This is a genomic window from Neobacillus phoenicis, assembly GCF_047302305.1.
In the GTDB taxonomy this organism is placed as follows: Bacteria; Bacillota; Bacilli; order Bacillales; family Cytobacillaceae; genus Neobacillus.
In genome coordinates, this window is the sequence record NZ_CP154847.1 from 1,612,990 (window position 1) to 1,728,332 (window position 115,343).

The 115,343-nt window shown below is 37.3% G+C and carries 107 protein-coding genes, 1 tRNA gene, 1 rRNA gene, 1 riboswitch and 1 other annotated feature (1 of these 111 running past the window's edge); of the genes, 88 read left to right on the plus strand and 21 right to left on the minus strand.

The window, feature by feature from the left end; all coding sequences use genetic code 11:
• Nucleotides 1–145, plus strand: the 3' portion of a protein-coding gene (locus tag AA0X95_RS08295) for a hypothetical protein (RefSeq protein ID WP_413307739.1). The gene continues 119 nt to the left of window position 1, outside the view; the window shows 145 of its 264 coding nt (coding positions 120–264); its start codon lies beyond the left edge, outside the window; its stop codon occupies nucleotides 143–145.
• A gap of 61 nt (nucleotides 146–206) precedes the next feature.
• On the opposite strand, the gene metH is transcribed toward AA0X95_RS08295, so the two are convergent.
• Genes metH through AA0X95_RS08315 form a run of 4 tightly spaced genes read right to left on the minus strand, consistent with a single transcriptional unit; the run spans nucleotide 207 to nucleotide 7,804 of the window.
• Entirely contained in the window at nucleotides 207–3,656 is a 3,450-nt protein-coding gene (metH, locus tag AA0X95_RS08300; protein ID WP_413307742.1) for a methionine synthase, read from the minus strand.
• On the minus strand, nucleotides 3,634–5,502 hold the full coding sequence (locus tag AA0X95_RS08305; protein WP_413307744.1) for a bifunctional homocysteine S-methyltransferase/methylenetetrahydrofolate reductase: 1,869 nt from the start codon (nucleotides 5,500–5,502) through the stop codon (nucleotides 3,634–3,636). The genes metH and AA0X95_RS08305 overlap by 23 nt, the downstream gene beginning before the upstream one ends.
• A gap of 2 nt (nucleotides 5,503–5,504) precedes the next feature.
• Nucleotides 5,505–6,692 carry a cystathionine beta-lyase gene (metC, locus tag AA0X95_RS08310; RefSeq protein WP_413307747.1) on the minus strand — a complete coding sequence of 396 codons (1,188 nt, stop codon included), beginning with the start codon at nucleotides 6,690–6,692 and terminating at the stop codon, nucleotides 5,505–5,507.
• Complete coding sequence (locus AA0X95_RS08315; protein ID WP_413307750.1) at nucleotides 6,692–7,804, minus strand: methionine biosynthesis PLP-dependent protein; 1,113 nt, start codon at nucleotides 7,802–7,804, stop codon at nucleotides 6,692–6,694. The genes metC and AA0X95_RS08315 overlap by 1 nt, the downstream gene beginning before the upstream one ends.
• Nucleotides 7,805–7,944: 140 nt before the next feature.
• Nucleotides 7,945–8,062, minus strand: a riboswitch (SAM riboswitch).
• Between the two features lie 361 nt (nucleotides 8,063–8,423).
• Between AA0X95_RS08315 and AA0X95_RS08320 the strand changes: the two genes are divergently transcribed.
• The 45 genes from AA0X95_RS08320 to AA0X95_RS08540 all read left to right on the plus strand — a co-directional run bounded on the left by AA0X95_RS08320 (nucleotide 8,424) and on the right by AA0X95_RS08540 (nucleotide 51,553).
• Complete coding sequence (locus tag AA0X95_RS08320) at nucleotides 8,424–10,364, plus strand: asparagine synthase-related protein (protein WP_413307753.1); 1,941 nt, start codon at nucleotides 8,424–8,426, stop codon at nucleotides 10,362–10,364.
• Between the two features lie 15 nt (nucleotides 10,365–10,379).
• Complete coding sequence (locus AA0X95_RS08325; RefSeq protein WP_413307756.1) at nucleotides 10,380–10,544, plus strand: paeninodin family lasso peptide; 165 nt, start codon at nucleotides 10,380–10,382, stop codon at nucleotides 10,542–10,544.
• 82 nt (nucleotides 10,545–10,626) lie between these two features.
• Nucleotides 10,627–11,565, plus strand: coding sequence for an aldolase (locus AA0X95_RS08330; RefSeq protein ID WP_413307759.1), 939 nt, complete (start codon nucleotides 10,627–10,629; stop codon nucleotides 11,563–11,565).
• A complete protein-coding gene (locus AA0X95_RS08335; protein WP_413307762.1) occupies nucleotides 11,552–11,830 on the plus strand; it encodes a lasso peptide biosynthesis PqqD family chaperone in 279 nt (92 codons plus the stop codon). Before AA0X95_RS08330 ends, AA0X95_RS08335 begins: the two co-directional genes overlap by 14 nt.
• 32 nt (nucleotides 11,831–11,862) lie before the next feature.
• Nucleotides 11,863–12,336: a lasso peptide biosynthesis B2 protein gene (locus AA0X95_RS08340; RefSeq protein WP_413307765.1), complete on the plus strand. Its 474-nt coding sequence runs from the start codon at nucleotides 11,863–11,865 to the stop codon at nucleotides 12,334–12,336.
• Nucleotides 12,333–13,502 (plus strand): nucleotidyltransferase family protein, encoded by a 1,170-nt coding sequence (locus tag AA0X95_RS08345; protein ID WP_413307768.1) that lies wholly within the window; start codon nucleotides 12,333–12,335, stop codon nucleotides 13,500–13,502. The genes AA0X95_RS08340 and AA0X95_RS08345 overlap by 4 nt, the downstream gene beginning before the upstream one ends.
• A gap of 10 nt (nucleotides 13,503–13,512) precedes the next feature.
• Entirely contained in the window at nucleotides 13,513–15,312 is a 1,800-nt protein-coding gene (locus tag AA0X95_RS08350) for an ABC transporter ATP-binding protein (RefSeq protein ID WP_413307771.1), read from the plus strand.
• Nucleotides 15,313–15,522: 210 nt separating this feature from the next.
• On the plus strand, nucleotides 15,523–16,260 hold the full coding sequence (locus AA0X95_RS08355) for a YveK family protein (protein WP_413307773.1): 738 nt from the start codon (nucleotides 15,523–15,525) through the stop codon (nucleotides 16,258–16,260).
• The gene (locus AA0X95_RS08360) at nucleotides 16,247–16,903 is read left to right on the plus strand and encodes a CpsD/CapB family tyrosine-protein kinase (RefSeq protein ID WP_413307776.1); all 657 of its coding nucleotides are present in this window, start codon (nucleotides 16,247–16,249) and stop codon (nucleotides 16,901–16,903) included. The genes AA0X95_RS08355 and AA0X95_RS08360 overlap by 14 nt, the downstream gene beginning before the upstream one ends.
• A gap of 245 nt (nucleotides 16,904–17,148) precedes the next feature.
• Complete coding sequence (locus tag AA0X95_RS08365) at nucleotides 17,149–17,292, plus strand: hypothetical protein (protein WP_413307778.1); 144 nt, start codon at nucleotides 17,149–17,151, stop codon at nucleotides 17,290–17,292.
• 20 nt (nucleotides 17,293–17,312) lie between these two features.
• A complete protein-coding gene (locus AA0X95_RS08370) occupies nucleotides 17,313–19,139 on the plus strand; it encodes a polysaccharide biosynthesis protein (RefSeq protein ID WP_413307781.1) in 1,827 nt (608 codons plus the stop codon).
• A 13-nt stretch (nucleotides 19,140–19,152) separates the two neighbouring features.
• Nucleotides 19,153–20,031 carry a UTP--glucose-1-phosphate uridylyltransferase GalU gene (gene galU, locus AA0X95_RS08375; protein WP_413307783.1) on the plus strand — a complete coding sequence of 293 codons (879 nt, stop codon included), beginning with the start codon at nucleotides 19,153–19,155 and terminating at the stop codon, nucleotides 20,029–20,031.
• 26 nt (nucleotides 20,032–20,057) lie between these two features.
• Nucleotides 20,058–21,212: a glycosyltransferase family 4 protein gene (locus AA0X95_RS08380; protein ID WP_413307786.1), complete on the plus strand. Its 1,155-nt coding sequence runs from the start codon at nucleotides 20,058–20,060 to the stop codon at nucleotides 21,210–21,212.
• The gene (locus AA0X95_RS08385) at nucleotides 21,197–22,363 is read left to right on the plus strand and encodes a glycosyltransferase family 1 protein (RefSeq protein WP_413307788.1); all 1,167 of its coding nucleotides are present in this window, start codon (nucleotides 21,197–21,199) and stop codon (nucleotides 22,361–22,363) included. The genes AA0X95_RS08380 and AA0X95_RS08385 overlap by 16 nt, the downstream gene beginning before the upstream one ends.
• Nucleotides 22,339–23,475 carry a glycosyltransferase family 1 protein gene (locus AA0X95_RS08390; RefSeq protein WP_413307790.1) on the plus strand — a complete coding sequence of 379 codons (1,137 nt, stop codon included), beginning with the start codon at nucleotides 22,339–22,341 and terminating at the stop codon, nucleotides 23,473–23,475. The genes AA0X95_RS08385 and AA0X95_RS08390 overlap by 25 nt, the downstream gene beginning before the upstream one ends.
• Nucleotides 23,438–24,340: a glycosyltransferase family 2 protein gene (locus tag AA0X95_RS08395; protein WP_413307793.1), complete on the plus strand. Its 903-nt coding sequence runs from the start codon at nucleotides 23,438–23,440 to the stop codon at nucleotides 24,338–24,340. Before AA0X95_RS08390 ends, AA0X95_RS08395 begins: the two co-directional genes overlap by 38 nt.
• A 13-nt stretch (nucleotides 24,341–24,353) precedes the next feature.
• The gene (locus AA0X95_RS08400) at nucleotides 24,354–25,421 is read left to right on the plus strand and encodes an EpsG family protein (protein ID WP_413307796.1); all 1,068 of its coding nucleotides are present in this window, start codon (nucleotides 24,354–24,356) and stop codon (nucleotides 25,419–25,421) included.
• Nucleotides 25,422–25,453: 32 nt separating this feature from the next.
• Entirely contained in the window at nucleotides 25,454–26,527 is a 1,074-nt protein-coding gene (gene galE, locus AA0X95_RS08405; protein WP_413307799.1) for a UDP-glucose 4-epimerase GalE, read from the plus strand.
• A 19-nt stretch (nucleotides 26,528–26,546) separates the two neighbouring features.
• Complete coding sequence (locus AA0X95_RS08410; RefSeq protein ID WP_413307802.1) at nucleotides 26,547–26,690, plus strand: hypothetical protein; 144 nt, start codon at nucleotides 26,547–26,549, stop codon at nucleotides 26,688–26,690.
• Between the two features lie 15 nt (nucleotides 26,691–26,705).
• On the plus strand, nucleotides 26,706–27,320 hold the full coding sequence (locus AA0X95_RS08415) for a sugar transferase (protein WP_413307805.1): 615 nt from the start codon (nucleotides 26,706–26,708) through the stop codon (nucleotides 27,318–27,320).
• Nucleotides 27,317–27,961, plus strand: coding sequence for an acetyltransferase (locus tag AA0X95_RS08420; protein WP_413307809.1), 645 nt, complete (start codon nucleotides 27,317–27,319; stop codon nucleotides 27,959–27,961). The genes AA0X95_RS08415 and AA0X95_RS08420 overlap by 4 nt, the downstream gene beginning before the upstream one ends.
• Nucleotides 27,962–27,966: 5 nt before the next feature.
• Nucleotides 27,967–29,154 carry a DegT/DnrJ/EryC1/StrS family aminotransferase gene (locus AA0X95_RS08425; RefSeq protein ID WP_413307812.1) on the plus strand — a complete coding sequence of 396 codons (1,188 nt, stop codon included), beginning with the start codon at nucleotides 27,967–27,969 and terminating at the stop codon, nucleotides 29,152–29,154.
• Between the two features lie 29 nt (nucleotides 29,155–29,183).
• On the plus strand, nucleotides 29,184–29,540 hold the full coding sequence (locus AA0X95_RS08430) for a helix-turn-helix domain-containing protein (protein WP_413307815.1): 357 nt from the start codon (nucleotides 29,184–29,186) through the stop codon (nucleotides 29,538–29,540).
• Between the two features lie 9 nt (nucleotides 29,541–29,549).
• Entirely contained in the window at nucleotides 29,550–30,314 is a 765-nt protein-coding gene (locus AA0X95_RS08435; protein ID WP_413307817.1) for a glycosyltransferase family 32 protein, read from the plus strand.
• A complete protein-coding gene (locus tag AA0X95_RS08440) occupies nucleotides 30,298–30,933 on the plus strand; it encodes an acyltransferase (protein ID WP_413307820.1) in 636 nt (211 codons plus the stop codon). Before AA0X95_RS08435 ends, AA0X95_RS08440 begins: the two co-directional genes overlap by 17 nt.
• Nucleotides 30,934–30,959: 26 nt before the next feature.
• The gene (locus AA0X95_RS08445) at nucleotides 30,960–32,159 is read left to right on the plus strand and encodes a glycosyltransferase (protein ID WP_413307823.1); all 1,200 of its coding nucleotides are present in this window, start codon (nucleotides 30,960–30,962) and stop codon (nucleotides 32,157–32,159) included.
• A gap of 23 nt (nucleotides 32,160–32,182) precedes the next feature.
• Nucleotides 32,183–33,214 (plus strand): glycosyltransferase family 2 protein, encoded by a 1,032-nt coding sequence (locus AA0X95_RS08450; protein WP_413307825.1) that lies wholly within the window; start codon nucleotides 32,183–32,185, stop codon nucleotides 33,212–33,214.
• Nucleotides 33,215–33,230: 16 nt separating this feature from the next.
• On the plus strand, nucleotides 33,231–34,391 hold the full coding sequence (locus AA0X95_RS08455) for a polysaccharide pyruvyl transferase family protein (RefSeq protein ID WP_413307827.1): 1,161 nt from the start codon (nucleotides 33,231–33,233) through the stop codon (nucleotides 34,389–34,391).
• Nucleotides 34,392–34,404: 13 nt separating this feature from the next.
• Nucleotides 34,405–35,601, plus strand: coding sequence for a glycosyltransferase (locus AA0X95_RS08460; protein WP_413307830.1), 1,197 nt, complete (start codon nucleotides 34,405–34,407; stop codon nucleotides 35,599–35,601).
• Between the two features lie 5 nt (nucleotides 35,602–35,606).
• Entirely contained in the window at nucleotides 35,607–36,800 is a 1,194-nt protein-coding gene (locus AA0X95_RS08465; protein WP_413307833.1) for a glycosyltransferase, read from the plus strand.
• Between the two features lie 63 nt (nucleotides 36,801–36,863).
• Nucleotides 36,864–37,424 carry an acyltransferase gene (locus AA0X95_RS08470; protein ID WP_413307836.1) on the plus strand — a complete coding sequence of 187 codons (561 nt, stop codon included), beginning with the start codon at nucleotides 36,864–36,866 and terminating at the stop codon, nucleotides 37,422–37,424.
• 31 nt (nucleotides 37,425–37,455) lie between these two features.
• On the plus strand, nucleotides 37,456–38,679 hold the full coding sequence (locus tag AA0X95_RS08475; RefSeq protein WP_413307838.1) for a glycoside hydrolase family 88 protein: 1,224 nt from the start codon (nucleotides 37,456–37,458) through the stop codon (nucleotides 38,677–38,679).
• A 52-nt stretch (nucleotides 38,680–38,731) separates the two neighbouring features.
• Nucleotides 38,732–39,607: a glycosyltransferase family 2 protein gene (locus tag AA0X95_RS08480; RefSeq protein WP_413307841.1), complete on the plus strand. Its 876-nt coding sequence runs from the start codon at nucleotides 38,732–38,734 to the stop codon at nucleotides 39,605–39,607.
• A 43-nt stretch (nucleotides 39,608–39,650) separates the two neighbouring features.
• On the plus strand, nucleotides 39,651–40,007 hold the full coding sequence (locus tag AA0X95_RS08485) for a glycosyltransferase family 2 protein (RefSeq protein ID WP_413307844.1): 357 nt from the start codon (nucleotides 39,651–39,653) through the stop codon (nucleotides 40,005–40,007).
• A 62-nt stretch (nucleotides 40,008–40,069) separates the two neighbouring features.
• Nucleotides 40,070–40,681 (plus strand): hypothetical protein, encoded by a 612-nt coding sequence (locus AA0X95_RS08490; RefSeq protein ID WP_413307847.1) that lies wholly within the window; start codon nucleotides 40,070–40,072, stop codon nucleotides 40,679–40,681.
• A gap of 3 nt (nucleotides 40,682–40,684) precedes the next feature.
• Nucleotides 40,685–41,620 (plus strand): SP_1767 family glycosyltransferase, encoded by a 936-nt coding sequence (locus AA0X95_RS08495; protein WP_413307849.1) that lies wholly within the window; start codon nucleotides 40,685–40,687, stop codon nucleotides 41,618–41,620.
• Between the two features lie 63 nt (nucleotides 41,621–41,683).
• Nucleotides 41,684–43,465, plus strand: a complete 1,782-nt coding sequence (locus AA0X95_RS08500) for an ABC transporter ATP-binding protein (RefSeq protein WP_413307852.1) — start codon at nucleotides 41,684–41,686, stop codon at nucleotides 43,463–43,465.
• 56 nt (nucleotides 43,466–43,521) lie between these two features.
• A complete protein-coding gene (locus tag AA0X95_RS08505) occupies nucleotides 43,522–44,547 on the plus strand; it encodes a glycosyltransferase (RefSeq protein WP_413307855.1) in 1,026 nt (341 codons plus the stop codon).
• Between the two features lie 72 nt (nucleotides 44,548–44,619).
• A complete protein-coding gene (locus AA0X95_RS08510) occupies nucleotides 44,620–45,618 on the plus strand; it encodes a glycosyltransferase (protein ID WP_413307858.1) in 999 nt (332 codons plus the stop codon).
• Nucleotides 45,619–46,767: 1,149 nt separating this feature from the next.
• The gene (locus AA0X95_RS08515; RefSeq protein WP_413307860.1) at nucleotides 46,768–47,028 is read left to right on the plus strand and encodes a hypothetical protein; all 261 of its coding nucleotides are present in this window, start codon (nucleotides 46,768–46,770) and stop codon (nucleotides 47,026–47,028) included.
• 86 nt (nucleotides 47,029–47,114) lie between these two features.
• Nucleotides 47,115–47,900, plus strand: coding sequence for a hypothetical protein (locus AA0X95_RS08520; RefSeq protein WP_413307863.1), 786 nt, complete (start codon nucleotides 47,115–47,117; stop codon nucleotides 47,898–47,900).
• Nucleotides 47,897–48,169: a PqqD family protein gene (locus tag AA0X95_RS08525; protein WP_413307865.1), complete on the plus strand. Its 273-nt coding sequence runs from the start codon at nucleotides 47,897–47,899 to the stop codon at nucleotides 48,167–48,169. The genes AA0X95_RS08520 and AA0X95_RS08525 overlap by 4 nt, the downstream gene beginning before the upstream one ends.
• Nucleotides 48,159–48,617: a signal peptidase I gene (locus tag AA0X95_RS08530; protein WP_413307868.1), complete on the plus strand. Its 459-nt coding sequence runs from the start codon at nucleotides 48,159–48,161 to the stop codon at nucleotides 48,615–48,617. Before AA0X95_RS08525 ends, AA0X95_RS08530 begins: the two co-directional genes overlap by 11 nt.
• A gap of 20 nt (nucleotides 48,618–48,637) precedes the next feature.
• A complete protein-coding gene (locus tag AA0X95_RS08535) occupies nucleotides 48,638–50,446 on the plus strand; it encodes an ABC transporter ATP-binding protein (protein ID WP_413307871.1) in 1,809 nt (602 codons plus the stop codon).
• A 15-nt stretch (nucleotides 50,447–50,461) separates the two neighbouring features.
• Nucleotides 50,462–51,553, plus strand: a complete 1,092-nt coding sequence (locus AA0X95_RS08540; RefSeq protein ID WP_413307874.1) for a nucleotidyltransferase family protein — start codon at nucleotides 50,462–50,464, stop codon at nucleotides 51,551–51,553.
• Here AA0X95_RS08540 and AA0X95_RS08545 read toward each other — a convergent pair.
• Complete coding sequence (locus tag AA0X95_RS08545; RefSeq protein WP_413307877.1) at nucleotides 51,543–52,004, minus strand: VanZ family protein; 462 nt, start codon at nucleotides 52,002–52,004, stop codon at nucleotides 51,543–51,545. The two genes, AA0X95_RS08540 and AA0X95_RS08545, sit on opposite strands and share 11 nt — an antisense overlap.
• A gap of 136 nt (nucleotides 52,005–52,140) precedes the next feature.
• On the opposite strand from AA0X95_RS08545, the gene AA0X95_RS08550 reads away from it, so the two are divergent.
• Entirely contained in the window at nucleotides 52,141–52,968 is an 828-nt protein-coding gene (locus tag AA0X95_RS08550; protein WP_413307880.1) for a class I SAM-dependent methyltransferase, read from the plus strand.
• Between the two features lie 78 nt (nucleotides 52,969–53,046).
• Here AA0X95_RS08550 and AA0X95_RS08555 read toward each other — a convergent pair whose 3' ends face one another.
• A complete protein-coding gene (locus AA0X95_RS08555; protein ID WP_413307883.1) occupies nucleotides 53,047–54,108 on the minus strand; it encodes a lactonase family protein in 1,062 nt (353 codons plus the stop codon).
• Between the two features lie 102 nt (nucleotides 54,109–54,210).
• Between AA0X95_RS08555 and AA0X95_RS08560 the strand changes: the two genes are divergently transcribed.
• Together AA0X95_RS08560 and AA0X95_RS08565 are read left to right on the plus strand one after the other, a co-directional pair.
• On the plus strand, nucleotides 54,211–54,915 hold the full coding sequence (locus AA0X95_RS08560; RefSeq protein WP_413307886.1) for a DsbA family protein: 705 nt from the start codon (nucleotides 54,211–54,213) through the stop codon (nucleotides 54,913–54,915).
• Nucleotide 54,916: 1 nt separating this feature from the next.
• A complete protein-coding gene (locus AA0X95_RS08565; protein WP_335544734.1) occupies nucleotides 54,917–55,324 on the plus strand; it encodes a disulfide oxidoreductase in 408 nt (135 codons plus the stop codon).
• A gap of 79 nt (nucleotides 55,325–55,403) precedes the next feature.
• On the opposite strand, the gene AA0X95_RS08570 is transcribed toward AA0X95_RS08565, so the two are convergent.
• The 4 genes from AA0X95_RS08570 to AA0X95_RS08585 form a co-directional block, all read right to left on the minus strand.
• Nucleotides 55,404–55,496 (minus strand): YjcZ family sporulation protein, encoded by a 93-nt coding sequence (locus tag AA0X95_RS08570; RefSeq protein WP_308082748.1) that lies wholly within the window; start codon nucleotides 55,494–55,496, stop codon nucleotides 55,404–55,406.
• 133 nt (nucleotides 55,497–55,629) lie between these two features.
• Nucleotides 55,630–56,478, minus strand: coding sequence for a hypothetical protein (locus AA0X95_RS08575; protein WP_413307890.1), 849 nt, complete (start codon nucleotides 56,476–56,478; stop codon nucleotides 55,630–55,632).
• 118 nt (nucleotides 56,479–56,596) lie between these two features.
• Complete coding sequence (locus AA0X95_RS08580; RefSeq protein WP_413307893.1) at nucleotides 56,597–57,868, minus strand: FAD-dependent oxidoreductase; 1,272 nt, start codon at nucleotides 57,866–57,868, stop codon at nucleotides 56,597–56,599.
• A 144-nt stretch (nucleotides 57,869–58,012) separates the two neighbouring features.
• Entirely contained in the window at nucleotides 58,013–58,459 is a 447-nt protein-coding gene (locus AA0X95_RS08585) for a Dps family protein (RefSeq protein WP_413307896.1), read from the minus strand.
• Nucleotides 58,460–58,815: 356 nt separating this feature from the next.
• Here AA0X95_RS08585 and AA0X95_RS08590 point away from each other — a divergent pair, with 356 nt between their 5' ends.
• The 18 genes from AA0X95_RS08590 (at nucleotide 58,816) to AA0X95_RS08675 (ending at nucleotide 81,370) form a co-directional block, all read left to right on the plus strand.
• Nucleotides 58,816–59,412 carry a cell wall hydrolase gene (locus AA0X95_RS08590; RefSeq protein ID WP_413307899.1) on the plus strand — a complete coding sequence of 199 codons (597 nt, stop codon included), beginning with the start codon at nucleotides 58,816–58,818 and terminating at the stop codon, nucleotides 59,410–59,412.
• Nucleotides 59,413–59,561: 149 nt separating this feature from the next.
• Nucleotides 59,562–60,686, plus strand: a complete 1,125-nt coding sequence (locus AA0X95_RS08595; RefSeq protein ID WP_413307901.1) for an HAD family hydrolase — start codon at nucleotides 59,562–59,564, stop codon at nucleotides 60,684–60,686.
• A gap of 262 nt (nucleotides 60,687–60,948) precedes the next feature.
• The gene (locus AA0X95_RS08600; protein WP_413309901.1) at nucleotides 60,949–62,349 is read left to right on the plus strand and encodes an APC family permease; all 1,401 of its coding nucleotides are present in this window, start codon (nucleotides 60,949–60,951) and stop codon (nucleotides 62,347–62,349) included.
• A gap of 260 nt (nucleotides 62,350–62,609) precedes the next feature.
• Nucleotides 62,610–62,900, plus strand: a complete 291-nt coding sequence (locus AA0X95_RS08605; protein WP_413307904.1) for an SAV0927 family protein — start codon at nucleotides 62,610–62,612, stop codon at nucleotides 62,898–62,900.
• Between the two features lie 23 nt (nucleotides 62,901–62,923).
• On the plus strand, nucleotides 62,924–63,172 hold the full coding sequence (locus tag AA0X95_RS08610; protein WP_413307907.1) for a hypothetical protein: 249 nt from the start codon (nucleotides 62,924–62,926) through the stop codon (nucleotides 63,170–63,172).
• Between the two features lie 113 nt (nucleotides 63,173–63,285).
• A complete protein-coding gene (locus tag AA0X95_RS08615; RefSeq protein WP_413307910.1) occupies nucleotides 63,286–65,421 on the plus strand; it encodes a sigma 54-interacting transcriptional regulator in 2,136 nt (711 codons plus the stop codon).
• A 211-nt stretch (nucleotides 65,422–65,632) separates the two neighbouring features.
• A complete protein-coding gene (locus AA0X95_RS08620) occupies nucleotides 65,633–67,105 on the plus strand; it encodes an aldehyde dehydrogenase family protein (protein WP_413309904.1) in 1,473 nt (490 codons plus the stop codon).
• Between the two features lie 21 nt (nucleotides 67,106–67,126).
• Nucleotides 67,127–68,500: a putrescine aminotransferase gene (locus tag AA0X95_RS08625; RefSeq protein ID WP_413307913.1), complete on the plus strand. Its 1,374-nt coding sequence runs from the start codon at nucleotides 67,127–67,129 to the stop codon at nucleotides 68,498–68,500.
• Nucleotides 68,501–68,544: 44 nt separating this feature from the next.
• Nucleotides 68,545–69,915, plus strand: a complete 1,371-nt coding sequence (gene gabT / locus AA0X95_RS08630; RefSeq protein ID WP_413307916.1) for a 4-aminobutyrate--2-oxoglutarate transaminase — start codon at nucleotides 68,545–68,547, stop codon at nucleotides 69,913–69,915.
• A 37-nt stretch (nucleotides 69,916–69,952) separates the two neighbouring features.
• Complete coding sequence (locus AA0X95_RS08635) at nucleotides 69,953–71,374, plus strand: NAD-dependent succinate-semialdehyde dehydrogenase (protein WP_413309906.1); 1,422 nt, start codon at nucleotides 69,953–69,955, stop codon at nucleotides 71,372–71,374.
• Nucleotides 71,375–71,573: 199 nt separating this feature from the next.
• Nucleotides 71,574–72,758, plus strand: a complete 1,185-nt coding sequence (locus tag AA0X95_RS08640; RefSeq protein WP_413307918.1) for a CaiB/BaiF CoA transferase family protein — start codon at nucleotides 71,574–71,576, stop codon at nucleotides 72,756–72,758.
• Between the two features lie 12 nt (nucleotides 72,759–72,770).
• Nucleotides 72,771–73,979, plus strand: coding sequence for an acyl-CoA dehydrogenase family protein (locus AA0X95_RS08645; RefSeq protein WP_413307921.1), 1,209 nt, complete (start codon nucleotides 72,771–72,773; stop codon nucleotides 73,977–73,979).
• Between the two features lie 47 nt (nucleotides 73,980–74,026).
• Nucleotides 74,027–75,697 carry a sigma-54 interaction domain-containing protein gene (locus AA0X95_RS08650; RefSeq protein WP_413307923.1) on the plus strand — a complete coding sequence of 557 codons (1,671 nt, stop codon included), beginning with the start codon at nucleotides 74,027–74,029 and terminating at the stop codon, nucleotides 75,695–75,697.
• Nucleotides 75,698–75,869: 172 nt separating this feature from the next.
• Nucleotides 75,870–76,973, plus strand: a complete 1,104-nt coding sequence (locus AA0X95_RS08655) for an ABC transporter substrate-binding protein (protein ID WP_413307926.1) — start codon at nucleotides 75,870–75,872, stop codon at nucleotides 76,971–76,973.
• Nucleotides 76,974–77,041: 68 nt separating this feature from the next.
• A complete protein-coding gene (locus tag AA0X95_RS08660) occupies nucleotides 77,042–77,974 on the plus strand; it encodes an ABC transporter permease (protein WP_413307929.1) in 933 nt (310 codons plus the stop codon).
• A 2-nt stretch (nucleotides 77,975–77,976) separates the two neighbouring features.
• The gene (locus AA0X95_RS08665; protein WP_413307932.1) at nucleotides 77,977–78,768 is read left to right on the plus strand and encodes an ABC transporter permease; all 792 of its coding nucleotides are present in this window, start codon (nucleotides 77,977–77,979) and stop codon (nucleotides 78,766–78,768) included.
• 18 nt (nucleotides 78,769–78,786) lie between these two features.
• Entirely contained in the window at nucleotides 78,787–79,854 is a 1,068-nt protein-coding gene (locus AA0X95_RS08670) for an ABC transporter ATP-binding protein (protein WP_413307936.1), read from the plus strand.
• Between the two features lie 40 nt (nucleotides 79,855–79,894).
• On the plus strand, nucleotides 79,895–81,370 hold the full coding sequence (locus tag AA0X95_RS08675; RefSeq protein ID WP_413307939.1) for an APC family permease: 1,476 nt from the start codon (nucleotides 79,895–79,897) through the stop codon (nucleotides 81,368–81,370).
• Nucleotides 81,371–81,427: 57 nt separating this feature from the next.
• On the opposite strand, the gene serA is transcribed toward AA0X95_RS08675, so the two are convergent.
• Entirely contained in the window at nucleotides 81,428–83,071 is a 1,644-nt protein-coding gene (gene serA / locus AA0X95_RS08680) for a phosphoglycerate dehydrogenase (protein WP_308082767.1), read from the minus strand.
• A gap of 72 nt (nucleotides 83,072–83,143) precedes the next feature.
• Nucleotides 83,144–83,355: a binding site (T-box leader), on the minus strand.
• Between the two features lie 289 nt (nucleotides 83,356–83,644).
• Between serA and AA0X95_RS08685 the strand changes: the two genes are divergently transcribed.
• Genes AA0X95_RS08685 through thrB form a run of 3 tightly spaced genes read left to right on the plus strand, consistent with a single transcriptional unit; the run spans nucleotide 83,645 to nucleotide 86,911 of the window.
• Complete coding sequence (locus AA0X95_RS08685; protein WP_413307943.1) at nucleotides 83,645–84,940, plus strand: homoserine dehydrogenase; 1,296 nt, start codon at nucleotides 83,645–83,647, stop codon at nucleotides 84,938–84,940.
• Nucleotides 84,937–86,007, plus strand: a complete 1,071-nt coding sequence (gene thrC, locus AA0X95_RS08690; RefSeq protein ID WP_413307947.1) for a threonine synthase — start codon at nucleotides 84,937–84,939, stop codon at nucleotides 86,005–86,007. The genes AA0X95_RS08685 and thrC overlap by 4 nt, the downstream gene beginning before the upstream one ends.
• Nucleotides 85,994–86,911 (plus strand): homoserine kinase, encoded by a 918-nt coding sequence (thrB, locus tag AA0X95_RS08695; protein ID WP_413307950.1) that lies wholly within the window; start codon nucleotides 85,994–85,996, stop codon nucleotides 86,909–86,911. Before thrC ends, thrB begins: the two co-directional genes overlap by 14 nt.
• 322 nt (nucleotides 86,912–87,233) lie before the next feature.
• On the opposite strand, the gene AA0X95_RS08700 is transcribed toward thrB, so the two are convergent.
• Both AA0X95_RS08700 and AA0X95_RS08705 read right to left on the minus strand, forming a co-directional pair.
• On the minus strand, nucleotides 87,234–89,765 hold the full coding sequence (locus AA0X95_RS08700) for an EAL domain-containing protein (RefSeq protein WP_413307953.1): 2,532 nt from the start codon (nucleotides 89,763–89,765) through the stop codon (nucleotides 87,234–87,236).
• An 88-nt stretch (nucleotides 89,766–89,853) separates the two neighbouring features.
• Nucleotides 89,854–89,997 (minus strand): hypothetical protein, encoded by a 144-nt coding sequence (locus AA0X95_RS08705; RefSeq protein WP_413307955.1) that lies wholly within the window; start codon nucleotides 89,995–89,997, stop codon nucleotides 89,854–89,856.
• A 215-nt stretch (nucleotides 89,998–90,212) separates the two neighbouring features.
• On the opposite strand from AA0X95_RS08705, the gene AA0X95_RS08710 reads away from it, so the two are divergent.
• From AA0X95_RS08710 to AA0X95_RS08765, 12 genes are all read left to right on the plus strand, one after another.
• Nucleotides 90,213–90,962 (plus strand): glucose 1-dehydrogenase, encoded by a 750-nt coding sequence (locus AA0X95_RS08710; protein ID WP_413307957.1) that lies wholly within the window; start codon nucleotides 90,213–90,215, stop codon nucleotides 90,960–90,962.
• Nucleotides 90,963–91,070: 108 nt separating this feature from the next.
• The gene (locus tag AA0X95_RS08715) at nucleotides 91,071–94,319 is read left to right on the plus strand and encodes a BTAD domain-containing putative transcriptional regulator (RefSeq protein ID WP_413307960.1); all 3,249 of its coding nucleotides are present in this window, start codon (nucleotides 91,071–91,073) and stop codon (nucleotides 94,317–94,319) included.
• 302 nt (nucleotides 94,320–94,621) lie between these two features.
• On the plus strand, nucleotides 94,622–95,812 hold the full coding sequence (locus AA0X95_RS08720; protein WP_413309908.1) for a substrate-binding domain-containing protein: 1,191 nt from the start codon (nucleotides 94,622–94,624) through the stop codon (nucleotides 95,810–95,812).
• Nucleotides 95,813–95,929: 117 nt separating this feature from the next.
• Nucleotides 95,930–96,703, plus strand: coding sequence for an ABC transporter ATP-binding protein (locus AA0X95_RS08725; RefSeq protein ID WP_413307962.1), 774 nt, complete (start codon nucleotides 95,930–95,932; stop codon nucleotides 96,701–96,703).
• A complete protein-coding gene (locus AA0X95_RS08730; RefSeq protein ID WP_413307965.1) occupies nucleotides 96,681–97,388 on the plus strand; it encodes an ABC transporter ATP-binding protein in 708 nt (235 codons plus the stop codon). The genes AA0X95_RS08725 and AA0X95_RS08730 overlap by 23 nt, the downstream gene beginning before the upstream one ends.
• Nucleotides 97,389–97,406: 18 nt before the next feature.
• Nucleotides 97,407–98,267, plus strand: a complete 861-nt coding sequence (locus AA0X95_RS08735; RefSeq protein WP_413307968.1) for a branched-chain amino acid ABC transporter permease — start codon at nucleotides 97,407–97,409, stop codon at nucleotides 98,265–98,267.
• 14 nt (nucleotides 98,268–98,281) lie between these two features.
• A complete protein-coding gene (locus tag AA0X95_RS08740; protein ID WP_413309910.1) occupies nucleotides 98,282–99,271 on the plus strand; it encodes a branched-chain amino acid ABC transporter permease in 990 nt (329 codons plus the stop codon).
• Nucleotides 99,272–99,283: 12 nt separating this feature from the next.
• Nucleotides 99,284–99,463, plus strand: coding sequence for a hypothetical protein (locus AA0X95_RS08745; protein ID WP_413307970.1), 180 nt, complete (start codon nucleotides 99,284–99,286; stop codon nucleotides 99,461–99,463).
• Between the two features lie 17 nt (nucleotides 99,464–99,480).
• Nucleotides 99,481–100,494, plus strand: coding sequence for a 3-oxoacyl-ACP synthase (locus AA0X95_RS08750; protein WP_413307973.1), 1,014 nt, complete (start codon nucleotides 99,481–99,483; stop codon nucleotides 100,492–100,494).
• Between the two features lies 1 nt (nucleotide 100,495).
• Nucleotides 100,496–101,398 (plus strand): alpha/beta fold hydrolase, encoded by a 903-nt coding sequence (locus tag AA0X95_RS08755; RefSeq protein WP_413307976.1) that lies wholly within the window; start codon nucleotides 100,496–100,498, stop codon nucleotides 101,396–101,398.
• Entirely contained in the window at nucleotides 101,395–102,135 is a 741-nt protein-coding gene (gene fabG, locus AA0X95_RS08760; RefSeq protein WP_413307979.1) for a 3-oxoacyl-ACP reductase FabG, read from the plus strand. The genes AA0X95_RS08755 and fabG overlap by 4 nt, the downstream gene beginning before the upstream one ends.
• A gap of 112 nt (nucleotides 102,136–102,247) precedes the next feature.
• Nucleotides 102,248–103,747 carry an acyl-CoA synthetase gene (locus AA0X95_RS08765; RefSeq protein ID WP_413307982.1) on the plus strand — a complete coding sequence of 500 codons (1,500 nt, stop codon included), beginning with the start codon at nucleotides 102,248–102,250 and terminating at the stop codon, nucleotides 103,745–103,747.
• Nucleotides 103,748–103,771: 24 nt separating this feature from the next.
• Here the strand turns inward: AA0X95_RS08765 and AA0X95_RS08770 are convergent, their stop codons facing one another.
• The gene (locus AA0X95_RS08770; RefSeq protein WP_413309912.1) at nucleotides 103,772–104,071 is read right to left on the minus strand and encodes a spore coat protein; all 300 of its coding nucleotides are present in this window, start codon (nucleotides 104,069–104,071) and stop codon (nucleotides 103,772–103,774) included.
• Nucleotides 104,071–104,274, minus strand: coding sequence for a hypothetical protein (locus tag AA0X95_RS08775; protein WP_413307985.1), 204 nt, complete (start codon nucleotides 104,272–104,274; stop codon nucleotides 104,071–104,073). Before AA0X95_RS08775 ends, AA0X95_RS08770 begins: the two co-directional genes overlap by 1 nt.
• Before the next feature lie 167 nt (nucleotides 104,275–104,441).
• Here AA0X95_RS08775 and AA0X95_RS08780 point away from each other — a divergent pair, with 167 nt between their 5' ends.
• Genes AA0X95_RS08780 through AA0X95_RS08790 form a run of 3 tightly spaced genes read left to right on the plus strand, consistent with a single transcriptional unit; the run spans nucleotide 104,442 to nucleotide 106,183 of the window.
• Nucleotides 104,442–104,651 (plus strand): spore coat protein, encoded by a 210-nt coding sequence (locus tag AA0X95_RS08780; RefSeq protein WP_308082783.1) that lies wholly within the window; start codon nucleotides 104,442–104,444, stop codon nucleotides 104,649–104,651.
• Between the two features lie 14 nt (nucleotides 104,652–104,665).
• The gene (locus AA0X95_RS08785; RefSeq protein WP_413307988.1) at nucleotides 104,666–105,025 is read left to right on the plus strand and encodes a spore coat protein; all 360 of its coding nucleotides are present in this window, start codon (nucleotides 104,666–104,668) and stop codon (nucleotides 105,023–105,025) included.
• Nucleotides 105,026–105,043: 18 nt separating this feature from the next.
• Nucleotides 105,044–106,183: a zinc-dependent alcohol dehydrogenase gene (locus tag AA0X95_RS08790; protein WP_413307991.1), complete on the plus strand. Its 1,140-nt coding sequence runs from the start codon at nucleotides 105,044–105,046 to the stop codon at nucleotides 106,181–106,183.
• A gap of 77 nt (nucleotides 106,184–106,260) precedes the next feature.
• Here the strand turns inward: AA0X95_RS08790 and AA0X95_RS08795 are convergent, their stop codons facing one another.
• On the minus strand, nucleotides 106,261–107,145 hold the full coding sequence (locus tag AA0X95_RS08795) for a selenium metabolism-associated LysR family transcriptional regulator (RefSeq protein WP_413307993.1): 885 nt from the start codon (nucleotides 107,143–107,145) through the stop codon (nucleotides 106,261–106,263).
• A gap of 191 nt (nucleotides 107,146–107,336) precedes the next feature.
• On the opposite strand from AA0X95_RS08795, the gene AA0X95_RS08800 reads away from it, so the two are divergent.
• Entirely contained in the window at nucleotides 107,337–107,702 is a 366-nt protein-coding gene (locus AA0X95_RS08800; RefSeq protein WP_413307996.1) for an SCP2 sterol-binding domain-containing protein, read from the plus strand.
• A 37-nt stretch (nucleotides 107,703–107,739) separates the two neighbouring features.
• Here the strand turns inward: AA0X95_RS08800 and AA0X95_RS08805 are convergent, their stop codons facing one another.
• Nucleotides 107,740–108,315 carry an RBBP9/YdeN family alpha/beta hydrolase gene (locus AA0X95_RS08805; RefSeq protein WP_413307999.1) on the minus strand — a complete coding sequence of 192 codons (576 nt, stop codon included), beginning with the start codon at nucleotides 108,313–108,315 and terminating at the stop codon, nucleotides 107,740–107,742.
• 199 nt (nucleotides 108,316–108,514) lie between these two features.
• Here AA0X95_RS08805 and AA0X95_RS08810 point away from each other — a divergent pair, with 199 nt between their 5' ends.
• Nucleotides 108,515–109,858 (plus strand): DEAD/DEAH box helicase, encoded by a 1,344-nt coding sequence (locus AA0X95_RS08810; RefSeq protein ID WP_413308002.1) that lies wholly within the window; start codon nucleotides 108,515–108,517, stop codon nucleotides 109,856–109,858.
• Nucleotides 109,859–110,068: 210 nt separating this feature from the next.
• Here AA0X95_RS08810 and AA0X95_RS08815 read toward each other — a convergent pair whose 3' ends face one another.
• The 4 genes from AA0X95_RS08815 to AA0X95_RS08830 form a co-directional block, all read right to left on the minus strand.
• Nucleotides 110,069–111,607 carry a cation acetate symporter gene (locus AA0X95_RS08815; RefSeq protein ID WP_413308004.1) on the minus strand — a complete coding sequence of 513 codons (1,539 nt, stop codon included), beginning with the start codon at nucleotides 111,605–111,607 and terminating at the stop codon, nucleotides 110,069–110,071.
• Complete coding sequence (locus tag AA0X95_RS08820; protein WP_413308006.1) at nucleotides 111,607–111,933, minus strand: DUF485 domain-containing protein; 327 nt, start codon at nucleotides 111,931–111,933, stop codon at nucleotides 111,607–111,609. Before AA0X95_RS08820 ends, AA0X95_RS08815 begins: the two co-directional genes overlap by 1 nt.
• A 334-nt stretch (nucleotides 111,934–112,267) precedes the next feature.
• Nucleotides 112,268–112,340 (minus strand) — tRNA-Ala (locus AA0X95_RS08825).
• 88 nt (nucleotides 112,341–112,428) lie between these two features.
• On the minus strand, nucleotides 112,429–113,115 hold the full coding sequence (locus AA0X95_RS08830; RefSeq protein ID WP_413309914.1) for an MgtC/SapB family protein: 687 nt from the start codon (nucleotides 113,113–113,115) through the stop codon (nucleotides 112,429–112,431).
• Nucleotides 113,116–113,723: 608 nt separating this feature from the next.
• Here AA0X95_RS08830 and AA0X95_RS08835 point away from each other — a divergent pair.
• A 16S ribosomal RNA gene (locus tag AA0X95_RS08835) occupies nucleotides 113,724–115,261 on the plus strand.
• Nucleotides 115,262–115,343: the final 82 nt, after the last annotated feature.

The window sequence follows — 115,343 nt, forward strand, 5'->3', positions numbered from 1 at the left end:
ACGTGAACAAGTGATGGAAATTTACTCTGAAATGAAAGACGAATTAATGAATGATTTTATTTGTGATGAGCGTATTAAAAAAGAGTGCATACATAATCTAAATCTTGCAAGTCAAAGATTCCTACATAAATATCAGGCTGTGTAATGATGAACCATATGTTAAAAAGAGTGACTATAAAATAGTCACTCTTTTTACATGGAGATGCTTATCTTAACACATTAAAATATCTTGCTTCTGGATGGGCAAAAACCATTGCAGAAACAGAAGCTTCCGGTTCCATCATGCAACCATCTGTTAATTGAATTCCAATTTCTTCAGGCTGAATTAATTTAAATAACTTTTTCTGATCCTCTAAATCAGGACAGGCTGGATAACCGAAGGAGAATCGTTGTCCTTGGTATTTAGCAGCAAAGCGGTCCTGCATGGAAAAATCAAGAGGATCCGGGAAGCCCCAGCGGTCACGCATTTGACGGTGGATTAATTCAGCAAAGCCTTCTGCAGTCTCGAGTGCTAATGATTGGAGAGCATGGCTCTCAAGGAAACGACCGTCCGCCTTGAATTCATCCGCTTTTTCTCGAATCCCTCTACCTGCCGTTACGGTAAAGAAGCCAACATAATCCATCACACCACTGTCAACAGATTTTAAGAAATCCGCTAAACAAAGATGTGGTGCGGAATCCTGACGTGGGAAATCAAATGTTTCAATAATTTGATCATGATTTTCAGGATTATAAATATAGATCTTGTTTCCATCCGCCTGTGCCGGGAAAAACTGATATACGGCATTCGGTGTAATCCAATTTTCACGGGTTGCATCTGAAAGCAGTTGGTCCACAACCTCCTTAACTTTTACAGCCTTTTCATCTTTTTCAGCAAGCAGGTTCGCGATTTTCCCCTTTACACCAAGATGATGCCCAATAAGCATTTGCATATTGATGTATGGCTCAATATGGGAAAGCGAATAAGTTTTTAAAACATGCCTTTTTGTATCCAGTGGCGTAAAGACTGGTGCCTCTGTGGATATAGCCGGCTTCACTTTCACTGCAACAGATCCTGTAGAGCGGACAGGTAACTCTCTTGGTACCTCTAATGCAGCCAGCTTTTCCGCCTTCTCATCCAACAGCTTTTGGTGTTCCTCTGGGTTTTGCAGTTGGTTTGCCAGTGATAATCCATTCATCGCATCCTTCGCATACAAAACAAGTCCATCATATTCCTTAGCAATCTTCGTATCGGTAAACTTACGAGATAGAGCAGCACCGCCGACTAAGATAGGGAGTGAAATGCCAGCATCTTTCATATCCTGTGCCGTTAACACCATTTGCTGTGCAGATTTAACCAGTAAACCGGATAATCCAACCATATCTGGTTTTTCCCTAAGAATAGCTTGAACTAAATCGGTTGGATTCACTTTAATCCCGAGGTCTATCACATCATAACCATTATTGCTCAGTATAATGTCTACAAGGTTTTTACCAATATCATGGACATCACCTTTTACAGTCGCTAAAATAACTTTGCCTTTTGTCGCAGATACATCTCCTTTTTCCATATGCGGCTCTAAATGCGATACCGCGGCCTTCATCACTTCTGCACTCTGTAAAACCTCAGCAACAATTAATTGGTTATCATTAAAAAGTCGCCCAACTTCTTTCATGCCATCCATTAACGGTCCATTAATGATATCAAGCGGGGCAGGATAGCTTTCCAGCGCCAAATCCAAATCTGGTAATAATCCTTCTTTCGTGCCCTCCACAACATAATAAGCGAGACGCTCTTCTAAAGTCATGTTTGGAACCGTGCTCTTCGCCTCTTTCTTTTTACCACGGTAAAACTCCGTAAAAACAGCTAAAGTCTCATCAGTTGTTTTAAATAACAAATCCTCCGCTAATGTAACTTCTTCCTTAGAAATGGAGGCAAAGCGCTCCAACTTTTCCGTATTCACAATGGCGTAATCCAAACCAGCCTGTGTACAGTGGTAAAGGAATACCGAATTCAAAATTTCTCTGCCAACAGGTGGCAATCCAAACGACACATTACTAATCCCAAGAATCGTTTGTACTCCTGGAAGCTGCTCCTTGATTAACCTAATACCTTCCACAGTAGCTTTAGCCGAACCAATATATTGCTCATCACCAGTACCTACAGGAAAAACTAATGGGTCAAATATCAAATCCTGTGGTTTGAGTCCATATTTGTTTACCAACAAATCATGAGATTGTTTAGCAATCTCAAGCTTGCGCTCGGCAGTAACTCCCATACCTTCCTCATCGATGGTACCGACAACAACAGCTGCACCGTAACGATGAATCAAAGGAATAATCGCTTCAAAGCGTTCCTCGCCATCCTCAAGATTTATTGAATTAATAATCGCTTTTCCTTGAGAATATTTGAGTGCTTTTTCAATAACCTTCTCATCGGTTGAGTCAATTACAAGAGGTACCTTAACTTTTTTTACGACCTCTTTAATGAAATTTTCCATGTCCACGATTTCATCGCGGTCAGGGTCAGCAAGGCAGATATCAATGACATGAGCGCCGCCTTTCACCTGTGCCCGTGCAACTTCTGATGCCTCTTCAAATTTCCCTTCAGTGATTAACCGTTTGAATTTACGAGAGCCAATGACATTCGTACGCTCTCCCACCATGATTGGACGTAGTGTAGGGTCATCGTAAACAAATGGTTCAATACCTGATACCATGTGAACAGAAGATGGCTCATATCCCCGCGGCTGATAATTTTTCATTGCTTCAGAAATAGCTTTAATATGTTCAGGAGTCGTGCCACAACAGCCGCCGACAATATTTAACCAGCCATGCGCAGCAAAATCAGACAGCTTTTTCGCAAGGATCTCTGGTGTTTCATGATAGTGTCCTTCTTCATCAGGCAGACCCGCATTCGGATAACAGCTAACGGCAGTTGTCGCAAGATTGGAAAGGGAACGAATATGATCCTGCATAAACTCAGGACCCGTTGCACAGTTCAGTCCCACTGCAGCTGGTTTCATATGCTCAACTGAAATATAGAACGCTTCGATGGACTGTCCAGCAAGAGTGGTACCCATTGGTTCAATCGTACCTGAAATCACAATTGGAAGAGTAGTTCCTGTTTTTGCAAAAGCACTTTGTATACCAGCAAAACCGGCTTTGACATTCAACATATCCTGGCTTGTTTCAAGTAGCAGCAAATCAACACCACCGTCAATTAAGCCAATCGCTTGTTCCTCGTAACTTGCCGCAAGCTCATCAAATGTCGTTCCCCCGGTTACGCTTAGTGTTTTTGTCGTCGGGCCCATTGATCCTGCAACAAAACGTGGCCAGTCCTCAGAATATACCTTTTGCACCTCACCAATCGCAATCATCGCAGCAATTTTATTTATTTCATAAGCTTTGTAGCCGAGACCGTATTCATCAAGCACGAGGCTAGTTGCGCCAAACGTATTGGTTTCAATAATGTCTGCTCCTGCCTCAAGATATTCTCGGTGAATATTGGCTATAACTGAAGGAGCAGTTAAATTCAGGTTTTCATTACAGCCTTCGAATTCCTCTCCGCCAAAATCCTCAGCGGTAAGGTTGACTCGTTGCAGCATCGTTCCCATGGCTCCGTCCATTACGAGGATTCGTTTCTTCAACTGATCAGTAAATGATGTTTTCAGCAATGTTGTTCCCCCTCACTTCACTTGCACGCTGACGGGCATAATGGGCCAGCTCTGCAGTTAATTCGTAACGTAAAAATGGTGTAATTAAATAAATTCCATTAAATAAATCTAGAGCAGCATCAATGAGTGACTTCGTAATAGCAATACCTTCCCGAGCCGCTTTTAGTGGTTGATCGTTTAGCACGGCCATTCGCTCGCGTATCGAATCAGCAATTTTAATCCCAGGCACTTCATTATGGAGGAATTCAGCGTTTTTACTACTTGTCAGTGGCATGAGGCCAATATAAATAGGTGCCTTAAGGTGTTTGGTATGTTCATAGATTTCAATCAGTTTTTCTTCTGAAAAAACAGGCTGGGAGATGAAATAATCTGCACCAAATTGAATTTTCTTCTCAAGCCTTTTAACAGCCTTCTCGAGTGAGCGCACATTTGGATTAAAAGCTGCTGCCACACTAAAGTCGGTTTTTTGTCCTAAGTCTTTACCGGAAAAAGACAAACCTTCATTTAGTTGCTTAATCATCTGAATTAACTCAAATGATGACACATCATAGACAGATGAAGCACCGGGGAAATCTCCTACTCTCGCAGGATCGCCCGTAATCGCAAGTACATCATTTAGCCCGAGGGTATGGAGCCCCATTAGGTGGGATTGTAAGCCAATAATATTCCGGTCGCGACAGGCAATGTGAATAAGCGGTCGCATGCCTAATTTTTCCTTCACTAAATATCCCAATGATTCATTGGAAATACGCACAGTCGCAAGGGAATTATCAGCTAGAGTAATAGAATCAATTCCTGCTTCTTTTAATGCTTTGGCTCCTTCGAAAAACTTGGTCGTATCTAGCTTTCTAGGAGGATCTAATTCTACGATAACAGATGGTCTCTCTTTCACAATCTCTTGTAGGGGAGCATACTCCCTTATAGGAGAGGGAGCTGGTTCAACCACAATCTGCTTTGGTTTTAATTTTACTATTTTTTCAGTAATTGGAACACTATTCTTTAATTCCGCTGCAAAGCCTCGAATATGTTCTGGAGTGGTACCGCAACAGCCTCCAATTAAACGTACCCCTTGCTCACGGAACGCTTTTGCCGAGTTTCGGAAATAATCTGCATCTCCCTCATAGTGGAACTTTCCGTCCGTATAGGCAGGGAGACTGGCATTTGGATAGGCTGATAGAAATGCATGTTCAGGTATTTCTATCTGTTCCAATGCTAGAAGCATATGATGGGGGCCAAGCCGGCAGTTCAGACCGACGACATCGGCTCCAAGACCTTCAAGCCGTTTTAAGGCATCATTGACAGGAACTCGGTCCTGCAAAAATCCTGGCTCCTGATGGGAGACTTGTGCAATGATGGGCAGGTTGGTTTCCTTTCTAGCAATGGTTAAAATCGTTTCAAGTTCTTCTAAATCGTAAAAGGTTTCAAGTAACAAACCGTCTACGCCTTCAAGGAGAAGGCAATACAATTGTTCGCGGAAGCTTCGTTTTAATTCTTCAATGGTGATTGAATCCGGTTTAATTCCTCGATTCCCGCCAATCGTTCCAAGGACGTATGCTTGTTTATTTGCAGCGGCTCTTTTAGCAATAGCTACGGCAGCACTGTTAATTTCCTTTACAGAATCCTCCAAACCATATCGCTGTAGCTTTAAATAATTGGCGGCATATGTGTTGGTCTGAATGACATCAGCACCGGCATCAATATATGCTTGATGGATCGACTGGATATGTTCTGCCTGGGAAAGGTTTAGTTCCTCTAAACAACTATCCTTTCCGTACGAATACAATAAAGTACCCATGGCTCCATCGGCTATTAAGATTTGATTTTTTAATTTTTCTAAAAAGCTCATCGCTATTCTCCCCGCTCGAATACTAATTGACTTCGATTAACTTTCTCAAACGCTTGGGAAAAATCCTTAATTAGATCATCTGGATTTTCAAGTCCAACCGATAGTCGGACGAGGCTATTAGTAATCCCGCGTTTTTCTCTTTCCTCTTGCGGCATGGCGGCATGTGACATTTTCGCCGGATAGGAGAGAATCGATTCGACTGCTCCCAGGCTGACAGCGAAAACAGGGATTTCTACATTGGCCAAAAAGGTTCGGAGCGCATCTTCACTTTCTAATTCAAACGATAAGACAGCTCCCGGCCCCGCTGCTTGCTTGTTCTGGATGTGATATTGTGGGTGACTTTCGAGCCCAGGATAATGCACCTTTTTCACAAGCGGATGTTCAGCTAAAAATTCTGCGAGTTTAATAGCTGATTTCTGCGATTGTTCTAGACGAACATGAAGTGTCTTTATCCCTCTTAGCACGAGCCAAGCATCTTGGACGCCCAATATAGCACCAAATCCATTCTGTAAAAAGCCTAATCTTTTCGCCAAGTCTTCATCCTTAACCACAGCGAGACCCGCCACGACATCGCTATGCCCAGATAAAAATTTCGTTGCGCTATGCAGGACCACATCAGCCCCTAATTCCAAAGGCTTTTGATGAGAAGGGGTAAGAAACGTATTATCAACAAAGGTTAACGCGTCAATTTCCTTTGCTAAACTGCTAATTGCCTCAATATCAGTCACTTTCATTAATGGATTGGAGGGTGTTTCCACATATAACGCTTTTGTATTTGGCTGAATCGCTTGTTTTACTTCGTCTAAATTGGTCATATCCACAAAGGTATGTTCAATACCGAGCCGGGAAAGGACCTGTGTGACCATCCGGAACGTACCACCATACACATCTTCGGTAACGATAATATGATCCCCAGCTGAAAGCAGAAGGAACGCAGTAGAAATGGCGGCCATACCAGAAGAAAAAGCAAAGCCTTTTACACCACCCTCAAGTTCTGCAATCACATCCTCAAGCGCTTCTCTTGTTGGATTTAAGCTGCGACCATAATCGTATTTACCGAACTGGTCGAAATCAAATTGGTGGAAGGTGGATGCATGCTGAATGGGAACACTAACCGCACCCGTTGTCGGGTCCACTTTATGCTGATTATGAAGAAGTCTGGTTGCAAAGCTATATTCTTCGTGTGACATTACGCAATCACTCCTTCTTTCACATTTGCGAAAGCCTTTTTCAAGTCTTCAATTAAGTCTTGTGCATCTTCAATCCCGACGGAAAAACGCAATAATCGATTACATACTCCGGATTGAATTCGAATTTCTTCCGGAATATCCGCATGTGTTTGTGTAGCAGGATACGTAATAAAGCTCTCCGTTCCACCGAGACTTTCTGCAAATGTAATAAGAGATAATCCTTGTAGGAATGGATTTACCCATGCTTCAGCTTTTACTCGGAAAGAGACCATTCCGCCGCGTCCAGGATATAGAACATCTGTCACTCCTTCATGATTGGAAAGAAACTCCACCACCGCTTTTGCATTTTTTTCGTGTCTGTCCATTCGAAGCGACAGGGTTTTCATTCCGCGCATTAACAGCCAGGAATCGAACGGGCTAAGTACACCACCCGCACCATTATGATGAAAAGCTAATGCTTCACATAGTTCCTTTCCTTTAGCGACAATCAATCCTGCAAGTACATCGTTATGACCACCCAGGTATTTCGTTGCACTATGAATAACGATATCAGCCCCGAGTTTAATCGGTTGCTGTAATAGTGGGGTATAGAAGGTATTATCAACAATCAAAAGAATCCCGTGCTTCTTGGCAATTTGAGAAACAGCGGCAATGTCCGATTGCTGCATGAGGGGATTAGTAGGAGTCTCCAAAAAAATGGCCTTTGTTTGTGGAGTAATCTTCCCTTCGATTTCTTCTGGACAACAGGTATTTACATATTGAGTGTTTAATCCCCATTTTTTAAAGCCTTGTTCTAATAAGCGATAGGTACCGCCATATAAATCCTCGCTTACCAGCCATTCATCTCCCGATTGAAATAAGGAAAGAATCGTGAAAATAGCAGCCATACCTGAACTGCAGGCAAAACCTTGATCACCAGCTTCTAAATCAGCAATTGTTTTTTCCAGGAGCTGACGCGTTGGGTTCCCTGTTCGACTATAGTCAAACCCTGTTGATTGTCCGATGCCTTCGTGTCGATAAGCAGTAGAAAAATAAACAGGCGGGTTCACTGTACCTGTTGCAGACTCGCTGCGGTTTCCAATTTGGGCTAGTTTCGTGTCAATTTTGTACATAATGCACACTCCTTAAAGTTTGATGTAATTAGGGTTTAGATTGCCTACTTTAATGCTACAGGGCGTTAAAGCTTTCAGATAAATAAAAAAAGTCTTCTTATAAGAAGAAGACTTTTGTATGTACGACACACTTGTCATTCTTCTTATCTTGCAAATTAGTAAAATTTGCAGGACTTAGCACCTTTTCAATGAACAAACCATTCATTGAAGGTTGCTGAGGCGTCGCAGGGCCATTCCCTCAACCTCTCTTGATAAGAAATCAATTATTTAGATTATTTATAAAATTTACTACAGATTGATGGGGATGTCAATTTGTTTTTAACTATTGAGGAAATTTGAGTTATACAACGGAGAGACAAAATATTTATTTTATTATCTTAAAATTTGTTGACAGTAATAGTTTATGGATTTATTATTAGTTATAACGAACGTTCTTGATAAAGAACCAGTATAGGTGATATGTTACATAGAAAGTAGTTTTATTAATTAAATTACGATAAATGTCAGGAAAAAAGGATTAGATTTGATTCCTGATATTTAAGTATGGCTTAACTGTTCTTTTTAGTGAACATGTGAATAATAGACGTTATAAATTTTTATAGCCTGGCAGGAGGAAAAGATGAGCGCAATAGCCGGAATTTATCATTTGAATGATGAGCCTATCAATCTAGAACATGGGAACAGGATAATGAAAGCACTAGAAAAATATCCGGCCGATGATATTCAAACTTGGCATAACGACAAAGTCTTCCTTGGCTGCCATGCACAGTGGATCACACCTGAGTCTCTTGGTGAAAAGCTCCCGTATTATGACCATGATCGAAAACTAGCGATTACTGCGGATGCAATTATTGACAATCGTGAAGAGTTATTTGAGAGATTACAAGTTGATAAAGGGAAAAGAAAAGATATCACTGATAGTGAACTAATCTTACTTTCCTATTATAAGTGGGAGGAAGATGCACCAAAGTACTTAGTTGGTGATTTTGCTTTTATGATATGGGATGAAAAGAAGCAGAAACTTTTTGGGGCTAGGGATCCTTTAGGATATCGTACTCTTTACTATTATAAAGAAAATTCTAGTTTCACATTCTGTACTGTTATTGAACCTATTATATCTTTGCCCCACGTTAATAAGATACTAAATGAGAAATGGTTAGCTGAATTTTTGGTCTTATCCTTATTAATTGATACCGTAGATGCTACGATGACACCTTACTTAAATATTAATCAAGTCCCACCATTTCATAGTATAAAAATTGAAAAAGGTAAGATAAACATATCAAAATATGGGAAATATTTTTCAGATAAAAAGATTAAATTTAAAAAGGATTTTGAATATGTTGAAGCTTTTCAGGAGATATTCAATAAAGCGGTTAAAGACAGGCTCAGAACACATCGGAATGTAGGCTCCCATTTAAGTGGAGGGTTAGATTCAGGCGCAGTTGTTGGATTTGCTGCTAAAGAGCTAAAAAAAGTAAATAAAGTATTACATACCTTTAGTTATATACCACCAGGGGATTTTATTGATTTTACATCCAAAAGATTTATGGCAGATGAAAGGCCATTTATTAAAAAGACTGTCGATTATATAGGCGGAATTAATGACCATTATTATGATTTTGAGGGAATAAGTTCGTATACAGAGATAGATGAAATGTTAGAAGTCAATGAAATGCCCTATAAATTTATTGAAAACTCTTTCTGGCTAAAAGGAACTTTTGAAAAAGCAAGTTTAGAAGATGTTAGAGTATTGCTTAATGGGGATGTGGGTAATTCTACAATTTCTTGGGGGAACTCAATGAACTATTATGCAGTACTATTGAAGAGGTTGAAATGGATTAAACTTGCAATGGAATTAGACCAGTACAGTAAAAAAGTTGGTGGAGCAAGGTTTGGGAACCTTCCTATAATTGCACGGACAGCATTCCCCTATTTTAAGAGATTCCAAGGTATACCAAATTCAGTAATGCGAATTGTTAACTTAGAATTTGCAAAGAAAACACTAGTCTTTGAGAAACTAAGAAGTTTTGGAATTGATGATTCAGGTTGCGTTATTTCTAATGATATACACGAACAGAGAAAAGTAATTTACGATTATATTCATCCTTATAATGCTAGTAACACACTTTATTCAAAATTGTCCTTAAAATATTCAGTTTGGAAACGTGATCCTACTAGTGATTTAAGAGTTGTACGTTTTTGCTTTGCTGTACCTGAAGAACAATACGTTATGAGTGGCATGGATCGTGCATTGATTAGAAGATCTACAAAGAACATTCTACCAGATGATATTAGGCTTAACCAGAAAATTAGAGGTATTCAAGCAGCTGATTGGATTCATAGGATTACTCCAGATTGGGACAACTTACTGTGTGAAGTTAAACAATTAATTAAAGATAAAAGGGTAGATAAGTTTATTGATAAAAAAGAAATAAAAATAGCATTAATGAGATGTGAAAAATCAGGCCCTATTATAGAGGATATAGGTAATATGGACTATAAGTTAATAATAAGATGCGTTGTTCTATATCGTTACTTAATAAATAATTTCTTTTGAAAGGGGGTGAAATAATTGAAAAAGACATGGAAGCAACCTACATTAGAAACTTTAGATGTAAAAATGACTATGTGGAATCTTTGGGGTACAAAGCATGATGGTGCATGGACAGAAGATCTTAGTAATACAGTTCCAAACCCAAATGGCGATGGAACAATGGCAGAAGCACAAATGAGTTAATTTTAAACTTACTGATATTCAAATAGCCCTCAAAAAAATTTGAGGGCTGTTTGGTAGAAGAGGGTATGATGGAGTGAAATAAATGTTAAAAATAGAGAACAAAAAAATTTATAAGGCCTTTGGTTTTTCAATAAGTAGTGAAATTCCCTTTTTAGAGTTACATAGTATGGAAAAAGATAATAATTCAGATTTTGATATAGAAATAAGTATTAATGATCTTACCGAAAAGTGGTTCAGTGTTACCGATAACAATTATGGATTCTTAATGAGTACAAATATTGTCATGTGTAAATTTGAAGATTTTGCAATTTTTAGTATAGAAGATGGGAGAAAAATCACCGTTTCTCCATTGAAAGATTTTGATAAGGACTTAGCACGTTTAATAATTTTAGGAACCTGTATGGGAGTTATTTTAATACAAAGAAAAATACTACCTTTACATGGAAGTGCAGTAGAGATAAATGGAAAAGCATACGCAATTGTAGGGGAATCAGGTGCTGGAAAATCTACACTTGCATCTGCCTTTTTAAGAGAAGGCTATAATCTGCTCACTGATGATGTTATTTCATTGTCTTTATCTAATGAAAATATCCCATTGATAACACCATCCTATCCAAGTCAAAAGCTTTGGGAAGATAGCCTAAATCATTTTGGCTTAGATAAAAATATTTACAATTCTCTTTATGGAAGAAAAACTAAATATAGTGTCCCTATAGTAGGCCAATACTCTGATAAAACGATACCATTGGCTGGAATTTTCGAGTTAACTAAGACTGAAAATGAAAAAATTGAGTTGGTGGGAATAAAGGGGTTAGAAGGTTTTCAGACTATCTATAAAAATACCTATCGTGAATTCCTCATTCCTCATTTGGGTCTTTTAGATTGGCACTTTAATCAATCAGCAATTATTCTAAATAAAGTTAATTTATATAGGTTAAGTAGGCCTATTTCGAAATTTAGTGCTTCACAATTAGTTTCAACAATATTAAAAACAATAGGTGATAAAAATGATTATTTATAGTGAGCAGACAATTGAACAATCTAAGGATATTATAGTTAGCAAAATGGGAGAAGAAAAGGTCATGTTAAGTATTACAAACGGCAAATATTATAATTTAGGTGAGTTAGGTGGAGATATTTGGGACCTGCTTAGTAATCCCAAACCTCTAAATCAATTAGTTATGGAATTGGTAAAAGTATATGATGTTGAACAAAATCAATGTGAAGAACAGGTAAAACTTTTTTTGGAACAACTCTTGGAAGAGGGATTAATAAAATTAGTATAATCTAATTTTAATGGATAAAGATGGGGATATAAATGAATCTAGTAAGAAAAGTAGGTATATTTTTGGGATTAGATTTTTTAATGAAGAAGTTGTTGTTTGAAGCATTTATTTTACTAGGCTGGGCTAGAATTCAGAAATCGAGAAGTTTTTTGAAGGTTTCTCCTTTATTAGGTGAGAAAATGGAAGAAACTCCATTTATCTATAATGATAAGGAACATAAAATGGCTAGGAGAGTAGCTGAATCCATCCATTTAATGAGTAAATATACACTTTGGGAAAGCCAGTGTCTTGTAAAAGCCATTGCAGCTATGAAAATGTTAGAGAAACGTGATATAGAAAGCACATTATATTTAGGTACATCAAAAGATACGAACGGAAAGTTAATTGCACATGCATGGCTTCGGACTGGACCGTATTTTGTTACAGGCTATGAAGGAATGGAGAAATTCACTGTCATTAGTAGTTTTGCTAAAAGAATAAAAGGTAGTAGGGGAGAATTGTCATGATAAGCAATTTTAAACTTGATATATCGAGAGTTCCAAGAGAGTTAAAACTAATCTTTAAAATGATAAAAAATGATTATATATCTGAAGGTTGGTTTAGAGACATTGATTGGAATGAATTCTACAATCAAGCCTTGCATCATAGAGTTTTCCCCTTACTATATCCAATCCTAATATCCAAGTATAAAAAAAATATTCCAGAAAAGTTGTTAGACAAAATTGGTAGTAGATATAGATCAAACGTATTACAGATGCTTCACCTAACCAGCCAGATGGAAAAACTCGCTAAATTATTTGCGGAAAATAATGTTCCACTTATTTTCTTAAAAGGACCAGTATTGGCAAAAGAACTTTATCAAGATATTTCTCTCAGAACTTGTGCTGATTTAGATGCTCTTATTCACATTCAGGATGTAGAAAGAATTGATATTATCCTTCAAGAACAGGGTTTTAAAAAAAATGATTATATTCAGACAGTCCTTAATGATTGGAAATGGCGACATCATCATGTTACCTATTTTCATCCAAAGAAAAATTTGAAATTTGAAGTACATTGGAGATTGCATCCAGGTCCGGGAATAGAACCAAGGTTTAAAGAACTTTGGCAAAGAAAGAGAGTTTGTTATTTTTCTAAAAGTCCTGTCTACTATCTTGGAAGAGAGGATTTATTTTTATTTCTAGTTTCTCATGGTGCACGCCATGGATGGTCAAGAATTCGTTGGTTAGTAGATATCCATTATAGTTTATTCCAATCAGAGGAAATGGAGAATCTGCCAATACTCTCAAAACAACATAATAACTCTCATCTAGTTAGCCAAGCTTTAATCCTTTCTAATCAATTATTTGGGACTGAAATTAGTAAAGTATATTCTAAAAAATTTAATATGGAAAAGTCAAGCAAGCTAGCTCAACAGGCAATATTTTATTTAGAAAGAATGGTCAATTTACATACAGACCCTGTACCTAAAGATATTTTCCAATATCATAGCCGCCACTTATATTCATTGATGTCCTTTCAGCAAAAAATACTCTACATTTTAAGCACTCTGCATCCTTATCCGGAAGATGCCCAAACCCTACCACTTCCTAAGAATCTCCATTTTTTATATTTTATATTAAGACCATTTTTGTGGTTATGGAGAAAAACAAGGAAGTTAGCATTATCCTAGGAGGGTATATATGAAACAATTATTATTTTTTACTAAGCAGATTCACTATTTTGCAGGAAGAAAACTTTATCTTAATTTATTATCTATGACTCTAGTCAGTATTTTTGAGGGAATAGGAATATTTTTATTAATTCCGCTCATATCTTTAACCGGAATTATACAAGTAAGTACAAATAATTCTAAGCTCCTTTCATTTTTATCTAACATTTTTAACGCTTTTCCCCAAAAAGTTAGTCTTATAATTATTCTTTTTAGCTATGTACTATTAATTACAGGGCAAGGTTTGTTTCAAAGAAGCCAAATGATAATGAATGTAAAAATACAGCAAGGATACTCTCTTTATTTAAAAGAAAATACTTACAAATCTCTGTTACATTCTAACTGGGGATTTTTTGTAAAAAAAAGGAAATCCGATTTGATAAATATGATTACTGTTGAAACTGGTCGGGTAGTTGGCGGGGTTCAAATGTTCTTGCAATTTCTATCTTCCTTAGTTTTTTCATCTATACAATTAATTCTGGCTTTTTGGCTATCGCCACAATTGACAATTTCAGTTTTGGTATGTGGAGCGTTACTTCTTTTTTTCTCTAGAAGGTTTATTTACAAGTCATCAGAGTTAGGAAAGGAAACCGTTGAACTATCAAAACAATTTTTTGCAGGCGTGACAGATCATCTAAACGGAATTAAAGAAATTAAGAGTAATAACTTGGAAAATCCTCACATTAAATGGTTTAACTCAACCAGTAGGGAACTTGAAGAAAATGTAATTAAGCTTGTTAAACTAAGGAATTTTTCGCAACTAATTTCTAAAATAGTTTCAGCTGTTTTATTGGCATCTTTTATATTCTTATTTTTAGAAATGTTTAAAGTACAAGCTGCACAGCTCATGTTAATTATGGTTATATTTTCAAGATTATGGCCAAGAATTACTGGAATTCAAACTAACCTTGAACAACTTAGTTCTGTCCTACCTTCTTTTAAAGTAGTACTTGATTTGCAAAGGGAGTGCACATTAGCAAAAGAACTAGAAGAAGGTAATCATAGAGAGTGTAAATACTTATATTTTCAAGAGGGTATTGAATGTCGTGATATTAGCTTTAGATATAGTCCTTCTGACAAAAACTATGCACTTAAAAATGTCAATCTTCTGATTAAAGCTAACCAAATGACTGCAATTGTTGGTCCATCTGGAGCTGGAAAGAGTACATTAATTGACATCTTAATGGGACTAAATGATCCAGAACAGGGCGATGTATTTATTGATGGATTAAAATTAACAAGCGATAACCTTTTTGCATTGAGAAGATCATTAAGTTATGTGCCGCAAGATCCTTTCTTATTTAATACTACTATTAGGGAAAATTTATTGTTAATTGTACAAAATGCATCTGAAGAAGAAATTTGGAAAGCTTTAGAATTTGCTGCAGCTGCGGATTTCGTAAGGAAGTTTCCAGCAGGACTTGATACACTCATAGGTGATAGGGGAATTAAACTTTCTGGAGGAGAACGTCAAAGGTTAGTTTTGGCACGAGCAATTCTACGTAACCCATCAATATTAATTCTAGATGAAGCAACAAGCGCACTGGACACAGAGAATGAATCCAAAATCCAAGAAGCGATTGAAAAATTAAAGGGTAAGATGACTATTATTGTTATAGCCCACCGGTTATCAACCATTCGCAATGCTGATCAAGTAGTGGTTCTGGACAAAGGAGAAATTATCCAACAGGGCCAGTTTAGTCAGTTGGCAAATGAAAAACGGGGGATGTTCAGTCGATTGTTAAAGAAGCAAATGGAGGTTAGTGTTTAATAGTTTTAATTTTATGTAAAATATAGAATTTTTATTAAAAAACAAATTGACATGTTCTTTATAATGAACTATTATAGCTAATATAAACTACGGATTTAGTAGACTTCATATAAAAATATTATGATTTTACTAAGTAAGTATTTTTTTGTCTAATATGTTCTTTATTTAGAACTTTCGGTTCTTAAAAAAGTCGAAGCTAAAGGTGGTTTCATGGAAAGTAATCAAATGCTCAACCGAGGAAGCCAAAAAAAAGCAAAGGAAATTAATCTGAAAGAATTATTTCTAGTTATTAAGAGACGAATTTGGATCATCATGACATTAACAATCCTTTTTGGGGTAATAGGATATATTTTAAATCAAACTACAGTAATTCCTTTATACCAGTCTTCAGCACGAATTATTATAGGTGCAGATGAAGAATCTAGAAAAACCCTTCAGGTAATTGTAAGAGATTCTTCTGTGCTAGATATCGTGATTGATAAATTAAACTTAAAAATAACTTCAGACCAACTAGCTGGAAAAATCGCAGTAGCTAGTGTTGAAAATTCGCAAGTAGTTAGTATTAGTGCTATTGACCCAAATCCTGCTATGGCAGCCGAAATAGCCGACACTACTGCAGACGTATTTAAAGAAGAAGTTCCTAAAATTGTAGGTCAGGATTACATCAGGATATTATCTAAGGCAAAGGTGAATCCTTTCCCTATAAATCCCAAGAATAATAATAAGATGCTTTACGGAATCCTCGGTGGAATTGTCATTGGTGTAGGGTTAGCATTCTTCTTGGAAACGTTAGATGACCGTGTTAGAACGAAAAGAGAGTTAGAAGAACTATTGAATGTTCCTGTCTTAGGAAGAGTGTCAAAGATTAATAAAAGAAGTATGAAGAAAGCTGTAAAACGAAATCATTTAGATGTAAGAGTGGAGGGGGATACCGTTGGTTTTAAATAAAAGGAAATCAAAACAATCAGGAAATAAGTACCCCTTTGTCACGTACTATTATCCTAACTCTTTTTTGGCCGATCAATTTCAAATGATTCAAACCAACATTAATTTTCTATTGTCTGATAAAAATACCCAGACCTATATTGTGACTTCTCCAGAAGATGGCGAAGGGAAGTCCACAATGATTGCCAACTTGGCTGTATCAATGGCACAACAGAAGAAAAAGGTGCTTCTTATAGATACAAATTTAAGAAATCCCGAATTACATGATTTCTTCCATCTGTCTAACTCATCTGGACTAACAGATGTACTTATAGGAAGAATGGATTTTAGCGAAGTGATAAACCACACCGAAATCTGGAGATTAGATCTTCTAACAAGTGGTCCTCCTACCAAGAATCCGGTTGAAATGTTGGGCTCTAAAAATATGAAGGAATTATTAAATAAGTTAAAAGAATCCTATGATGTCATTTTACTTGATTCTACCTCCTTACTTAAACTACCAGATACAAAACTGCTTGCAAGTCAATGTGACGGTGTGATTTTGGTTGTGAAAAATGGAAAAACCAAGCTACAGAGTGCAGCAGAGGCGAAAAAAGTGATTGAATTTTCAAAAGCAAGGCTTCTCGGTGTTATTTTAAATTACTAATCTATGGGCTTATTTTTTTAATCAAACTGTTCTTAATTTAGAACATTTTGTTTTTTTGAGAGTATGGAAATGTCTCCTATCCACTATCAATGGAGGCACTCGGTCATGCTGTGGGTTGAATAACCTTAGACGTTAGTCGTCGAGAGTGTGATGTGAGGACGGGTTAGATGCCCAATTTATTTAAAGATGATAGATATGTGTTCTTAATAAGAGCCTATACCTATCATTTTTAAGGAGTTGAAGGGATGGATAATCATATTGATTATTTTCCAAAGTCAATTAAAAAAGTAGTTAGATACATTAAACAAGAAGCAACGAAGGATCAATTAGCAGAAATTAAGAAGATTATCGACACCGCCATCAAGATTCGAAATCAGAGGATCGATTAAAGGAGGGAAGGGGATAGGTTATGACATATAGCCAACGGCTATCATTTTTTGTTTTTATCGACTCTTGTATTGTGCTAGCAGCAGTCTACTTTAGTAAATTTTTTGTGGATGGGACCTTTCATGTTATCACATTTAGGATGGGCATCATCTCGGTCGTAATGATTATAAGCCATAATTTTCTCTCATTTAAATTTCATTTATATCAAAGGGCTTGGGAATATGCCAGTATTGGGGAACTTCTAAGTATATTAAAGACAGTTACTCTATCGATATTTATTGCAGGAGTTGTGCAGGACATCTTTCTTGGAGAAATCGCCTTTCGATTATTGGCTGTTACCTGGCTCCTGAATATGTCGTTAATCGGTGGCTCTCGTTTTTCTTGGAGATTGTACCGAGATGCGCATCTAAATCCAAAGAAGAATAAGGAAAGATTATTAATTATCGGTGCTGGTTCGGCCGGAACCATGGTGGTAAGACAATTATTAAATAATCAACAATCTAATTTACTTCCGGTTGCTTTTATTGATGATGATGGAAAAAAACAAAAACTTGATATTTTAGGAATCCCGGTTATTGGTGGGATATCAGAAATAGAAGAAGCTGTAAGGAAGTTTGAAATTGATCATATTGTAATTGCCATTCCTTCATTAAATAAGAAAGAGTTAAATAAAATTTTTCAAGAGTGTGCAAAAACAACTGCAAAAACGCAAATTCTGCCAATGCTGGAGGATTTAATGACAGGTAAAGTTTCGGTTAATCAATTCCGTGATGTTCAGGTAGAAGACTTGCTCGGAAGGGAACCTGTTCAATTGGATATGGCTAGCATCTCCGAAAACATAACCGATAAAGTGGTCTTGGTTACAGGTGCAGGAGGGTCAATTGGATCCGAAATTTGCCGTCAAATTGCACATTTTTACCCTAAAAAGCTTATTTTATTGGGGCACGGTGAAAACAGCATTTACTCTATTGAAATGGAATTAAAAGAAGCCTATCAGAATACAAATATTCAATTTATTCCAGTCATTGCTGATATTCAGGATGCAAAGAAGCTGATGTCAGTGATGGGTAGCTACCAACCAAGTATGGTTTATCACGCAGCTGCTCATAAACATGTTCCACTCATGGAGTCCAATCCAGAAGAAGCTATTAAAAACAATATTATCGGGACGTTGAATCTCGCCAAAGCAGCTAGCTGGAATGGAGTTAACACCTTTGTCATGATTTCAACGGATAAAGCTGTAAACCCAACAAGTGTGATGGGAGCAACAAAGAGACTTGCTGAAATGATAGTGCAGCATATGGATCAAGAAAGTGAGACAAAATTTGTTGCGGTACGCTTTGGAAATGTGTTAGGGAGCAGGGGAAGTGTCATTCCTTTATTTAAAAGGCAAATAGAAAAAGGGGGACCGGTAACGGTAACTCATCCTGAAATGATTCGATATTTTATGACGATTCCAGAAGCTTCAAGGCTCGTTCTTCAGGCAGGAATCCTTGCAAAAGGAGGCGAGATTTTTGTGTTGGATATGGGAGACCCCGTGAAAATTGTTGACTTAGCCAAGAATCTCATCAAACTCTCAGGAAATTCAATCGATGAAATTGGAATTGAATATACAGGGGTTCGTCCTGGAGAAAAGTTGTTTGAGGAATTATTAAAAGAGGATGAGGTACATGAAGAACAAATTTATCCGAAAATCTATGTTGGGAAAACCTCAGAACTCTTCATCCAGGAAATTGAGTCCATTATATCCACTTATTCCAGTCTAAATAAAGAGGAGATTAGAGAGAGACTTCTTTCACTAGCAAACTACAAAATAATGAAACCATCAAAATTATCTGTTTCAGTATAAAGGAGTGAATGACATGAAAGTTAGAAAAGCAATCATACCAGCTGCAGGACTTGGAACAAGATTTCTCCCCGCGACAAAGGCGATGCCAAAGGAAATGCTGCCCATCGTTGATAAACCAACTATCCAATACATAGTGGAGGAAGCAGTAGAATCTGGAATTGAAGATATTATTATCGTAACCGGTAAGGGCAAACGCGCTATCGAGGACCATTTTGATAATTCATTTGAATTAGAACACAATTTATTTGAGAAAGGGAAGTTTGAATTATTAAATGAGGTCCAAAAGTCTTCTAAAATGGTGGACATTCATTATATTCGGCAGAAGGAGCCAAAAGGGTTAGGCCATGCTATATGGTGTGCGCGGAAATTTATTGGTGATGAGCCATTTGCTGTATTACTCGGAGACGACATCGTTAAGGCTGAAAAACCGTGTTTAAAACAAATGATGGACCAATATGAAAGGTATAATGCATCAATTCTAGGGGTGCAAACAGTTCCAGACAACGAAGTTTCCAGGTACGGAATTGTGGATGGAAGGTGCATTGGTGATCGCTTTTATAGTGTTGATAGTTTAGTTGAAAAGCCAAAACAAGCAGACGCTCCTTCAAATCTAGCCATTCTAGGTCGATATATTTTAAGTCCTAAGATTTTTGACATATTAAGCAAACAAGAACCAGGGGCGGGTGGAGAGATTCAACTTACAGATGCTATTGCAGCATTAAATCACTATGAAGCTGTGTATGCCTATGATTTTGAAGGTACTAGATATGATGTAGGTGAAAAGATGGGCTTTATCCAAACAACGATTGAATTTGCTTTGAAGCATAAGGAATTAAGAAATCAATTATTGGATTATCTATCTGCTACTTTAGATAAAGAACTGATTAAGTGATCCTAACAAAGGATAAGGTGACCAAGATGGTAAAGAAAATCTTATTTGCTGCTACTGTAGATTATCACTTTCAAGCCTTCCACCTACCGTATCTAAAGTGGTTTAAGGAGCAGGGATGGGAAGTGCATGTTGCTGCATCTGGCACAATGAATCTCCCTTTTGTAGATAGGAAATTTACAATCCCCATCCAACGATCACCGTTTAATAAACAAAATGTAAAAGCTTATCTGCAATTAAAGAAGATCATTTCTCAAGAAAAGTATCAGATCATTCATTGTCATACACCAATGGGAGGAGTTCTGACTCGATTAGCAGCCATTAATGCTAGAAATCAGGGGACTAAAGTGCTTTATACAGCTCATGGTTTCCATTTTTGTAAGGGAGCACCTATCCAAAATTGGATGTTCTATTATCCTATTGAAAAACTCCTTTCAAGGTTTACAGATTGTTTGATCACCATAAACCAAGAAGACTACGATTTAGCCCAGAAACATCACTTTAAGGCAGGAACAATTCAACATGTTCATGGTGTGGGTGTTAATACGGATGTGTTTAAACCAGTTGATGAAATACAAAAGCAGAAACTTAAAAATAAACATGGGTATCACCATGACCATTTCATCATGTTTTATGCAGCTGAGTTTAACAAAAATAAAAATCAGAAATTCCTAATTGAGTCTCTTGCGTCAATAAAACATTCAGTTCCGAAAGCCAAGATTTTATTAGCTGGTGATGGAGCACTTTTAAAAGAGTGTCAAGAACTTGCTGAAACGTTAGGAGTTAAACAAATGGTAGATTTTCTTGGGTATCGAACAGATATTCAAGAGTTATTGAAAATCTCGGATATTGCTGTTGCGTCCAGTTTGAGAGAGGGGCTACCCGTAAATATTATGGAAGCAATGGCATGTGGTCTTCCAATTGTAGCAATTGCTAATAGAGGGCATCGTGAACTTGTTATTCATAATCAAAATGGCTGGTTAATTGAGAAAACCAATACAATTGATTTCTCAAATAAGATGAAAATCCTTTCAGAAGATCAGAATTTAAGAAGTCAATTTGGTTTAAATGGAAGAAACTTAACTTTGGAAAAATACAGTTTACAGAAAGTTCTTCAGGAGAAGAAAGAAATTTATAGTCTGTACATTGATGGAACGGAGGAATTGTTGTGGGCAGCCCATTAAGAGTGCTACATGTCGTCGTCAACATGAACCGAGGTGGTGCAGAAACCCTCATTATGAACTTATATAAAAATATTGACCGATCAAAGGTTCAGTTTGATTTTCTGACATGTAAAGAGGGACTTTTTGATGAAGAGATACAACAAATGGGCGGGACAATCCACCGAATTCCGTATATTACTGACATCGGACATTTTAAATATGTTGAAGAATTAAATCGATTTTTTAATGAACATAATTATTATAAAATAGTTCACTCTCATATGGATAAAATGAGTGGATTAATACTTAATGCAGCGAAAAAAACTGGTATTCCAATAAGAATATCACACAGTCATAACACTAGTAGTGAAGGTAGTTTTCCTGTACGGTTTTACAAATGGGTAATTGGGTGTAATGTTTTGGGGAATTCTACTAATCTCTTTGCTTGTTCGAGAGAAGCAGCAGATTGGTTATTTCAAAAGAAAAGTGATAACGCAAAAATTTTAAAGAATGGAATAGAGTATAAAAAATTTTCTTTTTCTCCCGAAGTAAGAAATGAAGTAAGAAAAGAATTAAATTTAAATAATCATTTTATTATGGGTCACGTAGGCAGGTTTAATCAACAGAAGAACCATTCATTCCTTATTGATATTTTTACTGAGGTGAACAAACGGAATAAGGAATCAATGTTACTACTTATTGGAGATGGTCCGTTAAGAGGGGAAATTGAGAAAAAGGTAATTGCCCTTGGATTACAGGAAAACGTCATATTTTTAGGAATTCGTAATGATATCAATCACATACTTCAAGCATTTGATGTATTTGTTTTTCCTTCCTTTCACGAGGGCCTTCCTGTCTCTATTGTTGAGGCTCAAGGGGCTGGATTACCTTGTGTTATATCAAATGTTATTTCTGAAGAAGTTGATTTGGGTCTGAACTTAATTTGCTTTGAAAGTATAAAGAATACGCCTGAGGCGTGGGCTAGAAAAGTTCTTGAACAAAGAAAAATACGTTCAGCTAACCCATCAAAAAAGATCCAGGAAAAAGGTTTTGATATATCAATAACAGCTGTATGGTTAGAGAAATATTACTTAGAGTTAGTTGGAAATAAGCAGGTTAAGTTAGGGTCAAATGAGGAGCTTAAAGAATGTCAAAATTATCATGTGTTATAAAATTGGGAGAAACTCCTCTTCATCTCTACCAAATCTTAAGTGGATTTAAAATGCTTAAACAAAATAGCATCATTGATTTAAGAGTGGATAAATTAAAGAATCAAGATAATAATCTATTACCTTACAACATGATAGAGGTAATAATAAATAACAAGTACAGGATAATATATGATGTAAATGACGGCTATGATAATCTGGTGATTCATGGGAATGAAAATTATGTGGATTTCATGAATAGAATCTTAACAAAAGTTGATTTCTACTTTAAGAGAAGCTATAGTACAAAATATAATTTGACCTTAGTTGATAAACACAAAATATACCCATTGGGCCTTAATTATATGGTTACAGTACCAGGTAATGTTGCTCATAATCCCAATCCCCATGATCCTAATAAAGAGAAATTTAAAAAGCTAATTAGAAAGATACCTTTCTCACAATACTATAATGGATTATATTATCCCAATTCTTTTGAGGATTGTCCAATTCAAGATATTGATCCGAAAATCTTGTTTATGGCAAGATTATGGGACACTAATGGCGATGGTAATTTACAACTTTCAAACCAAAAGAAAGATGAAAGAGCTTTTATAAATCAATTTAGAGTAAATTGTATCAGAATGTGTAAGAAAGAATTTGGAAGTGGTTTCTTTGGAGGAATCTCTCCTACAAAGTTTTCCGTAGAAAATTATCCTGATGTTGTCATACACGATACGAAAATAACAAAAAGAAACAATTATATTAAGAAAGTTAAGGAATCTTCAATCTGTATTGCATCCATGGGATTACATGAATCAATTGGTTGGAAATTTGCAGAATATGTGGCTGCAAGTAAAGCCATCGTTACAGAAACACTTCAATATGAGTTACCTGGAGACATCGAAGAGGGGAAAAATTATCTTGCATTCAAGAGCCCGGAAGAATGTGTAGAAAAGATTTACATGTTGAAAAATGATAACGAATTTAGATATCAAATGATGCTTAATAATTTCAACTATTACCATAAATTTGTAAGACCTGATCAATTAGTATTAAATAGTCTTATTACTGTAATAAAAGAGGGAGGAAAGAGTAATGAAGCCAACTTTAACAATCTTTACTCCTACGTATAATCGAGCTTACACTCTTCATTTATGCTATGAAAGTCTTGCAAGACAATCATGTAAAGATTTTGAATGGTTAATAGTTGATGATGGATCGACGGATCATACACAAGATTTAGTAAACAATTGGGTTATGGAGGGAAAAGTTAGAATTCAATATGCATATCAGGAAAACCAAGGAATGCATGAGGCACATAACAAGGCATATGAATTAATAAATACGGAACTAAATGTTTGTATAGATTCAGATGACTATATGCCTGACAACGCGGTTGAAAAAATATTAAATTTTTGGAAAAAACACGGGAGTAACGAAGTGGCTGGTATCATAGGGCTTGATGCTAAAACCAACGGTGAAGTGTTGGGTACAAAATTGCCTGAGGGTATTAAAACCGCTACACTAAGTGGATTACACTCCAAATATAAAATGAAGGGTGATAAGAAATTAGTCTATCGTACAGAGTTAATGAAGATGATTCCGGCGTATCCTGTGTTCCCAGGTGAAAAATACTGTCCTTTAAGTTTTAAATATATTTTAGTGGATCAAGAGTGTCCCTTATTAATCATGAATGAGGTCCTCTGTTATGTTGAGTATTTAGAGGATGGTTCTAGTATGAATATTATTAACCAATATAAAAAGAACCCAAAAGGGTTCTCTTTTTTTAGGAAAACAGCAATGAAATACTCCCCCACTTTAAAATCTAAGTTTAGAGAAAGCATTCACTATGTATCAAGTAACTTCATGGTTGGGAACAAAAAGTATTTACTAGATTCTCCCTGTAAATTCGTAACATTGATGGCAACTCCATTTGGTGCTCTGTTGTATCTTTACATAAAAAGAACGAGTAGGGCAACAGTTCTAAAAGCCAATTAGAAAGGAATTATTCATGGAAATCCTATGGATTAATCTGGTTGTTGTTTATATAACTTCCTTTTTATCTAGATATTTTTCAAAACCACTTCCATTGGATGCACCCTATATTAGGCCTAATAAACTACTGATTTTCATGACTATGCTTTCCTTAGTTCTTGTAGCAGGTTTAAGGAATAATATAGGTGACACCTTTTTTTATATGCATAGCTATAAGATAGGTAATCATGATTTAAGTACCATGAAAATGGAAGGGGACTTTGGATTTAATATTTATCAAGCGCTTTTATATAAATTATCAGAGGATCCACAGTTATTAGTCTTTACTTCTGCACTAATAACAAATATTTTTATTGTTTATGTTTTATATTGTTTTTCAAAAAAAATTGAGCTTAGTTTATTCGTTTATATTACGTCTGGAGTGTATATTGTAACGATGAACGGGATTAGACAATCGTTAGCTGCTGCCATTATTTTTGCTGCAACAAGATACCTTTTAAACGGGAATATGAAAAAGTTCTTTTTAGTAGTGCTCCTTGCCTCAACCATTCATCAAACAGCATTAATTTTTATCCCAATCTATTTCATAGTTAGACGGGATGCATGGACCAAAACCACTTTAATTATCCTTGGGATTGGGGTCATCATTGCATTCGGATTTAACCAATTTTCATCACTACTATTTAGTGCTATTCAAGATACACAATATGGTCATTATAGTAATTTTTCCGAAGGTGGGGCCAATTTCTTAAGAGCAGTTGTATCTGGTACACCTTTATTGATTGCTTTTTTAGGAAAAGAAAAACTAAAAAAAATATGGCCAAAAAGTGATTACATTATTAATTTATCATTATTAGGTTTAGTGTTTATGATTATAGCAACAAAAAATTGGATTTTTGCAAGATTTGATATCTATTTTGGCCTTTATAGTTTAATCCTCGTTTCATGGTTATTAAACTTGTTTTCAAAGGAAAGTAGAAATCTAGTTTATTATTGTATCTTACTTCTATATACGTTTTATTTCTATTATGAAAACGTTATCTCTTTAGGATTAAAATACGGAAGTGAGTATTTAAAAATATAATTCCCTATACGTGAAATTTGGAGGTTGATTCAATGGCAATATTGATAACGGGGGGGGCAGGCTATATTGGAAGCCACACCTGCCTAGAGCTTTTAAATGCAGGACATGAGATTGTGGTGATTGATAATTTTTCTAACAGTAATCCAGAATCTCTTGAAAGAGTATGTAAGCTTACAGGCAAAGATTTTAAAACCTATTTTGTAGATTTATTGGATAAAGAGATGTTAGAAAAAGTCTTTTTAGAAAATGAAATTGAAGCGGTTATACATTTTGCTGGTTTAAAGGCCGTAGGGGAATCTGTTGAACTCCCCCTTCTTTACTACCAAAACAATATCACTGGAACGTTGAATCTCCTTGAAGTCATGAAACATTTTAATGTTAAGAAACTAGTATTCAGTTCCTCAGCAACCGTCTACGGTTTAACTGAAAGATTCCCTATTTCTGAGGACTTTCCAGTTGGGGCATTGAATCCATATGGAAGAACCAAGCTTATGATTGAAGAGATTCTTAAAGACCTATATATTTCAGATCAGGAGTGGGGCATTTCAATCCTAAGATATTTCAATCCAATTGGTGCGCATAAGAGCGGAATGATTGGGGAAGATCCTTTTGGTGTACCAAATAATTTAATGCCTTACATAACACAAGTGGCTGTTGGGAAGCTAACTCAACTCAATGTATTCGGTAATCACTATCCGACAGTGGATGGAACAGGGGTTAGAGATTACATCCATGTGGTCGATTTAGCAAAGGGACATTTAATGGCATTAAAGAAAACATGCTCAACGGGAAAATTAGAATCCTACAATCTAGGAACCGGAAATGGATATTCTGTGTTAGAAGTAGTAAGTGCATTTGAAAGAGCTTCAAAAAGGAAAATTCCGTTTAAGATTGTAGAAGCAAGAAAAGGGGATGTGGCGATTTGTTTTGCTGATCCGTTAAAGGCAAAGAAAGAGCTTGGCTGGGTAGCTGAAAAAGGTATAGATGAGATGTGCGAAGATGCCTGGAGATGGCAAAGTTTGAACCCCAATGGCTATGATGTGAATAAAGATTTAGTGAGTCCTTACTTAAAGTCAAGTGAGGACTTTTTTGTTGGAAATAAATAAGTGAGTGAGGTATAAGGATATGGCTCTAACGATACAGTTAACCCAGCATAAATTAAAAGAAATACTCATTCAAATATATACAAAAGGAATGGAAACAAAAAATATTCATGTAGAAGATTTAGTTGAAGATATAAAAAGACAAGTGCTAGATAATTCTAAATAACCAGGAGGGAAAGCAATGAAACGGCTCTTTGACTTTATTGTTTCATTTATCCTTTTTATTGGATTATCCCCTATCTTTATGATTATCGCTATGCTAGTCAAAATTAAACTGGGATCTCCAGTCATTTTTAAACAGGAACGACCAGGTAGAAATGGAAAACTGTTTTGTTTGTATAAATTTAGAACAATGACAGATGAAAAAGATAATAAAGGTAATCTGCAACCTGATTATATCAGATTAACTTCTTTTGGAAGGTTTCTTAGAAAATATAGCTTAGATGAATATCCTCAATTATGGAATGTGATAAAAGGGGATTTAAGTCTAGTAGGTCCAAGACCATTACTGGTTGAATATATGCTTTTTTATACAAAAGAGCAGTCCTTGAGGCACAACGTAAGACCAGGGATTACAGGTTGGGCACAAGTTAATGGGCGCAATGCTATTTCTTGGGATGATAAATTCAAGTTGGATGTCTGGTATGTAAAAAATCAATCTTTTTTACTTGATATGAAAATATTATTTTTAACTGTTTATAAAGTAGTAATCTCTGATGGGATTAATCAGCCAGGGAATGCAACAGTGGAGACATTTAAGGGTTCTAATTCCTCGGTAGGGGGCGGAAATCCATGAGGGTGATATTGATTGGTCAAGGAGGTCACAGTAAAGTAATCTCTGATATTATTCGAGCTACTAAAAATCATAAACTTGTAGGTTACTTGGATGATAGATATAAAAGTTTAGACATAATAGAGAATTTCATTAGTGGCCCTGTAAGTGCTGCAAATTTTATTAAAAAAGTTCATCAAGATATTAAGTTTATCATTGCAATTGGAGATAACAAAACAAGAAAAAAGATTTTCCATGACTTAGGACTTTCGAAAAATGACTATTTAACTCTTGTCCATCCAACGGCCTACATTAGTCCAGATGCGAAGGTTGGGCAAGGAACTATAATTATGCCCAAATCTGTTATTAATTCGGATGCAGTCATAGGTGACCATTGCATCATTAATACAGGTTCTGTAGTTGAACATGATAGCATGCTAGAAGATTTTGTACACCTATGTCCTAACAGCACAATTGCTGGCACGGTGAGTATGGGCGAGGGGGCATGTTTAGGGACCGGAGGAACCATTATCCCCAACAAAAGGATTGGAGAATGGACGATGATTGGTGCAGGTGCAACTGTTGTAAATGACCTTCCTAGTCATTGTCTTGCAGTTGGAATACCGGCAAGAATTAAAATTAATAATCAGATAAACGCGGTGTGAAGTTCATGAATCAACTAATTTCTAAAAAAAGGATTTTTCTTTCTTCTCCCCATATGAGTGGGAACGAACAAAAATATATTCAAGAAGCTTTTGAAACAAACTGGATTGCACCACTTGGACCAAACGTGGACGCATTTGAAAAAGAAGTAGCTCAATATGTTGGAGCCAGTGAAGCGGTGGCCGTTAGCTCAGGAACGGCAGCGATTCATTTGGCTCTTTCTTTATTAGGTGTAGAAAAAGGTGATAAAGTATTTTGTTCAAGTCTTACCTTTATCGCAAGTGCAAACCCTATTGTTTATCAAGGTGCTGAGCCAGTTTTTATTGACTCAGAACCGGAAACTTGGAACATGTCGCCAGAGGCTTTAGAAAGAGCATTTCATGATGCGTTAAAGGATGGGAGTCTTCCTAAGGCCGTCATAGTTGTCAATTTGTATGGTCAGAGTGCGATGATGGATGAAATTACGGCTATCTGCAATCAATATGGAGTCCCAATAATTGAGGATGCTGCAGAGTCCTTAGGTAGTAAATATAAAGGAAAAGCAAGTGGGAACTTTGGTAAATTCGGCATTTTTTCTTTTAATGGCAATAAGATCATTACTACTTCTGGTGGTGGAATGTTGGTTTCAGATGATATAGATGCTTTACAAAAGGCAAGATTCTTAGCGACACAAGCAAGGGACGCTGCTCCATACTACCAACATAGCCAAATTGGGTTTAACTACCGATTAAGTAATATCCTTGCAGGAATTGGAAGAGCACAATTGGAGGTACTAAAGGATAGAATTGCTTCAAGGAGAGCTGTATTCCAAAGGTATTATGATCAACTCTCTCATTTACCCGGATTCACATTTATGCCGGAGTTACAAGATACATTTTCCAATCGCTGGTTAACGGCATTAACTGTAGATGAAAAAGAAGCAGGGATTTCAGTGAAAGATATTTTACGTGTATTAGGTGAGGAAAATATTGAGGCAAGACCTGTTTGGAAGCCACTCCATCTACAACCAGTATTTAAAAATGTAAAATATTATTCTCATCAAGAACAAGATAGCATATCAGAAGGCCTTTTTAATAACGGCTTGTGTTTGCCGTCAGGGTCAAATATGACGGATGAAGATATTGAAACGATTATTAATCATATCAAACATACAGTTATTAAAGGGAAGGAAAGATTGAATATGATAAGTATTTAGTATTTTATCTTATGATGAACGGGGAATGTATGGTGTTTGGAAAAACAATTTATGAATATAGAAAGAAAAAAGGGCTAACTCTTTCTGAATTAGCTGAACGATCTAAAATTTCAAAATCCTATTTAAGTAATATCGAAAGAAATTTGAACAGAAATCCATCCATTCAAGTGGTTAGAAAAATAGCTGCGGTGCTGGATGTAGATCTAGAAACATTTTTAAGTCCACTACATACTCATTCAGAAAAACAAGAGGTGGACCAGGAACTAATTGAATTTGCAATGGAATTGAAGGAGACAGGGATTGAAAAAGAACAAATAGATGATTACAAAACACTAATTGAATTTATAAAATGGCAAAATCAGAAGGAAAAAGTTCTGAAAGATTGAGGTCCAAAGATGGAGCGAATAAACAGGATATCTAAAACAATTCATTACTGTTGGTTTGGTGGTAAAGAAAAATCAGAAATTGTAAGGAAATGTATGGAGAGCTGGAAGAAGCATCTGATAAATTATGAAATCATTGAGTGGAACGAAGATAATTTTGACATTGATATAAATTCGTATGTGAAGGAAGCCTATGAAGCTGGCAAGTATGCATTTGTTAGTGATTATGTTAGAGTGTATGCTCTTTACCATTACGGTGGTATCTATCTTGACACCGATGTAGAAATATATAAAGCATTTGATGATTTATTATATCATTCTTCTTTTTGGGGATTTGAACAAGAGAATTTCATAGCTACAAGTACGATAGGAGCAGAAAAGGGGAATCTTTTAATTAAGGAATTCCTGGATTCTTATCATGATAAACGATTCTTAAAAAGTGATGGTACATTAAATCAAATAACAAATGTAGCGATTGTTACAGAATTGCTTAAAAATAAGGGGTTAAAAACAAACGGAGAATATCAGGAACTAGAAGACGGAGTGATTTATCCACAAACCTATTTTTCTCCTTATGATTATATTAATTGTAGAAAGTTAGTTTCTAACCAAACTTACGCGATGCATCTATTTTATAAAAGTTGGTTGCCAAAAAGTGCAAGGCTAAAGGGGAATAGCAAGATGATTCTTGCCAAACTAATTGGTGGAGACAATATATCCCGACTAAGAAGAAGATTCCGTGCATTAAGGAGAATCGTTAATGGGCAACATTCTTAAAAAAATTATGATAACAATTGTTAACGAGTGTAGAAAAAGAGGCATAATGATTACATTTTTTATGTATTTATCCCACTTCATTGGAATAGTAAGGGGAACCTATTATAAATTTATTTATTTTAAAAACATTGATTCTACAATATTCGCCCTTCAAGCGAATAGCAAGTTTGAAATTTTTAACAAAGATGCAAAAGTAAAGATTGGAAAGTTTGTATTTATAAGAAAAAATGCAAGCTTTCGTTTGGATTTTAAAGGGATTCTTGAAATAGGAGATTATGTGTTTATTAATGATAATTGCAATATCAATTGTGTAAAACGAATCACGATCGGCAAAAACACAAAAATTGCACCGAATGTGTGTATTAACGACCATGATCATAATTATAAAAAGAATACCTCTGACCACTTAATTAGGGGAGAAGTGACCATTGGTGACAACGTATGGATTGGGTCGAATGTTGTGATTTTAAGGGATACACATATTGGAGACAATGTGGTGGTGGCAGCAGGCAGTGTTGTAAAAGGAACCGTACCATCAAATACAATCTTTATCAATAAAAGAGAGACAGAACTTAAACCATATCAAACGAAGGAAAAGGTAGTGCAGTTTAGTGGTTAATAGTTCTTTTTAAGTGAGGAAAAAGGATGAAGAAGAATATATTAATTTCTGTTTATAACATGGAAATTGGGGGAATTGAAAGAAGTTTAATTAACATGCTTGAAAGCTTTGACTTTGAAAAATACAATGTTGACCTTCTAATTTTCCATCATATCGGTGAGTTTATGAGTTTAATTCCAAAGTCAGTTAATGTTTTACCGGAGGTTGGAAGATATACTGTGTTCAGAAAACCAATCTCAAGTTGTTTAAAAGAAAGATATTATTCTTTAGCGATTACTAGAGTGATATCAAAATTTATAGCAGAACTAAAGGCTAAATGGAGAAAATTGGAGGAAGGTGCAGGATATATTCAAATGCAGCTCTCTTTAAAGTACTCATCTCTTTTTCTACCGAAGATAGAAAAAGAGTATGATGTGGCAATAAGTTATGCATGGCCACATGACATTATCGCTAACAAAGTAAGGGCTAAGAAGAAGATTGCATGGGTTCACACTGACTATAGTAAATTAGAAATTGATAATGAGATTGACCTAAAAGTCTGGAAGCAATTTGATTCTATTGCAGCAGTATCTGAAGCATGTAGAGAGTCTTTTCTATCTACCTATCCAACTTTGTTAAAGAAAGTAACGGTTGTCGAGAATATTACTTCTCCTCCATTCATAAAGAAAATGGCGGAGGAAAAGGTATCAATTGAAAAGATTACCAACTCTAATTTTATTGTGGTTTCTGTTGGAAGATTATCCTATGTTAAAGGATTTGACCTTGCTATTGAAGCTCTACGAGTACTGCATGATAAAGGTTTAACCAATATCAAGTGGTATGTGATTGGATATGGGGGCTATGAACAGGTATTAGAAGAATTAATTGAAAGAAAACATTTAAAGGATAGTTTCTTCCTTTTAGGTAAGAAAACGAACCCATATCCGTTTATAAAAAACTGTGATCTATACGTGCAACCGTCAAGGTATGAGGGAAAAGCAGTTACTGTTTCTGAGGCTAAGATACTTGGGAAACCAATTCTCATAACAAACTATCCGACAGCAACAAGTCAGATAGATCACGGGGTAGAAGGAATGATTTGTGATTTAAGTGTAAAGGGAATAGCTGATGGAATAGAGGAATTTTATCGCAATAAAGATTTAAAGAATTCATTAGTTAATAATATTAAGGATTTGGATTTTAGCAATAGCTACGAGTTAGAAAAATTATATGAAATTATTAGTTAGTTCTAAGTGCGAGGCGATTAGTTATGAGTGTAAAAGTCAGTGTTATCATACCAGTCTATAATGCAGAAAAATATATTTCGCAGTGTATCGAATCACTTTTAGCGCAAACTCTAGTTGATTGTGAATTTATCTTTATTAATGATGGATCTATCGATAGAAGTCATGAGATTATTCAAGAATACACCAAAAAGGATAATCGTATAAGATTAATTGAACAGAACAATCAAGGAGTTAGTAGTGCAAGGAACAAAGGTCTTTCAATTGCAGCAGGGGAATATATAGGATTTGTGGATGCGGATGATTACATTTCAGAAGATATGTTCAAAGTTTTATATAATTCAGCAGTTAATGGAGATTGCGACATAGTCATCTCGAATTTTGAAAGCAGGATGGAAGGCAAAAGGGTATTTAGCCATTATCCATTCAATAAAAACATTATATTAGATTTTGAATATATCCAGAAGAACATTATTCCCTATTTTCTTAGCGATGATAATCTGAACTCCGTCTGTACTAAACTCATTAGGAAATCTTTAATTAGTCAATCCAATGTACAATTTCCTGTAGGAGTTGCATTGGGAGAGGATGGAGTTTTTTGTTTAAAGTGCTTTAGCAAAGCGGAAAAGATAAAATTTATAGATTATATGGGTTATTTTTATAGAGAGGTAGAAGGAAGTGCAACAAGAAGTACCTATAATAAAGACTATTTTAAAAGCTCATTGGAGGTTTACCAGTTAGATATATATGATCAGTATTTTAGTCATTTAGATTTAGTATCGATAAAAAGGTTAAAAGCTATTAAGCTAATACGTTCAGTAATGGCTTATGTGTTTATTTACTTTAGTCCAAATAAAGAGTTAAGTTTCTATAGAAGATATAAATACATAAAGAATATGATTACTCATACTGCAGTTCGAGAAGCGATAAAGATTTATATAAATGAGAAGTACAAAGAATTAGGGAGATATGAAAAATTATTAATAAGGTTAATTAAAAGAAAATCAGTGATTGGAATCTATTGTGCAACCTCGTACAGTAGGATGCGAAATAAATAAACTGGAGGAAATGTGTATGAAAGTCATGATGTTTGCACATGGAGGCAGCTTGAATAGAGGATGTGAAGCAATTGTCCGGTCGACTGCAACACTCATAAAAGAAAAGGCCAATAATTCAAAAGTTTATCTGTCCTCTGGTAAGCCTGAAACAGATAAAATTATCCCGAAATTAGATGGTATATTTGATGGATCGGACTCAATGATAAAAAGATATTCATATGAATGGTTTCTATCATCCTTTAAGGTAAAGTTCTTTAAGGATGAATCCTATGCTTACAGTAAAATCCATAGAAATATCATTAAGTATGTAAAAAATATGGATATTTGTTTGTCTATTGGCGGCGATAATTATTGTTATGGTGAACAACCTGGATTTTACGAAGTGGACAGACGGATAAAAAAGCAAGGAAAAAAACTAGTGTTATGGGGATGCTCAATTGGGGAAGAAGATTTATCTGAGCAAAAACTAGCTGATTTAAAATTATTTGATTTAATCCTAGCTCGTGAAACACTGACTTATGAATTATTGAAAAGTAAAGGCTTAAAAAACATGAAGTTAGTTGCTGACCCAGCTTTTACAATGGAAAGGGAAGAATTAGAATTACCAGAAGGCTGGCAAGAAGGAAATACAACTGGCTTAAATTTCAGCCCGCTTGTGTGGAAAAGAAATATGAAATCTCAAGCAGCAGTAAGAGAATTAATTCATCATATTTTAAACTCAACGGATATGACAATCGCGCTTACACCTCATGTAATAGATGAAGGGAATAATGATTACGAGGTATTAAACAAGTATTATGAAGAATTTAAACACACTGGTAGAGTTCTCATCTTACCCAATGATTTGAACGCCCCACAGTATAAGGGCTATATTGGTAGGATGAGATTTTTTATTGGTGCAAGAACCCATGCAACCATAGCTGCGTATTCGAGTTATGTACCCACTATGGTTTTAGGTTATAGCGTCAAGTCTAGAGGGATTGCTAAAGATATATTTGGTGACGAAAAACTAGTTCTAGGAATAAATGAAATTTCTGATAAAAGTAAATTAATGGAAAACTTTAACCGGATGATCCAAGAAGAAAAGGCGATTAGAGATCAGTTGAAAACAGCTATTCCAAATGTAAAGAAAATGTCCTATAAAGCAGCTGATTATTTAAATGAGCTAGTGCGATAATGCGAGGTAAAATATGGAAAAGAAGAATGTATTATTTGTTATTCCAAGCTTATCTGCTGGGGGAGGAGAAAAGAGTTTAATCAATCTATTATCTCAAATAGACTTTTCTTCATATAATGTTGATTTGTGTATGTTTAAAATGAACGGAATTTTTGTGAATTCCATACCTAGTAATGTTAATGTTTTAAGTTTAGCTGATGATTATGAAGTCTTCTTTAACAGATTTACAAAATCAATGATTACTTTCCTGAAAAGACAGCAGTTTAATTTGTTTTTTTGTAGAATAATGTTCACTATTTTGAACAGAATGATAAAAAATAATTCAGTATCCGAACAATATACATGGAAATACGTAAGTAGAGCAATTAAGAGTCTTGATAAAGAGTATGATGTTGCAATTGGCTATTTAGAAAAATCATCCATCTATTTTGTGGTCGATAAAGTTATAGCTAAAAAGAAAATAGGATGGATTCATACTAATTATTCAGATTCAGGAATGGATAAGAATTTTGATGCACCATATTTTGACCAATTAAATTTTATTGTCACCGTTTCAGAACAATGTGCCAAATCATTAAATGAGAATATTGATGGCCTAAAGAACAAAACCAAAGTTATTTATAATATTGTTTCACCTAAAGTGATTAATAGACTTGCAGAAAATAGGGTCATTGATTTCAGATTTGACAAAGGGTTCACCCATATTTGTACAATTGGCCGACTCAGTGAAGAAAAGGGAATAGACTTGGCGATTAATGCCTGTAAATTACTTGTGAATAAAGGTTATAGGATAAAATGGATTGTTTTAGGAGAAGGAGATTCCAGAATCAAACTTCAAAAATTAATAGATGGTAATGGGCTTTGTGCACACTTTAAGCTATTAGGAAATAAGGAAAACCCATATCCTTATTTGAAACAATCTGATATATATGTTCAGCCTTCTAGGTATGAAGGGAAATCTATTGCACTAGATGAGGCGAAAATTTTAGGTAAACCAATTGTTGTTACAAATTTTGAAACGGCTAAAGATCAAATACAAAATGAAATGACTGGCCTTATAGTTGATATGAACGAGGAAGGTTTAACTCTAGGGATTGAAAAAATTATAAACAGTCATGGACTTAAAGAAACGTTTGTTTCTAATTTAAATATGCAAAATCTTGGAACAGAAGAAGAGGTAAACAAACTATATCATTTAATAAACGAGTGACAAAAATGAAAAAAAATATCCTATTTATCTTAAATAATTTAAATTGTGGTGGAGCAGAAAAATCATTAATCTCCATTTTAAACTCAATTGACTATGGAAAATACAATGTAGACTTGTTCCTTTTTAAGCATGAAGGTATCTTTTTAAGTAAGGTTCCCGATGAAGTCAATTTATTGCCTGAACCAGTAAATTACCAATACTTTGATATGCCAATAAAGAAGTCTATCAGTGAACTAGTTAAAAAGGGCAAATTAAGGGTGGCGTTAAACAGGATAAGGTTGGGCTACTTCGCAAAAACAGAAAAAAATGGGTCGGTTATAGAACAGAAAATTTGGAGATATTTATCAAACTCTTTGGAAAAGCTTCATAAAGAATATGATGTTGCGATTGGCTACCAAGAAAAGTCACCAATTTACTTTTGTATTGACCTAGTTAATGCTAAAAAGAAACTAGGATGGATACATACAGATTATCGAAAGTTAGGAGTAAATCAATATATAGATCAAAGATACTTCCAACATTTAGATTATCTGATTACCGTATCAGATGAATTGGAAAATCAGATAAAAGAGATTTTCCCTGAACATGGAGAAAAAATGCGTTGTATCCACAATATAATTTCAACCAGTATGATTAGAAGCCTGTCTTTAGAAAAGGCTAACTTTATGGATGAGTATAATAATCAGATATCAATTGTTTCTGTTGGGCGATTGGCAAAAGAAAAGGGACTGGACCTATCATTAGATGCAATTGAAATCTTGGTGAAAAAAGGATACGTTGTAACGTGGTTTTTAATAGGTGAAGGAAATATGAGAGGAGAATTAGAAAAAAGAATAAAGGAAAAAAATCTAGATAACAACGTGGTTTTACTGGGAGTGAAGGATAACCCATATCCATATATCAAGCATTCAGATATTTACATTCAGACTTCAAGGTTTGAAGGGAAATCAATAGCAATTGAAGAAGCGAAAGTCTTAGCAAAACCAATACTTTTAACAAACTTTAGTACAGCAGGTAATCATATTATACATGGAGAAACTGGTCTCATTTCACATATGGACCCTATTTCAATTGCAGAAAATCTTGAAAAGTTGATTGTGAACAGGGATTTAATAAATTCATTTTCTGAGAATTTACAAGAAAGAAACTATGGTACGGAAGATGAAATTAATAAATTGTATGAACTTATAGAGGCTTAAAACACTCAACAAAAATTTGAGTGTTTTTTTGTTGTAAGTTTTTAATATGGAGAGTGGTGAAACATGGTTAATCGTTTTGTAAAGTCTTTAATGATAAAGTTAGGAAAAATAACGCCCGAAGATTTAACGGTTAAAGCCTGTATAGATAGAGGAATGAAGGTAGGGAAGAATTGTCATGGGTTAACTGCAAGCACAATTGATTATGCTCATTGCTGGTTAATTCAAATTGGGGATAATGTAACCTTTGCTCCCCAAGTATATTTGCTGGCACATGATGCAAGTACAAAAAGGTATCTAGACTATACAAAAATTGCAAAAATAATTATTGAAGACAATGTATTTGTTGGAGCAAGAGCATTAATTATGCCTGGCGTTATAATCGGAAAAAATGCTGTGATAGCAGCTGGGAGTGTAGTAACTAAATCTGTTCCAGAAGGTTGTATTGTTGCAGGAAACCCAGCAAGGATTATTGGAAAAACAAATGACTATATTGAAAAACATAAGAAAGAATTAGAAGCCTCACATGTTTATGATTGGAGATGGACGATTGGTGGAGGGATTACAAACGAAATGTGCAATCAAATGTTCAAAGATTTAAACAACTCCTTTGGTTATGTGAAATAGTGAAATTAATATTAGAAAGGGAATATAATTTATGATTTTTAATATTTTTTCAGCCATCATTGTCTTTATTTTATTTTTAGTATTTATCATTGATTTAATCCCTAAATTTAATAATTGGCTTTCAAGAATTCATATTGGAAGACATCAGGATTTTTTTGTTTGGAAGATTTCCATCACTAGCAAAGCTGTTAGCTGGTTATGTAACATTCCAAAAATTAAAGTTACCGATAATACAAGATTAATTGTCTTAGATATGTTGAAAGGGAATTACTCTAAAAGTACTATTCAATATTGGCAAGAAGCAGCATTGCTACTAGGATTAAATGAAACGTTAATGTTTGATCAGGATGAAAAAGTCCAGCTAGCGATAAACAAATTTCTTCAGAAAAAATTTAATTCTCAAGGTGATTGGAATGTTAAACCTAGAGAAATCGATTCTGCAATCCTTTCCTATGCAGTGATGAATTTAGAGGGCTTTGATAAAGATAAATATAGGAAGGCTTTTGATTATACGTGGCAACTCATCAAAGAGCATATTGGGATAGATGGAACAGTACAATATAGAAAATCAATGAAAGATTATCGTTATGTTGATACTATCGGTTTTATATGTCCATTTTTAATTAAGTATGGTGTTGAATACAACAAATTGGATTGTGTAGAGTTAGCTGTAAAACAGATTATTGAATACGAAAAATTTGGAATGTTAAGTGGCTATTATATCCCATGTCATACCTACGAAGTGAATAAAAAGATTCCGATGGGTTTATATGGATGGGGTAGAGGATTGGGGTGGTTGGCAATAGGCCTTATAGATTCCTGGAACGAACTACCCAACAATCATATCTACAAATTGAAACTAGAGGAAATTATAAAAAAGTACGCTAAAGCAGTTACTGAATTTCAACTAGAAGATGGGAGCTGGACGTGGACAGTAACCCGGAAGGAAACAAGAACAGATTCATCTACAACAGCTACACTTGCATGGTTTTTGTTAAATGCAGCTACTATTAAGGAAATTTCAGAAGTTTGTTTGGAAAGTAGTGAAAGAGCCATAAAGTTCCTAATGAAAGTGACTAGAAGAAACGGGGCTGTTGATTTTTCACAAGGTGATACCAAAGATATAGGTGTGTATTCACAAGATTTTGGTTTACTTCCGTTTACACAAGGTTTTTGTATTAGGGTTTTAAGTCTATATAAAAGTAATAGAACTTTGGAACTTGATCAGTATAGTAAGAAACAATCTATTGTATAGTGAAATATTTATAAATGCACAGTAGTCTGCTTTTTTAGAAAGGAGATTTCAATTGAAAATCACAGTCTTTACACCTACTTTTAACAGAGCCTATATTCTTGAAAATTTATACAATTCCTTACAAAGCCAAACATATACCAATTTTGAATGGTTAGTGATTGATGACGGTTCTACTGATAATACTGCTGAATTATTTAATAATTGGATAAGAGAGAATAAACTCCATATTCGATATCATCGAGTTGAAAATGGTGGAAAACATAGAGCAATTAATAAAGCAACAGATTTAGCTTCCGGTGAATTATTTTTCATTGTGGATTCTGATGATTATTTAACAGAAGATGCATTAGAAAGCATCGTTCAGTGGGAAGGCACAATTGAAAACAAAGAGGAGTTTTGTGGTGTTTCAGGAAATAGAGGAAAAAGTAAAACTGACCTTTGGGGTACTACTTTTGAGGGAGAATATATAGATGCCTCATCACTGGAACGTAACAAAAAAAATATAACAGGTGATAAAGCAGAGGTTTTTTATACAAAGTTATTACAAAAGTATAAATTTAAAGAGTTTGAAGATGAAAATTTTATAACAGAAGCAACGGTTTGGAATCGAATGGCAGCAGATGGATACAAAATCAGATGGTTTAATAAAACTATTTATATATGTAATTACCTTAATGATGGTTTAACCAATAATATGAAGATTATCTTTGCAAATAATCCTAGAGGAACTGCATATTACATAAATCAACAAATTAAGTATTACCAGTGTAACTTTAAAGGGAAGTTATCATATTATAATTTATATTTTGAGCTTGTAAAAGAAAAATTAGGATTAAGGAAAGCAGCTAAATATTTGGAGGTAAATCCCATTATAATCTTATCAGCATTCATGTTAGTAAGTTGTAAAAAGCTTTTAACTGGTCGGTAAAAGGAGAGTAATATAATTAAAAGATTTCGCAGGGGTGGAAAAAATGAAAAGTAATAATCCTAAGATTTCAATTGTTGTACCAATTTATAATGTCGAAAGGTATTTACCGGCTTGTCTTGATACTATTCTAGAACAGCCATTTTCTGATTTTGAGTTAATCCTTGTTAATGATGGTTCTACAGATAATTGCTTGGATATCTGTAATGAATATTCTTTAAAGGACGACAGGATAAATGTAGTAAACAAGAAAAATGGCGGTTTAAGCAGTGCAAGAAATGCGGGGATAGAAGTTTCAACAGGGAAATACATAGTATTCATAGATCCAGATGATCAAATTTGTGAGAATTATTTAGAAAGTTTATATAACATAGTTGAAAAAAAAAATGTGATGTTGTCGTAAGTGGATATAAAACAGTACCTACCAACAATATAATCACTCCAAATTATATGTTAAATAACATTATGTCTGGAAAAGACTTTTTATTAAGTTCACCCAATATTCATTCTAAAAATGATCTTTGCTTTGTATGGAGAAATATATACAATTTAAAATTAATTAAAGAAAAAAACATCCGATTCAATGAACAAGTTTTTATTGGAGAAGATGTTATTTTTAATTTGGAGGTCTTTTTAAAATCAAAAAGATTAATTGCAGTACCTGAATATCTTTATTTTTATAGAGTAAATAATCCAGACAGTTTGATGCGATCAACTTACAAGCCAAATTTGGAAAATAGCTTAATTATTCAATATCAAGTTCGAAAAAGACTTTCTATAGAGTATGGCCTTCTAGACTCAAAACATTTTAGGAAGGATATGGCATATTATTACATTAATAATATATTTAAACTTATTAAACACAATTTAAAAAGTGTAGGTATAGAAAAAATAAATATCTCCCTTCGTAGAATTGTAAATAATGAAATGATAGCAGATAGTCTAAAAGAAATTGGGTTATTTTATAAATGTGAGAATATAAAAGAATATATATATTACATGGCTTTAAGACTAAAAATATATCCATTATTGTTACAAGAATTTAGTAAAATACCAATTAAAAAAGGGGGTCGATAGAAAATGAGAGATTTTGTTGGGAAGAATATACTTGTTAATGTGTGGAATTACTCTTTTAATATTTTGTTAAATATTAAAAAAGCATATCTCACACTCGTAGATAATTGTGTAATTAAAGTAGTTAGGCCTCCTTATGTAAGTACTATTGATCAAACAATTGAAAAAATTATTAAAGAAAAATGTTCAGTGAGTAGATATGGTGATGGAGAATTAAAATTAATTGCTGGAAGAGATATATCTTTCCAGAAGCATTCATCTTTACTTGAGCAAAGATTAAAAGAATTATTAGTTAGTAATGAAGATAATCATATTGTGTGTATACCAGATATTTTTAAGGACAATACTCAATATACAAAAACCTATGCAAAAGCTTGGAAAGACCATTTAATATATTTTAGATTAAAATGGTACAAAAACTTAAGGATGCAAAAAAAATATTATAATGCATTTATTAGTCGCTGTTATTTATGTTATCAGGATCAAAGTAAAAGCAAGTACTTTTTTAATAACCTAAAAAAGATTTGGAATAATCGAGATATTGTTTTGGTGGAAGGTGAGTTTAGTCGATTAGGAGTAGGTAATGACTTATTTGATAATGCAAATTCAATTAGAAGAATACTTTGTCCTAAAAGGGATGCTTTTTCAATTTATAAAAGTATTCTTGAATATTTAAAGACGTTTAAAAAGGACACTTTAATATTAATTGCATTGGGACCTTCAGCAACAGTATTATCATATGACTTATACAAAGAGGGCTTTCAAGCAATAGACATTGGGCATATTGATGTTGAATATGAATGGTATCTAAAAGGAGCAACTAAAAAAGAACCTGTAAAAAATAAATTTGTAAACGAAGTAAATGGAGGAGTTTTTGAAGAAGAATTAATAAATAAAAAATATTATGACCAAATACTTATAAATCTTAATACAATTTCTTAAATCCTTAAATAATTATTAGTTTCTTTAGAATAGTGTAAATTTATATTTAATTGAGGTGTAAAAATGAAAGATTCAGTGAGGAAAATCATTTTGCTTTTTAATAAAAGAGAAAAAAGAAAGATGTTAGCACTTTTATTAATGATGATAATAGCTGCTTTTTTAGAAACCTTAGGAATTACATCAATTGTCCCTTTTGTTGGGATAGTAACAAATCCAGAAACTATTCATAAACAAAAAAACCTATCATTTTTATATAGTTACTTTCATTTTAGTTCAGATACAAATTTCATTATATTTTCTGTCATTTTATTACTATTTGTTTTTATTTTTAAAAATATATATTTACTTTTTTTTCAGTATGCACAAAATAAAGTTATTTTAAATCAGCAAGTTAAACTCTCTAGCAGGTTGTTTGAAGAATATCTTAAAAAACCATATACATTCCATATACAAAGAAACACTGCTGAATTACTTCGAAATGTTAATGGGGAAGTTCCAAGAGTGTTCCAAGGGATTATTTTATCTGCTTTCCAACTATTAACCGAGTTACTTGTCATTGTTTTTATATTGTCAATATTAATAATAACCCAGCCAATTGCAACTGTTACAGCATCAATTTTATTATCTAGTAGTGTAATATTATTCTTTAGATTTTTCCGACAGAAAATTAGTGAATTAGGAAAGGAGCAACAAGTAGTTAGTGGGGCGATGATTAAATGGGTTAATCAAGGCTTAGGAGCAAGTAAGGAAATAAAGGTTTCAGGTAAAGAAAAATTTTTTATAAATGCGTATTCTAATCAAAGTAGCATAAACGTGAAAAATAACATTTTTATGAGTTTGCTGGGGCAAGTTCCTAGATATTTTATTGAAACAATGCTTGTCATAATTGTGTTAATTACTATGTTAATAATAATAATCCAAGGAACTGATTCATCAAATCTTATATCAACAATGGCTTTATTTGCAATGGCTGCATTCCGACTAATGCCTTCAATTAGTAGAGTAGTTTCACTTTTAACATCAATTCGTTATAGTCAACCAGCTCTAACAGTTGTTTTTGATGATCTTTATATGAATAGGGAGGACAATCCAAATACTGATGAATATAGCCGATTTGATAGTGTAAATCTTGCCTTAAATAGAAAAAAATCTTTTAATAATGAAATCTCTTTAAATCAAGTATTTTTTCGATATCCTAATCAGAAGGAGTATTCTCTCAAAGATATCTCTTTAACCATTCCTATAGGGCAAGCAGTCGCTTTTATTGGAGAGTCAGGAGCAGGAAAAACTACAATTGTTGATATTATTTTGGGGTTATTTCGACCGGAAAAGGGGAGAATCTCAGTTGATGGAAAAGATTTAATTGATCAACAAGCATTATGGCAAAAAAAGATTGGATATATCCCACAGTCAATATTCTTATCAGATGATACCATACGAGCAAATGTAGCCTTTGGTCTAGAGATAGATGAGATTAATGATCAAGATGTATGGAGAGCATTAGAAGAGGCACAGTTAAGGGAGTTCGTGGAATCGCTTCCTGAAAAATTGGAAACTAAAGTAGGGGAACGTGGTGTTAGACTTTCCGGGGGACAACGTCAACGCATAGGAATTGCACGTGCTTTATACCACAACCCAGAAATTATTTTTATGGATGAGGCTACGTCTGCCTTGGATAATGAAACTGAAAGAGAAATTATGAAAGCAATTGATGGACTAAAGGGTGAAAAAACCTTGATAATAATTGCTCATCGGTTAAGTACTATTGAGAATTGTGATATTGTATACAAAGTTAGTAAAGGAAGGTTGGTATCTACAAAAAACAAATTAATACAAACATCCTAATTTGAAATAGAAGTACCGATAATTGTATATATTTAGAACAAGAAAGGAAGAAAAAAATGGAAGAAATAAAATCTAAACAAAATCAATTAAATAAATTTGATAATAATACCGATTTAAGAATTAACTTTAAAGATTACTTTTTACGAATTGCGGTGATTGGTAAAGGTAACCATTTTGTTCCTTATAGAGATGCGTTAGTTAATGCAATTAATTGTTTCGGCTTTGAAGCTCAAGGTTTTGATCATATAGAATATGATTTTAACCCTGATGTTTTTCTAATAATTAATCCATTTCAATTTGATTATAACAATTTCAAATATCAAAATTATATTTATGCTGGAATCCAAACCGAACAGATTGTAAATAATGAAGTTTATTGTTTAGAAATGGGATTGAAAAATTATAAGAAATTACAAAAATATATAAAAAAGTATGATTTGATGTTTGAATGGTCACCTTCCTCTTACAGGTTTTTGAGTAAAAGATACGATAACATTTACTTTTTTCCACATTGTAATTTTAATTCAATGCAATATATTGATAAGTATCCAACTATAGAAGAAAAGTATGACTTATTTTTTATTGGATGGGCTACTGGCATTCATGATAGAAGAGAGAAATTGTTGAGATTATTAACTGAACATTATAATGTATTCCCTAAATACGAAATATGGGGATCAGAAAAAGAAAAAGCGATGTTATCTAGTAAAATTTGTTTGAATCTTCATTTTGATAACTGCTTAGTTTATGAATCGCCTCGTATGTATGAATATATAGCAAACAAAAGGTTTGTACTAACTGAAAAAATTTCTGATTCGTATCCATTTGTAGAAGGGGAAGATTATGATTCTTTTTATATTCATAATATGATACAAAAAATAGATTTCTATCTTTCAAATTCAGAAGAAAGGAATCGAATTGCAAATAATGGGTTTAACAAAATAAACAAATATATGATTGATGACAATATAAATATATTAATAGAACGCTTATTATTAGAAAAATGGATTAGGAAATCAAAAAGGCAGCGAATAAAAAATATTTTATTCCATAAAATTGGTTATCTTAATAAAAAATTTTAAGTTTGGCCTTTAAGGGTAATTTCATTATTAATCTAAAATTCCTTAATATAAAAAAAGAAACAGGTGATAGCTATGGTGGAAAATTTACAAAGTGAGAAAATATCTATTATTGTACCTATTTATAATGTTGAGCCATATCTTGAGCGGTGTTTATATTCAATTTGTCGACAGACTTATAAAAATCTTGAAATTATTCTTATTGATGACGGGTCTAACGACAATAGTTTGAAGATTTCTGAAGAATTCGCTTTTAAAGATAGAAGAATAAAAGTAATTACACAAAAAAACCAGGGAGTGAGTGCAGCAAGGAACACGGGGATTGATGCTTCCACAGGTAATTATATAGCGTTTGTTGATTCTGATGACTATATTCATCCTGAGATGTATGAACGTTTATATTCTTTACTTAAAAAGAATAATGCAGATGTTTCAGCATGCTTTTTAAGAGGTTGTTGGACTAGTAATTATGCTGAACCCCCAAAAAATAATGTAGAAATAAGAGTTTATGATAAGATTGGTGCAATCAAGACGGTGTTTGATTCGAAATATGAAATAAATGGAACAGGAGTTGTAGTTACCAATAAACTGTTTAAAAAAAACTTATTTGATAATCTTTATTTTAGGACTGATTTTAAACGTGGAGAAGATGAACAAATTATTTGTTATTTGATGAAAAAGGTAAATAAATATGTTATTACGGACGAAAGAATGTATTACTATTTCAATAGACCAAATAGCTTAGTTCACAGTAAAAGTACTGAAAATTCAGATAAATTAAGATACTTGAATTTATTAAATATGTATGAAGATAGATTATTGTTATTTAAAGAAAAACGGTTCAAGGATATCTACAATAATTTTTTTCTAATATTGATGAATTTAACTATTTCTTCTTTTATTAATAATATTAACGATAAAGAATTACAAAAATTATTATTAAAACGGTACAGAAATCATTTTAATGAATTTTTTAAAAGATGTTTCAGTGATTTATCTACAAAAGAAAAGATTCGCTTTTTAATTTTCAGAGTTTACCCCGAACTATACAATGTTATTAATAAAAATAAATAGTAATTAACTACTTAGTAAAACTAGAGGCTACCAACCATCTTCTCAAAAATCCTATTTTAATAGTAAAAGGGCACCACGATTAAAAATGAATGATAAGAACAAATAATAATATTGATTTTATTAGATTAATTACTGGTATTATAAATTTATTTTCTCATTCCTCTTTTTGAAAGGATACATACATAAATGGAAAACATCCTGATCCACTTTATTATAAAAAGGGGGCTTGTGCCAAAATGCTTTCATACTTTTCATCAAGCACCGTTTTTTTATATCTTTTGAAACACATAAAACTTCATCTAAAATTTGTTCTAAGTGAAATTTGCCTTCACAATATTTTGCTTATGTTTTTATGAATATTTCTTATAAAGAGTAAAAAAATATTTTGATTTTTTATAAAATATTGGCAAGCAAAAAATGGTTCTTACGGAGCCTTGATGAGTAGATACATGGTCTAGTTATATTTTTATTCTCTTTCTTCACGATAATAAATATGCTCCATAGAGCACCCGTTTTTCTAATATTTTTAGTCCTGCACTGCCACATTTAACACGCTTTATTGTATTCAGTCTATATATTTGTCCCTCAAGCAATTCATTACTGTAAGGGATAACAATGCATTTTGCACCGCTTGTAGGTCACTTCTAAGCCCAAAATCTTAGAAATAAAAGGGATTTTTTTTGGAGGATATTTGTGTCTCAGCAATAGCAAAAAGGTTTCTAGATCCTTTATTTGAATGGCTTTACGGTATTTTTTGGCTGTGCCTTTACGCTCATCTAACTTTTATTCTGAATATTTAAACGATTAGTTTAAAACCATTTTAAAGAACAGTTATTGATACAACTGTTACTTCAATTGTTGCAGGAATATTAATTATTTTGCTGCCTCATCTACTAAATTTTCAAAGATATTAAAACTAAATTTTTAAAATTTTATTGGAAGAATTTCGTACAGTTTATAGCTTTGCTCCTTAGGAGAATACAGGATTTGTCGAATATTTGTTCTTTAAAACGAATGATAATTAGGTTATATTTATGTATATATTAAGATGTTGCTATGATAAACCTATTATTTAAAAGTAATGGTTTAATTTTTATTTAATGCGTTCGTTATAATGAACCGCTTGATTTGAACAAAGGAGGTGAGTTAATGATTGCTGAAAGTGTTTATAAGAAGCCAATAGTCTTAAGCCATCAACCAATCCGTTTTGAAACTGGACAAAGCTGGAATCCTGGTAAGGGAAAACATGATCATCCCGGAACAGGAAATGGTGGAATACACTTCCCACCTACCAATCCGAATCCAGTGCCATGCGGTGCAGGAACCCCTGGAAAAGGAAATGATAAGGGAAAAGGTAACGGCGGTGGCAATATAGGTGTAGGTCAGTGCAATCCAAATACAAATCCTTAGTTTTAATGGAGAGGGAGGAACAATAGAATCATGAATTCTACTACTTCTCCTTCCATAAATTTATTATTCTACTATAGGAGGCCATTATGAAAACACTGCTAACAAAAATTGGTGATCATTACATACAAATTATTTGTGAATCAGATTCCTTATATAAATTTTTTGAAAAAAACTTCTCCTACCATATGGATTTAGAAAAAAATATGCCCCATCTGACCATCAAAATAAATAATGGCTATGGTGTCCCCTTCTTGGATTATAGAGTAGAGATTACAGAACAAGGAGATAAAATAACCTATCGCAGAGCTGATTACCAAATCGAAGTTGATACAGAATATAAGTCTGCAAGTATATCAGTTTATGATGAACTTGCCTTAAAGCATGCATTAACAAACTTATATAGCTCGTTCATTGTTCATCATAATTGGGGGTTGCTGCTTCATTCCTCCTGTGTAATTGAAAAGGGAAAGGCACATATTTTTGCAGGGCAGTCTGGCGCTGGTAAATCAACTGCCGCTAAGCTTTCATTTCCACGCTGTCTTCTCTCTGACGAAGCAACACTATTAAAAATCACCTCAAGTGGCGTAACTGTATATAATTCTCCATTCCGAAGCGAACTGGAAGCAGAGCCGTTTGAAGGTTCGGTAGAACTAGCGAGTATTCAACTTCTTCACCAGGCAGTCCAAAATAAAAGAATTCAATCTGTTAAGTCAGATGCACTCCTTCATTTAATGGACAAAGTATTTTTCTGGTCAAGGAACCAGGGAGAAACTAAAGCAATCTTAAAACTTATGACCATGCTAGTCATGCAGGTACCAGTCTATGACCTCTTTTTTCAAAAAAATAATACCTTTTGGGAGTTAATATCATGAATCAGTATATTCAAAAAGAAAGTTGTGAGGCAACAGAGCTTGATGGGGAATGGATTGTTCTAAATGTCAATCAATGTACTATTACGAAATTAAATAGTGTTGGAGGGCATTGCTGGTCATTGTTAAAGGAAGCACAGAATGCGGAAACTCTGACAAAATCTTTGTTGGAAAAATTCTCAGCAATTGACGATACACACCAAGTTAGGAAGGATATCAATGAGTTTTTAAACAATCTACTTCAATATGGACTGATCGAACATGTTGATTGACGAACCTATCTTTAAACTTCTGAAACAAGCCATCAACAAGGATGGTTGGTTGGAACTCCCCGCTTTTGGGAATAGTATGTTTCCTTATATCCAAACGGAAGATATATGCAGATTTTCACCTTGTCATCCTTCCGAATTAAAAAAAGGGGATGTCGTTTTATTCAAATTAAAAACAGGTCAATTGATTGCTCACCGTCTAGTAAAGAAACAAATAATTAATTACCAACATGTATTTATTCTAAAAGGGGATACAAACCTGGGGTTCGACAAGCCCATTGAAGAAGGTCAGATTCTTGGTAAATTGGTAAGTGTAAAAAAACAACATTTACATTTATCCCCTGAACACTTAATGGTGCGTTTTTGGGGAGGGCTGATTCTTACCTTTCCTGTCTTATCCGGCGTTTTGCGAAAGTATTTGAATAGGAAGTTAAAATTACAATATAAATAAACTAATGGAGTGTCCAAACCATGAAAGAACAGCTTAACTCACTATTTAAACAATATTTTACGATGACAGATATTAAACGGGCTTATTCTTTTGTGCTGCCTTTTATCCTCAAGAGATGGAAGGCTTATTTGATGATTCTTCTTTTATTAGGAGTAGATATTTACTTAACTATTGCTTTCGCGAAATATTATGGTGATATCACGGATGCAGCTATACATGGAGGGTATGAGGAGATTTTATCCTTTATTCCGTTTGGGGCATTTCTTATTATTGGGAGTATCGCCTCGAATGTTTCCTATACATTTTTTAATTTAATAGCAACGAATGCAGTGAAGATGGATCTTAAAAACTATCTTTTTGATCATATTCTAAGACTGCCAACGGAAGTGACAGCAAATTACCGTTCCGGTGAATTAATGTCCCATTTTTCCAATGATATTCATGGTGTGGATGGAATGATTGGGAGCAGTCTTCTAAGTCTAATTAGACTGCCAATCATCTATATTGTCGTCTTTATCTATTTAATGAATATTAATTTAACACTATGCTTGGTAAGTTTAATCATTGCTCCAATTGCTGCGCTATCGGGAATTGTGTTTGGTTTATTCCTAAGGAAAAATGGCAGATTAATTCACAGATTAATAGGAAATAGTAATAGTCTATTAAACGAAACCTTTCATGGTTTCCAAGTTATTCGTTCATTTACACTTGAAAAACTTCAGTACAACAAATTTAGTAAGCAAAATCAGGAACTATATCAATTAGAAATGGAAAATGCCAAGCTTCAAAATTGGTATCGTACGGGTGAACAAATTATTGGATATATCACCTTTATTATGAATCTATCTATTGGTGCTTTATTTGTTTCAAAAGGCAGTTTAACAGTGGGTGCTTTGCTAACTTTTCTTAATCTGGTTACACATTTATTCTATCCGATTACAGGAATGGCCAATGTATGGGCTGGGTTTCAACGGTCTGTAGCTGCCCTTGAAAGGGTACAAAATGTTCTTGAAAAACCAGCAGACAGTACAGAACTTCCTAACTTTTCTTCAACCACGAGAGTTAATGGTGCCATCGAATTCCAAGATGTTACCTTTAGCTATGTGGATACTAAACATGTATTTGAACAATTTGACCTCGAAATTCCTGCGGGAAAGGTAGTTGCTTTAGTTGGTCCAAGCGGTGCAGGAAAAAGTACGTTGTTTAATCTTCTTCAAGGTTTCTATAAACCACAGTCTGGTGATATCCGAATAGCAGGAAAGTCACTTCAGGACTTTTCAGCTTCGGAATTGAGAAGTTCGATTGCCCTTGTTCCACAAGAGACCTTTCTTTTTTCAGGTACTGTGAAAGAAAATTTACTGATTGCTCGTCCTAACATCACCGAAAAAGAGATGGTTGAAGCAGCCATTCGTGCCGAAATTCATGATTTCATTCTATCATTGCCAAAAGGTTATGATACGGAAATTGGTGAAAACGGGGTTAAGTTATCCGGCGGACAAAAGCAACGTGTGGCGATCGCGAGAGCTATATTAAAAGATGCACCAATACTTTTATTAGATGAAGCCACATCCGCCTTGGATGGAGAAACCGAGTATTACGTTAAAGAGGCATTGGAGCAATTAATGGAAGGTCGAACAACCATCATCATTGCACATCGTTTGTCTACCATCCAACATGCAGATGTAATTTATGTTATGGACAAAGGGAAAATTGTTCAGCAGGGAACGCATAAGGAACTATTAAAGCAAATTGGTTTATATCGAAATCTGAATGAAACATCCTTTGGAGTAAAAAATGATAGGGAATTACCATTGGCTGCAAAATTATAAATAGGGGTGAGGGTCATGAGTATAGAAATGGTCAAGTTAATCTATGATCAAAGCACTGTATTGCCACAGGATGACAGGTTCTATCATCGTGCCCTCCAGTATATTGAAGAGGATGGAATTTCCTCTCAAGTTTTCTCTTTATTAAAACAACAAGGAAGGCTAACTGAAACTCCTTCTTTTTTCCAGCAACGATTAAAAGAAAGCTATGACAAAGGGCTTTTTCAAAACCTAATGATAAAAAATCAAACGGATGAAATTCTAAAAGTTTTTGAAGGTAAAGGAATTGATGTAATCTCACTTAAAGGAGTTTATTTCGCTGAAAGATATTTTGGGCATATTGGGGCAAGGGCAACATCAGATATAGATTTATTAATTCCATTTAAGGAACTTGATCAATCAATTGAAATTATAAATTCATTAGGATTTACGTTTGAAGAAGAGAAGATACCTGGGCATTTTCATTGCAGCTTTAGTAAGAAGTTACATGGTTCCACCATGCCATTAGTGGTGGAATTACATTGGAATATTGTGAAGGAAAATACCTCACAGTTTAATAGTAATGACCTATGGGGGCAGGCTGAACGAATTTGCAACTATCAGCATATTAAAGAGCTTTCACCTACTCATTTGTTTTATATGATTTGCTTACATGGTTGGCGTCATAATCTAGAATCTATGAAATATTTTTTGGATATTATTCAATTGATCCATACTTTAGGTAAAGAAATTGATTATGATGACCTTTTACAGCTTGCTGCCTCGCATAAAACATTAAGACGACTTAAAAGAACCTTGTCTATTGTTTATAAACAGTTTCCTTATTTAAGTATAGTTAAAAGGCTGCCTTTCGAAGTGAAAACTACAAGATGGGAATATCGACGGGTAAAGGGTCTAAAACAATATGCAGACTTTATCGATTATCAGTTCTTTAGCTATGACACTATTAAACATAGCATAATTGAGCTCCATCATTGGGTCTGGCCATCTAAATATGACCTAGAAGCTCAAATTGGTGTGGAACGACAGGCGAGTTCTTTGTTCAATATGTATTTCTCTCTATATAAAAAGAGGATAACTAGTATGGTAAAAGTGATTTTTACCTCATAGTACCGTAGTATCTTAGGATTTTTACAATAAAAAATACTGATAAAATTCCTAAGGAGTCAATAGCAAGATCGTATAACCTCCCGTCCCTACCAAAAAACAGCTGAACAAATTCAGTAATAAAGGCGAAACCAATTGAAATTCCAATTGAATATTTGTGGCTTTTCAATAAATAAAGTAGAAGTAGATCCAATACAGCAAAACCAATGAAATGTCCTAATTTCACTTTAATAAATTCAGGATGAAATGCCGTAAAATCATTAAAGTTAAAGAAAGATAAAAAATCCGGATTAGGTATCCACTTGAATCCGAATGTATGTAAATACATTAATTTTTCTATACTTTCTGTCCAAGTATTTAACAATAGGAATAATCCCCATAAAATGATGACTATAAGTTTAACAAGGTTTTTGTGTCTTCTATTACACCTGGTCTCTATTTGTTGCTGAACCATGATATCTTTTCTCCTATTCTACAAGTATTAAAAAAAGAAATACCTAGGATTGAAACATTATAATTTATTTTAAAGTATATGATGGAAAAAATATACATTTCAATGTATTAATAAATTATATTTTTAAGAGGTAGAGTTGAGTTTAAAATGGATTGAAAGGATAGAATATATGATTACGAAATTAGGTTTGCAATTATTTGGAACTGCGAAGAAGAATATTAAGGAAAATCGGACTTCTGAAAGAACAATTATTAGAATTGTAATTTCAACATTGTATTTTTTGTGGAATGCAGCTCAAACTGTCAAGAGAGTATGTTTCGATTCGGAGTTTCGCTCTATTTTTCTTTTGCAGCTGATAAACTCTAGAAATGTCCATCAAACAACTCCCTACACCTATATGGACCGCTATCCTACCATTTTTTCAGCATGCAGCGAATATTTAGAAGGTAAACAAGGCTTAAAGATTCTTTCATATGGATGTTCAACTGGCGAAGAAGTATTAACTCTTCGTAAATATTTCCCAAATGCTCAAATTGTTGGTGCAGATATAAACAAACGTAGCCTTGCTAAATGCAAAAAGCTTCCTGTAGATAATAATATTAAATTTATATACTCAACACCTAGTGAAATACAAAAACATGGCTCATTCGATGCTATTTTCTGTATGGCCGTTTTGCAACGGAAGCCGCACTACATCAAAAGCAAAGGTATTAGTAGTCTAAAAAAAATCTATCCTTTTGAAAAGTTTGAACAACAAATTATTGAGTTAGACAATCATGTGAATAAGGACGGTTTATTAGTAATTCACTTTACCCAATATTCACTATGTGATACTGAAGTTGCCCCAAGGTATATGGCTCTAGGTAATCATAATCAAAATGATTATTTAACACCCGTATTTGATAAAAATAGTAATCTAATAAAAAATCCACCGCCACAAAACAGCATTTTTATTAAAATCTAAAAGTGAAACCGCTTAATAAATGGATGGTAAAATTAAGTTTGCATCTATTTATTAAGCGGTAAATAACTATTACATAGTTTATTTATAATGCAAAAACTTCACACAAACCGGATAAGGCACAGCAATATCAGACTGAATTAACGTAAGTTTTCCAGTCCCCTCATCACGCGAATAAAGCACGAGATTCCCCGACTCCTGATTCGAAGCAACAACAAACTTCTCACTCGGATCTAATGAAAAATCCCTCGGCCAGTCGCCTTCAGTAGATACATGCTCTACAAAACTTAACTCACCAGTTTCAGGATTCACACGAAAAACAGCGATACTGTTATGTCCGCGATTCCCCGCATAAACAAAACTTCCATCAGATGAAATATGAATGGCACTGCCCTGATTATTTTCAGTAAAGTCTTCAGGAAGTGTGGAGATATATTGCTTTTCTGTAAAATGGCCATTTTCCTCGTGATAAGTTAACACAATGACTTCGGAGCTAAACTCTGTCATCACATAAGCTATTTTCCCATTCGGATGAAACACTAAATGCCTTGGACCGCTTCCAGCCTTTAATGGCAGAAGCTTTACTTTCGTAAGTGTTCCGTCACTGTTTACCGCATAGGTGATTAAAGCATCGATTCCTAATTCCACAACTACAAGATACTTTTCATCAGGTGTGAGCCCAGCATAATGGGTATGCGGCTTTTCCTGCCTTGGATCAGGGCCAGAGCCTTCATGAATCATAATAGAAGCAGCAGGTAAAATAGAACCATCCTCTTTGTTTAGTAAATGAGATTCTACCAATCCTTTATGATAGTTGGCGCCGAACACATAACGATTCTGGCTGTCTACACTAACATGACAAGGAGATGCCCCAGCAGCAAGCTCACGATTAATGGGGGTTAAGCTACCATCTTCATGAATAGAAAAAGAAGCAAGTCCGCCATTTTCTCCCTCTTTTACAACCGAATAAAGATAACGATTGTCTTTGCTAATGTTTACATATGTAGGGTTTTCTAGCTCAGCAGCTACTTTCACATTTTCTATTTTTCCATCATCTGTATTTAAGGTGAAAGAGTAGATTCCTTTACTATCACCTTTGGTGTATGTGCCTATATACCCTAAATACTCATTTGTGTTTGTCATTTTCTTTTCTCCTTAAGTAAAAAAATTAGTATCCTCTATTATAATATCCTATAATTATTTATAAACTATTTTCTCATACATTTCATTTAAAGGAGTTTGAATATGGCAACTAAAAAGAAGAATACGAAAAAAGAAACAAAATCTTCCTCTAAGTTTGTTTTCTGGGTAGTTGGGATTGTAGCTGCCTTCATACTTGGATTTATCTTTTTGGGGAATCACTCTAAACAAGAAGAGTCAAAAACAAAGGAAGCGATTGATTATAGCAATCAGCCGTTTCTTGGAGACAAGTCTGCCCCAGTGTCTATTATTGAATTTGGCGATTACAAATGCCCAAATTGTAAGAACTTTACTGAACAGGTTGTTCCAATTATTCAAAAGGAACTTGTAGATAACGGGAAAGCTAAATTCTATTTTATGAATGATTCTTTCATTAATGTTGATTCTATTCGTTCTGCTAAATTTGCTGAATCAGTTTATCAGGAACTTGGGAACGAGAAGTTTTGGAAATTTCATGATCTTCTATATGAAAAGCAGCCAGCCGAGCCTGAAAAAGAAAAAATGGATATTTTCACTGAATCCTTTTTAACAGATACTTTAAAAGAAGTGGCTGACAGCAATGAAGTAGATAAAGTGGTTAAAAACTTCCGTGACAAAAAATCAGAAGATGCGTGGGACAAGGATATGAGTTACGCCGAAAAACTAGGCGTAACGGGAACACCGACTATTTTCGTTAATGGGAAGCTATTCGAAGGTCAGACCATCGATGATTTAATTAAAATGGTAGAGGACGCCACTAAGGAGAAATAAAATGAATAAATCATTGTTACTTTCTTGGATTGCTGCTCTCATTGCTACACTTGGCAGCTTATATTTTAGTGAAGTGATGCACTACATTCCATGTACTCTTTGCTGGTATCAAAGAATTTTCATGTATCCATTAGCCATTATTTTAGGTATGGCAGTTTATCGTAACGATTTAAGAATTCATAAATACGTTTTGCCATTGTCGATCATTGGCATGTTGATTTCGGGCTATCATACACTGTTGCAAAAGATTCCTTATTTACAGCAGTTTGAGATGTGTACTTCGGGTGTGCCTTGCGCGAGAGATTATATCAATTGGCTTGGATTTATTACAATCCCTTTATTAGCTTTTATTGCGTTTACTATTATTACTGTAAGTTTAGTTGTCCTTGCACGCAGCCATAAAGAGTAGTGTAATCAATTAAAGAAAAGAGCGGTAAAACCGATTGGTTTTACCGCTCTTTCTGTTTATTTGGTGCAAGTTTAAATAATTAGTATAGATAAGATGCACCAACAATGATCAATAAAATGAACAATACAACGATTAAAGCAAAGCCGTTGTTGTTGTGTCTGCCGTCTGACATAGAAGATCACCTCCCATACTAAACTAATACAATGTATGCAGGTGTTGTTCATAGTGAAAGGGACAAACGTTGAAGATAAAAAGTAAAAAGGCTGAACCCAATGTGTTTTTTAACACGGATCAGCCTTTTCTTGTTATTGCATTGCATCATACACCATTTTCGTTTTTTTGTTCACACCATACCAGCCCAAAGTTGACGAATGTCCTTCACCTGTTTGTGGGTTATCGACAACAAACTCATAGACGTGGATAATGTAATCACCGTTATCAGCATCGTGGTCATAGACTACTTTAACATTTTGACCAGATGAAAGATTAAGATGTTGTTTCACTATTTCCTCTGCCTGTGCATGTGTAAGTGGTTGGTTTGCTTCTTCCTGTTCTTGTTTTGCTTTTGCATCTTCTTCATTCTGTTTTGCTTCCTCTTGTTTCTGCTTTTCTTCGTCCGATGACTTTTTCTTGTTGGTTGCCTCAATCATAAGTTCAGAAGCTTCTTTGGTGATTTTTTCAATAGAAGGGATATCAGTAAATTGAATGGTTTCTGATACTTCTTTAAAGACGTCTAATGCCTGGTCATACTGATTTTGATCCATTAATGTTTTACCTTTAATGATTCGTTCCTTCATTGAATCCGAAAGTGCTCTTGCCTCTTGAATTTCTTTGATGAGTGCATTGGCTTGTTTGCTAATTAACTTTTTCGTTTGTTTCTTCCTTATTAGTTTTTTTAACTTGTAAGTGGCAGTATCAAAGTCACCTTTATGATAGAGAGTGACACTTTCCTGCATGCTTTCAGCCGCATGAAGATAATTCTTTGCCTCATTTGTTTCTTTTTCTTCTAATGCATTTTCGAATTTGTCTATCGCTTCAGTATAGTTCTCTTTCTCCAAAGCTGCCTTTCCAGCATCCATACTTTCTGTATAGGCTTTTGGCGTGCAGGCAGAAAGAATCAATACAGCTAGTAATAATAAAATCCATTTTTTCATGGTTATTCCCCCAATTGCCATTCTACTTTCTTATATTAAATTGTACAGTTTCCGACAGAATCTGACAACAACGGAAGGTAATATGAGAAAAAGGACACCTAAAAAGGCGTCCTCTTTTTTAGCTATATTGTGGTCGGAGTTTTGTTCGTTTATTTACGTGCTGCTCTGCACTAAGTGCGGCAATGGCGCCATCTGCAGCCGAAATAACGGCTTGTTTAATGGGCGTTCTACGGGCATCTCCCCCGGCGAACACTCCATCAATATTTGTCCGAAGGTATTCATCTACTAATACATAACCTTCTTCGTCCCGCATTACGGCTCCATTTAAGAAGTCTGTTCCAGGCTTCATTCCACCTAAGTATAAGAAAATACCGTCAACCTCCCAAACTTGTTCTTCTTTTTTATCAGTAAGGACGACAATTTTCTCCACACTATCTGTGCCTAGAATTTCACGGACTCGGTGACGTCTAAAGATTTTAACCTTAGGATTGGCTTCTAATGAAGAAAGATCTGCGTCTCCTTTTAACTGTTCAGTTGGAATTAGTAATTTCACTTCTTTGCAATACTTAGCTAGTGTTTCAGCCTCATGAATGGCTTCATCATTATCTCCGACAACAGCTACGACTTGGTCCTGATAGAAGGCCGCGTCACAGGTTGAGCAGTAACTTACACCACGTCCAGTAAATTCTTCTTCCCCTTTAATTTTACTGGAGGGGGCTTTTGCACCGACAGCGATAAAGACACTTTTCGCCTGAATAGTTCCCTCGGCAATTTCTATCTTCTTGATTTCATCGGAAAAATTAACTGAAAGTACTGTGGAGCGAACAAATTCTGCCCCGAAATCCTTTGCTTGGGCCTGCATTCTCGTAAGGAGCTCAAGACCTGATACTTCTTCACGAACACCAGGATAGTTAGCAATTTTATGCGTAATTGCTAGTGTACCTGCCTTAGGAGCTTTATCTATAACTAATGTTTTCAATTTCCCACGGGCCGCGTAAACAGCTGCTGAGGCACCTGCAGGACCGCCGCCAATAATAACGAAATCATATACATCATCAAGCGCTCTTTGATTAACTGATTGAAAAATGTTGTCTGCTGTCTCTTCTGGTGCTTCCGCTTGAGTAGGAGGTGTCACACTCGCTGGTGTAGTTTCTGAAAGACCGAGAAGCTTATTGAATTTTTTCTCTTGAAAACCTAAGACTAGCTTTCCATTAATAAGGGTTGCTGGGGTTCCAAAGATTTTCCGTTCCTTTAATTGATCAAAATATTCTTTATGTATAGAGGCATTTCGCTCTTCAAATTCAATTCCGTGTTCCTTAAGGAAAGCCTTAACCTTTTCACAATATGGGCAGCCTGTACTACTGTACACAATGACTTCTAGTTTCTCCATGTTTCTACCTCCCGATAGGAATTTATCTAATTATTATAATAATATTAATACTAAATAAAAGTCAAACCTTTTTAATAATTATTATAATTTAAAAAAGAAGGAGGACTCCAATGTTTAATGAGTCCTCCTTCTTTCATCTATTTATTACACTTTTTTACCCAGATAAGCAGTTAACATCCAAATGTGTTTTTCTAAACCAGAATGAATTGCTAGTAACATATCTCCTGTTGTTTCATCATCTAATTCCTCCGCAGTACTCATACCTTCTTTTAATTCACCTGTAATGATGGAGAAATCATTAATAATAGACTGCACCATATCAGATGCCGATTCTTTACCAGATGCTTCTTCAATTGAGGATTGTTCTAGACATTCCTTCATAGTTGCAACAGGATTGCCTCCAACTGCAAGTAATCGTTCAGCTAACTCATCTACATGTAGTCCAGCCTCATTATAGAACTCTTCAAATTTAGCATGTAAGGTGAAGAAATTTTCGCCTTTCACATACCAATGGTAGTTGTGTAACTTGATATACAAGACAGACCAATTGGCAATTTGTTTGTTGAGTACGTCAACTAATTGATTTTTCATTTTCAAAGCCTCCCAATTATTTTGTCTCTTTTATATTACCCAAGTTTTGGGTGACAACTTACATGAAAATAAGGATTTTGTTGTCAAATTCGTGAAAACTAGGTCTTTTTGTCTCTCTTTCAATGTTACATAGCTGATACAAATTGTAATAAGGCAACCGAAACTATCCAATAAAACCATTTTTAGGACAAAAAATAAAAATGGTTTAAAATTCCATTTAGTAGAGAAATAGCATGAGGATGGGCACGGTTTTAGTAGTTTACTAGTTACCACTTTTTGGACAATGAATTACTATGTTACAACTGATAGCCTTATGAGTAGAGAAACGTTAGACAAAACACGGGAGGTACTAACACATGAAAAAACTAAAAAAACTAGTCATTGCAACGGGACTAATCTTATCAATGTCAGCCTTTACGTTAACTGAAAAGTCAGAAGCAGCAACTACTACTCATAAAATTCAATCCGGAGAAACGTATTGGAAAATAGCAAAAGGCTTTGGTGTGCCTATCAATACATTAATGGCGACAAATCATTCGAAGCCACTTTATATTGGTCAAAACATGTTAATTCCCAATTCTCCAATTACACCAGCAGAGAAAGAATTAATGGCACGTTTAGTTCGTGCAGAGGCAGTAGGCGAACCATATGCTGGTAAGGTTGCTGTAGCAACAGTTATTTTAAATCGTGTAAAAAGCCCAGATTTTCCATCAACTGTGAAAAGTGTCATCTATCAAATCTCAAATGGTCACTATGCATTCACACCAGTAGCAAACGGTCAAATTAATCAACCAGCGGATAATGCTTCAAAGAGAGCTGTTAATGAAGCGATCGCATTTATGGGAAAAGGGAATGGTTCTTTGTTCTTCTATAATCCTAAAACTTCTACAAGCTCTTGGATTACATCACGCCAAGTGACTGTTACAATTGGAAATCACCGCTTCGCGAAATAATAGTTGTCCTAAAAAGCTAGCCTAATTGGTTAGCTTTTTTTATTATGTGCAATATTAAACCGACTTATTAATAACAAATACCTTTAAGTAATTAGGATTGCTGTGTTACGATAATGTGTAAAAGCGAATGAGAAGTGAGGGAAGGGAATTTGATTAAAACGATTTTGTTTGATGTGGATGGTGTCCTGTTAAGTGAAGAACACTATTTTGATGCTTCGGCATTGACGGTTTGGGAGATGTTAATTAGTAATAAGTACTTAGGTCTATCTCCGGACAAGTTTAAAACAGACTATAAGGCAGAAGAAATCAAGGGAATAAGAGAGCATGTATTTATTAATGACCAAATCCTTAAGTTGATGAAATCACGCGGCCTAAACGCGAACTGGGACATGATCTATCTATCCTTCAGCCATCAGCTAATCCATCTGTTATCACAAATAAAGGAATATGAATCTGAAAAGATTAATAACTGGTGTCAGGCACCCATTAATCGTGAAGCGTTGCTTGAGATTGGCAGGGTTCTTGGGAATTATCCTGTAAAGATGGATTTTTCTTTGTTTGTGAAGGAATTTGAGCAATCTGAAGCAACGAAGCAGGAATTACTGGCCTATTTAAATGAGTTAGCCCATGAGAAGTTAGGAATAGAAACGTCCATTTTTCTAAAAGGGGAGCTGTGGTCTGTTTGTGAACATGTTTCCCAGGAATGGTACGTGGGGGATGAACATGTTTTTGCTTCTACTGGAAGACCATCAGTGCAAACTGGTAAACATGGCTTCCTTGCAAATGAAACAACATTAGCTCCTCAGGAAAAAATTAGTGAACTGTTCCAATACCTCACCTCATCTGGATATACAATCGGTATAGGGACAGGTAGACCAGAATTAGAAACGATTCAGCCTTTTCACCATTTAAATTGGCTTCAGCATTTTGATGAAAAACGAATTATTACAGCAGATGAGGTGCTAAAGGCAGAGCAAGAGCTACCAGAAACAAAATCTTTGTCGAAGCCTCATCCGTTTACCTACATCATGGGACTTAAAGGGAAAGATACATCTTTGTCAGACTGTTTAAACACACCACTGCCTATCGAAAAAGGAGAAGAGGTCCTAGTTGTCGGCGATTCCTTGGCAGACCTCCTTGCTGCAAGACAATTGGGCTGTCAATTTGCTGCTGTCTTAACTGGACTATCAGGGAAAGACGCAAGAAGTGAATTTGAAAAACACGAAGCAGATTATATTTTAGATTCTGTATTAGATATTAAAGGGATTTTATAATAAAAAAATTAAGTATCTTTTAAGCCTTCAATCATTTTTTAGATTGAAGGCTTTTTTGATGGACTTATTTATGCAAATCAGATTAAATTATGCAAAATTTCATAGAATTAAGGAATTATTATTTTATTTTCACACTAAAAATATTGGCATGAAAATTGCAACTATTTTGAATAGTAATATAATTAATATGTAGGGGAGGTTCGGAATGTTAAGTATGAGCTTTTAAAACCTCATACTTCTATTGATTTGAACAAAAATGAAAATGCTTACATTTTTAAATTATTTTTTTAAAAAAGGAGAGTTGTTCAAATTGGAGAATGTTACCCTTAAGCGTTCACTTGGACTATGGGCCATTGTAGGTCTTGGTTTAGGCTACATGACGCCTACTATTGTGTTTGATACCTTTGGGATTGTGTCAGATGAAACAAATGGTGTTGTTCCTCTTGCCTATCTAACGGCATTGGCTGTTATGTTGTTTACGGCAATTAGTTATGGGAAAATGGTCCAAGTATTTCCAAGCGCTGGATCTGCCTATACGTATACAAAAGAGACAATGAGCCCCCATCTTGGATTTATCGTTGGCTGGGCTGCATTGCTTGATTATATCCTTTTACCCATGGTGAATGCCTTAATCATCCGTATTTATATGGTATCTGTCTTTCCTTCGGTTCAAGCATGGATTTGGGTGGTCTGTTATGTCGCCATCGTTACTTCCATAAATGTATGGAGTATGAGTAAAACCTCAAATTTGAATTCCCTGCTTGTTATATTTGAAGTCGTCTTAATTGTGGCCTTTATTGTCCTTGCTTTTGTGAAGCTATCTCAAGGGATGGGACAAGGCACCATTTTAACAACTGAACCGCTTTTTCATTCCAATGTCCATCTTGGTGCAGTTTTAACAGGAGCAACAGTGGTTTGTTTTTCCTTTATTGGCTTTGATGCTGTCACCATGTACGCCGAGGAGGCGGTCGACCTAAAAACAATGCCAAAAGCAATTATGCTGACTGTATTAATCGGTGGAGCCATCTTTTTCATCTGCGGTTACTTTGCTCAGGCATTATTCCCAGATGTCTCTAATTTTAAAGTGACAGATGATACGCTGCCTGAAATTGGAATGTTTGTTGGGGGAACGCTTTTTAAACTCATATTCCTATCAGGTGCATTTGCTGCCACTGTTGCATCTGGGCTGGCATCACATGCGAGTGTTGCACGTCTCTTGTACGTGATGGGACGAAATGGTGTCCTTCCAAAAAAACTGTTTGGATCGGTCCATCCGAAATTTAGGACTCCGGCTTTTAATGTCATCCTCGTTGGCGTTGTTTCGCTGCTTGCGATTGCACCAAGTCTTGAATTAATTTCATCCTTTATCAACTTTGGGGCGTTGATTGCCTTTACCTTTGTTAATTTATCCGTCATTGCCCATTTCGTTTTCCGTCAAAAAAGATATAAAACAGGCAAAGATATATTCTCTTTCCTTATAATGCCTATCCTTGGAGCAGGAACTACGGGGATATTGTGGTATAACCTGCAAGCAGATGCACTTATTGGTGGAATTGCTTGGATTGTCATTGGGCTAATCTACTTGGCCGTCAAAACCAAAATCTCTAAAACCAGTATTGTTGATCTTCATTTTGATGAAGCGGAGAAACCTACTACTTTATAATAAAAAATAGCTGAAAAATAGGTGACTGAATTTTTAGTCATCTATTTTTATTTCCATTTTCATAAGTTGGCACGAAAATTGCTACTACTTTAGTAACAACAAAAAATGAGGTGTTATGATGGCAATCGATTATGTTTTTAATACCTCTTAACAGTACGGAGTTAATTTAAAAATTACAGCTTATATCGAAGGTATTCATAAATTAGCTGAAGCCTCAAGACTATGAGGATGGTTGAAATGTTAAAAAGGAGGAATGGAGAATGAAGCTAGAAATTTTATCAGAACAAAAAGAATCTCAGCTTTTACATTATTTTTGCTTAATTTCCAATAACCATCGTTATGATTTGATTATCAGCTATTCAGAGCACTTTTTTGGCAAAGCGATGGTGACTTCAATTCAAACTGGAAATATGGTTTTACTTTGCCAAGAGGACACGTATTCAGATGACCTTTGGGCAGCCAGACTGGGAATTGAGGTCGAGGACATCCCAGAATTCCATGAGTTCTTCGGCCTTGTTTTACAGACAGCGCCTTTTCAAGAACAATATTAATTCGAGAATGGAGGAGGGCTTTCATGTACCTAGGAGTGGTTACTAGCCCGTGCTACGGGAGGGTAGAAAAAATTCAAATCAAGAATGAAGAAAGAATTTATGAATGGGACCCCTTATTTATGATTAAAGCAGATGATGGACATGAGGAGATGATTCTTACAGGCGTAAGTGGAGAGGTAGAATCCCTTGAAGTACAGGAAGGAGATGACGTCATCCCTGGCATGGTTCTCGCATATATAAAAGAAGATTTGTATGTAACCGGCAGCGACTAACCGGTAGAAAAAGGAGATGGGAACTCATCTTCTTTTTTTAACGGTTTTTATCTATTTAAAATATTCTAAAAAGTGTTAGTATTAGATAGATAAGGATCAAGGGGGATGAAAAAATGTTTTCAGTCGCTAAGGAAAAAATCAAGCCAATAATTTCAGTCACAGTTGAAAATGAAGAAGCTTTACAATCGGCCTTAAACAAATTAAAAGAACCCTTTATATTCTTAGAAAAACAAAATAAATTATTTGCGTACGTACCCTTAAGTAATCAATTGCTAGAGAAGCTGAAGGAGCAAAATTTTTCAATAGAATTATTGCTTGGACACGCCAAGTCCATCGAAAGTATCTGTCATTTGAGTGAGAATATTTCATTGCCCGTTTTGTTCCAAATTATTGGTGAGCCGTTTGCACTCATAAAGGGAGAGGATGGAAAGCCATCCGGTTACATAAGAAGAGAAGACGTTCTGGCTGAGCTTTTTAAGCTGGAAAATAAAAGCGTAGATTTACTTAAAATTATTCTAACCTCAATTCCTATGGGGATTTTTGTGCTTGATAAGGAAAAGCGCATCATTAATTGCAATGAAGCCGGTTTAAAAATGATTAAGTCCACTGCGGAAAAAGTATTAAATTTTCCGGCAGAAACTATATTCAGCAAGCATCATATTGACAATGTGTTCTCAACCGGTAAAACGCTCCTAAACCATCTTGAGATTACAAACGAGATGGGTGTCCTCGTGGATTACAGCCCAATTTTAAACTTTGATGATGAGGTCGAAGGAATAATCATTGTTGTTCAAGATTTGCCGATGGTCGAAGAAATGGCTATGGAAATTGAATATATTAAGGATTTGAATAAGGATTTAAATGCAATTCTCTCAAGCATTTATGATGAAATACTGGTTGTAAATGCAAAAGGAGAACTTATCAGATTTAGTGATAATATTATTCAAGATTTCTGGAAGGTCGATTTAAAGGAACTAATCGGAAAAAATATTCTTGGGTTTGAGGACCAGGGGTTGTTTACACCATCTGTAACAAGACTTGTGATGGAAAAAAGAAAAAAAGTATCGGTAGTTCAGGAAACAAAATCCGGCCGAAAAATTCTCGCCGTTGGGAATCCTGTCTTTAATGAAAAAAGTGAGCTCGACCGGATTATTGTGGCATCTCGGGATATAACAGAAACAACTCGCTTAAAAAGCGAATTGCTGGAAATGAGAAAAATATCAGAGCAATATAAGAAGGAATTAGATGACTTTAAATCTAAAGACCGCTTTTTAAAAAAGTTAATTTACTGCAGTCCAAAAATGGAAAAAATCATGAACCAGGTGAAGAAAATTGCTGACTTTTCTTCTACTGTTCTCCTTCACGGAGAATCGGGAGTCGGAAAAGAAGTAATTGCTCAAGCGATACACCAATTAGGAAGACGTTCTTCCAAACCGTTTCTCAAATTAAATTGCGGTGCTATTCCGGAAAATTTGTTGGAAAGCGAATTGTTTGGCTATGCAAAAGGTGCCTTTACAGGTGCTGATAAGAATGGAAAAGAAGGTTACTTTAAACAAGCGAATGAAGGCATCTTGTTCCTTGATGAAATCGGTGAAATGCCAATGCATCTACAGGTGAAGCTCCTTAGGGTACTTCAGGAGCAGGAAGTTATTCCAGTCGGCAGCACCACGCCAATAAAGGTCAATGTTCAAATCATCGCAGCCACAAACAAAAAATTAGAAAAACTGATCGAGGAAGGAACATTTCGCGAAGATTTATTTTATCGATTAAATGTTATTCCGATTCATATTCCGCCATTAAGGGATCGTACAGAAGACATATCCTTGCTCGCATTCCATTTCCTTCAGCAGCTCAATGAAAAATACGATCGAAACTATCATTTAACGCCTGATGCAGTGAATGTCATGGAATTTTATCCATGGCCAGGCAACGTCAGGGAGCTGCAAAACATTATTGAGCGACTAGTGGTTACAGCAGATCATTCAGCGATTGATGCCGAATTTGTAAGCCAATTTTTATCGCTTGGCTATGAACATAAAAAAATGAAGCCAGTCATTACCAGGGTTATTCCGTTACAGGATGCCATCGATCATGTCGAAGAACAGCTGATTGTCATGGCAATGAACCAGTACAAAACGACTACCAAGGCAGCAAAAGCATTAGGAATCAGTCAATCCTCCGTAAGCAGGAAATATCAAAAAATCTTAAGCGAGAAAAATATGAATATCGAGAACTTATCTACTCTATAAAAAGAAAAAGCTGCTTCAGTTTCTACGAACTGAAGCAGCTTTTTCTTTTTATGCAATTAACAATAGAGTTATGCAAAAATGAATAAACTCATATGTTTATTTTTCGAAAGGCATGTATTTACTAGGATTTAAGTTTTGGCACGCTTCTTGCAATAATAAAGAATGAGAGAAATAAAAGGAGGAACTGATAATGGTCGAGGTAAAAAATAGAGTGATTAACCTAAAGATGTTTATTGATGGTGAATGGAAAGATGCGGAGAATCAAGAAACACGCCCAATCATTAATCCCGCAAATGGCGAGGTTATTTCATATGCGCCAGAAGGCACTATTTCAGATGCACGCGCAGCCATTTTCGCCGCACGTAGAGCATTTGAGGAAGGTGCCTGGTCAGGAATCTCTGCACAGGAACGTGCCTCCTATTTATTCAAAATTGCAGACAAAATTGATGAGTATGCAGAAGAACTTACTCAGCTAGAAACAATGGATAACGGCAAGCCATTAAGAGAGGCAGGATATGACGTCGGTGATGCAGCTGCCTGTTTCCGTTATTATGCCGGTCTGATTACGAAGCCAGACGGTTATACGTATCATGTAGCAGATCCGATGCAGGCTATGGTTGTTCGTGAACCGGTTGGCGTGTGCGGATTGATTGTTCCATGGAATTATCCGCTCTTAATGAGCGTATGGAAAATTGCCCCTGCTTTAGCTGCAGGCAATACAATCGTTTTTAAACCTTCAGAGGTGACACCGGTTACACCGAAAAAACTGTTCGAAATTTTCGAGGAAGTGGGTCTGCCAAAGGGTGTCGCTAATATGGTAATGGGCGCAGGACCAGTGGTAGGAAATGAGATTGCCACCCATCCAGAAGTGGATATGGTTTCATTTACTGGCGGCACCAAAACGGGAAAACATATTATGAAGGCGGCTGCCGATACAATGAAAAAGGTTTCGTTGGAGTTAGGCGGTAAATCACCTAATATCATTTTTGCGGATGCTGATTTTGAAACTGCGGTCGATTATGCTCTGTTTGGAATCTATGCCGGCGCTGGTCAGGTATGCTCAGCCGGGTCAAGAATTCTAGTGGAAGAGAGTATTTACGATAAGTTTGTAGAACGCTTTGTTGAAAGAGCTCAAAAAATACAGGTCGGACCAGGGAGCGACTCTTCAACAGAGATGGGCCCGCTTGTTAGCAAGGAGCATTTGGAAAAGGTCCTATATTATATCGAGTTAGGAAAGCAGGAAGGCGCGAAGGTCGCATGCGGCGGCAGCCGAATCGTTCGTGACGGCTTAGAAAAAGGATACTTTGTGGAGCCGACTGTTTTCGTTGATGTAAAGCAGGAAATGCAAATTGTCCAGGAAGAGATTTTCGGGCCAGTTGTGGTTATTCAAAAATTCAAGGATGAAAGCGAAGCTGTAAAGCTAGCGAATAATACGGTTTATGGACTTGCTGGTGCAGTATTTAGCAATGATGGCGCCAAGGCCCTTCGAGTAATTAAGAAAGTGCGTGCAGGGATTACTTGGGTCAATTCCTATCACCCTACTTATAATGAAGCACCTTGGGGTGGCTATAAACAAAGTGGAATTGGCCGCAGTCTAGGAACATTTGGTCTTGAGGAGTTTCAGGAGATTAAGCAAATTAATATCAATTTACAAGTTGAGCCTATAGGCTGGTTTTCAAACTAAATCATGATGAGGAGAGATAATATGAGTATCGATTTAACACGAGAGACGAAGAGTGAGCAGAAGCAAAATGTGAGCGATTACATTAACAAGGTTTTAAGTTTAATAGAAAAAGAGCAGGTAACTGCAGAAGATGCGGCTTGGATCACAAAGGAAACTGTTGATGGCTTCCGCGAGCATGTAAACCCAGGTTTTCTGGAATACCGTAAAACAGTTACTGAGGGAGGGCAATTTGCCGCTGTTGAATGGTCCGATAATGGAGCCTGCTTTAAGGATGTAAACGGGAAAGAATATGTGGATTGTCTTGGAGGCTTCGGTATTTACAATGTCGGTCATAGGAATCCCAAGGTTGTAAAGGCGGTAACTGATCAATTGAAGCGTCAGGCTCTTCATAGCCAGGATCTGCTTGATCCGCTCAGAGCGATGCTGGCCAAAATCTTAGCTGATATCACCCCAGGTGATTTGAAATATGCTTTCTTTACAAACAGCGGAACGGAAAGTGTGGAGGCCGCACTAAAGCTTGCGAAAATGTACAGTGAGCGGACAACATTTATTTCCACCACTCGTGCATTCCATGGAAAAAGCTTAGGTGCGCTGTCAGGTACCGCAAAAGGAATGTTCCGTAAGCCGTTCCTGCCATTGATTCCAGGCTTCCGTCATGTGCCATTCGGGGATATCGACATGATGAGAAAAACCTTCGAAGTGTGCGCTTCAGTCGGAGAAGATGTCGCGGCTGTTATTTTAGAACCGATTCAAGGGGAAGGTGGAATTATTCTTCCTCCGGAAAACTATTTAAAACAGGTTCGTGAGCTTTGTGATCAATATGGTTCACTTCTCATTTTTGACGAAGTACAGACAGGAATGGGCCGTACCGGAAAAATGTTCGCTGCGGAATTGTATGACGTCGTTCCAGATATTATCTGTTTGGCCAAAGCCTTCGGCGGCGGGGTCATGCCCGCAGGTGCCATAGTCGCAAAAGAAGAAGTGTTTAAGAGTTGGTTCCCTAATCCGTTCATGCACACCACAACCTTCGGCGGGAATCCATTGGCTTGTGCAGCAGCGATTGCTACAATCGGAATTTTAATTGAAGAGAACCTGCCAGAAAGAGCAGCAGTGGTCGGTGAATATTTCCTTAAACAGCTGAAAGAAGCGGCGAAAGGACACGGAGATAAAGTTCAAGAAATCCGAGGTCAAGGCTTGATGATTGGAATTGAATTTCATAAAGATGAAATTGGCTATGAAGTCTCAAAAGGAATGTTTGACCAAGGTATTTTAGTTGCCGGAACACTCATCAATTCGAAGACCATCCGCGTCGAGCCTGCGCTGACCATCAGTTATGAAGAGGTTGATAAGGTTGTCAGTACCTTCAAAGAGGTTTTAGAGCAGGTGAAAGCATAACATTCAATTATTAGGTATGTGTAGTAAAAAGGGGGAACACGAAAGTGGAAAAGAAATACGTCAAGCTCCAAACAGAGATACCAGGTCCGAAATCAAGGAAAATCTTGGAACGAAGAAATAAATTTGTCCCAAAAGGAATCAGCAATAACTGCCATTCCTTTGTCAAAAAAGCACAAGGAGCCATTGTCGAAGATGTAGACGGTAATCACTATATTGATTTTGCTGGTGCAATTGGAACACTAAACGTTGGCCATTCTCATCCAAGAGTGGTGAGGGCTTTGCAGGAACAAGCAAGCCAATTTGTGCATACAGGCTTTAATGTCATGATGTATGAATCGTACATCGATCTTGCCGAAAGACTCTGCGTGCTTGCACCAGGGGATTTCGACAAACAGGTCGCTTTCTTTAACAGCGGTGCGGAAGCGGTTGAAAATGCGGTAAAGATTGCGAGGAAATATACAAAGCGTCAAGGGATTGTATCTTTTACAAGAGGCTTCCATGGCAGAACATTAATGACAATGACGATGACCAGCAAGGTGAAGCCATACAAGTTCGGGTTTGGGCCATTTGCTCCAGAGGTTTATAAAGCGCCATATCCATATGTTTACAGACGACCAGATGGAATGAGCGAACAAAAATACAGTGCGATGATTATTGAACAATTTGAACAATTCCTCCTGGCTGAAGTTGCACCGGAAACGATTGCTGCAGTTGTAATGGAACCGGTTCAGGGGGAAGGTGGATTCATCGTACCTGACACCGCCTTTGTTAAAAGGGTTAGGGAGCTATGTACCCAGTATGGCATTTTGTTTATTGCCGATGAAATTCAGACGGGATTCGCCCGAACGGGAAAATATTTTGCGATTGATCATTTCGATGTAGTTCCTGATTTAATCACGATTTCAAAATCAATGGGGGCAGGCGTTCCCATCAGCGGTGTGATTGGCCGGGCTGAGATTATGGATGCTACTGAAGTGGGAGAAATCGGCGGTACTTATTCAGGAAGCCCTCTTGGCTGCCGTGCCGCACTGACTGTTTTGGATATTATCGAAAGTGAAAAACTTAATGAGCGCGCAGACAAGCTTGGTGCTCGGGTCATTGAAAAAATGGAGCTACTTGCGGACCGATTTGAGTGTATTGGAGATGTTAGAGGTCTCGGGGCGATGTGCGCGATGGAAATCGTCAAGGATAGACAGTCCAAAACCCCTGATAAAGAAGCGGTCGGTAAAATTGTCAAAGCAGCAGGAGAGCGGGGCTTAATGTTGCTAAGTGCTGGCCTCTTTAGTAATGTCATTCGCATACTTATGCCGTTAACGATTACGGACGACCAGCTTGAAGAAGGATTACAAATTCTTGAGGAAGCGATTGAAGCAGTTTATCTGAATGATCCTGCCTTATCAGTTGGAGGGAAATAAAATGGATACCGTAGAGCAAAAATATCAAATCTACCCAATGTATCTAAATGGTGATTGGGTTGGCAGTGACTATGATGTTTTTACTGAAGTTATTAATCCGGCAACAAAGGAAGTTGTAGGTGCTGTTCCAACTGGTGGTGCCTTTGAAGCCCAGCTGGCTGTTGATGCGGCCCATAAGGCTTTCAAGCTCTGGTCGAAAAAAACGGCTGAAGAGCGCTATCAGCTATTGATGAAATGGTTTTATTTGATTGAGGAAAACAAGGAAGAGATTGCTAGAATTATGACGATTGAGCAAGGAAAACCGTTAAAAGAAGCATTGGGAGAGGTTCAGTACGCAAACGGATTTATCTCCTGGTATGCAGAAGAAGGAAAACGGATATATGGGGAAACCATTCCCGCATCCCATCCCAATAAGCGGATCCTTGTCAGAAAAGAGCCAGTGGGGGTCGTGGCTGCAATTACACCTTGGAATTTCCCAGCCGCGATGATTACGAGAAAAGTAGGACCGGCACTGGCAGCGGGGTGTACGGTTGTAGTTAAACCTGCTACCCAAACACCGCTTACGGCCCTAAAAATGGCTGAGCTTGCTCATGAAGCAGGCATTCCTAATGGGGTAATCAATGTCATTACCGGGAGGTCCGCGGAAATCGGTGATGTGTGGTTAAAGGACCCACGTGTGACTAAGATAACGTTTACGGGTTCAACTGAGGTCGGAAAAACGTTAATGCGTGGCGCAGCTGAAAATGTAAAAAAAGTGTCGCTCGAGCTTGGCGGGAATGCTCCGTTTATTGTCATGGACGATGCAAATCTGGAAAAAGCGGCTGTTGGACTTGTTCAATCGAAATTCCGCAATGCTGGTCAAACCTGTATTTGCACGAACCGGGTTTATGTTCAAGAGAAGGTGGCCGACGAATTTATTAAGCTTTTTCAGGCAGAATTGGAAAAGCTTAAGGTTGGGAATGGGCTTGAAGCAGGAACCGATATTGGCCCATTAATTGATAAAGCTGCCTATAAGAAGGTTGAAGGATTGGTCAACGATGCACTTAAAAAGGGTGGAAAAGTCACTTATAGCGGGCTAAAACCTGCCAATGACACAGGCTATTTCTTTGTTCCAACGATCTTAACCGATATTAATGACGAGATGGAATGTATGAAGGATGAGATTTTTGGTCCGCTGGCGCCAATCTCGACCTTTAAGACGGAAGAGGAAGTCATTGAACGGGCAAACAATTCTTTTTATGGGCTGGCCGCCTATGTCTACACGGAAAATTTAAGCCGTTCTTTCAGAATCACGGAGCAGCTTGAGTATGGAATCGTAGGACTTAATGATGCATTGCCGTCCGCTGTCCAAGTCCCATTTGGAGGCTACAAAGAAAGCGGTCTTGGTCGTGAAGGCGGTCATTTCGGGATAGAAGAGTTTTTAGAAGTGAAATATATATCGATTGGATTGGATTTCTGAAAAATTATTTTTTAAATATTAATAATAACTGTCCCATTTGGTTTCTCCTCTTTCCTAAGGAGAAACCTTGATAAAAGCCAGTGAAACCTTCAGTGACTTAATTGGTCATGGAATGTTTTAGCTGGCTTTTTAAGCAGTAGATTTATAAGTTTTTAGCGGACCACTCTATTAACAAGCCTTATAGTAAGGGAGGCATTCTATGACAGGGCCACTTCAAGGAGTCAAAGTAATAGATTTGTCGCGGGTTCTCGCAGGTCCCTATTGCACGATGCTCCTTGGTGATATGGGAGCGGAAGTAATCAAAATTGAAAGTGTGGATTACGGGGATGAAACAAGAGGGTGGGGGCCGCCTTTTGTGGAGGGAGAAAGTGCCTATTATCTTTGTGCCAACCGAAATAAGCAGGGAATCACATTAAACCTAAAATCAAAAAAAGGCATTGAGATATTAAGAAAGCTAGTTTCAGATGCAGATGTAGTCGTCCAAAATTTTAAGCTAGGAACGCTCGAAAGACTTGGGTTTGGTTATAAGGAAATGAAGAAGATAAATGAAGGAATTATCTTGGCATCAATAAGTGGTTTCGGCAGCACCGGATCTTATTCCCATCTTCCAGGCTACGATTATATTGTCCAAGCAATGTCGGGATTAATGAGCATTACTGGTGAAATAGAGGCACAGCCAGCAAAAGTGGGAGTAGCAATTGCCGATGTCCTTACCGGCCTCTTTACATGTATCGGGATATTAGGAGCGATACAGCACCGCAGCCGGACGGGAGAGGGGCAGGAAGTAGATATTTCATTATTTGATTCCCAGCTTGCTTCTTTAGTAAATGTCGCAAGCAACTATCTTTGTTCCGGACAAATACCTGAACGACTCGGTAATGCACATCCGAATATTGTTCCATATCAAGTGTTTACAGCGAGTGATGGTGATTTTATTATTGCCGTTGGAAATGACCAGCAATATCGAAAACTAGCTATCCTCCTGGAAGATGAAAAACTGCTTACCGAAAAATATCAAACAAATTCAAGTAGACTACAAAATAAGATCGAGCTGATTAAAATCATCGCAGCAAGGATTAAAACGAAATCAAGAGCTGATTGGAAACAGCTGCTAGATGAAGCAGGCATCCCGAATGGGCCTATTTACAATGTAAAAGAAGCGTTGGAATCAGGCCAGGCCAAATCAAGGGACATGGTCGTGAAAATAAAACATCCAACCATTACAGACCTAAAGCTAGTCGGATCGCCTTTAAAATTTTCAAAAACACCGGTGAAAATGGATTGTCATCCTCCATTGCATAGTGAGCATACGGAAGCAGTTCTGTTAAAGCTCGGCTATTCACTATTAGAAATAAAGAAGATGAAACAAGACCAAATTATATAAGGAGGTAGCAAAATGAATTTTTCATTAACAGATGAACAAAATAGCGTGAGAAAGGTAGTTAGATCCTTTGTCGATCGAGAAATCATCCCTTTCATTAAGGAATGGGATGAGAAAGGTCATTTTGAAACAAATATTTTAAAACGTTTAGCAGAATTAGAGTTGATGGGGGTATGTATCCCAGAAGAATATGGCGGGGTGGGAATGGACTATAATACACTCGCTATCGTTTGCGAGGAGTTAGAACGAGGGGACACCGCCTTCCGTACAGCAGTTTCTGTTCATACGGGATTAAACAGTATGACTCTATTACAATGGGGGACGGAAGAACAGAAACAAAAATATCTTGTTCCTCAAGCGGCCGGAGAAAAAATTGGAGCCTTTGGTTTGACCGAACCGAATGCCGGCTCGGATGTGGCGGCGATGGAAACGACAGCTGTAAAGGAAGGAGACTACTTTCTATTAAATGGGTCAAAAACCTGGATTTCATTATGTGACGTAGCAGATCACTTTTTAATTTTTGCTAAAACGAGTCCGGGATCGAAGCATCATGGCATTTCCTGTTTCATCGTTGAGAGAACATTTGCAGGGGTTTCAACGAAAGCTATTAAAGGGAAGCTTGGAATCCGAGCCGGAAATACTGGTGAAGTGTTTTTAGATAATGTTAGAGTTCCTGCCAAAAATATGCTCGGGCTGGAAGGAGAGGGATTTAAAATTGCCATGTCTGCATTGGACAACGGCCGATTTACTGTAGCAGCTGGTGCTTGCGGAACCATTATGGCATCCCTAGAGGCAAGTGTAAAATATTGCGAAGAACGAAAAACGTTTGGCAAAGAAATCGGTAAACATCAGCTCGTCCAACAGATGATTGCGAAAATGTCAGCAAATCTTGAGATCTCACGTTTACTAGTCTTTAAAGCAGGCTGGTTAAAAAATAATGGCAAACGAAACACGCAGGAAACCTCATTGGCAAAATGGATCTCATGCGATGCTGCATTTGAGGCATCCAATGATGCCGTGCAAATTCACGGTGCATATGGATTCTCAAATGAATTTCCTGTTGAGCGTTATTTACGAAATGCAAAGGCACCGGTTATTTATGAGGGAACAAGAGAAATTCATACAATTATGCAGGCTGAGTATGCTCTTGGGTATAGAGAGGACAAAACACTCAGAAAGATGCTCCCAGCTTGGCCGTTTGAAGAGGTAGCTATCGAATGTTAATTGTAATTTAATGAATTTCAAAAATTGCTAGTTTATTAGGAGGATATATGCTAGAACGTGGTCCATCTGCATTAACTTGGAAATTTATGACGAGAATTTTTCAACATTTCGAGGAAGGGGTCATTATTATTGATCCTGAGGGAGTAGTTCTAATTTTTAATACATCTGCAAGGAAAATACTGAAAACTACTCAGGCTGTCAATACCATAAAGGACTTGCCCAGGGAAATACAAAATATGTGGGAAAATCGTTATCAGAGGTTCACTAATTTGCAAGCTCCTGAGGTGGGTGTTGAAATAATTCCTGGTTTTGGAGACGGAATGGCACTGATCATGAGAAATTCAAAACAAGCAGAATCACTAGAGCAAGCTGCATATCGAGATGAAGCCCAGGTTCTCATCGATATATCCATTGATGACATCATCATTGCGGATGGGCAAGGAAAAATACTCAAAGTTAATGATAAGTGTGAACAGATTTATAATTGCTCGAAAGAACAGTTGATTGGTAGAAATGTAAGGGATTTAGAACAAGAAGGTGTTTTTTTCCCTTCTGCCATTGCTTTAGCAATCGGCAAAAAAGAGAATATATCCATTCTTCAGGAAACGGCAAATGGAAAGCGGCTACTTGTTCAGGCGAATATCCTTTGGGAAAAAAATGCTGAGATCTATCGGGTGATCTGTACTTCAAAGGATATTTCAACTATAGAGCCCCGCTTCCTCTTACCTACTTTGCATAGCCAAAATGATTTTATTGACATTCTAAGGCAGGAAAATTTCGTCATCAAAAGTGGTAGAATGAAAGAATTTTTCAGGTTCGCTTCTAAGGTAGCAAAGAGTGATTCTACTATTCTGCTTCTGGGGGAATCAGGGAATGGAAAGTCGGAGTTGGCAAGACTTATTCACAAGATGAGCAAAAGACAGCACCAACCGTTTGTGTCCATAAACTGTGCTGCAGTACCTGAAACGCTTATGGAAAGTGAGATGTTTGGATACGAGGATGGGGCTTTTACAGGTACGAAGCGCCAAGGAAAGAAGGGACTTTTTGAGCTTGCAAATGGAGGGACGATTTTTCTAGATGAAGTTGCAGAACTTCCCTTGTCCATGCAAGCTAAGTTTTTACATGTCCTACAGAATAAGTCTTTTTATCGGGTCGGAGGTTCTGAGGTGATTCAAGTCAATGTTAGAGTGCTCGCAGCTACGAACCAGAATTTAGAAGAATTAGTGGAGAACGGAAAATTTAGAAAAGACCTTTATTATCGCCTTCATGTCATTCCATTAGCTATTCCGCCTTTAAGAGAACGTCCAGAGGATATTATCCCATTACTCCTAACATCGTTAGAGAAGATAATTGCTAGAGATGGGATTGAAAAACAATTTTCAACCGAAGTAATGTCCTTATTGAGCAGATTTCAATGGCCAGGGAATGTACGAGAACTAGAAAATACTGTCGAGTGGTTGTGTGTTGCTTCTGATGGCGAGACAATAGAAGTGGACGCACTGCCGCCTAAATTCAAAGAGTCACTCTTAGGTATAGATGGAGAGGTACCGATTATAATCAATAAGGTTATTCCTTTAAAGGAAGCGATTGATTTGGTTGAAAAAGAATTAATCAAGAAGGCGAGAACGATGGCATCTAGTACGTACAAAATCGCAGACCTATTAAAAATCAATCAATCAACTGTTGTTCGAAAGTTAAACAAGATGGATATAATGTAATGCTTTCTAAGTCCAATTCATGCTTTTATGATGCAGCGGAGCATTACAGCCAATAGAATTTAAGCTCTCAAAAACGCAGAATCGGTATGATTCTGCGTTTTTTAATATTTTTTTAATATTGGCACAATTATTGCATTTAATTTAGGTAGATTGTATATAGGAGGAATGTTATATGAACAAAAAACGATGGTCCAAAGTCTTACTCGCATTGAGCTGCTCGCTTGCGTTAACTGCATGCGGTGGAGATAAGCAAAGCAGCAGTCAGCCCAAGACAACAAAGAGTGATGGGAAAACACTCAACCTTCTCACTTGGGAAGGATATGCGGATCCTAAATTTGTAAAGGGATTTGAAGAAAAATATGGGGTAAAAGTTACCGCTACCTATTTTGGATCCAGTGATGAGCTTGTCTCTAAACTGAAAGGCGGCGGAGGGAACGTGTATGATGTCATATCCCCTTCCTCTGATGTAGCTGGTTATTTAGTAAAGGAGAATCTAGTCTCACCTATTGATTTAGACAATGTGCAAAATTATAAAAGACTAGCTTCTAAGCTCGTCGAGATGGATGATGTCAAAAAAGATGGAAAAGTATACGGAATTCCGTTTACTTGGGGACCGGATTCTTTGATTTATGATGCTGATGTCATCAAGAATGAGCCGGATAGCTGGAATATTTTTTGGGATCCAAAATATAAAGGCAAAGTGTCCTTGTGGGATGATATTTCAAATATTTACCTAGCTGGACAAATGGATGGATTAGATAAAAAAGATCCTTCTGCGTTATACAACATGACGAATAAACAACTGCAGGATGCTAAGAAAAAATTACTAGATTTAAAGCCTCAAATTCGTAAATATTGGACGAGTGCAGGAGAGCTTAATGATTTATTTTCCAATAAAGAGGTTGTCTTAGCCGTAGGTTGGCCGCTTACTCCAACAACAGTTAATGCTACTGGAAGAAACTTAAAGGAAGTGATCCCAAAAGAGGGAATTACCGGTTGGATCGATAGACTAATGATTGTTAAATCTTCTCCCAATAAGGAGCTGGCTGAAAAGTACATCAATTATGTGACGGATGCAAAGACGCAAAAGTTGGTCAGTGATGCCACTGGGTATGGGGTAGCGAATAAGGATGCGGCGAAACACATGTCACCGGAGCAAGCAAAATCCATTCATATCGATGATATGGAAAATTATATGAAGCGCATTAATTTTTGGCAAATTGTAAAAGACCGAAATCAATACAACGAGGTTTGGAATGAGGTAAAAGCACAGTAAAAGGTTTTAACAGCTATATATGGCGGGCAGACTGCTAGTTATGGCTTTATTTAAGGGAGGAAGCGTAAATGTCCGTTAACATTTCTACACAGGTACGACAGACAACCAGTCGAAAAAAAAGGAAGCACCAACGATTTAACCCTAGATTATTGGTATTGCTCATTCCACCTCTCATTTGGTTGTCTGTATTTCTATTCACTCCCTATGTCGCCCTTTTCTTGAACAGCTATTGGAAGGTGGATTTTGGTACCATTGTTCATACTTTTACATGGGATAATTATACGAAATTTTTTACTAATGATTTGTACTATGGGACACTCTTGAAAACCTTAAAAATTGCGTCCCTAGTAACCATCTTTAGTGTGATGCTCAGTTATCCTCTGGCCTACTTTATTAACTTTAAGGTGAAGAAAAATAAACAGCTCATGTATACACTGGTCATTATTCCACTTTGGGTCAGTTATTTGGTTCGAGCATACGCATGGAAGATTGTTCTTGGGCAGGATGGGATTTTAAACAGTGTATTGATCAGTATAGGTATTATTCACAAACCATTAGAGGTATTTCTATATAGCCCTTATGCTGTTGTACTTGCTTTAACGCATATTTATACTCCTTGGGTGCTAATGTCGATTTACACGTCGTTAGAGCATATCCCTCGTAATCTGCAAGAAGCATCAAAAGACTTAGGGGCAGGAAGGTTTCGAACTTTTTTCAAGGTTATTTTGCCGCTTAGTTTGCCAGGGGTGATTGCCGGAGCGACCTTTGCCTTCGTGTTGACCATGGGGGATTTTCTGGCACCTCAATTATTAGGAGGAACTAGCAGTATGATGATCTCGAATGTCGTATACAGTTTGTTTGGGGTTGCCAACAACTGGCCATTGGGTTCCACCATTGGAATCGTGACTCTCGGTTTAGTTCTAGTGATCCTAGAGGTAACACATCGATTGGAAAAAAGGACATCCGGCTTTGAAAACGTCAAAGAAAATAAGGGGGTGTAATCATGGGGAAGGCATCACGCTTTGATTGGATTTCGGCGAGCCTTAGAGTTTCCTCTGGGCTTATCTTTCTTTTTATTTATTTGCCGATGATTGTAGTTGTTGTATATTCCTTCAATGGCAACGCTGTCAATAGCTTTCCCATACAAACCTGGTCTACAAAATGGTATAGTGTCATGCTTGAAGATAGCGCTCTGTTGGTATCGCTAAAGAACAGTGTTCTAGTGGCTCTCGCAGGAACGAGCATCGGTTTGATCCTTGGTATTCCTGCAGCCTTTGTGGTGGATCGTTTCCGTTTTCCCGGTAAAATCGTGTTTGAGCGAATTGTCCTCCTTCCCATGATTTTGCCAGGGATTATCACAGGTGTAGCGATGATGAGTGTCTTTGTTATGATGCGAGTCGAGCTGTCCTTAATCACGATACTTATCGGTCATGGTACATTCCTTATCGCTGTGGTGATGACACAGGTCTATGCTAGGCTTAAAAGATTGGACCGGGCCATTGAGGAAGCATCCTTGGATTTAGGAGCTACACGTTTAAAGACGTTCTTTTATGTCACACTGCCTAATATCAAAACAGCAGTGATAGGAGCAACCTTATTATCCTTTACCCTATCGATCGATGAAATCGCTGTTAGTTATTTCTTGACAGGAAGGGAATTGACGCTGCCCGTTCAGATCTGGTCCATGCTTCGTAGAGGAATTACACCCGAGGTTAATGCAATTTCGACTCTCATCTTCCTTTTTTCTGTGGTTATGATTGTCATAGTTACAAAATTGAATAGAGAAGTAGATTAGTAGTAAGGAGAGACGAAAATGGATTATATTGTAAAAATTCAGCAAGTGGAAAAGGGGTTCGGAAATGAGCTCATTGTCAAAGGCATTAATTTAGACGTCAGGCCTGGGGAATTTCTGACCTTGCTTGGTCCAAGCGGATGCGGGAAAACAACGACTCTACGAATGATTGCAGGATTTGAGGAACCGGATGAAGGAGAAATCTGGATTGATGGGAAACCTGTCTCTGGTATCCCTCCTTATAAAAGGGATGTAAATACGGTCTTTCAAAACTATGCTTTGTTCCCACATATGACAATTAATGAGAATATTGCTTATGGATTAAAAATGAAAATGGTTCCAAAGTCAGAGCGATTGGCACGGGTGACAGAAGCCTTACGCCTCGTTCAACTTGAGAATTTCGGAGATAGAAAACCGCGTCAGCTCAGTGGAGGTCAGCAGCAACGTGTAGCAGTGGCACGAGCCTTAGTGAATAATCCAAAGGTATTACTTCTTGATGAGCCCTTGGGCGCGCTTGATTTGAAGTTAAGAAAACAAATGCAGATTGAATTAAAACATCTCCAGCAAAAATTGGAAATTACATTTATTTATGTAACCCATGACCAAGAAGAAGCATTGACCATTTCAGACCGCATTGCCGTCATGAATAAAGGAGTGATTGAACAGGTTGCTTCACCTAAAGAAATCTACGAAAATCCTTCCACCAAATTCGTCGCTGACTTCATTGGTGATACCAACCTGTTTGAAATTCAAATTTCGCCAACAAAAGAGAATAATGTTCTCAATCTGTTAGGAACAAAGGTAGGTGGAAAGATACGTGATCCTAAAGGTCTATCCAATCGGAATTTCTTGTCGGTTCGACCAGAACGGGTAAAGCTTCTGGCCCATGGCGAAGAGGCTCCCTACTTCCTTTCAGGAACGGTAGAGGAACTCATTTATGTAGGTTCTTTTATTCGCGCGGTAATACAGCTGCCTCAAGGACAGAGAATTGTAGCAATGATGCAAAGTAAAGGGGATCAGATCTGTCAACCAGGTGATTGTGTAAGGGTCACATGGAAAGAGGAGGATGGGATTGTAATCGGACAATAGAAAGAAGTATTCCATACATTTCAAGAGGAGTTGAATGTGTTTGTCTAAAGAAGTACATTCCATTGAAGAAGATGTAGCGGACCTTGCTAGTCTTGGCTACAAACAAGAATTAAAGAGGAATCTTAATTTCTTTTCCAACTTTGCCATTTCGTTTTCCTTTATTTCGGCAACCACCGGTATATTCAGTTTGTTTGGATTTGGTTTAACTACAGGAGGACCGGCATTTATCTGGAGTTGGCCTATTGTGTTCGTTGGCCAGCTCCTCGTAGGACTTACGATGGGTGAAGTCGCTTCTCACTATCCAGTAGCAGGCTCTATTTATCAATGGACGAAGCATCTCGTAGGCAATACCTATGCATGGTTTTCTGGATGGATTTATTTGATCGCATTACTTGCAACCATAGCTTCTGTTGATTTTGGGGGGGCGCCTTATATAGCTCAGCTAATTGGCATGGATGCAAAAAATCATACAGTACTTGTCCTAATTACGGCAGTCTTAGTAATCCTTCAAACCCTTATCAATGCATTCAGCGTAAAATTGATGGCCATTATTAATAATATTGGAATGATCGCAGAAATCGTAGCCATGATTGTGTTGGCGATTGCCCTTTTTGCAGTTGGAATTCATCATCCCTTCAGCTTTACTTTTGAAACGGCGGGTACCGCAGGGACAGGAAGCTATTTGCCTGTATTCCTTGTTGCCATGCTAACCTCCACTTGGGTTTTATTTGGTTTTGATTCTGCAGGCAGTCTAGCAGAAGAGGTGATTAATCCTCGTAAGGTTGTTCCGAAAGCCATTACATCTTCTTTATTATTGACTTTTATTATTGGAGGGTTAGCTCTGTGGGCGTTTGTACTTGCCATTCCTGACCTTGATCAGGCAATGAAAGCGGAGGTCCCCTTAACTTACATTCTTAATAAAAACCTAGGCACCGGGATTTCCAATGCTTTTGTCGTTTTAGCCTTAATTGCAATTTTCGTATGCGGCACGGCTGTTCAGGCCACCGTATCTCGATTATTATTCTCCTTTGGCCGCGACAACAAAATTCCCGGCTCTAAGCTATGGGCCAAAATGTCAGAAAAGCATGATACACCAGTAGCAGCAATTATATTTAGTGGTATTTTTACGATACTATTAGTCCTTTCTGCTTCAGCAGAGTCTTATATTGTTAACATTTGCGTAGTCGGAATCTATCTCGCTTACTTAAGTGTGACAGTGGGGGCACTTATAGCAAGAAGACGCGGGTGGAATTCAACCACTTCGCCTTGGAATTTAGGAAGATGGGGTTTAAGCGTAAATCTTTTATCTCTTTTCTGGGGTTTATTTGTCATTGTCAATCTATGCTGGCCACGCTCACCCGATCAACCTTGGTATATAAATTATTCTGTCCCACTATTGGCCATCGCTGTCTTGTTGATAGGGGCTGTATACTATTTTGCAACTGTGTACCCACGTGATAAGGCTTTGCAAGGGAACTCTGAGCCTGCAAGTTTCGGACTTGAGAAAGAATCCTGAAAGATAAAAAAAGAGGGATTGCAGCTAGCGCTATCCCTCTTTCTATGCAAAATAAACCTAAATACTTTCTACTTTTTCAGGTTCCAGCCGTCCAGGCTCAAACGAATCGACCGTACTCAACTCCAGGACTTGTGCTTCATTTAATCCATCAATCATCTTTAGTACGCGGATTACATTTGGACTTAATGTTTTATCAAGAGTTAATACCATAATTGCCTCGCCGCCAACTTCCGTCCGGCCTACTTGCATCGTTCCAATATTGATATTGTGATCGCCTAATAATGAACCCACTTTTCCAATCATACCAGGAACGTCGCGATGCTTAATATAAAGTAGGTATTTCTCTGGTTTCACATCGATCCGATATTGGTTAATTTTCAAAATCCTCGCGCCATAGCCATTTAAGACCGTTGCTCCAATCTTCGCTGTCTGATTCCCCTGTGATACGCTAAGCTCCATATAATTTGCAAAGCCCTTATTCGTCGCGTTCTTTACCACGTTATGAGAAACACCTTGCTCCTTCAAAAGATGAAGTGCATTAATCAAATTGACGGAATCACTTAAATGATAAGATAAAACACCTTTCAATAAAGTACGAGTTAATAACTCTGTATCTTCATTTACTAAATCACCATAATAATTGATTTCTATTTTGGTTGGAGCTTGCTTGTTTAATAATTGAATGACAAGCTGCCCCATTTGATCGCCAAGAAGTAAATAGGGCTGCAGTTTTGCCTGTGTTTCTCCAGACATTTGTGGCATATTTACGGCATGTTGAATCGACTGTGTCTCAAATATATCGATAATTTCCGCGCTTACCTCTTGGGCTACTTTCTCCTGTGCTTCAACAGTTGAGGCACCTAGATGCGGCGTCACAATAATGTTTGGATTTTCTAGTAATTCCGGGTCTGCAACTGGCTCTTTTTCAAACACATCAAGGGCTGCTCCTGCAACATGGCCAGATTGTACGGCCCTTACCAGTGCTTTTTCATCAATAATGCCTCCACGAGCACAGTTGACAAAGCGTACACCTTTTTTTGTTTTGCTTAAGTACTCATCGTTTATTAGTCCTCTAGTATCGTTAGTTAAAGGAGTATGAATCGTAATAAAATCTGATTCCTGTGCAATTAAATCAAGACTTGCCTTTGTCATCCCCAGTTTTTGGGCCCGTTCTTCTGTCAAATAAGGGTCAAACCCTAAAATGTTCATTCCAAAGCTTTTGGCCCGTTTTGCTACCTCGGTCCCAATCTTACCCATTCCAATAACACCGAGTGTTTTCTTATAAAGCTCCACCCCTTTAAAGGAGTTACGGTCCCATTCGCCGTTAGAAGTTTTTTTGTGGGCTTGGGGAATTTTTCTAGCTAAGGATAGCATCATCGCTAAAGTATGTTCAGTTGCTGCAATTGTATTGGCGCCAGGAGCATTAATGACAATAATTCCTTTACGAGTAGCTGCATTCACATCAATATTATCAACGCCAACACCTGCTCTTGCGATGACTCGTAATCGGCCGGCCACTTCTAAAAGCTCCCCGGTTACTTTTGTTTGGCTTCTCACAATGAGTGCGTCGTAATTCCCAATAATGGTTTTCAACTCTTCAACAGGAAGAGTGGGTTGCCGGTCGACAACGAAATTAGGGTGCTCCAATAAGCTTTTTAATCCCGTATTGCTAATTCCATCGGTTACAAGTACTTTGTACATTTTCCTCCAAGCCTCCTCAATTTTTGCTTTCTAATAAAAAACGTCCCTCATAACAGACAGATTTGTCTTGTTATGAGGGACGTAAGGTCACGTGGTGCCACCCTCTTTTGCTGCACAAAAGAAGTGCAGCCTCAAGAAATTAACGGTTTCTACCGGGCGAGCCTACTAAAAGCCTTCAGCAGCCAGTTCAGAAGGGCTAGGCATGTTAAGAAACAGCACCGGTTCGCAGCAGCCACCGGCTCTCTGAAGCTTTTTCTTAATGCCGTCTTCATCAATACTTTTTCAATTATAAAAGAAACTAATTTGATCGAAATTTCAAAATTCAATTGAATATAGGGATTATTCTACATCCATACCTTCAGGATTGTAAAGGGATAAAGCGGAAAAAAATTTAACTTTTTAGATGAGGGAATTCACCATAAAAAAGTTATTCAGTAATGGCGCGGTAGTAAGCGATTACATATAGTTTTGCCTAAATAAATATATTGTAAAAAAATTCAGACAGTCATATAATGTCTACAACAGAAAAACATTTGTGCGTGATATACGGACACATATATGGGAGGCGAACACATGAAAGCAATTTCTATTGGACTATTAGGCTTAGGAACAGTTGGTTCAGGTGTAGTCAAAATCATTAAAAATCATCAAGATAAATTAATTCACCAAGTGGGATGTCCGGTAGTCATCAAAAAAATTCTTGTACAAGACCTACATAAAAGTAGACCTGTTGAGGTAGAAGCTCAAATGTTAACGTCAAGCGCCGATGATATACTTTTCGACAATGACATTGATGTTGTCATTGAAGTTATGGGCGGAGTACAAGAGACAAAGGATTATTTGATTACTGCACTTCGCCAAGGAAAACATGTGGTCACTGCAAATAAAGATTTAATGGCCTTGCATGGTTCAGAGTTGTTAACCGTTGCATCAGAACATGGCTGTGACTTGTTTTATGAAGCAAGTGTGGCGGGAGGCATTCCTATTTTAAGAGGCTTGGTCGACGGCCTGGCATCTGACCGGATTACACAAATGATGGGTATCGTAAATGGTACCACTAACTATATTTTAACAAAAATGAGCAATGAAGGCCGCTCCTATGACGAAGTTTTGAAAGAAGCCCAGGAGCTGGGATTTGCAGAGGCCGATCCAACCTCAGATGTAGAAGGGTTAGACGCCGCACGAAAAATGACCATCTTAGCGACACTAGGATTCTCTATGCATATCGATTTGGATGATGTAAAAGTAAGTGGTATTTCTAATGTAACAGAAGAGGACTTACGATACGGTAAACAATTAGGCTATACAATGAAACTAATTGGCTTCGCTCACCGTGAAGGAGAAAAGGTAGAAGTAAGTGTGGCACCGACGTTCTTATCAGATAATCATCCACTTGCTTCCGTTCAAAATGAATATAATGCTGTTTATGTTTATGGTGAAGCAGTGGGGGAAACGATGTTTTATGGACCAGGGGCAGGAAGTTTACCAACCGCAACTGCCGTTGTTTCTGATCTTGTAGGTGTAATTAAAAATTTAAGACTGGGTGTAAATGGCCGAAGTGCGGTTACACCGCAATACCCTAAGCGATTAAAAGAGGATGAAGAGAAATTCTCCAAGTATTTCCTCCGAATTCATGTCCAGGATGAGGTAGGCGTGTTTGCTGATATTACCTCCATTTTTGCAAAATACGGAGTTAGCTTTGAAAAAATCCTTCAATTGCCAATTAAAAAGAATGAAACATCAGAAATTGTTTTAGTGACACATCGAGCTTCAGTCACAAATTACGATAAAATTTTACTAGAACTATATGATTTAACAGCAGTCAAAGAAATAAAAAGCGCATATAGGGTTGTGAGGAAATCATTATGAGATGGCCAGGACTATTAGAAGCATATAAAGAATTTTTACCAATAAATAATAACACACCTAATCTAACATTAAATGAAGGAAATACGCCTTTAATTAAGCTTGAACGACTTTCAAAGGAATGGGATGTAGACCTCTATGTAAAGATGGAGGGTGCAAACCCAACTGGTTCATTTAAAGACAGAGGAATGGTGATGGCTGTGGCCAAAGCCGTAGAGGAAGGTAGTAAAACAGTTATCTGCGCCTCTACGGGTAACACATCTGCGGCTGCAGCAGCATACGCAGCACGAGCAGGATTAAAGTGTATTATCGTTATTCCAGAAGGGAAAATTGCCTTAGGCAAGCTTGCCCAAGCGATGATGTATGGAGCAGAAATCATCTCCATTGAGGGGAATTTTGATCAGGCATTGCAAATGGTTCGAAATATTAGCGAAGAAGAGCCAATCACACTAGTGAATTCCGTTAATCCATTCAGACTAGAAGGGCAAAAGACAGCTGCATTTGAGGTTTGTGAGCAGTTAGGAGAAGCTCCAGACATTTTAGCCATCCCAGTTGGTAACGCAGGAAACATTAGTGCCTATTGGAAAGGATTTAAAGAATTTGCTGATAAGAGGAGAACCGGGCTGCCGAGAATGTTTGGCTATGAAGCAGCAGGGGCAGCTGCTCTTGTGCATAACCGAGTATTTGAAAATCCAGAAACGATTGCAACAGCTATTCGAATTGGGAATCCGGCCAGCTGGAATCTAGCTGTTTCTGCTGTTCAGGAGTCAGATGGTCAGTTCGATGAAGTAACAGACGAAGAGATTATTGCTGCCTATAAAAAACTAGCCTCGTCGGAAGGGGTCTTTGCTGAACCTGCATCCTGTGCATCTATTGCTGGTATTTACAAAAGTATACAACAGGGAAAAGTTAAAAATGGGGCTAAGATTGTGGCTGTCCTCACTGGAAATGGGCTAAAAGATCCAGATACAGCTATTGGCAGCAGTCTGGTTAAACCAGTTCAGTTGCCGAATGATGAAGAGGCGGTAAAAGATCATATCAAAGGTGTGGTCCAACGTGACTCTAAATGACCGGCTAATCATTAAAGTACCAGCAAGTTCAGCTAATCTCGGACCAGGATTTGATTCAATCGGTCTAGCATTAAATTTGTATTTGACATTAGAAATTGAGAAGCATGACAAATGGGAATGCCGATCTCAATGTGAGGAATTAAAGGATTTACCAACAGATGAGAGTCATTTCATTTGCCAAGTTGCAATCCAGACAGCAGCTCACTATGGTATAAAACTATCCCCATGTAAAATTAGTGTGGATAGTGAGATTCCCTTAGCACGGGGACTTGGGTCAAGTGCCGCAGCTATTGTGGCCGGCATTGAGCTGGCTGATTCAGTGGGAGACCTGGGCTTGACTAAGCAAGAGAAACTTCTCCTTGCTACTAAATGGGAGGGGCATCCTGATAATGTGGGCGCATCTCTTTTTGGAGGACTTGTCATTGGTTGTTATGGCCATGATGAAGTAGATATGCTCTCCTTTACTGAGCTTCCTTTTGAAATGGTTGCCTTGGTTCCTCCAGACATTTTGTTGACGAAAGAATCGCGGGAAGTCTTACCTTCTGTCTATTCTCAAAAGGAGGCTATTCAAGCTTCCGCTACTGCCAATCTCTTGATTGCAGCTATATTAAGCCAAAATTGGTCATTAGCGGGAAAAATGATGGAGAAGGACTTGTTTCATCAGCCTTACCGTAAACCGCTTATTCACGCCTATCATGAAATGGAACAATTGGCCAAGTCTAGTGGCGCATTTGGTGTAGCACTAAGCGGTGCTGGACCAACGGTTATTTGTTTTATCGAGAAAGGAAAGGGGAAGCCGCTTAGGCATGCACTGCAAGCTGGTTTTCCTGAAGTGAACGCAATGTTGTTGTCTATCAGCAATTCAGGAAGTAGTATATGTACCGTAGAAGAATTTGTTCAGTAGAATGAAAGGAGGCAGCCACGGCTGCCTTCTTTTGTCGAGAAAGGGTATTTTTTTTATTTTGTCTATCAAAAATTTTGATTTATTTTATTGATTGTCCCTGCTAACTGGCCTGTTGATTTCCGCTCCGGGCACTCGCTTTCCGCGGGGAGGCTCCCCGGCACGCCCGCGGAAAGCGAAGTGCCTGGAGCGCCAATCAACAGACAAATTGATAGCCAATATACTAATAATATTATAAAAATTAACACGGTTAATTGTTAAAGAATGTAGATGAAATAATAGGCTACCGAGAGTTTTTCGACAGCCAGAGGCAGCCACGGCTGCCTCATTTTTTATCTTTCATGTATTGTTCAAATTCATCTTTACTCAATGGCTTACTAAATAAATATCCTTGCATTTGCACGCAATTTTTCGAAAGTAAAAACTCCTTTTGAAAGTCTCGTTCCACCCCTTCAGCAATGACATTCAGATGAAGGCTACGGGCAAAATTAATGATGGCCTCAGGAATCTCCGTATTTCGATACTCCATATCAATGTTTTGAATAAAGGATTTATCAATCTTTAAGGAATCGATTGGTAAATCCTTTAAATAACTTAAGGAGGAGTAACCAGTACCAAAGTCATCAATAGAAATAGCAATTCCCATATTTTGAAGAGTTTGCAGTGAATGAACAATTTCAGTCGAATTATTCAGAAGTATACTTTCAGTAATTTCAATTTCAAAGTATTGTGGGTTCAAAAGGCTTTCGGATAATATTTCTGTCACCCGTTTAACCATATTTTCCGGCTCTTGAAATTGACGTGCAGAGAAATTAACTGAAATCGATAGCGGTTGGGAACGGTGCAGGTTCCAGTTGCTAATCTGTTGACAAGCTGTCTTCATGACGATCTCCCATAAAGGTTGAATGAGTCCTGTATCTTCAGCAATCGGGATAAATAAATCTGGTGAAACGAAACCAAATTCTTCATCATTCCACCTGACCAATGCCTCAGCACCAAAGATTGTACCAGAGTCAGCTTTGATTTTGGGCTGGTAATATACTTCAATTTCTTCATTCTCAATAGCATTCCGTAACCGGGCTTCTAGTCTTGGTCTTTTTACATTGGATTTATTTATTTTTTCCGAATAGACCACAACTTTATTGCCGCCCATCTTTTTAGCTGCATACATAGCCAAATCTGCATAAATAACAAGTGTGTCTATATCTTTTGATTGATCAGGATACAAGCTAACTCCACAACTGGCACCAAGGTAAATTTCACTGCCATCAAGAGAATATGATTTTTTAAGGTTACCGACAATTTTTTCAGCAACATTCTTCGTTTGGGGGAGATCAAAGTTCACTAGAAAAATAATAAATTCATCTCCGCCTTGTCTTGTAATGATAACAGTGTCATTTTCCGGGAGACAATTCTTAATACGGTTTGCAACGATTTTCAATATTTCATCTCCTTTGCTATGCCCAAAGGAGTCATTGACTTGTTTAAACCGATCCAGGTCAATGAATAAAACAGATATTTTTTCACCCGTTTCAGTAGCACGGTTTATAAAAGGGGTTAATTTTTCAAGGACATATCTTCTGTTTAATAAGCCTGTTAAAGGATCATGGTAGGCCTGGTATTCTATAAGTTCTTTACTTTGATTTAAGTCATTAACATAGCTCTGCAAATGTTTAGAAAGAGAATTCACATTTTCAGTAAGTAATCCTAACTCATCTTTTCGATTTAAGTGGATGTTTTTTTCGTAATTTCCTTGCGCAATATCATTGACCTGTTCAACGATATATCCTATTGGCTGTGTAATGGACCGAGAAAAGATAAAGCTGATAATTAATACAATAATCATAATGGCAATAGACAGAAGGACATGGACTATTAATTCATGACGAAGCTCCTGCTCAATCAAGCCATAATTATAAACAAGGCTAATCACATATGCTTGGTCGTTTTTAGGGAAAACAGGCACAAAGGTTTTCATAATACTTTTTCCATTCAAACAAACCTTATATGATTGTAATTCTTTCGTTTTTATCGCTTTTTTTACAAATTTTGTATCATCTTTAACATTACGGTATTTGTAGGATCCATACCATATGGGTCTAGCGGAAATTCGTATATAACTATTTCCGTTTAGATGAACCACTTCACTCTTTTTACCAAAGTTTTTAGGATTGATGACGGATAGTTCTAAAACTCCCCGTTCTTTAATAAAACCTTCGATTACCTTCCCCGGTCCGAATCGTTCCTCGTACTCTAACACTTCATTATCTCGAAAATAGGGGTTTATGATATAATTCGTGGACCCATCAAAATAATAGCCCCATTTATCGATATGTTCGGGGTCGGAGGAAGCAATTTCTATTGGTCCAGACCAATAATACGGTAAGGATAGCCCTTTTCCAACGGAAACAGGAGTTATAGCGAACAGTTGTTGATAGGCATCATACCAATAGCCCCAATCCTTAGTTGACATATTAATTTCTTCTGGGTCGGAGGATTTTACGCCAATAATATCATCTGTAGTTTTGGCTAATAAAGTAATATGGGAAACTCCTACTTCTTTTGCTATTGATTTTAACTGTTGATTGCTTATGTCTTGGTAGGTTGGAGGAAGCTTTTGTTTTATTGCTAGTGATGCTATTCTGAGGTCCCTACCTAGAATATCCTCCACATAAAGCGAACCTTCCTTTGTTTTCTCTACTTGGAAGGAAACCTCTTTTATGATCATTTCGATTTCTTTCTCGTTATAATTGAGTAACTGACTTTTAGAACGAACATAATGAAAGGTATTATTGCTAAGTAAAATCAAGAAAACTAAAAGGCAAAAAAGTAGCGGAATCTTTTTCTTAATGGACAATAATAAACACTCCAATTTGCTGAGGAATCTTTGCTCTTGCTTGAGCCAGACTCACCCAGCATGTATATATGGAAAAATAAGAAGTGATTCAGCCTTTCTGACCGTGCAGCCACTCTTGATAGCATTCTTCACAGAGTGTTTCATTTCTTTCCATGCTTGTAGTTAAAAAAGAGACATAGTGGCGCTGTTTTTCTTCAATGTCATTAGTGCAATAAAAACATTTTTCCTGCATACTAATCCTCCTCAAAGGAATATTTTCAGTTTTAGTTTTTTCAAGCAGACCCTATATTATTACTTGAAATTTCCGTATATCATATGGGAATAAGCTAAATTTTTAAAATGCTGTGTTAAAGGTTACTGTTGTTTTATTGACAATGTTGATTGGAGCGGAAATCAACATCCAAGTTTAACACAGCCTTTTAAAAGAAAAGAAAGGATTGTTGACGAATGGATTTTCTAGATAAGGTAGTTGTGGTAACAGGTGCGGCAAATGGAATTGGACGTGGCGTGGCGTCTGCTTATGCTGAAAAAGGTGCAAAGGTAATTATAACGGATATAGATTCAGAGTCAGGAAACATGGTTGCTCTCGAACTAAGAAACCATGGAGCAGAAGTACAATTTGTAAAAACTGATGTTAAATCGGAAAAGGACATACTTCACCTATTTGAAACGATCAAAAATACATATGGAACCATTGATATATTAATTAATAATGCCGGGAAGAGTGTGTTTAAATCCCCCTATGAGTTATCTATAGAAGAGTGGGACGATATCATCGATACCAATCTGCGAAGTGTTTTCCTTTGCTCGAGGGAGGCGGCTAAGTATATGAGAGAGAACGAAAGAGGGGGATCCATTGTTAACATTTCTTCCACTAGAGCACTAATGTCAGAACCAAATGCAGAAGCATACGCGGCGACAAAAGGTGGAATTACAGCAATTACCCATGCAATGGCTGCTTCATTTAGTAACGATAAAATTACAGTTAATGCGATTTCGCCAGGTTGGATTCACACAGGAGACGAGTCAGAACTATCGGAACTCGATCATGAGCAGCATTTATCTAAACGTGTAGGCAAAACTAGCGATATTGCACGTGCTTGTCTCTATTTAACAAATAGCGAAAATGATTTTGTTACTGGTATTAATTTAATCGTCGATGGAGGAATGACTAGGAAAATGATTTACACTGAATAAACTCATGAATTAATGCTCTTTATTTGTTTTACCATACTCGTACACTTATGGGTCACAATATGGTAAAATAGTGTAAATATTGCGAAAAAAGAGAGGAGGTCTCATAAATTGAAGCTGCCTATCATTGAAACAAAACTACGAATCCCTGCTGTGAAGGATGAATTTATCAGAAGAGCAAAGCTAACACAGAAAATGAGGAAGATTCCTGACTACCCTTTGACCATCATTCATTCGGGTGCAGGTTTTGGAAAAAGTACGGCGCTTGCTTTATTTATGAGGGACGAAGCCATACAAGGGTGTTGGTATTCCATCACGCCAATGGATGACGACATCCTACCATTCCTTTCCTATGTCATCCATTCCATTCGCCGGGTTGTACCTGAATTCGGAATGGAGCTATCGAATTATATTGACACGATGGACCGTTATATTCGTGCAGAAGAACTCAGTGTATTATGTTCACTTTTTATAAATGAAGTTCTTTCCATCCCAACTGAATTAACATTGATCTTAGATGACTTTCATCAAATAGAACATTCCTATACGATTAATAGCTGGATAGAGAAACTGCTTGAACACATTCCTCCCAATTTACATATTGTTATTTCCAGTCGAAGTAGACCAGGATGGAAGCTTTTAACGAAAATGAAGGTATGTGGGCAATTACTAGAAATCACGAAGGAAGACCTGGTCCTTACCCTTGAAGAAATGGAGCTGCTATTAACCGACCTTTATGGATTAAATATTGAAGCAAGCCATTTACAAACAATTTACCAGATGACAGAGGGATGGGTGATTGCTTTATGTATGATTGCACAGCAAATTCCTCTTACACAAGATATTTCGGATCTTTTCGAGTACTCCTCACAATCACTTCAAGATTTATTCCAATACTTAGTGTTGGAAGTCTTTTCAAAACAACCTCCGATCATCCAACAGTTTTTAGAGCAGACCTCGATTTTTGATGAAATAGAGGAAGAAATTTGTGATGAGGTGATCGGGCTTCAAGCAGCTTCTGGCATGCTAGAGCAATTAAAAGAAAGAAATTTATTTATACAAAAGGTAGGGTTGAGCCATTATCGGTATCATGCGCTTTTTAAAGAATTCTTAGAAGAGTCCTTCCAAAAAAACAATCCAACTAATTATGCTTTGCTTCACGAAAGAGCAGCTCGTTTTTATGAAAAAAGAGAATTGTGGGAGGAAGCCCTTCACCATTATAAAAAAATTAACCACTATAAAGCGATTGCTTCTATTCTTCAGGAGAATGGTTTAAGAATGCTTGAAAGTGGCAAATTAGATAGCTTATTTGATCAGCTAAAAATGGTTCCAGAAATGGAGATGCAATCCTACTATCTCCTGTGGTTTCTAAAAGCAGAGGTGTATCGTTACCGCTCTCAGTACCAGGAGGCTGATGAGTGTTACAGCAAAACCTTCGCCGGTGCAGAGAAAAAGCAGGACAATTTGGGCATGAGCATGGCGTTAGAAGGAAAAGCAAAAATCTATTTAGATACGATACAACCGCAACTCGCAGAAAAAATTTTATATGAAGCGATTTCTTATCGAGAAAAATCTAAGAGTTCAGCGGAGGAAAAGGGGAAACTCTATCAATTACTTTCTGAGAATCTATTAAACTCAGGTAAATCGTCTGAAGCAGAAAAATGGATACAAAAGACGAAGGAATCGATGCTGGACAGCTTGGATGGAAATTTAGAAGCTAGATTATATCTACGAACCGGTCGTTTTGAACAAGCGAAGAAAGCGCTTTATTTTAAAAAAGGAGAGCTGAATGGAACCAATGTTGCCTCCTTGCCGCAAGCACACCGTGAAACTGATTTATTACTTTCCCTCATTGAATCCTTTACAGGAGAAGGGATAAAGGCAAAGGATCTAGCTCAAGCGGGAATTCAGCAAGGTATAAACTTAAATGCGCCATTTGTTGAAGCCTGTGGCTGGATTCGTATGGGGCATGCGGTACAAGTGTTAAATAAATATGATTTAAATCTAGCAGAAACCTGTTACCAAACGGCATTAGATATTATGGAGCAGCTGAATGTGGATCGTGGTAAAGCGGAGCCGCTTATGGGTTTATGTATTTTGTATGGAACAAGGGGTGAGCTGGAACGGGCTTTGGAGGCAGGGGAAAAAGCACTTCAGGAAACTGAAAAGGTCCATGATGTATGGCTGTCAGCACTCATTACTTTGTGTATGGGTATTACCTGTATTTATAATGATCGACTGTCGAAGGCACATCACTACCTAGAAAAAACACAGTCATTATTTTTAAAGTGTGAGGATTATTTTGGAATGATGTTAGGGCATTTCTGGATGTCACATGTTTATTTTATACAGAAAAGAACAGAAGATTTTAGGAAAAGTATCTCTGATTTTCTATGTATCGTGCAGAGTAAGGATTATGAGTTTTTCTTTCATAAAAGATCGGTCTTTAGCCCGAGGGATCTACAAGTATTTGTTCCCTTATTATTGGAGGCAATAAAAGAAGAAATTCATCAACCGTATGTGGCGAAAATTCTTCAGAATATGGGTGTAGCTATAATCGACTCGCATCCTGGGTATTCTCTAAGAGTTCAAACACTTGGTCAATTTAAGGTTTGGCTAGGTGAGAAGGAGGTTGCTGAAAAGGACTGGCCAAGAGAAAAAGCTAAAGAATTGTTTCAGTTACTAATTACAGTAAGAGAGCCGATGGCGAAGGATGAAATCATCCAGGTTCTTTGGCCTTACCATGATAAAAAAAGTGCGGACCGCGATTTCAAAGTCGCATTGAACAGTCTTCAGACCGTTTTAGAACCAGCAAGAAAAGCAAGGGCTGCTCCTTTTTTCATCATTAGGGAGGGAATGTTTTATGGGGTAAACCCACAAGCGGTCATCGAATTGGATACAACAGAATTTCAAGTATGGATTCAAGATGGATTAAATGAAGCAGACCCGGATCAAGTAGCTTATCTATTAGAAAAGGGATTAACTCTATACCAGGGAGAATACTTACCTGACCGCCGGTATGAAGATTGGTGTATAAGTAAAAGAGAAAGTATGCTTGTATACTTCCTGCGAGGTGCTGAAAAAATGGCTCAGATGCTGGTTCGAAGGGAGCAATATGATCCGGCCATTTACTGGTGTGAAAAAATGTTAGAGCGTGACCGCACCTGGGAAGAAGCCTACCGATTGTTGATGTATTGTTATTATCGAAAAAACAATCGTCCACAAGCGATGAAGTGGTATCAAAAGTGTACAGAAGTACTAGAGGAAGAACTCGGTGTGTCCCCACTAGAACCGACCAAGCATATGTACGACATGATTATTGAATCTGATAGTATCAATAACCCCATTGAGCAGCCTTAAATATATAGGGCTGTTCTTTTTTTATAGAATAATAACCTAGGAATCGGGTTTTAATTTCCTTAAAATGGTAAATTAGCCAATCACCTCTAAAAATGAGCCAATATCTGTGAAAATTGGCCAATACAGTTAAAAAATGAGCCAAACCTATATTTTTTATATGAAAACGATTTTGTAACTTCCATGTAACTTCCTTCTTTTATCCTAAAATCAAAGCTTTGCCAGTTTGTGACTATCTATTTTAAGGGGGAAAAAGAGTGAAGGGGTACAAGGGAAGATGGGCATTATTAGGATTACTTATTTTTATGATGGTTTTTGCCAGTGCGTGCAGCTCCGATAAGTCATCATCAGAGCCGAAGGACAAAGGTGGAGAAAAGACCGAGAGTAAAGAACCAATCAAGATTGGGGTTCTTGCCTCTAAGACAGGTGCACTAGAAGCATATGGAAAGCAAACACTGCGAGGCTTTGAGTTAGGGCTTGATTATGCAACGGAAGGAAAAATGGAAGTTGCCGGACGCAAAATTGAATTCATTGTAGAAGATACGGAAACGAAGCCTGAGGTGGCCGTACAAAAAGCAACGAAACTATTAGAGGAAGACAAAGTCGATTTCCTTGTAGGATCCTCCAGTTCAGCAGATACATTAGCTGTACTTCCGCTGGCTGAAGAATATCAAAAAGTGATGGTCGTGGAACCAGCAGTGGCTGATAGTATTACAGGTTCAGAGTTTAATAAGTATATTTTCCATTCTGCACGTAACTCTTCTCAGGATGCGGTCGCCGGTGCAGCAGCCATTGCAAAGAAGGGAGTTAAAATTGCTACACTTGCTCCTGATTACGCCTTTGGCCGTGATGGAGTAGCTGCCTTTAAAGAAGCAGCGAAAAAGCTAGGTGCAGAAATCGTGAAGGAAGAATATGCGGATCCTGCTGCTACAGATTTTACCTCTAACATTCAAAAGATTGTAGATGCTAAACCAGATTATCTATTTGTCGTTTGGGCTGGTGCTAACTCACCATGGAAGCAGCTTTCTGATATGAAGGTTCAAGAAAAAGGAATCAAGATTTCTACTGGCGCACCTGATATTGCTGCCTTATCAACAATGGAACCGCTCATTGGCATGGAAGGATTCACTGTTTACTATCATGACCTGCCAAAAAATAAAATCAATGATTGGCTCGTTTCTGAGCATAAGAAACGTTTTAACGGCGATGTTCCGGATCTATTCACACCAGGAGGTATGAGTGCTGCCCTCTCCATTGTGGAAGCATTAAAGAAAACAAATGGCGATGCAGATTCTGCTAAGTTGATTCAAACAATGGAAGGTATGAGCTTTGACACACCGAAAGGCAAAATGACTTACCGTAAAGAGGATCACCAGGCTCTACAAACCTTGTATGCAATTAAATTAGAAAAGAAAGATGGCGTTCCATATCCTGTGCCAGTATTAATCAGGGAATTATCTCCTGAGGAAACAGCACCGCCAATTCGCAACAAGTAGATCTATAACGATTAAGATAAGCGAGTCTGCTCCATTAATAAACATGACGAGGGTTTGACCGAAATCATCACTGGTCGCCCTCTTCCTTATTTTTAGCAAATAGAGGTGGTGAAACAGATGGCAACTCTTATTGAAACAAATGATTTATCCATTAGCTTTGGCGGTCATACCGCTGTTGATTCCGTTAGTATTTCCATCCCAGAAAAGCACTTTAAATCCATTATTGGGCCCAATGGTGCAGGAAAAACAACGTTCTTTAATCTGCTTAGCGGCCAATTAGCTCCCACAAAAGGCAAAATCCTCTTCCGTGGGAAGGATATTACACGTTACTCCCCTACACATCGGACAAGAGCAGGAATAGGCCGTTCCTTCCAAATTACCAACGTATTTCCGAACTTAACTGTCCTGGAAAATGTCAGATTAGCGGTCCAATCACAAGCAGGCATCCGCTATCAAATGCTGTTTCATTATAAAAAGTACCGGTCATTCGAAGAGCGGGCATTAGAATGGCTAAGGCTGGTGCTTTTAGATGATAAAAAAGATTCATTAGCTAGTAATCTGGCACACGGGGAAAAACGGAAATTGGAAATTGCCATGCTCCTCGCTCTTGAAACGGAAGTCCTCTTGTTGGATGAACCTACAGCAGGGATGTCACTTGAAGAAGTTCCAGCCATATTAGAGGTGATTAAACGAATTAAGGAACAAGGGAACCGAACTATCATTTTGATTGAGCACAAAATGGATATGATTCTCGATTTATCTGATTCGATCATGGTCCTTTTTAATGGCAGTCTGCTTGCTGACGGAACCCCTGAAGAAATCATGGAAAACGAAACTGTTCAGTCTGCATACTTAGGAGGTCATTTTGATGAACGACCTATTGAAGCTTAATGGCGTAGAAACATTTATCGGCCAATACCATATTCTCCAAGGCGTCTCATTAGAGGTGAAAAAAGGAGAAGTGACCGTCCTTCTCGGGAGAAATGGAGCAGGGAAAACAACCACTTTACGAACAATCATGGGCTTGAACCCTGCTTCTAAGGGGAGCATTGTGTTTAAAGGTGAATCAATACAGACATTGCCAACCCATACCATTGCTCAAAAAGGAATTGGTTACGTTCCAGAGGATCAAGGAATCTTTGCTGGTTTAACTGTTGAAGAAAACATGAAAGTCGCAATTCAGAAAGACAATGAGGAAACAGCCAAACGAATGGAGTATATCCTAAACCTATTCCCAGACTTAAAGAAATTTTGGAAAAAGCCAGGCGGGTTACTAAGCGGTGGACAAAAACAAATGCTTTCCATTGCTAGAGCCTACGTAAATGAAAACGAACTTTTATTAATTGATGAACCGAGCAAGGGGTTAGCGCCTATCGTGGTGGAGAAAGTAATGGAGTCCATTTTACAAATGAAAGAACAAACTACCATTGTTTTAGTCGAACAGAATTTTATGATGGCAAGCACGATTGGTGATTGTTTTTACATCATTGATGACGGAAGGTCTGTAGGTCATGGAACGATGAAGCAACTAAAAGAAAATGAAGAGATGAAACGGAAGTATCTAGGAATTGCTTAAGAAAGGAGGAAATTCTTCGTGGATTTATTCATGAATTTAGCCTTGAATGGTTTAGCAACAGGGATGCTCATATTTTTATTGGCCGCAGGATTAACGTTAATTTTCGGCTTAATGGATGTCCTGAATTTTGCCCACGGCGGTTTATTTGCCTGGGGAGCCTATAGTGGTCTTTGGATTTACTCCCAAACAGGTAGCTTTCTTGTTGGAATCCTTGGTGCCATTATCACTGGATTTATACTAGGAATCATCACAGAAAAGTGGATTATCAAACCAGTCTATGGAAATCATGTACAGCAAATATTAATTACGCTGGGGCTTATGCTTGTATTATCTGAGATGTTGAAGGTGATTTGGGGGCCGAATCAGCTGCAAGCTTCTCCACCTGATTATTTAAAGGGCAGCTGGGAGCTTGGCGGCGTCGTGATTATCAAATACCGTGTATTCATCATTTTCGTCGGGCTGCTTATTTTTGCCGGGGTACAATATCTATTGAAGAAAACCAAAATTGGCTTGGTTGTTAGAGCGGGTGTTATGAATAAAGAAATGGTTCAGGCACTTGGGATTAACATTCAGCGGGTGTTTATGTTTGTTTTTATGATAGGTGCTGGCATGGCGGCACTCGGCGGTGTCCTGCTTGGTCCTTACTCTGGTGTCATTCATGCAGGCATGGGAATGGAATTTGCCATACTTGCCTTCATCGTTGTGGTTATTGGAGGTATGGGCAATTTTAAGGGCTCTGTTTTAGCAGCTATTTTAGTGGGACTTTCCGGCTCTTTCATGGCTTATTATGTGCCCGATCTTTCCCTAGCAGTTAATATGCTCCTCATGGCAATTGTATTAATTATTCGGCCTCAGGGCTTATTCGGGGCAAAGGGGTGAATACTTTGAGGTTTATGCACGGAAATAGAATGACGGCCATGGTGTTAGTTGCAGCAGCTTTTTTGCTCCTCTTACCTTTTGTTTATGAATCTAGAAACTTATTTATTTTATTAACACAAGTGTTTGTGTTTTCTATTTTTGCCATGAGTTATGATCTATTACTAGGTTTTACAGGGATTGTCTCATTTGGGCATGCCATGTTTTTTGGAATTGGTGCGTATTCTATCGGGATATTTATGAAGCGCTTTGAACCAACAATGCCCTATTTCTTATTGGCAGTTCTGACAACCATTTTGTTAACGGCTGTTGTGAGCTTTATTGTAGGGTTACTAACCCTTCGATTAAAAAGTCATTTTTATGCCATGCTCACCCTTTCGTTATCTGGTTTATTTCTCGTTTTAGCTGAAAAATGGCGGACCATGACGTATGGAAATGATGGGTTTACCTTCCGTGTACCTGAACAGTTTATTGACCGGACGAACTTTTACCTCCTTTGCCTGATTGTAATGGTTGCCGTGTTTTTGATATTAAAACGCTTCACCAATTCGCCGCTTGGCCGTGTACTGCAGGCGATTCGAGAAAATGAGCAGCGGACAGAATCCCTTGGCTTCAGCATATTGCATTATAAAATTGCTGCGAGTGTGGTTTCAGGCGTTTTAGCTGGAATAGCCGGCATCTTATATGCCATCTCACTCCGATATGTGAATACAAGCGTATTTTCCATGGATATTACGTTAGATGCCTTATTAATGACCATTATTGGCGGAGTTGGAACCTTAGTTGGAGCCATCATCGGAGCAGGATTAATCGAGTTTGCACATGATTGGCTGACCGAACTGGCAAAAGAGCATTGGATTTTTGAGCGGTGGATCATCTTCTTTGGAATCATATATATTTTGGTGGTCATGTTCTTTCCAAAAGGAATTGTTGGTACATTAAGCACCCTTTCTTGGAAGCGTAAAAAACAACCTTCCGTTAAAAAAGAAGAAAAATTGGCGGGGTAGAAGGAGGAACCAGTGGAAATCAATCAAATTGCTTCCTTCGTCGTACGTTTTCAACTGACAGCTGTTGAGAAAGAGTCAGGCAGAAAACAGTGGAGAATCAAGGTGACACATGTACAGGAAGATCGGGAAACTTTATTTGAGTCCATTGAAGAGGCCATGGAATTCATGCAGGATATGGCAGAAGAAGCATAGATGAGTAGGTGATAGGTTTGCAGATTGGAATATTGAGTACAGGGATTTATTTGCCAAAGGAATATATGACAGGGAAAGAGATCGCCGAATTAGCAGGTATCCCGGCTGGCATTGTCGAAGAAAAGATGGGGATAAGGAAGAAGCGTATTCCAGGTCCATCCGATCATACGTGTGAAATGGGAATTATTGCTGCAAAACAGGCGATAGCTAAGGCTGGAATTGATCCATTAGAGATTGATTTAGTCATCTATATCGGCGAGGAACATAAGGAGTATCCTCTCTGGACTGCTGGGATTAAACTGCAGGAGGAAGTGGGGGCCTATAATGCCTGGGCCTTTGATGTCGCCTTACGATGCGGAACAACGGTGATGGCATTAAAAGTAGCTAAAAATATGATGATTGCGGATCCTGATATTAAAACGGTCCTTATGGCAGGCGGGTACCGAAACGTGGATTTCATTGATTACGAGAATCCGAGGACACGGTTCATGTATAATCTCGGAGCGGGTGGAGGAGCTATTCTTCTAAGGAAAGGTCATAACGAAAACCTATTATTAGAAACTGAACTGATTACCGATGGTTCTTTTTCTGAAGATGTGGTGGTTGTAGCAGGAGGGACTAAAAATCCTATTAGCAATGATGCGATAGAGCAACGTCTAAATAAATTGGATGTTCTTGACCCTGAAGGAATGAAATTACGCTTAGAACAAAAGTCAATGGATTACTTTTTAAAGGTCATTCGCGAATCGGTTCGAAAAAGCGGTTTTAGTGAGAAAGATATTGCATATTTAGCTATGCTCCACATGAAGAAATCTGCCCATGATTTTGTTTTAAAGGAATTAGGTTTGTCAGAGGAGCAATCTATTTATCTCGAAGACTATGGCCATATCGGCCAAATTGATCAAATTCTATCACTGGAATTAGCTTTAGAGTCCGGAAAGATCAAGGATGGAGATGTGGTAGTGTTTGTTAGTGCAGGAATTGGCTATGCCTGGGGAGCTACAACCATTAAATGGGGAAAGGGTGAATAGTATGGTCAATGTTACAATGAAAGAAGTGCTGCTACCGAACGGGGAAACACTTGCCTACCGTGAAAGAGAGGGTGGGGATACAAAGCTATTGTTGATCCATGGGAATATGACCTCCTCCAAGCATTGGGATCTTGTCTATGAAAATATCGATCCAAAGTATAAGGTCTACGCAGTTGATCTACGCGGATTCGGAAGCTCAACTTATAACAATTTAGTCATGTCCATTAAAGATTTTTCTGATGATGTGAAGCAGTTTGTCGATGCTCTTGGCTTAAAGGATTTTTCCATTGCAGGTTGGTCAACGGGTGGAGCGATTGGGATGCAATTTGTTGCCGATTATCCTGGTTATTGTAATAAGCTCATCCTGCTTGCATCAGCATCTACTAGAGGTTATCCGTATATTGGGAAAATTAGAGATGAAGACGAGCCGAAGAGATTGAGTATGCATGAAGAATTGAAGCGAGACATTGTTCGCACCATTCCTATTCAAACAGCCTATGACACGAATAACACGGAGCTGCTCAAACTGATTTGGAATTCGGTTATTTATACTCATAATCAGCCTGAGCCTGAACGCTATAATGAATATGTCCAGGATATGCGTACTCAGCGTAACCTTGCTGAGGTGTATTATGCTTTAAATACGTTTAATATTAGCCATCATTCTAATGGGTTAGTAGAGGGTAATGGAAAAGTAGATGACATTCATGTACCTGTATTGGTATTGTACGGGGAGCGGGACATGGTGGTTGTACAGGAAATGACGGATGAACTTCTTCATGACTTGGGAGATAAAGCCCAAGCCATTAAATTAAAAGATTGTGGTCATTCAGCGTTAGTAGATGATCTATCGCAATTGTTGACTGCAATGGAACAATTTTTAGATAGCGAGGTAAAAATATGAGATTACAAGATAAAGTGGCTATAATCACAGGAGCGGCCGCGGGTATTGGATTGACGGCAGCAGAGGTTTTTGCACGAGAAGGTGCGAAAGTGGCTATGGCAGATTTTAATGTGGAACAAGGTGAAGAGCAGGCAAGGTCATTACGGGAAAAAGGCTATGATGTGACTTTTTTTCAAGTAAATGTCGCGGATCGTGCTAGTGTGGATGAAATGGTTGAAAAGGTTTGTGGTGTCTACGGAAGTATCGATATTCTGATTAATAATGCTGGTATCACTAGAGATGCCATGCTATCAAAGCTCTCAGTAGAAGATTTTCAAAAGGTGATTGATGTCAACCTAACAGGTGTATTCCATTGTACACAAGCTGTATTACCATCTATGATTGAGAAGGGGAAAGGGCGAATTATCAACACTTCTTCTGTTTCTGGTATTTACGGGAATGTTGGTCAGACCAATTATGCGGCGACGAAAGCGGGTGTGGTCGGCATGACGAAATCATGGGCCAAGGAGTTAGGTCGAAAAGGTATTAATGTGAATGCCGTTGCGCCGGGCTTCATTGAGACAGGAATGACGGCAAAGGTTCCAGAAAAAGTATTAAATCAAATGAAGCAAATGGTGCCATTGGCCAGACTCGGAAAGCCCGTGGATATTGCAAATGCCTATCTTTTCCTAGCATCGGAAGAATCCAACTATGTTAACGGTACCGTGTTGCACGTGGACGGCGGAATCATGATGTAATCGAAAAAGCGACCTTACGGGGTCGCTTTTTTTATAAATGGGAACATGTAACTCACCTGTAACTAATTAAAAGTAAAATGGTTCCATCTAGTAGTGAAGGAGCGATTGTTCGGTGAGGTGGGAACTGGATTGGCTGGATAATAGAGCTAGATTATCGCCAAATAAGATTGCGGTTATCGATGAAAATACAAATAAAAAGTGGACCTATAAAGAATTAAATGACCGTTCTGATTCTGTGGCAAGCTGGCTTCAGGAACGCGGCGTTAAACAAGGAGACCGCATTGGATTGCTCTCTCCCAATCATATTAGTTGCTTTGATTTATTATTCGCCTGCAGTAAAATCGGAGCTATTTTCGTCCCACTTAATTGGCGTTTATCCATACATGAGATACGAGAAATCGTAAAAGATTGCAGCCCAGTTTTAATAGGAATTCATCTGCAATTTGAAACTCTCAGTGATCAATTTACGGACATAGGTTCAAGCTGCTTTAGTGTTGGAGAGGCGAGTTATGAGACGATCACCTCCTTTCCAAAGGGTGAAAATTTTACCGAAGATATATTTGAAACTAATCCGTTAGCGATGATTTATACAGGGGGGACAACCGGAAAGCCAAAAGGTGTGGTACTTAGCCATCAATCCATCCTGTGGAATGCGATGAACACAATTATCAGCTGGAGCCTAACAGGGGAAGATGTAACAATAAACTATTTACCTATGTTTCATACCGGCGGATTAAATGCTTTAAGCATTCCAATCCTTATGATTGGAGGAACAGTGGTACTAGGTGATCAGTTTTATGCCCCAAAAACTATTGAGTCCATCAATCATTATCGCTGCACCATAATACTCTTGGTGCCAACAATGTATCATATGCTGATCCAAACTGACGAATTTCAGACTACTGATTTTCCGACAATGAAGATCTTTTTATCTGGTGCTGCACCATGTCCCTTACAAATATACGACGCCTTTCAAAAAAAGAAGCTGGCTTTTAAAGAAGGGTATGGTTTAACAGAAGCTGGGCCGAATAATTTTTATATTAGTCCTGAAGATGCTCAAGTAAAACGTGGTTCAGTCGGAAAACCGATGCTGTTTAACACTATCAAACTTGTGAAAAGTGATGGGCAAGAAACAGAGGTGAATGAGGTTGGTGAACTGTGTATTAAGGGGAAGCATGCATTCTCCTATTATTGGAATCACGAACGAGCAACAGAGGAAACATTAAAAGATGGCTGGGTTCAAACAGGGGACTTAGCAAAAAAAGATGAGGAGGGTTTCTTTTATATCGTTGGGCGGAAAAAGGATATGATTATTACCGGTGGCGAGAATGTGTACCCTCTTGAAATTGAGCACTGGCTCGCTGAGCATCCTGGGATTGATGAAGTAGCAGTAATAGGTTTGCCGGATGAAAAGTGGGGAGAAATGGTAGCTGCATTTATTATACTTAAAGATTCTTTCCAATTAAATGTGGAAGAGTTGAGAGAATATTGTGAAGTTAAACTTGGTCGGTATAAAATTCCTAAGAAATTCATTCTTTTACATGAGCTCCCTAAAACACATGTTGGAAAGATTGATAAAAAGAAATTAAAAGAAATAAGTCAGATTAGGTAAAGGAGAACAAATTGTTCTCCTTTTTTAATGCTGGGCAAGATTTATCGCTGCTTCTGCTGCAGTTAAATCGACCTGGAGTTGTTCACTTAATTCATGTGGATGGTAATATCCATTAGCAACCATATAATTGCTAATTGTTTCATGTGTAGCAATCGCTGCTCGTAATTGTACTCTTAAAGCAGTTCTTAGTTCTGGAGTAGCTGCTTCTGTAATCGCAGCAGCATAATTCCTTACTCCCGATTTAGCCGAAATCAAGAAATCAGTTGCAATCACCTGATCTGTCATTCCGCCCATTCCAGTCATGTTTTGTAAAAACTGATTCATCATTGTTCACCCCGATTCGTTAAAAAATGCTGTAATTGTTGAATGTGCCCAGTTCCACTTGTTACATCCGCTGAGAGTATAGCTCTAAGTTCTTCATCTTGTGCTAATGCACTCATTGTAGTGGCTTTTGTTAAGCAAAGGTTTTTAAAAGTTAATAATTCATGAACTTCAAGTGTTTCGTGCAGCCCTAAATACTTAGTCATTCATCTCACCCCATTATTATGCATTTTTTGCTTTCTTATATTTTCAATGAACAGAACTTATTATTCATTTATCTTTAGGAAAAATATTAATAGGTAATTCGATAATCTTGCATAAATGGAAAAAGCAATGGGGGAAAATACCTCTGTTACAAATTGGAGGTGAAGGTATGGAAAAGGAAACCTTAGCTTTACATGAGACGTTAGAAACCCATGAAATCATCAACTTTAAAACCGTATGTTTGCTTAGATCGAAATTAATGCAAGGAATATGTTTCAACAATGAGTTAAAACAGCTGATGGAAAAAGATGTACAACAATCCATTCAAGATATTAACGAACTTCTGCCCTTTTATAAACAGAGTCAAATACTACATTAATTGGAGGTGGAATCATGGAAGATTATTTAGACCCGAGGAATGCTGAGGGAATGCCAAATCTAGCAGATTCAGCTTTTGCACTTGATTTTTTATTATCTGTAAAAAATGGAATCCGAAATTATGGTTTTGCGATTACAGAAACAGCAAATCCACAGCTGAGAAGTATTTTGGTTAAACAAATGGAAGCCGCAATCGATTTACATGGTGAAATATCCGATCTGATGATGAAAAATAAATGGCTTCATCCATATGATTTTAAAGAACAGTTTCCAATCGATATAAAAGCTGCTGAAACAGCTGTCCAAATTGCCCAATTAAATCTTTATCCGATTGATACGGATCGAGGCGGAATGTTTGCAACGCCAAATAAATAAAAGGAGGGATATTGTTATATGAAAGCCGTTACGTACCAAGGAATTAAAAATGTTGAAGTTACAGAGGTAGAAGATCCCTCTATTAAAAAACCAGATGATATCATTATCAAAGTTACTACCTCCGCCATTTGTGGGTCTGACCTACATCTATTACATGGAATGATTCCAAATATGCCGACAGACTATGTCATTGGGCATGAACCAATGGGAGTGGTGGAAGAGGTAGGACCAGAAGTAACCAAAGTAAAAAAAGGGGATCGCGTGATTATTCCGTTTAATGTAGCATGCGGTCATTGCTGGTTTTGTGAGCATGATTTGACAAGTCAGTGTGATAACTCAAATGAAAATGGGGAAATGGGCGCGTATTTTGGATACTCGGATACAACGGGTGGAATTCCTGGCGGTCAAGCAGAATATCTACGTGTTCCATATGGTAATTTTACTCCGTTTAAAATCCCGGAAGACTGTGAAGTGGATGACGAAAAATTGGTGACTTTAGCGGATGCCTGTTCTACTGCATACTGGAGTGTTGACCATGCAGGGGTTAAACCTGGAGATACAGTTATTGTACTAGGATGTGGCCCTGTTGGTTTACTAGCACAGAAGTTTGCCTGGTATAAAGGAGCTAAAAGGGTTATCGCAGTGGATTACATCGATTATCGTTTAGAGCATGCTAAGAAAACCAATAAGGTTGAAACGGTGAATTTTGAACAACATGATAATACTGGAGAATACTTACATGAGATTACAAATGGCGGTGCAGATATCGTCATTGATTGCTCAGGCATGAGCGGAAAAATGTCTCCGATGGAATTTCTTGCTTCAGGCTTAAAGCTTCATGGCGGAGCAATGGGCGGAATCGTTATCGCTTCCCAAGCCGTCCGTAAAGGTGGTACCGTTCAAGTAACAGGTGTTTATGCCGGCCGTTATAATGGGTTCCCACTTGGTGATTTTATGAACCGTAATGTTGATATTAAAATGGGACAGGCTCCTGTAATTCCCTATATGCCGTTTTTATATGATTTAATTGCCAAAGGCGAAGTAGACCCAGGAGATGTAGTTACGCATGTTTTACCGCTAGCTCAAGCAAAACATGGTTACGAAGTATTCGATACGAGAACAGATGGCTGTATCAAAGTGGTGTTAAAACCACATTAAGCATGAAAAAGATGATTTCACAAATAGGGATGGATACCATCCTTTTTTTGTGAAATCATTTTTTTGCTGTATTGGCTCTAAACCAAATCCATTACGCCTTCTATAAATAAATTGGATAGAAGCGATTGTGTTTTATTGATGCTGTACACAAGGTAAAAATACCTTTCATCATCGAAACCAGATATTTCATGCATCTTCAACATATTTTTGTCGCAAAATTCTCTAGCAGCTATTACAGACATGACAGAGATACCCACGTTTTGTATCACAAATTGTAATAAACTCTGTCCATCCTCTATATACGAGACAATATTTAACTGATCTTTAGCTATCTTATTTTTTTTTAAAAACCTCTCAAAAATGGCATTCGTTCCAGAACTAGAACTTCGCATTACAAAAGGATAATGCAATAGATCCTGTATGATTACCGGTCCTGTTAAGTCCAATTCATTCGAAGTAACCAGGACTAGCTTTTCCTTTAATAACGGGATATAACAAAGTTTATCATCCTCGTATTTCTCCCCTAATATGCCGAAATCAACCGATCCGTTCAGAACCTTTTCAGCCACATTTTTTGAAGAAGATGCTTGTATATGAAAGTTGACTTCAGGATAGTTCATCCTAAACTGCTTCACCATTTTTGGAATCATGAATTGCCCCGGTACAGAACTAGCTGCAATTCGAATTATTCCACGAAGCTCGGTCACCCCCTGTTTCAAGTCAAGTAAAGCTTGGTCTTTTAATAATAACAATTTACGTGCCCATTGATACAAGCGTTCCCCATTAGGAGTAAGGATGCTTTCTCTGCCAACTCGATCAAAAAGTTTGATACCAAGCGTCTTTTCCAACGCCTGGATATGAGAGCTAACTGTCGATTGACTTAAGAAAATATCTTCAGCTGCTTTTGAGAAGCTTTTATGTTCAACTACCTTTGTAAACACATATAACTGGTGTAAATCCAAGAATTATCACCCCAGACTTTGCGATTAATAGTAATAGAAAAAATAGATCGTTTGAATAGTTTATTTTATCATGAATTAGAGGTTTGAATTTAAAAAGTTCAAAAAACGTCCATTGTTAAATTCGAATTCAAATTAGTATCATAGAATTATAAGAAATGTTTGATATTTTAAATATCTAGGAGGGGCAATAGATGGCAAAAGCGATTCAGGAATATACCTTGGCAGATTTAATGACAAGGATAGAAGAAATATTCAATGAAAATCCAGGACCTATTAAGGGCTTTAACGCCGTGGTTCAGTATGACGTTGACGACCAGGGACCATCAACCTACCAGCATTTTTTTCAAGATGGAAAATTAACAATTAAGCAAGGTGCAGAAGCAACTCCTGATGTAACGATGGCTCTGTCCTATGAAAATTTCAAGAAGTTCCTCCTAGGTAAACAAAGTGGCACCATGGCTTTACTCACTGGTAAAGTAAAAGCAAAAGGTGATCTAAGTACCGGATTTAAAATTGAAAGCATCCTTCGTAAATACAACATTAAAGAACCGTTATAATGCAGAAGACTGCTGAGGAAACCTCAGCAGTCTTTTATTAAACAAGTATGGATGCATTTTCAGCAGCTAGACATTGGTCCAAGATCCAAGACCACTTCCCATGACCTGACTTTGTATTAATATGGCCCATGTTTGGGAATGTAATAGAAGGAACCCCCATATTTATATACCTTTCTCTATGCTGTTGATTACAATACGGATCATTGGATGAATGAACAAAAATGGTTTCTTCTGCTGTTCTTGATAAATTTCTCATCTCTAAGGGTACTGGGTAAAAAGATGTCGCTTCCTTAAGGACGATTTTTGGGGAAGGAGGAGCAACTAGGATGACTCGTTTAGCTATTCGCTTATTATTTAGTGCAGCGTAATGCATCCAAAGTAAGCATCCCAAACTGTGCGTAACAACGATCAATTGCTGATTTTCAGGAATGGTCTGGATTGCTTCAGACAATTCTTTCAACCACATTTCTTTGTTGGGTGAATCAAATTCTGTAAAAGTTGGATAACAAACGTGATAATTTCTTTGTCTCAACTCCTGTGCAAGCCAGGTTTGCCAGTGATCTGGTCCGCTTCCCCCTAATCCATGAACAATTAAAAAGCTGTATTGGCTCAAATAATCCCTCTTCTCTTTGTTTACTTACTATTCCGATGAAATAAGTTGGTATTAACAGAATTATAAACTTTTCAGTTGAAAAAGGCAACGAAATCAAAGCAAATAATTATTAGCAGTTTCAAACAAAAAAAGTATATTTGCAATTCAAACGATAAACAATCAATATTAATAGGTAGTTATGAAGAAAGTAGGGGTATTTTTGGCAGATTTTTTATCATTGGGTATTTCCCCATCGTTAGTAGAACAACTTCGCGGCATAGGTATTGCAAAACCCACACCCATACAAGAACAAGCGATTCCTTTTGTAATGAAGGGCAGTGATATTATCGCTCAAGCACAAACAGGGACTGGAAAGACGTTTGCATTTATCCTGCCAATACTTGAAAAGATTAATATTGATGCAACACATATTCAAGCGCTGATCGTGACTCCTACAAGGGAGTTGGCCTTGCAAATCACAGAAGAAGTGGAAAAATTGCTTGCTGATAAGACGGATGTAAATGTATTAGCCGTATATGGTGGCCAGGACGTAGCAAAACAATTAAAAAAATTAAAGCGAAACCCACAAATTGTGGTAGGAACACCTGGTCGGCTATTGGATCATATTAGAAGAGAAACGATTAGATTATCAGAAATCTCCTATCTTGTTTTAGATGAAGCCGATCAAATGCTGCATATTGGATTTTTAGGAGAAGTAGAGGATATTATCAGGGAAACGCCTCAGACAAGGCAGACTATGTTGTTTTCGGCCACCATTCCTCCGGAAATACGCATATTAGCCAAAAAGCATATGCGAGAACCTGAATACATCCAAGTGGAAAAAACACAGGGACCTGCTGAAAGTGTGAAACAAATCGCTATTCATACAACCGATCGGGCAAAACAAGGCACACTTATTCAATTAGTTGAAACCTATCGGCCATTTTTAGCGGTCATTTTTTGCCGAACGAAACGAAGAGTCAGTAAGCTTTATGATGTCTTAAAAGCTCACGGTTTTTCATGTGATGAGTTGCACGGGGATTTGTCGCAGGCTAAAAGAGAACAAGTAATGAAACGATTTAGAGAGGCAGAGATTCAGCTTTTAATTGCAACGGATGTCGCAGCAAGGGGATTGGATGTAGAAGGAGTTACTCATGTATTCAACTATGATATTCCGCAGGATACTGAAAGCTACATCCATCGGATAGGACGAACAGGCAGAGCAGGAATGACGGGTTTGGCCATTACTTTTTACACCTCAGACGACCGTCCTGCTCTCGAATTAATTGAAAATGAGCTGCAGATTACGATTCCAAAACAAAACATAGGAAACACAGAAGAGAGTCAGAAGGATACTAGAAAACCCCGCCCAACTGGCCAAAAAGAAAGACGTGTAGTAAGAAAAGAAAATGCTCCAGAGCGCGGGAGACAGGATAGACCATTTAAGGGAAAAAAAACAAGCACACCTTCCAAAGGATTTAAATCCGGAAGAAATGGAACAAAAAGTGGTTCGCCTAGAAATAAAGGAACAAAAACGGGATCCACAAGAAATAAACAGTGGTAATGATACAATTTAAAGCAAAAGGGACTGAAGAAATTTTCAGTCCCTTTCTTTGCATTTAGGAAAATTTAAAATTCGACTTCGAGAACTGTCCAGCTCCAGCGCCTAGCCCCTCGGGTCAAATAACCTTCTGCAATAAAAGTCAAAGAGCGACTTTTCTTGCAGAAGAACATTTGCCTGTCGGGGCTGATCAAGGCGCTTCCGCTTTTCTTATTATATTCCTGCTTTGATACCTGTATTTGATTTTACTAATACTTCTTCATATTTCTTCACATCTGCCTTTTGGCTTGAGAATATGGTTCCAAGATAACCAGCAAGGAAGCCAAGCGGAATTGAAACAATTCCAGGTGTGGTATAAGGGAAGATAGGATTACCAACAAAAATAGCTTTTCCTACTTCAGGACTGAACACATTCGGACTAATAATTACCAGCCCAATTGCCGAAATCAGTCCAACCACCATTGCCCAAATTGCACCAGATGTATTAAATCGCTTCCAGTAAATAGTGTAGATAATGACTGGAAGGTTTGCACTGGCGGCAACGGCAAAGGCGAGTGAAACTAAGAAGGCCACATTAAGGGTTTGAGCGCCTAAAGCAAGAATAATAGAAATGACAGAAACAACAATAGCAGCCCAACGTGCCATGCTAACTTGCTGTTTCTCAGTTGCTTTACCCTTTTTCAGGATTTCATTGTAAAAATCATGGGCAAATGCAGAGGCCGCTGTTAGAACGAGCCCAGCCACAACTGCTAGGATGGTAGCAAATGCTACCGCAGAGATGAACGCAAACAACATATTGCCACCTAAGGCCTGGGCCAATAGTGGAGCAGCCATATTACCTGCAGGATTCGCGGCCACAATTTTACTTGTACCAACAAAGGCGGCTGCACCAAAGCCAAGGAAAATAGTCATAACATAAAAGATTCCAATAATCCATGTAGCATAAACAACGGAACTTCGAGCAGTCTTAGCATCCTTAACGGTGAAAAAGCGGACTAAAATATGAGGAAGTCCTGCTGTTCCGAGAACGAGGCCCAAGTTTAAGGAAATCGTATCAAGCCCAATTTTATACTTCACACCAGGATTTAGAAATGCTTCCTTTAAAGGTGTGGCGGTTTTCATCTGAGCAAACATATCTGTAATACTGAAGTTAAACTTAGCAAAAACAATAATAGAAATGACGAAGGTACCACCCATTAATAGAACAGCTTTAATAATTTGCACCCAGCTTGTTGCGTGCATGCCTCCAAAAATAACATACACCGTCATTAACACACCAACAATTAATACAGAAGTGGTGTATTCTAAGCCTAATAATAATTTAATGAGTGCACCCGCTCCGACTAACTGAGCAATCATATAAAAAATTGAAATTGTAACGGTGTTCATGGCAGCAAATCCACGTACTTTCTTCGCATCAAAACGGGAGGCAATCATATCCGCAAAGGTATATTTTCCAAGGTTTCGCATGGGCTCGGCTACGATATAGAGAACCACTAGATAAGCAACAAGGAAACCGATACTATAAAAGAATCCATCAAAACCGGTTAAGGCTACTGCACCAGCTATCCCTAGAAAGGATGCTGCAGACATATAATCACCTGCAATGGCGAGACCATTTTGCCAACCTGTCAATCCCCCACCTGCAGTATAAAACTCACTAGCATTCTTCGTCCGTTTCGAAGCGTAATAGGTAATGATTAAAGTGACAAAGACAATACAAAGAAACATCGTAAAAGCAGCTGTATTCATTAGCTTTTTCCTCCTTCTTCAACCACTTGAGCAGCTAACTCATCAAATCTTGCTGCCTTTTTCGAGTAGAGCATGCACAAAACCCATGTCATTACGAATTGTAAGAAAGCAAAAACCCATGCCCAAGTGATGCTGCCGATAAACTTGTGATTTAATACCGTGGTATAAGAAGTTAAAATGGGCAATGCAAAATAAAAACAGAAAAAGAAAATGGTAATGGGAATGATAAATTTTTTCTTTTCGGAGAGTAATGTCTGGAAAGATGATGATTGAACAATGGAACTGTAATCGCTTTCATTATTAGCCTTTATTTGTTTTGCCTCCAATGGAAGCTCCCCCTCTCATAATAAACCTTTGTGCTGAATCTGAGGTCAATAGAAAAGACAATGCTGATGGGTCAAATGGTGAAAAAATCCAAACTGGAAAAAAGGACATGAGGAAATAACATTTATTAGTTTTGAGAAGTAACCCCCTTTTTTTAATTGCAGACTTTTCTAAATTTTTAAAACATTATTATACGCTTTTTATTATAGTGAAAATGCAATTAACAAAGCAAGATGAATTTGTAAAAATAGGAAATTTTTATCATTTTTAAGAAAGGTTGAAAAAAGTAGATTTACAAAATAAAAAAACCCTTGCTTCGCAAAGGTTTTTGGAATATGGAGACTATCGGGATCGAACCGACGACCTCTTGCATGCCATGCAAGCGCTCTCCCAGCTGAGCTAAGCCCCCTAATATGTTGGTACAAAGAAAATTATATCCGCATTACAAATAACTTGCAAGAGGAAATCTTGTAATTTTTTCAATATTACCAGGGTCATTAGCTAATACTTTCTATTTCTACTTTTTGAACTCCTTCTATATTAGAAACTGATGCATACACTTCGGTAGTCTTATTACGGTAATCTACTGCCACTAATATCTGCACTAAGTGATCTCCGTTATCTAAATCTTTAATTCGAAGTCGACGAATGATATATTTTTTCTCGAGAAGAAAGGTAATCGCTTTGTCAATTTGCGCTTGGTCTCTTATAAAGAGTTGAAGCATAATTTCTTTTTCACGTAATTGTTTCGGACCAAATAATTTCATTAGAAAAGGAACTAATTCAACACTTATTATAAGAAGAGCTACCCCTACAAATGCTTCTAAATAAAATCCGGCACCAACTGCAATGCCAATACCAGCTGCTCCCCAGATCATGGCAGCAGTCGTTAAACCTGAAATACTGTCATTCCCTCTTCTTAAAATTACGCCTGCCCCCAGAAAACCGATTCCAGAAACAATTTGTGCCGCCAAGCGAAGTGGGTCCATAGTAATCTTCACATCATCAGAATTAGGAAACATATAAGCAGATTGAATAGATACAATGGTCAGCAAACAGCTTACTACAGATATAACAAGACTGGTTTTCAGTCCTACAGGCTTTCTTTTTAATTCTCGTTCCAGACCGATAATCAGGCCAAAAACTGCGGAAATACCCAGTTTAATTAGAATATCTATCTCCATATTGTTCATACTCAATCACGTCCAATTTATTAGTTAGTAGAATGTAAGCAGTTACCTAATAGGAACATTCTTTGATTTTACACATAATGGAGTATATAAGGGAAGAACAAAAGCATACCTAAGGGGATATATGCGTTAAGTGATTTGAAATTATTTTTAAGGTGTTCCTATTATTTTATCCTTCCCTCGTTCAGGATATGACTTTATATATTTACCCTAAAATTTATATTAAAAAGAAATTAATTAACCAATAGTTTTTTTTAGAGCGCAGATAAAGTAAATGTTCCATAACTATAATAAATAATTATAAACCAAAAAACTTTTAAAATTATATTGCAATCATTTTTATAACATGTTATATTAAATCTCGTCCTCAGCGAGAGAGTTCAACAACAAAAGAAAGTGAAAAAAGTTGTTGACATTAAGTTGGGCGATATGATAAATTAAGGAAGTCGCTTTTGAAGGGTATTTGCTCTTAAATAAGAGAAAATCACTTTTGATAGCACGTATATTGTTCTTTGAAAACTAAACAAACAAAAACGTCAACAAACAAAAATATTTAGCTTCTTATGAAGCTAAGCCAACGTAACAAAATGAGCTAATCAACTTTCTTGGAGAGTTTGATCCTGGCTCAGGACGAACGCTGGCGGCGTGCCTAATACATGCAAGTCGAGCGAACCACTTCGGTGGTTAGCGGCGGACGGGTGAGTAACACGTGGGCAACCTGCCTGTAAGACTGGGATAACTTCGGGAAACCGGAGCTAATACCGGATAATCCTTTTCCTCTCATGAGGAAAAGCTGAAAGACGGTTTCGGCTGTCACTTACAGATGGGCCCGCGGCGCATTAGCTAGTTGGTGAGGTAACGGCTCACCAAGGCGACGATGCGTAGCCGACCTGAGAGGGTGATCGGCCACACTGGGACTGAGACACGGCCCAGACTCCTACGGGAGGCAGCAGTAGGGAATCTTCCACAATGGACGAAAGTCTGATGGAGCAACGCCGCGTGAGTGATGAAGGCCTTCGGGTCGTAAAGCTCTGTTGTTAGGGAAGAACAAGTACCGGAGTAACTGCCGGTACCTTGACGGTACCTAACCAGAAAGCCACGGCTAACTACGTGCCAGCAGCCGCGGTAATACGTAGGTGGCAAGCGTTGTCCGGAATTATTGGGCGTAAAGCGCGCGCAGGCGGTCCTTTAAGTCTGATGTGAAAGCCCACGGCTCAACCGTGGAGGGTCATTGGAAACTGGGGGACTTGAGTGCAGAAGAGGAAAGCGGAATTCCACGTGTAGCGGTGAAATGCGTAGAGATGTGGAGGAACACCAGTGGCGAAGGCGGCTTTCTGGTCTGTAACTGACGCTGAGGCGCGAAAGCGTGGGGAGCAAACAGGATTAGATACCCTGGTAGTCCACGCCGTAAACGATGAGTGCTAAGTGTTAGGGGGTTTCCGCCCCTTAGTGCTGCAGCTAACGCATTAAGCACTCCGCCTGGGGAGTACGGCCGCAAGGCTGAAACTCAAAGGAATTGACGGGGGCCCGCACAAGCGGTGGAGCATGTGGTTTAATTCGAAGCAACGCGAAGAACCTTACCAGGTCTTGACATCCTCTGACACTCCTAGAGATAGGACGTTCCCCTTCGGGGGACAGAGTGACAGGTGGTGCATGGTTGTCGTCAGCTCGTGTCGTGAGATGTTGGGTTAAGTCCCGCAACGAGCGCAACCCTTGATCTTAGTTGCCAGCATTCAGTTGGGCACTCTAAGGTGACTGCCGGTGACAAACCGGAGGAAGGTGGGGATGACGTCAAATCATCATGCCCCTTATGACCTGGGCTACACACGTGCTACAATGGATGGTACAAAGGGCTGCAAGACCGCGAGGTTTAGCCAATCCCATAAAACCATTCTCAGTTCGGATTGTAGGCTGCAACTCGCCTACATGAAGCCGGAATCGCTAGTAATCGCGGATCAGCATGCCGCGGTGAATACGTTCCCGGGCCTTGTACACACCGCCCGTCACACCACGAGAGTTTGTAACACCCGAAGTCGGTGGGGTAACCGTAAGGAGCCAGCCGCCTAAGGTGGGACAGATGATTGGGGTGAAGTCGTAACAAGGTAGCCGTATCGGAAGGTGCGGCTGGATCACCTCCTTTCTAAGGATATAAGCTGGACATATGAGCCAGACAAAACATGTTTGTTTGATTGTTTCTTGTTTGTTTAGTTTTGAGAGTGCAA

Coding starts and splice junctions, on each gene's coding strand:
- AA0X95_RS08775 (WP_413307985.1), bottom strand. CDS start 104,274: ATGACTAAGTATTTAGGGCTGCACGAAACACTTGAAGTTCATGAATTA.
- AA0X95_RS08475 (WP_413307838.1), top strand. CDS start 37,456: ATGATTTTTAATATTTTTTCAGCCATCATTGTCTTTATTTTATTTTTA.
- AA0X95_RS08380 (WP_413307786.1), top strand. CDS start 20,058: ATGGTAAAGAAAATCTTATTTGCTGCTACTGTAGATTATCACTTTCAA.
- AA0X95_RS08365 (WP_413307778.1), top strand. CDS start 17,149: ATGGATAATCATATTGATTATTTTCCAAAGTCAATTAAAAAAGTAGTT.
- AA0X95_RS08665 (WP_413307932.1), top strand. CDS start 77,977: ATGGGGAAGGCATCACGCTTTGATTGGATTTCGGCGAGCCTTAGAGTT.
- AA0X95_RS08720 (WP_413309908.1), top strand. CDS start 94,622: ATGATGGTTTTTGCCAGTGCGTGCAGCTCCGATAAGTCATCATCAGAG.
- AA0X95_RS08500 (WP_413307852.1), top strand. CDS start 41,684: ATGAAAGATTCAGTGAGGAAAATCATTTTGCTTTTTAATAAAAGAGAA.
- AA0X95_RS08400 (WP_413307796.1), top strand. CDS start 24,354: ATGGAAATCCTATGGATTAATCTGGTTGTTGTTTATATAACTTCCTTT.
- AA0X95_RS08600 (WP_413309901.1), top strand. CDS start 60,949: ATGCTTACATTTTTAAATTATTTTTTTAAAAAAGGAGAGTTGTTCAAA.
- AA0X95_RS08415 (WP_413307805.1), top strand. CDS start 26,706: ATGAAACGGCTCTTTGACTTTATTGTTTCATTTATCCTTTTTATTGGA.
- AA0X95_RS08770 (WP_413309912.1), bottom strand. CDS start 104,071: ATGAATCAGTTTTTACAAAACATGACTGGAATGGGCGGAATGACAGAT.
- AA0X95_RS08725 (WP_413307962.1), top strand. CDS start 95,930: ATGGCAACTCTTATTGAAACAAATGATTTATCCATTAGCTTTGGCGGT.
- AA0X95_RS08340 (WP_413307765.1), top strand. CDS start 11,863: ATGAATCTAGTAAGAAAAGTAGGTATATTTTTGGGATTAGATTTTTTA.
- AA0X95_RS08590 (WP_413307899.1), top strand. CDS start 58,816: ATGAAAAAACTAAAAAAACTAGTCATTGCAACGGGACTAATCTTATCA.
- AA0X95_RS08705 (WP_413307955.1), bottom strand. CDS start 89,997: ATGCAGGAAAAATGTTTTTATTGCACTAATGACATTGAAGAAAAACAG.
- AA0X95_RS08575 (WP_413307890.1), bottom strand. CDS start 56,478: ATGAAAAAATGGATTTTATTATTACTAGCTGTATTGATTCTTTCTGCC.
- AA0X95_RS08685 (WP_413307943.1), top strand. CDS start 83,645: ATGAAAGCAATTTCTATTGGACTATTAGGCTTAGGAACAGTTGGTTCA.
- AA0X95_RS08755 (WP_413307976.1), top strand. CDS start 100,496: ATGGTCAATGTTACAATGAAAGAAGTGCTGCTACCGAACGGGGAAACA.
- AA0X95_RS08660 (WP_413307929.1), top strand. CDS start 77,042: ATGTCCGTTAACATTTCTACACAGGTACGACAGACAACCAGTCGAAAA.
- AA0X95_RS08370 (WP_413307781.1), top strand. CDS start 17,313: ATGACATATAGCCAACGGCTATCATTTTTTGTTTTTATCGACTCTTGT.
- fabG (WP_413307979.1), top strand. CDS start 101,395: ATGAGATTACAAGATAAAGTGGCTATAATCACAGGAGCGGCCGCGGGT.
- AA0X95_RS08425 (WP_413307812.1), top strand. CDS start 27,967: ATGAATCAACTAATTTCTAAAAAAAGGATTTTTCTTTCTTCTCCCCAT.
- AA0X95_RS08790 (WP_413307991.1), top strand. CDS start 105,044: ATGAAAGCCGTTACGTACCAAGGAATTAAAAATGTTGAAGTTACAGAG.
- AA0X95_RS08605 (WP_413307904.1), top strand. CDS start 62,610: ATGAAGCTAGAAATTTTATCAGAACAAAAAGAATCTCAGCTTTTACAT.
- AA0X95_RS08615 (WP_413307910.1), top strand. CDS start 63,286: ATGTTTTCAGTCGCTAAGGAAAAAATCAAGCCAATAATTTCAGTCACA.
- AA0X95_RS08435 (WP_413307817.1), top strand. CDS start 29,550: ATGGAGCGAATAAACAGGATATCTAAAACAATTCATTACTGTTGGTTT.
- AA0X95_RS08390 (WP_413307790.1), top strand. CDS start 22,339: ATGTCAAAATTATCATGTGTTATAAAATTGGGAGAAACTCCTCTTCAT.
- serA (WP_308082767.1), bottom strand. CDS start 83,071: ATGTACAAAGTACTTGTAACCGATGGAATTAGCAATACGGGATTAAAA.
- AA0X95_RS08530 (WP_413307868.1), top strand. CDS start 48,159: ATGTTGATTGACGAACCTATCTTTAAACTTCTGAAACAAGCCATCAAC.
- AA0X95_RS08540 (WP_413307874.1), top strand. CDS start 50,462: ATGAGTATAGAAATGGTCAAGTTAATCTATGATCAAAGCACTGTATTG.
- AA0X95_RS08320 (WP_413307753.1), top strand. CDS start 8,424: ATGAGCGCAATAGCCGGAATTTATCATTTGAATGATGAGCCTATCAAT.
- AA0X95_RS08510 (WP_413307858.1), top strand. CDS start 44,620: ATGGTGGAAAATTTACAAAGTGAGAAAATATCTATTATTGTACCTATT.
- AA0X95_RS08355 (WP_413307773.1), top strand. CDS start 15,523: ATGGAAAGTAATCAAATGCTCAACCGAGGAAGCCAAAAAAAAGCAAAG.
- AA0X95_RS08455 (WP_413307827.1), top strand. CDS start 33,231: ATGAAAGTCATGATGTTTGCACATGGAGGCAGCTTGAATAGAGGATGT.
- AA0X95_RS08655 (WP_413307926.1), top strand. CDS start 75,870: ATGAACAAAAAACGATGGTCCAAAGTCTTACTCGCATTGAGCTGCTCG.
- AA0X95_RS08335 (WP_413307762.1), top strand. CDS start 11,552: ATGATTATTTATAGTGAGCAGACAATTGAACAATCTAAGGATATTATA.
- AA0X95_RS08315 (WP_413307750.1), bottom strand. CDS start 7,804: ATGTACAAAATTGACACGAAACTAGCCCAAATTGGAAACCGCAGCGAG.
- metC (WP_413307747.1), bottom strand. CDS start 6,692: ATGTCACACGAAGAATATAGCTTTGCAACCAGACTTCTTCATAATCAG.
- AA0X95_RS08710 (WP_413307957.1), top strand. CDS start 90,213: ATGGATTTTCTAGATAAGGTAGTTGTGGTAACAGGTGCGGCAAATGGA.
- AA0X95_RS08345 (WP_413307768.1), top strand. CDS start 12,333: ATGATAAGCAATTTTAAACTTGATATATCGAGAGTTCCAAGAGAGTTA.
- AA0X95_RS08515 (WP_413307860.1), top strand. CDS start 46,768: ATGATTGCTGAAAGTGTTTATAAGAAGCCAATAGTCTTAAGCCATCAA.
- AA0X95_RS08545 (WP_413307877.1), bottom strand. CDS start 52,004: ATGGTTCAGCAACAAATAGAGACCAGGTGTAATAGAAGACACAAAAAC.
- AA0X95_RS08625 (WP_413307913.1), top strand. CDS start 67,127: ATGAGTATCGATTTAACACGAGAGACGAAGAGTGAGCAGAAGCAAAAT.
- AA0X95_RS08555 (WP_413307883.1), bottom strand. CDS start 54,108: ATGACAAACACAAATGAGTATTTAGGGTATATAGGCACATACACCAAA.
- AA0X95_RS08305 (WP_413307744.1), bottom strand. CDS start 5,502: ATGAGCTTTTTAGAAAAATTAAAAAATCAAATCTTAATAGCCGATGGA.
- AA0X95_RS08800 (WP_413307996.1), top strand. CDS start 107,337: ATGGCAAAAGCGATTCAGGAATATACCTTGGCAGATTTAATGACAAGG.
- AA0X95_RS08560 (WP_413307886.1), top strand. CDS start 54,211: ATGGCAACTAAAAAGAAGAATACGAAAAAAGAAACAAAATCTTCCTCT.
- AA0X95_RS08740 (WP_413309910.1), top strand. CDS start 98,282: ATGCACGGAAATAGAATGACGGCCATGGTGTTAGTTGCAGCAGCTTTT.
- galU (WP_413307783.1), top strand. CDS start 19,153: ATGAAAGTTAGAAAAGCAATCATACCAGCTGCAGGACTTGGAACAAGA.
- AA0X95_RS08420 (WP_413307809.1), top strand. CDS start 27,317: ATGAGGGTGATATTGATTGGTCAAGGAGGTCACAGTAAAGTAATCTCT.
- AA0X95_RS08815 (WP_413308004.1), bottom strand. CDS start 111,607: ATGAATACAGCTGCTTTTACGATGTTTCTTTGTATTGTCTTTGTCACT.
- AA0X95_RS08730 (WP_413307965.1), top strand. CDS start 96,681: ATGAACGACCTATTGAAGCTTAATGGCGTAGAAACATTTATCGGCCAA.
- AA0X95_RS08830 (WP_413309914.1), bottom strand. CDS start 113,115: ATGGAGATAGATATTCTAATTAAACTGGGTATTTCCGCAGTTTTTGGC.
- AA0X95_RS08785 (WP_413307988.1), top strand. CDS start 104,666: ATGGAAGATTATTTAGACCCGAGGAATGCTGAGGGAATGCCAAATCTA.
- galE (WP_413307799.1), top strand. CDS start 25,454: ATGGCAATATTGATAACGGGGGGGGCAGGCTATATTGGAAGCCACACC.
- AA0X95_RS08350 (WP_413307771.1), top strand. CDS start 13,513: ATGAAACAATTATTATTTTTTACTAAGCAGATTCACTATTTTGCAGGA.
- AA0X95_RS08505 (WP_413307855.1), top strand. CDS start 43,522: ATGGAAGAAATAAAATCTAAACAAAATCAATTAAATAAATTTGATAAT.
- thrC (WP_413307947.1), top strand. CDS start 84,937: ATGAGATGGCCAGGACTATTAGAAGCATATAAAGAATTTTTACCAATA.
- AA0X95_RS08565 (WP_335544734.1), top strand. CDS start 54,917: ATGAATAAATCATTGTTACTTTCTTGGATTGCTGCTCTCATTGCTACA.
- AA0X95_RS08490 (WP_413307847.1), top strand. CDS start 40,070: ATGTCTGGAAAAGACTTTTTATTAAGTTCACCCAATATTCATTCTAAA.
- AA0X95_RS08570 (WP_308082748.1), bottom strand. CDS start 55,496: ATGTCAGACGGCAGACACAACAACAACGGCTTTGCTTTAATCGTTGTA.
- AA0X95_RS08580 (WP_413307893.1), bottom strand. CDS start 57,868: ATGGAGAAACTAGAAGTCATTGTGTACAGTAGTACAGGCTGCCCATAT.
- AA0X95_RS08330 (WP_413307759.1), top strand. CDS start 10,627: ATGTTAAAAATAGAGAACAAAAAAATTTATAAGGCCTTTGGTTTTTCA.
- AA0X95_RS08635 (WP_413309906.1), top strand. CDS start 69,953: ATGTATCTAAATGGTGATTGGGTTGGCAGTGACTATGATGTTTTTACT.
- AA0X95_RS08445 (WP_413307823.1), top strand. CDS start 30,960: ATGAAGAAGAATATATTAATTTCTGTTTATAACATGGAAATTGGGGGA.
- AA0X95_RS08585 (WP_413307896.1), bottom strand. CDS start 58,459: ATGAAAAATCAATTAGTTGACGTACTCAACAAACAAATTGCCAATTGG.
- AA0X95_RS08640 (WP_413307918.1), top strand. CDS start 71,574: ATGACAGGGCCACTTCAAGGAGTCAAAGTAATAGATTTGTCGCGGGTT.
- AA0X95_RS08780 (WP_308082783.1), top strand. CDS start 104,442: ATGGAAAAGGAAACCTTAGCTTTACATGAGACGTTAGAAACCCATGAA.
- AA0X95_RS08645 (WP_413307921.1), top strand. CDS start 72,771: ATGAATTTTTCATTAACAGATGAACAAAATAGCGTGAGAAAGGTAGTT.
- AA0X95_RS08485 (WP_413307844.1), top strand. CDS start 39,651: ATGAAAAGTAATAATCCTAAGATTTCAATTGTTGTACCAATTTATAAT.
- AA0X95_RS08470 (WP_413307836.1), top strand. CDS start 36,864: ATGGTTAATCGTTTTGTAAAGTCTTTAATGATAAAGTTAGGAAAAATA.
- AA0X95_RS08465 (WP_413307833.1), top strand. CDS start 35,607: ATGAAAAAAAATATCCTATTTATCTTAAATAATTTAAATTGTGGTGGA.
- AA0X95_RS08650 (WP_413307923.1), top strand. CDS start 74,027: ATGCTAGAACGTGGTCCATCTGCATTAACTTGGAAATTTATGACGAGA.
- AA0X95_RS08450 (WP_413307825.1), top strand. CDS start 32,183: ATGAGTGTAAAAGTCAGTGTTATCATACCAGTCTATAATGCAGAAAAA.
- AA0X95_RS08395 (WP_413307793.1), top strand. CDS start 23,438: ATGAAGCCAACTTTAACAATCTTTACTCCTACGTATAATCGAGCTTAC.
- AA0X95_RS08610 (WP_413307907.1), top strand. CDS start 62,924: ATGTACCTAGGAGTGGTTACTAGCCCGTGCTACGGGAGGGTAGAAAAA.
- AA0X95_RS08440 (WP_413307820.1), top strand. CDS start 30,298: ATGGGCAACATTCTTAAAAAAATTATGATAACAATTGTTAACGAGTGT.
- AA0X95_RS08495 (WP_413307849.1), top strand. CDS start 40,685: ATGAGAGATTTTGTTGGGAAGAATATACTTGTTAATGTGTGGAATTAC.
- AA0X95_RS08535 (WP_413307871.1), top strand. CDS start 48,638: ATGAAAGAACAGCTTAACTCACTATTTAAACAATATTTTACGATGACA.
- AA0X95_RS08520 (WP_413307863.1), top strand. CDS start 47,115: ATGAAAACACTGCTAACAAAAATTGGTGATCATTACATACAAATTATT.
- AA0X95_RS08430 (WP_413307815.1), top strand. CDS start 29,184: ATGGTGTTTGGAAAAACAATTTATGAATATAGAAAGAAAAAAGGGCTA.
- AA0X95_RS08670 (WP_413307936.1), top strand. CDS start 78,787: ATGGATTATATTGTAAAAATTCAGCAAGTGGAAAAGGGGTTCGGAAAT.
- AA0X95_RS08525 (WP_413307865.1), top strand. CDS start 47,897: ATGAATCAGTATATTCAAAAAGAAAGTTGTGAGGCAACAGAGCTTGAT.
- AA0X95_RS08460 (WP_413307830.1), top strand. CDS start 34,405: ATGGAAAAGAAGAATGTATTATTTGTTATTCCAAGCTTATCTGCTGGG.
- AA0X95_RS08410 (WP_413307802.1), top strand. CDS start 26,547: ATGGCTCTAACGATACAGTTAACCCAGCATAAATTAAAAGAAATACTC.